Origin of the sequence: Actinomadura opuntiae, from assembly GCF_030283205.1 — a bacterium.
Classification (GTDB): domain Bacteria; phylum Actinomycetota; class Actinomycetes; order Streptosporangiales; family Streptosporangiaceae; genus Spirillospora.
This window is the reverse complement of record NZ_JASNWF010000012.1, coordinates 57672-170345: the sequence shown is the minus strand read 5'-3', so window position 1 is coordinate 170345 and position 112674 is coordinate 57672. Positions and strand designations below refer to the sequence as shown.

The window sequence follows — 112674 nt, the reverse complement described above, 5'->3', positions numbered from 1 at the left end:
GAGATCGGACGCCACCTCACGGCCCGCATGTACCGGCCCTAGCCGTACAACGAGCGAGCCCTCCGACCTTCGCCTTACGGCGCGCGGCAGAGGTCGGGGGGTTCTTCACGAGGAGATGACTACTGATGCATAGAAGCATGCGCAACGCCTTCCTCAGCGCGCTACGTCCACTTGTCACTTGCTACCTGAAGCAGAAGACCGAAGCGCACATGGAAGACTCGTTTGTCAGCATCCTGAACCTCGAAGAACGTACTGCGCGCCACCACTGGGACATGGCCGAAGTCTTAAGGGCTACCGTGTCAGTTTTGTCCCATACAGAGCATGATCAACCATCCGACACGACGACCAAAGAACCGATGCGTTAGACCACTCAGGCACACCACTGGGCGGGACGACAGCTATCGGTCCCGCCCAGAAACTACACTCCATCCGCTTACCCCGAGACGACGACTTCCGACGCGAGCTCGAAACCCGGATCGATCTGCTTAGCGAGATCGACACCTACCGCCTTGTTCGCCCAGCTCTCGGCGTTCTTGATGTGGAACTCGGCAGACTGCCGAGAGAACTTCTCCCAATCCTTCGGCTGCGAGTCCACCTCCCTTTGGAGCCGCCGCAGAACATCGCGCGCCGAAGTGTCGAGCGCATCGAGGTCGAAGTCACGCCCCTGTTCCATCGCCCGGACAGCCGGCTGATGCCCCATGCACGTCAGCAGGTCCGCCCCAACCTGCGAACGAAGGAACTCCTCGTCCTCGCTCGTCTGGACCTTGTTGCCCACGACCGCGATCTCGACCCCGAAGTCCCGCGCATGCTCGGTGTACTGCCGGTAGACGGCGACTCCCTTCCTCGTCGGCTCCACCACCAAGAACATGACGTCGAACTTGGTGAAGAGCCCAGAAGCGAACGTGTCCGCCCCTGCGGTCATGTCGACCACGACATACTCTCCGGGGCCGTCGACGAGGTGATTGAGGTACAGCTCAACCGCGCCCGTCTTGCCGTGGTAGCAGGAGACGCCGAGATCCTTGTCATCGAACTGGCCGGCTGCCATGAAGGTCACGCCACCGGTCTCGCACGACATTGCGTGGATCGGGTCGGTTCCACCGACACGTAGGAGCCGTGACCCTCGTCCGGGTGGCGTGGTCTTCACCATCTCGGCTGCGGACGAGATGCGTGGGTTGTCCCCACGTAGGTACTCCTTGATCACGTCGAGATGCGCCCCGAGCGCGGGCACGCTCGCAACATCCTCGTCACTGAGGCCCAGGGCTGCACCGAGATGCTGGTTGATGTCAGCATCGATCGCGACGACAGGCAGCCTCTCTGCTGCCAGATGCCGGATGAACAGCGAAGACGTGGTCGTCTTCCCGCTACCACCCTTGCCCACGAACGCAACCTTCATGATCTACCTCCGAACCGAAAACGAAAACCGTTTCCTTGCCGAGGGCAGAGTTTCACGCCGGAGGCGACAGGCGAGTCCTGTTTACTTAGATAACGCCAACTCTTTACCTTTCAATGGACTAGGACAGTTGGCTGAACATGCCATCAATATGGGAGCGATCGCTATAAGCAGACTTTTCCTGAGCCGGATAGGAAACCTCCCTATAATTTGACCGAGGATACTCTTCTTCCTGTTCCACATAGTGATCGGCTGTATTATTTCTCTCGAACTCTATGTCCTCGCTCAATTTATGGCCGATCCCAAACTCCCTGGCGACCGACTCGATATCATCAAGCCAAGCATTATCTGCGTCTTCGTCTGTTCGATTATCGGTCATTGTTTCAATATCTTTACGCAAGGCATCTTCTATGCACTTTTCGGCGAGCCCAACCAAATCGAAGTAATCTTGCAGCGTTACTTCATGCTTGCGAACAAAATCAGCGAAATTCCTGATGTCTTCAGTGTCTATTAGTGCAGAACTCCAGCTCTGAACGAGTTTCTCGACTCGTTTGGTCGCGGCGTCTATCCGCCCTTCGGCTTGGGCAATAACGGCCAAAGTTAGGTGCTGAAGAGTGACGGCATCACCAGGATCTACCCTGAACTCATCGTTCAGCTTGATTGCCTCTTCCAACATGTCCACTGAGTGATTCGGCATAAGTCGATATGCGATTGCAGATATCTTTGCTAGCGGCCCAATTACCGCTGCACGCACTTCCCAATTCGAATATCTTTCGCGTGCTCCCTCTTGCAGCAAGTGGGCGATAAGCGAACTGACTTTTTCGGCGACTCGAGCTTGATTAACGATAATCGAGCGCGCCATCTTGGGAAATTTAAGCTCACCACTTGCGGCGGCAGCGGCATACTCCAATAGAGACAATACTTGCCGAAGGCTATCAGCGTTAGATATTATTGAGAAGATATATTCTGACTCCTCATCGAGTGTGGCTAATACGAAATCTCGGACGCTCGGGTTGGCGTATAGTACATCCGGGTCAGAGTCGCCCGTTGCACCTGTCTTGATCGCAATAAATGTACCTTCCAATGCACGGAGCGCATGGGTAAATTCTAGAGGTTGAGCCTCTTGCCGTGCGACACTGCGAATATTTTTCACCGAGGTGCCGCTGACCGGAAATGTCACCAGCGTAAGTACGATTCGCCGCGCAACTTCTGAAAGCACTGTTGCAAACATGGTGCCCCAGAGCTCGATAGGCCGGTCTAGGGTGGTTACGAGGGCCTTAGCCAAGAGTTCAGCGCTTAACTCTTCCCTCTTAAGAACCTGCTCTATGATCCGCGGTGAGAAATTGGGATGGCTAACGACCGGCCAGTAGTACTTTTGTGCAACAAATTCCTGCAAAACCTGTCGCGGCAAGCGAGAAAAGTATAGGTGATTGTACAGTATACGCGCACGCTCGAGTGGTCCGTAGTCATCGATCTCCACCACACATTCTCTAAGGCGGAAATTGCCTCGCGCCAATGGCTCTCTTATTAGAGCTGCTTGTCGGAGGATCTGAGATCTCGTCGTCATAATGAGCCGCTTTGAAGGATCACCGGAAACTCGATCCATGAAGCGGACTATTCTACTATCTTCGTTTTTACTCGTCCGTTCACTGATATCCGTTTGCCCGAGGAAGTCATCAAAGAAGAAGACTTGTCTTTCATTGCGCCGGAAGGTATCCCAGCCTTCATCAATGTTTGACGACAAAGAAATTACTTGCCAGCCTTCGTACCAGTACGCCAGCAGAAGCATCTCCGCTAAGATGCTTTTGCCGACACCCGGGACTCCAGTTAGTACCACTACATGATTCTCTTGGAGACGCGCTGCCGCGCGTTCGTATCCTGGGCTACGAACATAGAGTTTTACTCGATCCCGGATGTCCTCCATTAGCGCCTCGCTGCGCTCCCAGAGTCCGTTCCGCACTATGAGATCCAATATCTCTGTAGAGGCCAGCCACAGCTTAAAATGCTGACGCTCTACCTGTGCATGCTGCCCGAGGAGGTAGTTGATATCGCTTTGTATTAGCAGGTCGGCCGGACTAAGCAGTAAGCTTGAAAGTTCACTGGCAAGCTCGTCTTTTTGAGTACGGCTGAGATTCTGCGATGTCACAAAAAGATATCGATCCGGGCGTTCCTTCTGCATCTTGGGCAACTCTTTGCGGGCAGCGGCGCGCAGATCGCTAAAGGTAGATCCAGCATAATGTTTGCACTGCACAACAAGCTTTTTCCCGTTTAACCAGCTCCGTAAGTCAACACCGCCGTCCCGGCCATGACCAAAGGCTTCCAATCGCCAAGAATGCTCAGCGGCTAGAAGATCCCGAACCAGAAGTTCAAAATCTGAGGGCGATAGTGTTTTGAAATCGTATTCCGGCATCTATGGTCTCCAAACGCGCTCGGTCGTTTCGTTGAGGCATCGAAACGACGACTTTTGTTGGCCCTTTGCGCCAACACTCAAAAGTCGAGGAGTCACCTGCAAGCGTCCTATCTGATTAGGAAGGACCGAGATTTGCAGGGAAGACAACCCTTGCGAAGCCAATAACCCGCCTTGCCTGGGCGCCGGGTGATCTGAACTTGTGCACGCAAACGAAATCTCCCCGGCAGGGGACAAGCCCTATATCACTTGCCCATACGTGGAAACGGCGAGATGATAGTGGAGGTTGCCGGCTCCACATCCCGTCCAAATGCCACGTTAGATGCGGATTCTTCGTCGAAATCTAGTAGTTCGGGCTGCCCGAACTTCCTCGTAGCTTCCAAGACATCGGGTACGGGAAAGTCGCGCCGTTCAATATAGATACGGGCAACTTCGCGGTGCAACGGATTGGGGAGATCGACTTCCTTCGGTGAAGTGAAGTTGGTTTCACAAAGAACCTGAACGATACGCCACCCTTCGTAGAAAGTCTGCATGAAGCTCCCATCATGCGGCATCGGGCAAACGATGAGGTTCTTCTGCTCATCTTTCTGTATAGCATCGGAAGCACCCGACTTACTAGGGACGAGTGCGATACGTAGTCCGCGTGCCGCTTCAAGATGTGATCTATTAATTTTTACAGTAGTTCCCACCCAGTGATCCGGCTCAGTGGAACCCAAGAACAGGTCTGCCTTCCATAGTCCTCGAATGCTCTGAGGCAACTGCCCCCGAGTGCTAGGGCGACGGAAAGCCGCAGCCAAGTTATTGAGGTATCCCTTCAGTTTCACCGGTTGCCCACGCTGACCTGAAAGCACACGCGATCCCGCAGTTATCAAGTCAATCTCCGTAGAGATCAACTGCTGCGATCCGCTCTTCTCTATCGCGAACAAGATGGATGACGGGTCACCTCGCCGAATCTTGCACTGAGCGAGGGCTGAGGCTACCTTTTCCACTACTATTGGAATACCGTTCATTACTGCGTCGTGAACGGCATACTCGAATGCGATCCCTGTATCGCCATCTCCCTGACTTCTTATTTTGCCGAGCAGCTTTAGCTGAATCTGCTCTCGCGGCCCAATGGCACTAAGTACGTCTCTGCCGATTGAATGATAGATTCCTGCGATAATTGGCCGCGTGACAGCCACTAGGGCACTCACTTCATCGGCTACAGGGTTATTTTGCCTCTCGGCACGAATCTGCACGCTTCTACCTCGCGGGTCTCAGTCGGTCTGCCTCCTATCTTACGACGAAGTGGCGTGCCCTGTGGCTCTGTTAGCCGGTGTCAAACGGCCACGGCCGAATGAGCCCCTGCCGTCTGGCAGACGCCCGTCAAGACAGTCGCGGTCCACCTTGTGGTGTGCGCCTGCCATTGCCGTCCTGCCAGGCGCGACACCTGGGAACCTAGCTATGGAGCGCTACTGCCGTATGAGGGTGTGGCAGGCGATGGCGGCGGCTGCCGTGACGTTGAGGGAGTCGACGCCGGTGGACAACGCGTCCGGGCTCATGGGGATGCACACACGTTCGTCTGCCTCGCTGAGCCAGTGAGACGAGAGGCCGTCCCCCTCTGTTCCGAGCATCAGGGCTACGCGGTCGCCCATGGGCGCCTCGTCCAAGGGGGTCGCGGTCTGGTCGGGGGTCAGGGCCAGGAGGGTGAAGCCGGCGTCGCGCAGCTGGCCTAGGTCGTCGTGCCAGTTGGTCATGCGGGCGTAGGGGATCGCGAAGACAGCGCCCATGGAGACCTTCACCGCACGGCGGTACAGGGGATCGGCGCAGCGTGGAGACAAGATGATCGCGTCGATGCCCAGCGCGGCGGCACACCTATATATAGAGCCCACGTTCGCGTGATCCACCAAGTCCTCCAGGACGAGGATGCGACGAGGTGGCCGTGTGTGTTGCACAGGGACGTCGACATTGGTGTGGTCGACGACGTCTTCGAGGACGAGGATGCGGCGGGCGTCCTTCACGACGGCGTCGACGGGTGGGAGCGGGAGGCGTTCGAGTGAGGCCAGGGCGCCGCGGTGGACGGGGAAGCCGGTGATCCCCTCCAGGACGGCGTCGTCGGCCACGTAGACCGGGGCGTCGACGCTGTCAAGGACGTCCGCGAGGGAGGCGGTCCAGCGGCGGGCCATCAGCAGGGAGCGGACGGGGTGGCCGGCGGCGACCGCGCGGCGGATCACCTTCTCCCCCTCGGCGAGGAAGAGGCCGTGCTCGGCTTCGAGGCTTTTGCGCAGGTTGACGTCGCGCAGCCGGGTGTAGTCGGCCAGCCGGGGGTCGGCGGGAGAGGTGACGGTGACGAAGCTGGCCATGCCCCGATTCTGGCGGAGCGGGCGGGGTGCCCGGGCCGGGGCAAGGGGGTGCGGCGGCCGGTTCCGGCCGCGCGCGGCGGTTCCGGTTTGCGGGAGGATCACGCTCGGTCCCGGGCCCGGTCCACCCATGATCGCAGGGCCCGCGCCGCCGGGTGGCGCTCCGGACGCGGGGCGTGACGGCGGGATGCGATTGCCAGGATCGTCCGGACATACGCTGATGACCTGCGTCATCATCGATTTTGAGTTCTTTGTAACCTCTACTTCGTACTACTACAGTGCCGTGGAACATCGGCGGGTTTCTGGTGAATCGAGGGCAGCCATGAGCGGACGTCATCGCAATGACTTCCCTGAGGGGGCGGGCGAGGGCGGCTACGACCCGTCCACGCCCGTCTTCGGGCCCGCGAACGACGGGTCCTCCGACTGGTTCGGCACCAGGGACTCCCAGAGCCGTCCACTGACCGAGGAGCCGCAGGCCGCGCCGCCTCCGGGCCCGCCCGCCGGTCCCCCGGCCGGCCCGCCCGCCGGCCCGCCCGCCGGTCCGCCGCGGGCGCCCGGGCAGGGCGAGACGCCCGAGTGGTTCACGCCGCGCGGTTCGGCCGAGGGGCCCGTCTACGGCGCCGGCGGGTTCACCGGCGCGTCGGACGCGGGCGGGTACGGGCTCGGACGGTCCGGCGGCTACGGCACCGGACGGCAGGACCCCATGGCGGCGCCCACGCCGCAGGAGCCGCCGCCCGGCAGGTCCCCGCTGGCCGGGACCGGGTACAGCGAGTACGACGCGATCCGCAGTTCGGACGAGACGCCGGCCGGGTTCTTCGGCGGCGGGTCCGCGGGATCGGGCGGTTCCGGCGGGTACGGCGGCGGTTCGGGCGGATCCGGTGGCTCCGGTGGCTCCGGCGGATCGGGCGGCTACGGCGGTGGCGGGACCGGCGGTTACGAGTACGGCAAGCGCAAGCGCAAGCGGAGCAAGGCCGCGCTGATCGGCCCGATGGCCGGGGCGGTGGGCCTGGCGCTGCTGCTCGGCGTCGGCGTGTACGCGTTCGCCGAGAGCGGCGGCGGGTGCTCCGGCGACGACGCGATGAGCCTGTCGGTCGCGGCGGCGCCCGACGTCCAGCCCGCGATCGTCAAGGCGGCGGGCCGGTTCAACGACGCCAAGCACAAGGTCGGCGGCAAGTGCGTGCGGGCCGACGTGAAGAAGGTCGACCCGGCTTCGGTGGCGACGCTGCTGTCCGGCCAGGGCGTGGCGAACTCCTCGAACCAGCGGCCGGACGTGTGGATCCCCGACTCCTCGCTGTGGGCCTCGCTGGCCCGCGGCCAGGGCGGCGACAAGAGCCTGGAGACGGCCAAGACCTCGATCGCGACCAGCCCCATCGTGGTGGGCCTGCCGAAGTCGCTGGCCGTGCAGCTGAAGCAGCAGGGCGTCACCGCCAGCCCGTCCTGGGACAACCTGCTGAAGGCAGCGGGCGGCGTCGCGGGCGGCGCGGTGACCAAGAACCAGATGATCCCGGCCGGCTCGGTGCGGATGGTCGTCCCGGACCCGACCAAGAACGCGGCCGGCATGGGCTCGCTGATGATCACGAGCATGCTGCTGGCGAACGACCCCAACCGGGACTCGATCTTCACCGGCATCGTCCGGACCGTCCGGGAGAACCTCGTCCCCTCGGTGCCGGCGGAGTTCACGCACTTCCGCAAGGACCGGACGGGCAAGCAGCCCATCTCCCTGTCGTCGGAGCAGGCGCTGTGGAGCTACAACCGGACCAAGCCGGCCCAGCCGGCGGTGGCGCTGTACCCGACCGAGGGCACGCTGTCGATGGACTACCCGTTCATCGTCACCTCCAAGGACAGTGACGAGAGCAAGGCCGCGCAGCTGCTCGAGAAGGCGATGACCACCGACGCCACCCGCGGCGACCTGCGCGAGCTCGGGTTCCGCACGTCGGACGGCAAGGCGCCGGAGGGCTTCAGCGCCGCCACCGGCGTCAGCCCGGCGCGGCCGCGGCAGCTGCCGACGCCGAAGAGCGACCAGGTCGCGCAGGTCATGCAGGCGTGGTCGAAGCTGACGCTCGGGCTGCGCATCCTGACGCTGATCGACGTGTCCGGCTCGATGGCCGAGCAGGTCGCCCCGCACACCAACCGGCTGCAGGCGATCGCGCAGGTCTCGCAGGGCGGCCTCGCGATGATGTCGAACGACACCGAGCTCGGCCAGTGGCTGTTCTCCACGAACATGAACGGCAAGACGCCGTACAAGCAGACGGTGCCGATCGGCGCGCTCGGCGACCGCATCGGGTCCACGACGCGGCGCGGGCTGGTGCTGTCCTGGCTGAACCAGATGAAGCCGAAGCCCAAGGGCGACACCGGTCTCTACCGGACGATGCTCGACGCCTACAAGATGATGAACAAGACCTACAAGCCGGAGTTCGGCAACTCGATCCTGCTGCTCACCGACGGCCAGAACGACGACCCGGACGGGCCGACGCTCAACCAGACGCTGTCGGAGCTGAAGAGCCTGCAGGACCCGAACAAGCCGATCCAGGTCAACATGATCGGCTTCGGCAAGGGGGTCGACCGGGGCGAGCTGGAGAAGATCGCCGCGGCGACCAACGGGAACGTGCAGGTCGCGATGACCCCGCAGGAGATCTCCAAGATCTTCCTGAAGATGCTGTCCCGGCGCATCACCTCGTAGCGGCCCGACCGCGCCGGGTAGTTCCGGGATTTTCTTGGATCCGGCGTCAACCGGGCGCGCGAGTCGATCGTCATTTCAAGTGGAGGCCCGACGGGGAGCGGGGCCGTCGGGCCTCCGACCTTCTCTCCTCCCCGGCCGCGACGGGGAACCGCCCGGAGCGCGGGCCGGGAGAGCGGAACCGCTCCCCATCTTCCCTGAGCCCGTCCCCTGGCAGAGCGGACGAGGACGCGCCGCCCGAGGCGGCACCAGATCCCGCGGGAGGACCCTGTGTCCGGTTGGCCTACTCTCGACCGCGCGGACGACGAGCGTCTCGCGCGGGAGCTGGCCGCCGGCGATCCCGGCGCCCTCATCCAGGTCATGGATCGCTACGCGGCACGGCTGTACGACTACTGCCACGCGCTGCTGCGCGACCAGGAGCCCGCGGCGAGCGCCCTGCACGACGCGCTGGTCGCCGCGTACGCGAGCGTCCCGGTGCTGCGCGAGCCCGAACGGTTCCGCGGCTGGCTGTACGCGCTGGCCCGCAACGAGTGCATGCGGCGGCTGCGCGACCCGGACCGTCCGACCGAGCGGCACGAGGCCCCCGAGGCCGGCGACGGCTTCCTGGACGGCGAGGAGCTGACCCGCAGGCTGGAGGCGCGGCGGCTGGTGCACGGGGCGCTGGCCGGGCTGCGCGGCCGCGAGCGGGAGGCCCTCGACCTCATGCTGCGGCACGGCCTGGACGCGGCGGACATCGGCGCCGTCCTCGGCCTGGACGCGCAGGAGGCCACCGACCTCACCGGCACCGCGCTGGCCCGCCTCGACGACGCGCTCGCCGCCGCGCACGTCGCGCACGCCGGACGCGACGAGTGCCCCGCCGTCGCCGATCTCGCCGGCGACGGGGACTGGCCGCTGCCGCCGCCGACCGTCCGCCGGCTCGTCCACCACATCCAGGACTGCCCGGTCTGCTCCGAACGGCGCCGCCGCAACGTGTCGGCGGCGCGGCTGCTGAACGTGCTGCCGGTCGCGATGATGCCGACCGACCTGCGCGGGCTCGTCATGGCGACCGCGACGGACGCGGCGCTCGCCGCCGACATGGCGGCCATCGCGCACCGCGCCGGGCCGTTCGACGCGTGGGGCTGGCCCGAGCATCCCGAACAGGCGGCCGCGGACGCGCACCGCCGCGGCACCCCGCGCGCCCTGTGGCCCGCGGTCGCCGCCGCGATCGCCGTGCTGCTGATCGTCTCCGGGGCGTTCTTCCTGATGCCGGACGGGTCGTCGGGCAACACGGGCGCGCAGTCCGCCCCGTCCGGGTCGTCCTCGGCGCCGGACCCGTCGGAGTCGACCACGTCACTCGAACCCTCCACGTCGCCGTCGCCGACCACGAGCAGCGCGACGCCGACCCCCACGCCGACGCGCACCTCCGCCACCCCGACCCCCACCCACACCCGCACCAAGGCGTCCCACTCCTCCAGACCCGCCCCCACCCACAGCAAGCCCACCAAGGGCACCCTGTCGGTGACCGGTTGCAGCATCTCCGCGCCCGGCGGCAGCTGCGCGATCTCCGTGCAGGCGGTCGGAGGATCGGTCACCTGGTCGGTGACGGGCACGTCGTCCTCGCTCATCAGCGCCGGAGGCGGCGGCACGCTCGCCGCCGGGGGCTCGACGAGCGTCACCGTCACCCTCTCGGGAAGCTGCACCTCGTCCGACAGCGGGACGGTCTCCTTCTCGCCCGGCGCGGCGGCGTCGGTCAGCTGGACCTGCGCGCCGCCGGACGGCGGGAACGGTTCGCGGCACGACTGAGACCCACATCACATTCGCTCGCGTAGCCGCTGATCGTCAAGGCGATACGGCCACGCCGCGTACCGTAACGATCACAATTATCGGCCCTGCGGGAGAAAATCCATCACGTTGGTGGCAAGATCGGGCAACCAGAGCGCGCCTGTGGGCGTCTAGGCGCCGGCGCTCACCGGGGGCACGTTCGAGAACACCGATTCGACTGGAGGGTTTCCCGTGGCCGGTGAGCCGGGGTCCGCGCACAACGACGACCTGAGGCTGGCGGAGTCGCTGCGGGCCGGGGACGTCATCGCGCTGACCGAGGTGTACGACGCCTACGCTCCGTTCGTCTACGACTACTGCCACGGCCTGCTGCGCGACCGCGTGGAGGCGGCCGGGGCGCTGCGCAACTGCGTCATCGCGGCCCGCGAGCACGCCGGGAGGCTCGCCGAGCCCGACCGGCTGCGCGGCTGGCTGTACGCGATCGCGCGCAAGGAGTGCATGCGCCGCCGCGACAGCCCGAACCGGCACATCGGGCAGGAGGCGCCGGAGGCGGAGGACGACCTGTCCGCCGAGCAGCTGGCCCGCCGGGAGGAGCGCCGGCTGCTCGCGCACAGCGCGCTCGCCGCGCTAAGCGGACGGCAGCGCGAGGCCATCGACCTGTCGGTCCGCCACGAGCTGGACGAGGTCGACCTGGCCGGCGTCTTCGGCATCCCGCTGGAGGAGACCCTCGAGCTCGTGGAGCGGTCCCGGATCGATCTCGACGCCTCGATCCGCGCGGCGCTCATCGCGCAGAACCACTGGAAGGACTGCCCGACCGTCGCGACGCTGACCGAGTCGTGGCCGCTGGCGCCGCAGACGGCCACCTCGCTCGTCCGGCATGTGGCGAGCTGCCCGGTGTGCACGGAGCTGGAGACGCCGCCGCTGCCCGCCGACCGGATGCTGTCGGTGCTGCCGATCGCGGCGATCCCCGCGGACCTGCGGCTGGACGTGCTGACGGCGGCGACGGCCGAGGACCGGGCCGGCAACCGCCGGGCCATCGCGGCGTGGACGGAACCGTTCGACGAGTACGGCTGGCCGCTGCCCTACGAACCGACCCCCGCGCGCGCCAAGGACCGGGGCGCCGGCGGCCGCCGGCGCGGGCCGCTCATCGGCGCCGCCGCGGCGGCCGTGGCGGCCATCGTGGTGCTCGCCGGCGCGATGACGGCGTTCGGCGGCGAATCGGGACCGGACGCGTCGGGGAGGCCGCCGGCGGCGTCCGGATCGTCCGGCGCCCCGGGGGACGACTCCAGCGTGCCCGCCGAGCCGACGCCCACCGACCCGTCCCCGACCGTGTCGTCCACCTCGCCGTCCCCGTCGAAGTCGCCGTCGGAGTCGCCCTCGCCGTCCAAGTCCCCGTCGAAGTCGCCGGCGACCAGGCCCCCGTCCAAGCCCGTCACCCACGCGCCCCCGCCGCCGAGGGCGGGCCATCTGGCGGTCAGCGGGTGCAGCATGGGCCGCGACGACTCGTGCGCGGTGACCGTGAGAGCGGTCGGCGGGCCGGTGAACTGGCGCGTGACGGGCACGTCCGGCGGGGTGAGCGCGAGCGGGTCCGGCCATCTGGCCGCGGGGCAGTCCGCCACCGTGTCGGCATCGCGTCCGGACGAATGGTGCTGGAGTTCCAAGTCCGGGTCCGTCTCTTTCGCCCCGGGCGGGTCCGCGTCCGTGCAGTACTGCTGACGTGACGAGAGCGCGCCCGGGACGGCGGGCGCGCTCTGCGCTGCGGCTACCGGGCGGAGGTCACCAGGGGGAGCCGGCGTCGAGGATGCCGTGCGCGCGGCCGAGCAGCAGCGGGACGGCGGCGCCGATCTGGTCGAAGCCCTCGCCGACGGTCGCGTTCTGCAGGAACCGGGCGTGGATGCCCTCCAGGATGACGGCGAGCTTGAAGCACGCGAACGCGACGTAGAAGTCGAGGTCGGCGAGGTCGAAGCCGGTCAGCTCGGCGTACCGCTCGGTGAACTCGCGGCGGGTGAAGAAGCCGGGCGCGGAGGTGATCGTGGCGCCGACGGGGAGCTGCTCGGCGTCGGTCGCCTCGGCCCAGTAGACGAGGGTGAGGCCGAGGTCGGACAGCGGGTCGCCGAGCGTCGACATCTCCCAGTCCACGACGGCGGCGATCTCGGGGCGCGGCTCCAGCCGGGCGAGGGCGTTGTCGAGCCGGAAGTCGCCGTGGACGAGCCGCGCAGGGGCGTCGGCGGGGAGCCGTTCGGCGAGGCGTGCCACGAGGCGGTCGTATTCGGGCAGGTCGTGGGTGTTGCCGGTGGCCTTAATGGCCTCCTGCGAGCTGTCCCACTGCTTGCCCCAGCGCTTGAGCTGGCGGGCCATGTAGCCGGTGGGGCGGCCGAAGTCCTCCAGGCCGGCGGCCTTCACGTCCACGGTGTGGATGGCGGCGAGCGCGCCGGCGAGCGCCTCGCTGAGCCCGCGCGCCTGCTCGGGGCTGAGGTCGTCGGCGTCCTCGCGGGTGCGCAGGACGCGGCCCTCGACGAAGTCCATGAGGTAGAAGCGGGCGCCGATGACGTCCTCGTCGTCGCAGAACGCGAGGGTGCGCGGGACGGCGACGGCGGTGGCGTCGCCGAGCGCGGTCAGCACCCGGTACTCGCGGCCCATGTCGTGCGCGGTCGGCAGGACGTGCCCGAGCGGCGGCCGGCGCAGCACGATCCGGCGGCCGCCGGCGAGCGTGATCCCGTAGGTCAGGTTGGAGCGGCCGCCCGCGATCAGGTCGACCGCGCCGATGCGGCCGGCGCCGGGCAGTTCGCGGGCCAGCCAGTCCGCGAGGCGGGGGACGTCGATGCCGGGCACCCCGGCCGGAAGGTCAGCGTCAACGGTCATGACCCACCATTAGAACGCGGCTCGGTGCGGGCCGCGCAGCCGACCCCCGGCAACCCCGCCCGGGTCCCGGCCCGCTCGTCCCGGACTATGCGCTCGGTAACCTCTCGGCCACATCCGGACACCGCGGCGACCCGGTAAACCGGACCCCCATGACGGCGCTGACCTGGACCAATGATGCCCGAAATGCCCTTAAACCTCCGGGAGCCTGAAACTTGCCGAGAAAACGGGTTTGCACGGGTGCAAGCGGAAGACGGCCTGGGTACGCCTTCGCTTCGACTGCCGCGAAGAGTGGGCTTCGCCGCGGTCGAACGAGCCGGCCGATGGTTCCCAGCCCGTGGCGGCAAGCTGGACCTGCGGGTCCCGCTGGGCTAAGAGAAGAGGACTAGACCATTCGGGGCTAGACCGCCCGATTGGGGGGACGCAACCGTGGCAGACGCATGGCTGCCGGGAGCCGGCCGCATGCCGGCACGACAGGACGGTGGAGCGCTACGGGGAGGTGCGCCCCGTGCCGTATGGCTGTCCGGCGAGTGCGACCCTCGCACCGTCTCGGCGCGCTCGGCCGCGGCCGACCTGGTCAAGGAGGAACGGCCGCCGCACCTGGTCTGGCACCCCGGCTCCGGGGACGTGGTCCAGCTCGTGCCGGTGACCCGGGCGGCCCGGCTGCTCGGCCCGCCGGTCGGCCGGGAGGGCCGCGTCTGCGTCCAGATCATGGTGGTGGGCCAGTCCCGGATCCCGTTCACCGGCTCGCTGCTCGTCGGCGTCGAGGCGATCGTGGCGTGGCTGGAGGCGTGGGGGGTCGCGCGCCGCTGGCCCGCCGGCCCCCCGCTGCCGTCGCCGCAGTCCTACCACGCGCTGCGCTCGCGCCGGGACTGGGCGCTCGGCGGCCACTTCGGCGGGTCGCAGGTGCCGCTGGCCGACCGTCCCGACCCCGGCGGCATCGACATCCGCCGCATCACCGGCCCGGACACCCCGGTCGCGCCGATCCCGGTGCCCCGCGCGCCGATCCCCGGGGCGGCGGACGCGCCGCTGCTGCTCGCGCGGCCGTCCCGCGCCCCCGACCCCGTCCGCACGGATCCCGTCCGTGCCGACCCCGTCCGTGCCGACCCGGTCAGGGCCGATCCCCGGGCGGATCCCCGGCCGGAGCCCGCCGAGGCGCCCGCGCGTCCGGCCAGGACGGCGCCGCTGCCGGGCGTCCCGTCGAATCCCGACCATCCGCCGCCGCAGGGCGACCCCGTGCCGGTCGGTTCCTCGGCACTGTCGAACTAGCTCCCGGTCACGGTTCCCTTCCACGCGCCCGGCCCCGCGACCGCGGCGGCGGGCGCGTCCTACCCCGGCTCCGGCTCCGGCTCGCGGAGGGCGGCGGCCGCGAGCTCGCGCACCATCGCGCAGCCGTTCCGCAGCTCGGCGGGGCTGCCCGCCGAGCCGTAGCCGACGACGAGCCCGCCGAACGACCGCGGGCCCGCGTGGTGGCGTTCGAGCGGATCCACCAGGACGCCGCGCTCCGCCGCGTCCCGCGCGACCCGCTCCGCGACCGCGTGCGGAAGGTCGACGACCAGGTGCAGACCGGCCGTGTCGCCGCGCAGCCGCAGCCCGTCCAGCGCCCGCACCACGACCTCGCGGCGCCGCGCGTACTCCCCGCGCATCCGCCGGACGTGCCGGTCCAGGTCGCCGCGTTCGAGGAAGAGCCGCAGCGCCTGCTGCGGGACGACCGCCGTCCGGTCGTTCAGCTCCTCGCGCCGCAGCGCCACCGCCGCGACCAGGTCGGGGCGGCCGACGAGCCAGCCGACGCCCATGTCCGCGGTGAGGATCTTCGCCGAGGTGCCCAGGTAGACCACGACGTCCGGGTCGAGCCCGTACAGCGCGGGCAGCGGCGCGACGTCGTAGCGGAACTCGCCGTCGTAGTCGTCCTCGGCGACCAGCGCGCCGGTCCGCCGCGCCCACGCCAGCAGCGCCTGGCGGCGCGGGACCGGCAGCACCCCGCCCATCGGGTACTGGTGGGACGGCGTCGTGTAGACGAGGCGCAGGTCGTCCGGCAGTCCGTCGACGATCAGCCCGTGCTCGTCCACCGGGCACGACACGACCTCGGCGCCGCGCCCGGCGAGCACCGAGCGCGCGCGCCGGTAGCCGGGCTCCTCCACGCCGACCCGGTCGCCCGGCCGGAGCACCGTCGCGGCCAGCAGGTCCAGGCCGTTCGTCGCGCCGCGGGTGATCAGCAGGCCGTCGACCGGGCAGGCCACGCCGCGGCTGCGCCGGATGTACTCGGCCAGCGCCACCCGCAGCTCCGGCACCCCGTGCGGCTCCTGCCGCTGCTGCGGCGGCATGCCCGCCGCGAGCCGCCACGCCCGCCGCCAGGCCGGGGTGTCCAGCGCGCCGACCCACGCCATCCCGGGCCGCAGGTCGATCTCCCCCTGCCGCGCCGGCCTGCGCGTACTGCCCGCCAGGCTGCGCGGCCGCTCTTGACTCGGCTCGGGGTCGGCCGCCACCCCGTCCGTCACGTACGTCCCGGACCCGTGCCGGCCCTCCAGCCAGCCCTCCGCGTACAGCTGCTCGTAGGCCTCGGTGACCACCGTCCGGCTGACGCCCAGCAGCGACGCCAGCGCCCGGCTCGCGGGCAGCCGCTCGCCCGCCGCCAGCCGCCCCTCCCGCATCGCGGCCCGCAGCTGCGCGACGAGCTGGGCGTTCATCGGCTCGGCGGCGTCCCGGTCGATGCCGAGCGGCAGATCGATCGACAAAGTGGTGTCCGGCTTTCCGTTCCAAGTGGCCCTACTGACCAGGCCACTCGCGTCCTAGCGTAGACGGGCATGAAGCCTCTCTCCGCAACGCCCCGCACCAGCCTCGGCCGCTCCCCCGAACGCGGCCGCACCGACCGCGCCGTCCTCTACGAGATCCTCGACGCCGGCCTGATCTGCCACCTCGGCGTCGTCGTCGACGGCGCGCCCCGCGTGGTCCCCACCTGCTACGGCCGCCTCGACGACACCCTCTACCTGCACGGCTCCACCGGCGCGTCCAGCCTGATGACCGCGCCGGCCCAGGAGATCTGCGTCACCGTCACCCACCTGGACGGCATCGTCCTGGCCCGCTCGCTCTTCCACCACTCGATCAACTTCCGCAGCGCGATGATCTACGGTGTCCCGTCCCCGGTCACCGGCGAGGACGAGAAGCTCGCGGCCCTCCGCGTCGTCACCGAGCAGCTCGCCCCCGGCCAGTGGGACGCCGCCCGGCACCCCACCCGCAAGGAGCTCGCCGGCACCGCCGTCCTCGCCCTCCCCCTCGCCGAGGCGTCGGTCAAGATCCGCCAGGGCCCGCCCAGCGACGACGCCGAGGACCACGCCCTCCCGGCCTGGGCCGGCGTCCTGCCCGTGCACCGGACGTTCGGCGCCCCCGTCCCCGCCCCGGACCTGCGCCCCGGCATCCCCGTCCCCCCGCACGTGATCGCCAGGTGACTCGATGCCCCGCGCGGTCGTCCATGGTCGTAGGGTGAACCCATGAACGAGCGGCTCGTGTGGATCGACTGCGAAATGACGGGACTCGACCTGCGCGCCGACGCGCTCATCGAGATAGCCGCCCTGGTCACCGACAGCGAGCTGAACATCCTGGACGAGGGCGTCGACGTGATCATCAAGCCGCCGCCCGAGTCGGTCGCGCAGATGACCAAGGTCGTCCGGGACATGCACACCACGTCCGGCCTGCTGGAGGAGCTCCCGGGCGGGATCACCCTCACCGAGGCCGAGGAGATCGTCCTGGACTACGTCCGGTCGCACGTCAAGGACGCCAAGAAGGCCCCGCTGTGCGGCAACTCGATCGCCACCGACCGCTCCTTCCTGGCCCGCGACATGCCCGCCCTGGACGCCCACCTGCACTACCGCATGGTCGACGTCTCCTCCATCAAGGAGCTGGCCCGGCGCTGGTACCCCCGCGCCTACTTCGCCAGCCCGGAGAAGAAGGGCGGGCACCGCGCCCTCGCCGACATCACCGAGAGCATCCAGGAGCTGCGCTACTACCGCGCCGCCGTGTTCGTCCCGCAGCCCGGCCCCGACTCCGAGACCGCCCGCGCCCTCGCCGCGGACATCTCCGCCCGCTGACGCCGCACCAGGCTGACCCACTCCCCGCGAGCCGCTACACTACTGGGAGCCGGGAGCGATCCCGGCCACGGTGGGTGTAGCTCAGCTGGCAGAGCACTTGGTTGTGGTCCAAGATGTCGGGGGTTCAAGTCCCCTCACTCACCCCAGGAAAGCCCTGGTCATCACGAAGGTGACCAGGGCTTCTCAGTGTCTTGCGTCAGGCTTCCCCGGCCGGATGTCCGATTCTGGGAGTGATCTCGCTCGGTAGCGTCGGCCGGATCCTTCCAGGCAGCCCCTCGCCGAGCAGATCGCTTCCCCACGCCACCGGCCGAACAGAGTGGGATGAACCAGACGACGCGGCCACACGCGATCATCTGACGAACGGTCTACGTCGAGAGTCGGGGAGCAGTTAGGGAGCGAGCAGCGCTTTTTTGAAGCAGCCAGGGCTGGGGCGCCTGCGGTGAGAACGATCAGGGCGAGCGAGACGAGTCGCTGATCGTCAGATTGGGCATAGCCAGCCACAGTCGACAACACCGCCACCCAGACCGCGAGCAGCGCCGCGGCGGCACGGTCTCGGCGGCTTCCCTGCGACATGATCCGACTCTCCCTGGATGGAGCGACATAGTGACGGTAGGACGCACATTCTGTCCCGTCCAGTTCCACCAGGCGTGCCGATACTCGCGGGCCTACGGCATGCACCCGTTCTAACACCGCTCTTCTTAACGAGTCGCCTCAGCAGAGCATCCAGGATCGGCACTCCGGACCGTGACGCCAGCCGGGCCCGCTCGGCTAGCGCGTCCCCCCAAAGGCGTTGCAGGGCCGCTAGGAGGGTGGCCCGCATCTCGGGTGTGGGTGGGCGTAGGTGCCGCGCATGCCGGGGACCTCGTACCCCATCCGCTCGGATTGCAGGACGTATGGGGTGCCAGCGTTGTCCATCCATGGCTGGTGACCGTGCCGGAGTCCGTGGGGCGTCAGGCCGGGGCGGAGCAACAGCCAGCACGCGAGCGGGACGTCTTCGGCTGGTGGCTTTCCCGTCCCGGGGCGCTCAGCCCCGCGCGTTCTGTGGTTGATGAGGGTGCCGTCGATGCGAAGGAGTTGCGTCCGTCGGCACTCCGAGCGCCGCCCGCGGCCCTCTCCGCTGACCAGTCGAGTGACTCCGCGGCCGGTCGGCGGGGAGAATGGTTCGCCGGGCACGGCCGGCCGAGGTCGCCGAGACGCTCGGACTACCGGCCGGTGAGCCGAACTGCCTGGTCCGTCGCCGGCGCCTGCTGGCCAGTGGCATCCCCGTCCGGCTTAATGCAAGCTGGTTCCCGCTGGACATCGCAGGAGGAACCGTCCTGGAAGAGGAAGCCCCGGTGATCGTGGGCGGCGTGAAGACCGCCCTCGCCGAGCTGGGCTACCCACAGGTGACGGCACGGGAGCACATCACCCCGAGCCGCCTTCCTACCGACGCCGAAGCGCTCGCGCTCGAAATCAGCCCCGAGCGGACCGTCATGGAGATCATGCACGTGGGCAGAACGGCCGAAGGCAAGGCGGTAGAGGTGACCATCACCGTGGCTCCCGCCCACTACCTGGTGGCCGAGTACGAATTCCCGCTCGCCTGACACTCGGAGACACACGATGATCACGCGTCTCGTCGAAGACAGAGCCAAGGCTCTGGCCACGAGCGCCGAGCTGCCCGCCTTCGTGTACGACCTGACAGCGCTACGAGAGCACGCGGCCGAGGTGAAGACGGCTCTCAGCGTGCCCGGCGGGCCAGAGATCTTCTACGCCGCGAAAGCCAACCCCGACGTGCCGATCCTCCATGCGCTCGCACCGTACGTCGATGGCATCGAAGTCGCGTCCGGTGGCGAGCTGGCGCACATCCGCGAAGCGCTGCCGGATGCGCGCCTGGCCTTCGGCGGCCCAGGAAAGACCGACCGAGAGCTGGAGCTAGCGCTGAAGCTCGGCGTGGAGCGAATCCACGTCGAGAGCCCGCACGAACTCACGCGGCTCGCACGAATCGCCGACACGGCCGGCCAAGACGTCGATGTCCTGCTACGCGTCAACCTCGCGGGCGACCGCAGCGGCGTGGCCCTGGCGATGAGCGGACCGTTCGGCATGGACCCCGCTCTGATCGAGACGTGCCGGGAGATCCTGACCGCCTCACCTCGCATCCACCCTCGGGGCATTCACGCGCACCTCGCCTCCGGACTGGACGCCTCCGCCATGGTCCGCCAGTCCGCCGAGATCCTCGACTGGGGCCGCACTTGGCTCGACAAGATCGGCCACGATGGCCCCCGGAAATTCAACGTCGGCGGCGGCATGGCCGTTGACTACGGCTCGCCCAACGACCGCTTCGACTGGAAGCAGTACGGCCAAGACGTCGCAGCGCTAGCCCGCCCAGACGAAACCCTGCGCATCGAGCCCGGCCGATCCATCAGCGTCTACTCGGGCTGGTACATCACCGACGTGCTGGACGTAAAGCAGGCACACGGCCAGTGGTACGCCGTCGTCCGCGGCGGCACCATGCACATCCGCACGCCCGTCACGAAGCAGCACAACCACCCCTTCGTCGTCCTGAAAGGTTCCGGCGACGGCCCCCAGGTGACCGACCAGCCCGTAACGCTCGTCGGCCAACTCTGCACGCCGAAGGACGTCTTCGCCCGAGACGTACCGACCGAGAGCATCGCCGTCGGCGACCTCGTCGCCTTCTCGATGGCCGGCGCCTACGCCTGGAACATCTCCCACCACGACTTCCTGATGCACCCCAAACCGAAATTCCACTACCTCGAAGCGTAGATCAACCTTCTTCAGCAGACCCCGTCCCATACTGCACGGGGTCTTGCTTCTTCAGCACAGAGTTCAACACTCACCCATTACACCGCCCAACTAGTCGGCCATAAAATTTTCCAATTCCTCCTGGATTTCACGTGGGGCGTCAACCATAGCTTTCGCAATAGCCGGACCGTCAACTCTCTTCCTATAACGTCGGCCCGTGAAAATCCTAAATACGGCATCCAGAATTTCCTCGCCTGGCGCAACGTTCAGCAAATCTCTCCTAGTGCGCCCATCTACGTCCTCCCGAGCACTTGCCCATGAGGACGCGATCTGTGCTCTAATCTCGTCGACACTAGCAAGTCGTTCAAGAACTGTTGTCGTAATTTCTTCCAGATTTGCACGATCTTCAACGAGTCTGCGCCGAGTCTGATGATCCATCAACATTCGTGGCGGCTTAACTGCACGCGCTACACGATTGATTACGACGACTTCTCGAAGATTTTCGGCTGCATTCTCCATTGCTGTGACTACATCACTGGCATCAGGAGCCTCGTTTTCGTCATCTATATAGCGTTTGAGCACGGAAGCTATCGCTTCAGGATCGAGGAGGTAGTTTTCAAGTTCGCGGCGAGAAAGAATAAATACTGTTGACGACTTCTCTAGCTTCTCAAGCGCTTCCCTTGAAAGCTCATCACGGTCACGAATGTAAAGGGCTCGCTGCAGCCCGAGTCGTTCCCCACTCACAAGCCATTTAGCGAACCGATCGCCATGACGGGCATTGTCTCCGCCTTCACCGAACAATACAGCCACGCGTGGATCTCTAATGAGGTGAGGAAACCAGGCAGCAAAAACTTCCTCGTCCGATGGCCCCTCAAGCACCAGCACCCGGTTTGCGGACAGAATATCAGACGGTCTGACACCTAGTGAGTTGAGCGCCGCTAGAGGATCGTTTCCCACTGTGGCGACATTAGACACTCCCTTTTCTCTAGTGACCAGCCAGAGCCGACCGTCACCGGGAGACCAATCCAGCATAACAGGGCTATGAGTCGCAGCAATGATTTGACGATCCGTAGCCCACCCGCTCAATAGATTCAACAAGGCGCGTTGTGCGGCCGAGTGAAGATTTGTCTCCGGCTCTTCAATAATCAAGGTAAATGGCGACTCCTCAATTAGCCCCACCACAGCTGTGAGCAAGAGTTGCTCCACCCCAGTTCCAAGATCCTTAAGATTAAGCTCGGTGCCCGGTGTATATGAATTGGAAAACGTGATCTGAAGTCGGTTTTCTTGCGTTCTAATCTCCAATTTGCCGATCTCCGGCACCATCTCGGCGATAAGATGACGCAACTCCTCAAAGATTTCTTCTCGCTGCGTTTTAAGATTTAGTAGAACGCCAGGAAGATTCTGGCCTGTTGGGTCAAGTCTATCGTCACTCGATAGTCCCATCGTACGCGCCGTTCCGGGGCGTAGGGCCCGAAAATGATAATAGCGTTGTCGCCACTCAAGCAACGATTCACAAAGGGGGATGTCGGGGAAGTTGGGATCGATCCATGGATCTCCATGAAATTGCCCACGACTAATCATCATGCTCGCCTGAGGTTGATCTGCAATGAATTCGGAGCTGATCAGGAAATTCGAAACGTCGCCGACCGGATCCCATTTGATGCGGCCCATTATGTTCATTTCCCCGTACCATTCACCTCGCACTTCGACGAGCCCTATCCCGTACCTCCCTCGTTCTTCAAAATGATACTCAAGTCGACTCAAGAAGCCCTCAGAAAGAAAAGCTCGCCGCTTTATCCTATCAACCATTCCTTCAAGGAGTCGTGAGCGCTCTCGCTCCTCCAGCAAAAAGGTCGCAATAACGCGCGCTGGAGTGCTCGCCTGTGCGTGACGAATATCTCTTGCCTCGGAATCAATTCCAGCAACGAGGTCAATGGCGGAAAGTAGTGCCGACTTGCCCGTATTATTGGCGCCAGCAACGAGCACGAGTCCGTCCGTAGATAGTTGAATGTTCGCGATCTTGAACGCGCGATAGTTCTCAGCCATTACGTTTACCAAACGCATGCATCTCTCCCATCTTGCCCTTGCTGGCACCCACCCTCCAACACTATCAATCCTAAGTCGAGGGCTGCTCGCATGTGCCCGGTTTGCCCCGGCCTGACCTTGTTGCTTGGGCTAGGAGACTCTTTGCCGTCCGGCCCTACCGAGACGAAAAAGCGCTGCTCCGCTTACCCCATCCAAGTGCTCGGGACCAATGTCTGCGCCGACCTCCGAAAAACCGGACACTGTTCAGAACGAGATGAAGCGACCTGTCGTCTGGTGAGGCGCAGGTAGAGATCCGTTCGAGGCTGGGCAGTCCTCTCTTCCGACCATGGCGTTAGTGGCCCTAAGCGGTTCTCGCAGAGGTTAAGCACGGTTGCGTGTACCAGTGGCCGATCAGCCACCTGATCTGGCTGGGGGTTGGAGAGAGGCGGAGAAGGCTAGTTGTATCCGAGAGTCTGTGGAAGCGAGAGGGAGGGAGGGACTTCGGCCCGGCGTGCCGCCCAAAAGACGAGCGGCGTACCCCAAGTGGCCTACGGCCCGCTCCGGGCGGTCAGTGCTGCGGTGAAGTACAGCCAAGAAGTACAGCAACGCAGGCGGCGCGGGGCGTCCCCAGGCGGACTCTGGCGGACGCCTCCAGCCCGGACAGCAGGTAGCCGATCACGCTCGCCGGTAGCTGGGGTCAAGCGCGCTCGCCGAAGCGCGCTTGCGACGTGACTGCTCGGCGGTGACCTCTGGAACCGCTAGTTCGGAAGGGTGTAGCGGTATCGGGTCGGTCGGAGATCCATCTCATCGGGTTGCCAGGTGGTCCAGTGACGGCAGCGCCCTCCGCTGGTTTGGATGGTGCCGTCGGATTGGCGTTGCCAGGTGATCTGGTCGACGACCACCAGGTCGGTGCGGGCAGTGGTCCGGGCGTGAGTGACCTCGTTGATGGTGAGTTCGACCGCGTCGGCGGTACCAGTGGAACCTTTGACCTCGATGTGGATCTCTTCGTCGCCTTTGACGGCCCGCAAGTCGTAGGAGCAGATGGCACCAACGTCGGTGATGTCATGGTCCGGGTAGAGATCACGGGCTCGGCGGACGGCGTGCTCTTCGATGGCTTTGCGCAGGGCTGGGTCGGCCAGGTAGCCGGCACCGGTCCGCGAGCGTGGGCGGCGCAGACGGGCGAGCACCCGCCTTGACGTACTGGCGGCGGGCACAAGGTCGTTGAGTCTGGCCAGTTCGGGAAGCAGGTTAAGCATAGCTGCGGGGACCTTGACCAGGTACGCCTGTGCGGTGCGTAGCGGCCGACTCGGGGAGAAGACAAACGGGAAATACAGCGGCCCGTTGATGCGTGCTTCCAAGTCGCACTTGATTGCGTGAAGCTGGTCTTCGAGAGGGCGGAGAGCCTGTTGACCGATCGGGGCGTGCAGCGGGGTATACCCGGTCAGCTCATACCGCCAGGCCGGTTGGGGGTGAGTGTTGACGGGGCGTTGCTGGCCGTAGGTGCCACGGGCGTCCCAGATCAGCTGGTCGTCGTAAGGACCATCGGCGGCGATGGAGTGTCCGACGATGCCGGGCTGGCCGTGCAGGCTCTTGTGCCAGTGCAGGACCACGTCACCGGGCTTGATCGCAGTGACCAGTGAGTAGGACCAGAACTCCCCGCCGGTACCGTTGCGCTGCAGTGCCTGCAGGTTGCTGCCGAGGTCGGGGCGGTCAGTGATCTCCATCCAGAACCGTTCTGCGGGGTCTTGGTCCCACCACCGGTTCAGGGAACCTGTGGGTGAAGTGAACACCGTCCGGCCTTCCCTCACGGTGGGGGCCACCAATTTGTTGGCTTGACGTGCGGCATCCTCTGCGGTGTCGCCGGGGAGCATTGGCCGCAGCTCGATCCGTTTAGTGGCATTGCCGCCATCAGTACTGGCAACGCTCGGCGAGGTCCCCCCCTCCTTGCGCTGAACACGGAAATTGCCTCGATCGCGTCGTGGACCCGATCGCGCGACGATCTCAGGGGCATCGCCATAAACGGAAGTGACGTCGTCATTCTCTGCCGCAACTTCAAAAATTTCGTCGATCAAAGACGATTTGTTGCGCGCTGACGCTAGCGCTTCATTGGTGCTGCCTTTGGCCTCAAGTAGCTCCACCGTGTCCCAAATGGACCTGCGAACGAAAGACCATGCTGCAACCACGTGAGCACAGCGCACAACCATCGATCGGTCTGCTGCAGCCAGAGACGTCGCGATGCGCAGCAGATGCTCGAAAGATCTAACGAAATGGAGTTCCGGACCCTCGATATAGAATGACCGATCAGGGCTATCGCTCAAGTCTTCTATCGTGCCATAGGCAGCGTTCAATTTGTTTTGCGCCGCAGGCGTGAACGTGATATTGTGCTGTTGAGCGGTAGCCCATTCGTACGCCCGACCGATCTCGCCAACAGCACCTGCGGTGTCGTCGTGTTTGAGACCGAAGTCCGGAGGTCCAGCAAGGATCGACATGACTCGACTGCTAGTGGCGGCGGAGACCCTATCAAATCCCCGCAACCAGGCGTCCTTGCTTATCGTCCACTGAACACCAACATTAGGCATGGGCTCGTCATCCTGCCCATTGGGAGATTGATGCACTTCCCGCTGCTCACCATAGTCCCAGGAAGAGCGAACAGATGTTTCGAGTCCAGCCTGGAATGAAAACGGCGCGCGCCCGCGCGCAACAATTGGCGATCCTGCACACAAGACGTTGTAGGTCTTTGCCGACTTGCGACTATCGCGTAGCGCCTTTCTGATTAGGTTCTCGTAAGCCTTCACGGTGGTCACGGCACCATAAACGATGCCCTCCAGAACGCTCGATTCAGTCTCCCTCAGCGTCTCCAAAACCGCTTCAAAGGCCGCAGCCGATGAGTCACCTTCGTTCGATACGAGCACGGTCCATACAAGCGGGGGACGCAGCCTATTCCTCGAAACCATGGAGACCGTATCGGCTATAGCAGCTGACCATACGCTCAGAAGGACTGTGTAGGCTGCCACTTCATCCACACCGCGGCGATTCGTTACTTGCTTGGCGATCTGGCCGACTGGACCGTAGAGGGAAACGCTAGGCGACACGAATACCTCCATAATGACCGGGATGGTTCAGCAGAGTACTGGATGGTGTGTCCTGACAGTGAGGTCTTTCCAACCTCAGTGGGCGTGATGGTGGAGGGTGAGGATCGCCTGGACGATGGTGGTCAGGCGGCTTGGGGAGCAGCGGGCCTTGCGCAGGATGTGCCAGGCCTTGAGTGTGGCGGCGCCCTGCTCGCCGAGTGCCCGGACCTGGGCGTGGTGCCGGTTGAACAGCTTCTTGCGTTTGCCGGGCCGGCGGCGCTTTCGGCGCTTGTAGGGCGTCCCGATCGCGCCCGCGCCGACGTACCCCTTGTCGGCGTAGCAGGCGATCGCGCGGCCGGTGAGCGCGTCGATGATGCCGTGCACGCGGGCGGCGGTGAGATCGTGCGTCGAGCCGGGCAGCACCGGCGACGCCCAGATCAGCCGGCCGTGCGGGTCGGTCAGGAACTGGATGTTCACCCCGTGCCGGTGGTGTTTGCCGCTGTAGTACAGCCGGTCGCCCGCCCCCGACAGCCGGTCGATGGGGGCCAGGGCGCCGTCCAGGATGACGTAGGCCTTGCGTGCCGCGATTCGCATTGCCTCGCGCAGGTCGGGTGCCCGCTCGGCGAGCAGCGCGATGACCTCGGTGACGTAGCGGGTGCGCGGTCGCCAGGCCGACACCGAACGCGGCGGCCAGACGGGCGAAGGTCTCGTTGCAGCGCAGGTGCACCAGCACCAGCAGCGCCTGGCGGCCGGGCTTCAACGCACGCCAGCGTGCACCGATCCGGTCGCGGTGGCCGGCGATCAGCTCGGCCACGCGGGTAGCGGGCGACAGATCCAGCGCAGCGCGGTAGAACAACACCAGAGGCTCCTGGCAGGGCTGTTGTTTTGGTCGACTTCGCTCCTACCAGGGGCCTCGTCGCGGCACCGCCCACCTCAGCCCACCGCAACCACCTTGTGACCAGCACGATCAAGCTGGAAAAGACTCAGTGCTGTCGAAGGGGAGAGCGCGTCCAGCTGTGGGCTGCCCATCGCTCGCTGAGTGCGATGGCGAGCGACGCCCAGGCGGTGGGAGCAGAGTGGGAGCGGAGACCTCCCGGCAGGATGCGTTCAGGCGCGGCGAAGCACGGCGCCAAGTCCTGGCGATACCCACTCTGACGTGGTCGTACGGATGCGAGCAGGCTGTCACGCCCCCCATGGTCCCTTGTTGTGGTCCAAGATGTCGGGGGTTCAAGTCCCCTCACTCACCCCAGGCAACGGGAGCCCTGGTCGCCGCGGAGGCGTCCGGGGCTTCTTGCTTTCGCGGGGAACCGTTGCGGGCGCGCGGGCGTCGGACGGCGGACTCCCCACGAAAGGAAAGCCCCGTGACCTATGACGAGTCCGTCGCCACGGACGTCCCGCCGCCCGGAGAGCTGTGGGCCCGGGGCGTGGTCAAGGCCATGCTCGCCCCCTACCTCGACGACTGCGCCGGGAAAGTTCACGTGGACGGCGGCGGCCTGCGCACCGAGGACATCGGCAACGGTTACTGGGCGATGAGGTGGGTGGAGAACGGCCGGGCGGTGCTGTACGGGTACGACAACGACTACCCCGACGTCCACATCGAGAGTCTGCCCGTCGACCTGCTCGCCGGGGGTCCGGGCTGGTTGCCCTGGGAATGGCTCCAGGACCTTCTGGTGAAGGAGGGCTGGTCGGTGTCGTTCGTGCGCTGGTGGGACGGCTCCTGGGGCGGCCCTCCGATTCCCGAGGGCATCATCGACGGACTGCCCATCATCCTGGCCGACGATGCCCTGAGCATGGACGATCTCATCGGTAAGGACACCCAGGCGGATGCCTATCGGACGCTGATGCGCGCGGTGCTCGACGGGGCCGTCGACCGGACCGCCGTCGAATCGCTGCTTGCGGCCTTCGACCTGCACGGACGCGACGCCGGCGAAGCGCTCGACGTGGCCGCCCGCGCGGGCGTCGAGGCCCTGCCGCAACTGCCCGCCGGACACGGTGAACCCGCCGACCGCCGCGTCCCGGTCGTCAACGACGACCACCTGCCCGCCGTGACCGCCCTGGCGGCGCGCGAAGGCATCGAGATCGGCACGTCCTCCACCGTGACGGTGCCGCCCCGATTCTGCTTCAACAGCCCGAACCGGCTCCCCGCACCATGACCGCGCGCCCGTCCCCGGTCCGGCGACCGGGGGCGCCGCCGCGGCGGCGCGCGTGCTCGTTCGTTGGCTCAGGATGATCGGACGGTTATGCTCCGACCCTATAAACGCCAACGACACCCCAAGGGCGACGGATGAGTGTCGATGAGACCGCCCCACTGCGCGTACTGGTGGTGGACGGCGACGCCCGCGTGCGGGCCGACGTGATCTCCCTGCTCGACGGCAGCAGCGAGCTGGAGGTCGTGGCCGAGACCCACGACGCGGCGGCGGCGGTGCCGCTGGCGGAGCGGCTGCGGCCCGACATCGTGCTGCTGGACGCCGGCGCCGCGCAGCACGCGACCCCGCTCAGCCGCGCGTCCCGGGTGTTCGTGCTGGCCTCCGCCGACGACGGCCCCGCCGTCGAGACCGCGATCCGCGGCGGCGCCTGCGGGCATTTGGTGCCGGGCGCGTTCACCGTCCACGACCTGATCCGCTGCGTCCGCGACGCCAACCGCGTCTCGCTCGGGCTGTCCGCCCGCGAGGCGGAAGTGATGGACCTGATCGCCACCGGACGCTCCAACGGCGAGATCGCCCGGCAGCTGTTCCTCAGCGAGAAGACGGTGAAGAACCACGTCAACCGCATCTACGGCAAGCTCGGCGTCAGCTCCCGCGCCACCGCGATCGCGCTGTGGCGCGGCATCGTGAGCGTCCTGCCGGGCGGCGACTAACCGATTCGCACAGGTCCGCGGGTCCTGCTACTGTTCTTCCTGTCGCCAGGGACACCGGCCAAGGCCGGAGCCCTTGAAAGGCAAGCGCCGTTAGCTCAATTGGCAGAGCAGCGGACTCTTAATCCGCGGGTTCGGGGTTCAAGTCCCTGACGGCGCACGCGCTGGCCCTCCATGGTTCGAGCAAGTCTCGCTCCCGGAGGGCCTTTCTCTTTGCCCGAAGACCCGGTCGGCCCTCCACGGTTGCGAGCGAAACTCGTCTTCCGGGCGCGCCTTTGCTAGGCGGAACCGTTGACGGTGGTACCGGAGGAGCCGAGCCAGAGCAGGTCGCGAGCACGGGTCATGGCGACGAACAGCTGCCGACGGGCCAGTTCGGCTCGTTCGCGCGCGGCGGCGTCCCCGGAAGGGGCGGTGAGGGCCGCGTCGTGGCACGGCAGGAACACATGCTTGAACTCCAGCCCCTTGGCCCGCCGATACGTTCCGAGCTTGACCGCCTCGACCGGCCGACCGTCGTAGCCTTCGAGCCGGAGCACCGGGATGCCCGCGCGGGTGAGAAGCCGGTGGTACCGCCCGATCTCCCGGCGCGAGGGGCACAGGACGACCGTGCCGGCCCACGCGCTGCCACCGTCCGCTTCCCCGGCGAGCGCCCGGAGCGCTTCGACCAGCCGGCGGTCGTGCTCCTCCTGGTCTGCGGCCTCCACCCGCACGACCCGTCCGTCATGGTAGGTGAGGTCGACGGCGCGGCGGCCGTTCGGGCTCGGCCCGTCCAGATCGTCGAAGGGGTCACCGGACACCAGATCCATCGCCGCCTCCAGGATCGCCGCCGCGTTCCGGTAGTTGGTGCGCAGGACGGCGCCCCGGCCCTTGACCGCGATCCCGGCGTCGGAGAGCCGGAACCCGCCCGGGTACACCGCCTGCTGACCGTCCCCGATCAGCAGCAGCCCGTTCGGGCCGTCCCCCGCCAGCGCGTGCAGCAGCTTCACCCCGACGAGCGTGAGGTCCTGCACCTCGTCCACGATGACGGCCGAGTACGGCGGATCGGCGGGACGCTCTCGCAGCTCGGCCAGGGCCGCCAGCAGCACGTCGTTGAAGTCGGCGACGCCGCGCTCCTCGCGCAGCAGCTCGTACTCCTCGTACAGCAGCCAGGCGGCCTCCCGATGCGCGGGCTGCAACGCGGTCCGGCGGCCGTGCCTGGCCACGGTCCGGTACTCCTCCAGCGAGGTCAGCCCGCGCCCTTTGATGACGTGGTCGATCTCCTCGCGCCAGTAGCCGGGCATCGGGTCGATCTCGGCGAGCGCGCTGTCGCGGCCGGCGGTCATCCAGGCGCGGGAGAAGGCGTCGTCCGCACGGGCGGCGTTCAGCGGCACCTCGGCGCCGCGCTCGGCGAGGAACGCGGTCGCCCAGCCGTGCAGGCTGGAGAACTCGACGCGGTCGGCGAACACGCCGGCCATCCGCTCGAAGAGGTGCCGCTGGACGCGCGGCAGGTTGTTGACGAAGGTGGCGTAGAGGACGCGGTCGTGGCCGCGTCCGGCGAGATGGGCCGCGCGGTGCAGCCCGACGACGGTCTTGCCGGTCCCCGCGGGGCCGCTGATCCGTGCCGGGCCGCTCCAGTCGCGGCGGGCGACGGCCACCTGGTCGGGATGCAGGAACGTCATCCATCGCTCGATGGGCGCGTGCAGGAGCGACTCCAGGGCGGCCTTCTCGACGTCCTCGGTCTGGAACAGAGCGTCGCCGCCGTCCTCGGGACCGGTGCCGCCGCGTTCTTCGAGTTCGGTGGGCTCGTAGGCGGGGAACGCCTCCGCCAGATGCGCGGTGACGGCCCGCACCAGCGCGGGCGTCAGCCGCCTCGGCTCGCCGATCAGGGCGTGGACGAGATCGGGGTGCCCGAGCAGCCGGACCCTGCCGATGCGCGCGTCGAACCGGTGCCCGGCGAACGCGATGACCGGGACCAGCGCGACCGGGGACAGCCCCAGCGTCCCGACCTGCTCTTCCGCCGTCCGCGTCATCGCCAGGAGCTTGCGGACCTCCTCGTCGCGGCGCTCGCCGCCGGCCGTCAGATGCCCCGCGTCGACGGCTGGGCGGTCGCGCCAGCGCTTGACGTCGATGACGAACACACCGCCCGGCCCGACGAGGATCATGTCGACGTTCGCGGAGCGGGTCCCCGGCCAGCGGCGGTCCACGAGCAGCCGCCAGCCGACCGCCGTCAGCCCGACGAGCGTGGCCGCGACCACCCGCTCCGCCTCGGCGGCCGCCTCGAACCGTCCGGCCAGCCGGTAGGCCTCGCGCGACCGGCGGGCCAGTGCGAGGGCCTCCTCGCGGGCCCGCCGTCCCCGCTCACTCGCCGAACCACCCGCCGCCATCGCCCCGCCTTCGCTCGGCATCCGGATCCCGCCAAGAAGTTACGCTCTTCCCCGATCAGCGGCAATTGTCGTCGATGCGCTCCGGGCCGCTCCGCGACGCGGAAGACCCCGCCCTCGTCCGGTGGGACGAGGGCGGGGTCCGGGTCGGGCTCGCGGGGAGTCCGGAGACGCGGTCCGCGGCGGGTCAGCCGAGGGGCTTGGGGGTGCCCTTCTTGCCGGCGCCGTGGCCCCAGGAGAGGACCTGGTACTTGACGCCCTTCAGGTGGCCGACCGAGGTGCCGGTGTCGTACTTGCTCGCCGGCTTCTTGCCGTCCACCAGCTTGCGGAAGGTGTAGGTGTCCAGGTCGAGCATGACGCCGCGGTGCGACGGCTCGCCCGGCCCGCGGTCGCCGACGAAGCCGGTGACGCTGCGGCCCTTGTAGCTGACCTTCACCTTGGTGTTCATGGGCCAGCTCGGGCTGGCGAACAGGCCCTTCTGCATCGGCTTGCCGCTCGCGGGGGCGCCGGTGTCGCCGTTCACCCCGGAGCCGTCGTCCCAGAAGTAGGACGCGGTGGTGCTGCCGGCCAGGACGCCGCGGGTCTTGGCCGCGGCCTTGCCGGCGGTGTGGCGGGAGGTCTTCTCGTGCTGCCCGGTCACGTGCTGCTGCCCGGTGACCTTGTGCGCCATCGGCTCGTCCGCCGGGGCGCCGTGGGCGCTCTCGACCGCCGCGCCCGCGACCAGCATGCCCGCGAGGGCGGTACCGGTCAGGGCGGTCAGGGCGGTGTCGATGGCTCGCTGCTGCATGTGCATCCTTCGCTCGGAGACGGGCGCCGGGTCACGCCGTTCGGGCATGAGGGGTCCGGCGCACGGCACGTGGTCGTGATCGTGCGGGGGAGGGAAGGGGGGAGCACCGCTGGTCGGTGCGGGAGGGAGGGGCCGCGGTGCGGCCCGGGGTCACCGGTACTCGGGGTAGCCGTAGCCGGCGACCATCGAGGTGTCGCGCACCTTCGCCTTGACGGCGTCGCTGGTGTTGCCCTCGATGGTGGAGATGGTGCCGTCGTGGTTGTCCTTCACGACGATGCCGACGTGGTCGATGCCCTTGATGCCGCCGCCGTTCCAGGCGAAGAAGACCACCGCGCCGGGCTTCGGAGTCTGGCCGAAGCGGCCGGTCTTCTTGAACCACTGGGCGTGGCTGACGGTGTAGGCGTCGGCGCCCATGCCCTTGGTGCCGGTGTTCTGGCCCAGCCAGGACACGAACATGTCGCACCAGGACTGGCCCTTGTAGACCGTGGCGCTCTTGGCGCCGATGCGGTGGGCGTTGATCTGGCCCAGCGAGGAGTCGACGTACCAGTCGTTGAACTTGCTGTTGCCGGACCCGTCCTCGTGGGTGCCGATCTGGGTGCGCGCCAGCTTGATGACGTCCTGCGCGGTCGCGCCGGTACGGGCGGCCCGGCCGCCGGTCTCGGCGCCCTTGGCGTCGGTCTTGGACGCGGCGTCGGCCTTGGACGCGGCGACGACGTGCGCGGTGTGCGCCGGCTTGGTGTCGGCGTGGGCGGACGGGACCAGCGAGGCGAAGCCGAAGGCACCGGCCAGGGAGAGGACGGCGCCGGCGGCGACGCGGGTGCCCATGCGCTTGGTCAGGTCGAAGGTACGAGCGGTCATGAGAAGGTTCTCCTGAGGTTCTTCCAGTCCGCCTACCGGGTTAGCTGTCGGGTTCGGGCGTGGAAGTGGCCCTACCGCGGCCCCGCGCATGCGGGGGTGCGGATTCACCCCGGTGTTTCGGTGGGTCCCCGGCTCCGCGTGGCCGTGATCGGCGCTGTGCGGACTCGGCGGCGGACGTGCCTTGATCGGCCGTCCTGATGATCAGGGACTCGATGCGCCCTTCGTTCAGATCGAAGCGGGCGCCCCGGACGGGCTTCCCCGTCGGTCACACATCCACAACAGGTTCAAGGGGCCCCATATTTCGTCAAGCGCGTCCCAAACCACGGCTCCACCAGCAAAGACATCCCAAAACGCCCGCCACGCACGGGCTGCGGGCCAGTCCGCCGGCGCCAAAAAAGTTGGAACGATCTCGGGGCGGCGGGGATGCGGGGCCCTCCAAGGTCAGCCCAAGGGGCCGTAGCGCCCTGTGCGCCGGTCGTCGTGGTGGTAGGTCGGCCACTCGGCGCCGGCGGCTTTGCCCTGGGTTTTCCAGGTGAACAGGTAGCCCTCGCGGGTGGTGACGGCAAGATCGGTTTTACCGTCGCCGTCCAGATCGCCCGCTGACGGGGACCAGATCGTCCAGCCGCCGGTAAAGAGCGGGAAGCCCGCGGCCTGCCCCGACCAGCCGAAGGCGTGCAGCGTGGAGGTATCGCCGCCGCCGACGACCTCGGCGCGGCCGTCGCCGGTGACGTCCACGATGATCGGCGAGCCGAGGAAGGCCAGGCCCGTCCGGCGCTGCGGGAAGCCCGGCACGGGCAGGGCCGTGGCGGCGTCGTAGCCGCGCTGGTAGTTGCCGATCGGCTGCCCGCTGCCGGGGAACAGCAGCGCGGCGACCAGGGACGCGGCGCCCGATCCGCCCTCGGTGTAGCTCAGCCGGTTGAGCGGCCCGAACCGGCCGAACGCCCCGGACGTGGTGAACGAGAGCGGGACGTCGGCGGGCAGATGGCCGCCCAGCACGGCGGACGGGTCCAGGACGGGGTTGGCGAGCGGGCCGAAGTCGCGCAGGATCTTGCCGGTCCCGGAGATCAGGTAGGTGGGGCCGAACGACGGACCGGTGGCCACCTCGTCTTTACCGTCGCCGTCCACGTCGGCCGTGACGGGCTGGTTGACGCCCTCGGTGATGAACTCCTGCGCGCTGCCGTAGAAGGTCATGACCGACGACAGCCGGACGGGCCAGCCCGATACGGGCTTCCCGTCCGCGTGGTAGGCGAACGCGTAGTTGGCCCCGTAGAACTGCTCTCCCCCGCCTTTGCTGTCCGACAGCTGCGAGCGGAGGACGATCTCGGGCTTCCCGTCGCCGTCGAGATCGGCGACGGCGGGCGTGCCGGGCAGCTTGTGGTCGTCGATCCGGATGTACCCGTCGGGCGGTTCGTTGCTCATGTGCACTTCGACGGGCCATCCGGGCAGGTCGGAGCCGTCCGGGCGCCAGGCGTGGACGCGCCCGTCCCAGCCGGTCTGGACGATGTCGAGCCGCCCGTCGCCGTCGAGGTCCACCAGGACCGGTGAGGCGGTCGCCCCGCGCACGGGCAGCCGGGTGTACTTCAGGGCGGGACGCGGGATGGGAGGCGGCGTCACGCCTGCTTCGAGGGTCTTCGGCCAGCCGGGCAGGAGCCGTCCGGACGCGTCGAAGGCATAGGTGCGGCCTGTGGTGCTGGTCACGACCACCTCGTGGCCGCCGTCGTGGAGCAGGTCGCCGATCGCGACGGGCGCCACGACCGGCTCATGTCCGGGGTCGATGCCGGGATATGCGTGCTGCGGGACGGTCGGCCGCGTCGTGACGGGCCAGCCGGGCAGCTCCTTGCCGGACGCGCCGTCCAATGCGTGCACGCGGCCGTCACCGTCGCCGTAGACGATCGCCTTCCGGCCCTGGAGCTCGGTGATCGCGGGCTGGCTCTCGTTGCCGACGCCGAGCTTCTTGGGGAAGCCGGGGCGCAAGGCGGGATCATGGTGGACGGCGATGGCGCGCCGCTCCTCCGCCATGCGCCCGGAGGCGTCCCAGACGCGCAGCCGCAGCGTGACCGTGTACTGCTCGCTGGCCGACAGCGCCTTGTCGTCCGACAGCCTGTACGGCTCGTTCCACACCGACTTCGGGACCTGGGACAGGTCGAGCGTGCCGATCGGCCCGTCGTGCGGCGAGGTCCCCGAACCGGAGCCGGCCTCCTTGAAGGCGCCGTCGGACGGCTCGATTCCGGGCGCCCACTCCAGCTCGTACCGGTAGCCGGACGACCGTGGCGCGGCGACGTATCCGGTGACGTCCACCGAGTCCGTGGTCGTCGGATCGTAAAGCGCGTACCAGTCTGGGCCGGTGATCGAGCCGACGGGCGGGACGGCGCCGTCCTTCACCGCCTGCATGGCCCTGGCGACGTTGGGCCGTCCGTACCCGTACTGCCGGTCCCACCCGGGCTTGCCGGGCCAGGGCAGGGACGGGTCGTCGATGTCGGAGGCCGTCGCGCGCAGGACCTGGACGGCCTCCTCGTTCGTCAGCGGTCGGCCGACCTGGATCCCGTACGACAGCAGCAGCCCGAACACCCCGCCGGTCGTCGGCGTGGACTCCGACGTCGAACCGCCCTGGGTGGCCACGGAGAACATCGCCTTGGCGCCGAACGACGTCTGGTCCGAGCGCGTCCGGTAGGTGGTGGTCAACGTGTTGGCCAGCGGGTCAGGGACGCCCTTGCTGTTCGGGACGAGGCCGTTGCCCGGGATGACGTGCGGCCAGAACATGCCGCCCTGGTGATCGGTGGAGTCGAAGTCGTTGCTCGCCTCGACCATGACGACGCCGTCCCGCCACAGCTTGTCGACGGTCTGCCGCATATAAGAGGAGTAGCCGAGGTCCGCGGTCGTGCTGACGATCACCTTCGCGCCCATCTGCGCCGCGTACAGCCACGCCTGCGCCAGGTCGTCCGTCCGATCGAGGGCCTCCTGGCCGGCGCGGACGGGCAGGACCCGGCAGCGCGGGCACACCCCGGCGCCCTGCACGCCGTTGTCCGTCTGCGCGGCCATCGTCTTCATCTGGCCGTTGGCGTGCCCGTACGTGGAGTCGTAGGTGGCGGGGTCGTTCTGGTGGTCGTAGAAGTCCCAGCCGGAGACGTCGTCGGTGAAGCCGTTGCCGTCGTCGTCCTTGCCGTTGGAGAAGGCGGCGATCAGGTCCTCGGGGTCGGTGCGGCCGTTGCCGTTGGCGTCCTTCACGCGCGGGTCGCCGGCGTAGTCGGCGGCGGTGACGGCGCCGTCACCGTCCTTGTCGTACCCGGAGGACCCGTCCGGCTTGGGCAGCTCGCCGGTGTTGAGGAACACCTTGTCGGCCAGTTCGGCGGCGTCGCCGTTGTGCCAGTTGATCCCGCCCTCGACGTAGGCGATGACGACGTCCGGCGATCCGGTCGTGTACTCGCGCCACGCCTTGTCGACCGACATCCCGGACGCGTTCTCGGGGTCCTTGGCGTTCGGCGCGCACTTCGGCATGAACGAGTACAGCGCGTGCTGCTCGCCGTTGACGCCGTTCTCGCACCCCTGCACCTCGGCCCGGGCATAGTCGGGGTCGTTCGGCGGCGACGCGGGGAAGCCGCCCTCGGCGAACGCGGCGGGCCCCCACGCGAGCAGCCCCGCCACCAGCATCCCGATCACCGGCCGCACGCGCATACCAGGCTCCCGACGTCACCACGAGCACGGAACCCGAATGTCCCTCGCGTTCTCCCCCGCGCCTAGTGACCGCATTGACAATGTCACCCTCCGGACACTTTGGACCGGTGCACACCCCGGGTCCGCGCCGCTGATCAGACCGCCTGCCGGCCCGTCAGGCGTCGCGGGCGCGGAGCAGGACGATCGCGGCCAGGAGGGCGCCGGCGGCCCAGACGGCCAGCACCCCGAGCCCCCGCCACGGCGATATGGGCAGGCCGGACAGGCCGGTGGTGGCCTGGACGGCCAGCCCGGCGGGCATCGGCGCGATCTTCTCCAGGCGGCGCTGCCAGTCCGGGTCGCCGATCACGTGGATGACGATCGGGAAGAGGTACAACAGGCCGAGGACGGTGCCGACGGCGGCGGCGGAATCCCGGACGGCCGTCGCCACCCCCAGGGCGAGCAGCGCGATCAGCACCAGGTAGAGGACGGAGCCCGCGGCGGCGCGCAGCGTCGGGCCGTCCGCGAGCGAGATCGGCGGATGGCCGTGCGCGCCGGTGAACCCCCGGCCGGGCAGGACGAGCCGTCCGGCCCCCAGGGACGCGAGGACCGCGGCCGCCCCGGCCGCCAGGACGGTGCCGGTGAGCACGGCGGCCTTCGCGGCGAGGACGGTGGCACGGCGCGGGATCGCGGTGAACGTCGTCCGGATCATCCCGGTGCCGTACTCGTTGCCGATGGCCAGCACCGCGAGGATCGCGACGGCGGCCTGCCCGAGCATCACCCCGGTCAGGCTGAGCCGGGTGGCGTCCGGCGCGCAGTCGGGCGGCGCGCAGTGCGACGAGCCGTCCACCCCCGCGCTGATCGCGACCGTCGAGACGATCGCGGCGAACAGCAGCCAGACGGGACCGGCCTCGGTGCGGAACTTCGTCCACTCCGCGTGCAGCGCCCGCGCGAAGGGAAGTGCGGGTGTCATGCGTCCCTCCGGCGGAGCAGGTGCGAGGCGGCCGCCAGGGCCACGGCGGTGTAAGCGCACAGGACGGCGAAGCCCGCCCACGACGGCAGCGGGAAATAGCCCGCGGACGGCGTGTAGAGCGTGTCGACCTGCGGATACCGGACGACGGTCTGCTGGATCGCGAAGCCGGCGGCCGGGGTGACCCGCAGCAGCCACGCGGACGGCCCGTCCGGCAGCAGCCCGCCCGTGGCCAGAACGTAGGGCAGGACCAGCACCGCGACGATGATCGTGACGGCCGCCGCGCCGCGCCGGATCACGGCGGCGACGGCGAGAGCGAAGACGGCCGCGACCGCGAACAGCAGCGCGGTGCCGGCCACGACGCGCACCTCCGTCCACGCGGGCGTCGGCAGGATGAAGAAGCCGTGCCCGCGCGCCCGCGCGGTCGCCAGCGGGACGGTGACCGCGGCGGCGGCCAGGCCCGTCGCGAACGCGACCGAGCCGATGACCAGAGCTTTCGCGGCCAGCACCCGGCCGCGCCGGGGGCTCGCGGCGAAGGTGATGCGGATCAGCCCGCGCCGGTGCTCAGCGGAGAGGAACAGCGCCCCGATGACGGCCGCCACGAGGATCCCGGCGAACGCGCCGACGAGCAGGTTCTCCAGGGTGTAGCCGGTGCCGAGGGCGGGGCCGCCGACGACCGGGGCGATGTCGCCGGCACCGGTCACCGTCAGCCCCGCGCCCGTCTCGGTGAAGCCGCCATGGACCGTGTCGGTGTAGCTGCCGGACGTTCCGGCGCCTCTCACCTGCTCGCCCTTCCAGGCACCGGGCGTCCACCGTCCGGAGAGGGCGACCGTCCCGAACGTCGCCGTCGCGACGGCGGGGTCGAAGGCCGCGCCATGCGCGGTCGCCTTGATGTCCATGGGGGACGCGACGAACGGGCCGACCTGCGCCATCGACGCCAGGCCGGGCAGCCGGGCGGAGCCCACCCGCGTCCAATGCGTCCCGTCGGCGGAGCCGAAACCGGTGACGGTGTCGCCGGACCGGACGAGCCGCAGCCACCGCGCGGACGCGACCGCGTCCGGGGCGGCGGTGTCGTGCACGTAGTCGTGCTGCATCCGGACGCCGTGGCCGCCGGTCACCATGATCGCCGCATAGTGCGAGCCGGGCCGCAGGCCGTCCTTGACGATGATTCCGGCCTTCGCCCACGGCTCGACGCCGCGCCGCTCGTCCGGGCCCATGCTGATGATGCCGGTCAGCGAGGTCACCGGGACCGTGATCGAGCCGTCGCCCTGGAGCGTCCGGTGCACGAAGTAGAAGCTGTCGTTCACCGCCTGCCCGTCCGGCCCCGTCGGGATCGCGTCCGGCGGATGGCCCAGCGTGGGACCGGCCGTGCCGAACAACCCGATCAGCACGGTGACGACGGCGGCGACGACCATGCCGATCACCCAGCCCCGGACGGTCCGGAACTTCGTCCACTCGGCGCGCAGCAGCCGCACGAAACCGCCGCGGGCGCGCCGCTCGTCCGCCCGCGGCGGCAGGACCGCGGTCACGACGCCGCCTGCGCGGCGGTGCCGAACTCGACCGCGTCGCGGGTCAGCTCCATGTACGCCTCTTCGAGCGTCGCGCGGTGCGCGGCGACCTCGGAGAACGGCACCGAGGCGCCGCCCAGCAGCGCGACGATCCTCTCGCCGGGCAGCCCTGAGACGGTGAGGGTGTCGGCGCCGTCGACCGTCACGGTGGCGCCCGCGTTCGCCAGCACCGTCATCGCCCGCGCGCGGTCGGACGTGCGGACCCCGACCCGGCCGCGCGACGCCGCCGCCAGCAGGTCGGCGACGCTCGCGTCCGCGACGACCCGGCCGCGTCCCGCGACGACCAGGTGGTCCGCGGTGTCCTGCAACTCGCTCATCAGGTGGCTGGACACCAGGATCGCGCGGCCCTCGGCGGCCAGCGCCACCAGGAACCCGCGCATCCACCGGATCCCGTCCGGGTCGAGGCCGTTGAACGGCTCGTCCAGCATGAGGATCGGCGGGTCGGCCAGCAGCGCCGCCGCGATCCCGAGCCGCTGCCGCATGCCGAGCGAGAAGCCGCCCGCCCTGCGCCGCGCCACCCCCTCCAGCCCGACCCGGCCGATCACCTCGTCGACGCGGGCGGCGCCGAGGCCCTGCGAGTGCGCCAGCCACAGCAGGTGGTTGCGGGCGGTCCGGCTCGGCTGCAGCGCGGCGGCGTCCAGCAGCGCGCCGAGGTGGCGCAGCGGGTCGCGCAGGCTCCGGTACGGCCGCCCGCCGACCAGCGCGCGGCCCCCGTCGGGCGCGTCCAGGCCGAGGATCACCCGCATCGTGGTGGACTTGCCCGCCCCGTTCGGCCCGACGAACCCGGTGACCTCCCCGGGCCGGACGGCGAACGACATGCCGTCCAGCGCGAGGGCGCGGCCGAAGCGCTTGCGCAGGCCGTCGACTTCGATGGTCGCTTCCATGCCCGAAGCGTAGAAAGCGGACGCCCGCCCGGTCGTCACGGCACCGAGCGATCCCCGTCCCCCCAACCAGCGACCCCCACCTCCCCCCTGAGAGCTATTACTTGGATCCGGGGATGACGAGGCCGGTTTCGTAGGCGGTGATCACGGCTTGGGTGCGGTCGCGCAGCGCGAGCTTGGTGAGGATGCGGCTGACGTGCGTCTTCACCGTCTCCTCGGTGACGACCAGGCGGGCGGCGACCTCGGCGTTGGACAGGCCGTCCGCGACGAGCCGCAGCACCTGCCTCTCGCGCGGGGTCAGCACGTCCAGCCTGTCCGCGGCCAGGCTCGCCGAGCGGGGCTTGAGCAGCGCGAACTCGTCGATGAGGCGGCGGGTGACGGCCGGGGCGAGCAGCGCGTCCCCGTCCGCGACGACCCGGACGGCGTCGAAGAGCCGCTCGGCGGTGACGTCCTTGAGCAGGAACCCGCTGGCCCCGGCGCGCAGCGCGTCGTAGACGTACTCGTCCAGGTCGAACGTGGTGAGGATCAGCACCCGCGGCCGGTCCGCGCCGGACGCGACGAGCCGCCGGGTCGCCTCGATGCCGTCGACCCCGGGCATCCGGACGTCCATCAGCACCACGTCCGGGGACAGCTCGGCGCAGACCCGCACCGCCTCGGCGCCGTCCTCGGCCGTCCCGGCGACGGTGAAGCCGGGCTGGGCGTCCAGCAGCGTCGCGAAGCCGGTGCGGACCACCGGATGGTCGTCGGCGACGACGATGCTGATCGGCTTGCTCATCGTGCTCCTTCGGACGCGGCGGGCCGGGCCGCCCGGGTCGGCAGGTCCGCCTCGACGAGGTAGCCGCCGCCCGCCGCCGGGCCGGCGCGGACCTCGCCGCCGACCGCCGCGGCGCGCTCGCGCATGCCGAGCAGCCCGTGCCCGCCGGACGCGGGCGCGGCGGGGCCGCCGGGCCCGTTGTCGCGGACCCGCACCCGCAGCGCGTCGCCGGTGTAGTGCAGCTCGACGTCGACGGCGGCGCCGGGCGCGTGCCGGCGGGCGTTGGTCAGCGACTCCTGGACGATCCGGTACGCGGCCAGCTCGACGCCGGGGTCGAGCGGGTCCGGCGGCCCGCTCACGATCAGCCGGGCCGCCGTGCCGGAGACGTCCCGGGCCTCGTCGAGCAGGTCGAGGACCTCCACGAGCCCCGGCTGCGGCGCCCGCGCCTCCGGGCGCCGGGTGTCCTCGCGCAGCACGCCGAGCAGCCGCCGCATCTCGGTCAGCGCGGCCCGCGCCGTGTCGCCGATGTCCAGCAGCCGCTTCGCCCCCGCGTCCGGCATGCCGGGGGTGGCGAGCCGCGCCGTCTCGGCCTGCACGGCGATCATGGAGATGTGGTGCGCGACGACGTCGTGCAGCTCGCGGGCGATGCGGGCGCGCTCGCCGCGCGCGGAGTTCTCCAGCAGCGTCCCGGCCATCACCCGCCGGGCGGCGGTGCTCTCCCGCGCCTCGGCGCGCGCCCGCAGGGCCGCCCCGGCCAACGCCGCGGCGGGCACCAGCGAGGCGAGCAGCACGGCCCGGACCTGGAACGGCGCCGCCTCGGGCCCCGCGAGCGCCAGCACCGCGAACGGCGGGCAGGCGGCCAGCGCGGCGAGGTGCGCGCCGTGCCGCCCGGCGCGGTAGGCGGCGGCCAGTTGCGCGATCAGGCCCGCGACGGTCGCGCTGTGCAGGAAGCCGAGCAGGACCACGTCGGCGGCCGTCACGGCGAGCACCGCCATCGCCGGGCGCGGCAACGCGACCGGCAGCGTCGCGCACAAGCACAGCAGCACAACCAGCGCAACGAAATGGACCCGCACGCCGCCATGGCCGTCCCGCGCACCGGACATGTCGACCGCCAGCCGCACGACGGGCCCCCGCTCGCGCACCAGGCCCGCGGCCGCTTCGGCGAGCGCCGCGACGCCGAGGCAGGCCGCCGCCGACAACGGGCACCCGGCGATCCGCGGTACCCGTCCCCCGAGCCGGGGGGCCACTCGGTTCACAGGCGCATTATGCAGCAGCCGTGCGGGAACGCGGCGCTTCCCGTGCTCGGACGGGTCGGCGCGCTATTTTGGGGACAGGTATTCCTGGTTCGCGTTTCGCGGTGTGGAGAGTTGGTCGGTTCTGGTGCGTACCGGACGAGTTCTGCGGTTCGACGGGGTGCGGGGCTACGGGTTCATCGTCCCCGACGGCGGCGGCGACGACGTGTTCGTCCACGCCAACGAGGTGCTGGACGACAAGTCGGGCCTGACGCCCGGCGCGACGGTCGAGTTCGAGACGGTCGACAGCGAGCGGGGCCCGAAGGCGTTCGGCGTCCGCATCCTGTCGCGGGCGTCCTCCTCCTCGGCGCCGCCGCGGCAGTCGTCGTCGTCCTCGCAGCTGCTGGACGAGGGGCTGTGCGACGTCCTCGAGCCGGCCGAGCTGCGCGAGGACATCACCGAGCTGCTGCTGTCGAGCACGCCCGACCTGACCGGCCGGCAGATCGTCAGCATCCGCGAGGGCTTCCTCGGCTTCGCCAAGAAGCACGGCTGGGTCGAGGCGTGATCGCGCGCGGGCGCCGCGCCGCCGCGGCGCGCTGACCCGCGCGTTCACCCGGCCGTCACCCGCGCGACGCGGCTCCCGCGCCGAATCGGCTGGTAGATCATGGGTAGTGTCAGGCCCATGAGCGGAGCTCCGACGCGCGTGTTCATCGCGCGGCTCGCCGGGATCGCGGTGTTCGACCCGGCCGGCGACCAGGTCGGCCGGGTCCGCGACGTGGTGGTGGCGCTGCGCCTGGCCCCCCGGCCGCCGCGGGTGCTCGGCCTGGTGGTCGAGGTCGGCCCGCGCCGCCCGGTGTTCCTGCCGATCACCCGGGTGCAGGTGATCGAGGCGGACGCGGTCATCTTCGACGGCCGGCTGAACATGCGGCGGTTCAGCAAGCGCGAGTCCGAGACCCTCGTCATCGCCGAGATGCTCGACCGCACCATCCGGTTCCGCGAGTCCGGCGAACCGGTCTCGGTGGTGGACGTGGCGATGGAGCCGACCCGCACCCGCGACTGGCTGGTCAGCAAGGTCGCCGTCCGCCGCGGCGGGCGCGGGCTGCGCCGCGGCGGCGGGCTGCGCCGCCGGGGCGAGAGCCTCGTCGTCGACTGGGACCACGTCGAGGGCTTCTCCGCCGTCGAGCACGGCCAGGGCGCCGCCGGGCTGATCGCCGCGTTCGGCCAGATGAAGGCCGCCGACCTGGCCAACATCGTGCACGAGCTGCCCGCCAAGCGGCGCACCGAGGTCGCGGCGGCCCTCGACGACGAGCGGCTCGCCGACGTCCTGGAGGAGCTGCCCGAGGACGACCAGATCGAGATCCTCGGCAAGCTGGAGGCCGACCGCGCCGCCGACGTGCTGGAGGCGATGGGCCCCGACGACGCCGCCGACCTGCTCGGCGAGCTGCCCACCGAGCAGCGCGAGCAGCTGCTGACGCTGATGGAGCCGCAGGAGGCCGCGCCCGTCCGGCGGCTGCTGACCTACGAGGACCACTCCGCGGGCGGGCTGATGACCACCGAACCGGTGATCGTCCCGCCGGACGCGACCGTCGCCGAGGCGCTCGCGCAGATCCGCCAGCCCGACCTGAACCCGGCGCTGGCCGCGCAGGTGTACGTGTGCCGGCCGCCGACCGCGACGCCCACCGGCCGCTACCTCGGCACCGTGCACTTCCAGAAGCTGCTGCGCGAACCGCCGCCCACGCTGGTCAGCGGGATCGTCGACACCGAGCTCGACCCGCTGCGGCCCACCATGACGCTGGAGGCCGTCGCGATGATCCTGGCCACCTACAACCTGGTCGCCGCGCCCGTGGTGGACGAGAACGGGCACCTGCTCGGCGCGGTGACCATCGACGACGTCCTGGACCACCTGCTGCCCGAGGACTGGCGGGAGGCCGCCATGGACGCCGCCGCCGAGGCGGCCGCGGATCCGGAGGAAGAGGCGCTGAGGGGCGCAGAGGGGGCGAGATGACCACACGTCTGGACCAGCCGCGCGAGATCCGCCGCACGATCGTGCCGCGGCCCCACTACGACCCCGAGTCGTTCGGCCGGCTGTCGGAGCGGATCGCCCGGTTCCTCGGGACCGCCCGGTTCCTGGTCTACATGACGGGGTTCATCGTCATCTGGATCGGCTGGAACTTCCTCGCCCCGCACGTCCTGCGCTGGGACCCCTACCCGTTCATCTTCCTGACGCTGATCCTTTCGCTGCAGGCGTCCTACGCGGCGCCGCTGATCCTGCTCGCGCAGAACCGGCAGGACGACCGCGACCGCGTCCAGTACGAGCAGGACCGCGCCCGCAACGAGCGGACCATCGCCGACACCGAGTACATCACCCGGGAGATCGCCGGGCTGCGGGTCGCGCTGAGCGAGGTCGCCACCCGCGACTTCCTGCGCTCGGAGCTCCAGCAGATGCTGCGGGAACTGGACGCCAAGGACCAGCACCCCGCATTCCCGCAGTCCCGGCCTTCCTGATTTCGACCCCGGCCCAGGGGCCTCGCCTGGCGGCTCGGCCCCTGACCGCGACCGGGCGAGCGCGGCTCTCTACGACGGTTCGTCGGCGAGTTTGTCGAGGATGTGGCCGAAGGTGCTCAGGTCGGGCTCGTCCAGCCTGCTCAGCACGTACTCGCGGACGCCCTCGCGGTAGGTGGGGGTCGCGTCGGCCAGCCGGGCCCGCCCCGCCGGGGTCAGCGCCGCGTACAGGCCGCGCGCGTCGCTCGTGCAGGACTGCCGGACGACCAGGCCGTCGCGCTGCAGCCGGTCGATCAGCCGGGTCAGCCCGCTGCGCGACAGCAGCACCCGGTCGGCGAGATCGTTCATCCGCAGCCGGCCGCCCGGGGCCTCGCCGAGGTGCATCAGCACGTCGTAGGAGGCCAGCGCGAGATCATGGTCGGCGAGCAGGTCGGCCTGGAGCCGGCGGGAGATCTGCACCTGGGCGCGCAGCATGCTGCGCCACACCGCCAGCTCGGCGGCCGACATGGTGCTGGACTGCGGTGTCACGCCCCGATCGTACGGTGCCGCGGGCCGCGGGCGAAGGGGCCCGGGCGGGTGTCGCGCGCCCGTGTGAGGTCCGGCACCCGATTGGCCGATACCGCCGCCGGGTTCATACCATGGACGCATGGCCCACCAGTTGACGACCGAGCAGGTGACCGCGGCGCTCGCCACGGTGAACGATCCTGAGATCCGCAAGCCCATCACCGAGCTCGACATGGTCAAGGGCGTCGACATCGCGGCGGACGGCACCGTCCGCGTCGGCGTGTACCTGACCGTTGCCGGATGCCCCATGCGGGACACCATCACCAAGAACGTCACGGAGGCCGTCTCCAAGCTCGACGGGGTCACCTCCGTCCAGGTCGACCTGGACGTGATGAGCGAGGAGCAGCGCAAGGATCTGCAGACCAAGCTGCGCGGCGGCGAGCCCGCCAAGGAGATCCCGTTCGCCAAGCCGAACTCGCTGACCAAGGTCTACGCGGTGGCCAGCGGCAAGGGCGGCGTCGGCAAGTCGTCGGTGACCGTCAACCTGGCCGCGGCCCTCGCCGCGCAGGGCCGCAAGGTCGGCGTCGTCGACGCCGACATCTACGGGCACTCGGTGCCGCGGATGCTGGGCGTCACCGACTCCCCCACCAAGGTCGCCGACATGATCATGCCGCCGTCGGCGCACGACGTGAAGGTCATCTCCGTCGGCATGTTCACCGCCGGGAACCAGCCGGTGGTGTGGCGCGGTCCGATGCTGCACCGGGCCCTGCAGCAGTTCCTCGCCGACGTCTACTGGGGCGACCTGGACGTCCTGCTGATGGACCTGCCGCCCGGCACCGGCGACATCGCGATCTCCGTCGCGCAGCTGCTGCCGTCCGCGGAGATCCTGGTGGTCACCACCCCGCAGCAGGCCGCCGCCGAGGTCGCCGAGCGGGCCGGCGCGATCGCCGCGCAGACCCACCAGCAGGTCGTCGGCGTGATCGAGAACATGTCGTACCTCAGCTGCGCGCACTGCGGCGAGCGGCAGTACATCTTCGGCGAGGGCGGCGGCCAGACCGTCGCCGACGCCCTGGCCCGCACCCTCGGCACCAAGGTCCCGCTGCTCGGCCAGGTCGAGATCGACCCGCGGCTGCGCGAGGGCGGCGACAACGGCGTCCCGCTGGTGCTCGGCGACCCCGACGCGGGCGCCGCCAAGGAGCTGCGCACCATAGCCGACAAGCTCGCCGGCCGCAGCCGCGGCCTAGCCGGCATGTCCCTCGGCATCTCCCCGAAGGGCCGTTAGGACCAGAACAGCGAAAGGCCCCGCCTCCGGCGGGGCCTTTCGCGTACCACCCGCGAACGTCGAAGCCGAGCCCGCATCACGGGCGGGCACGCGGAGCGAGCGCAGCGAGCGGAGCGGGCCCGCCCGACGGTTGTGAGGCTGTTTCCCCGCGGAGCGCCAGCGGAGCGGGGAAACAGCCTCACAACCGCAACGGGGGTTCCAGGGGGTCGCCCCCCTGGGCTAAGTAGCCTCGTTGTCGTACGGGGGGCGTTCGTCGTAGTCGAGGGCCGGGGTGGTGGCCGGGGCCGTGTAGGACGGTGCGTCGTCGTCGAAGAGCTTGCCGTTCAGGAACGAGTCGTCGTCCTCGAACAGGTGCTTGCGGACGAACGTCTTCGGGTGCAGGTCGGCGATGTCGAAGTCCTTGAACTCCGGGCCGAGCCCGGCCTGCAGGTCGGCCTTGGCCGAGTTGGCCATCTGGCGGAACTGCCGCAGCATCCGGCCGGCCTGCCCGGCCACCTGGGGGAGCTTGTCACCGAAGATGACCAGGGCGAGGACGACCAGCACCGCCATCTCACCGAGTCCGACGTCGAACAACCCGTCCTCCACAAGCCGCCGGGGACCGGCCCTGCGCGGACCGGTCCCCCCAGCGTATCCCCAGCCGGGATGAACCCGGCCTTAACATCGTCCGCCCGCATTCTCGCCCCGCTTCCCCGGCCACCGCGCGAGCGCGTCGTCTGACCGGTGGGGCGACGCCGGAGGCGAGTCCCACCGGGAAGCTCGCGAAGCGAGGTCGCGCTCGCACAAGCCCGGTCAGGGAGGCGAGCCGCCAGGCGAGCCTCCCTGAGCCGGGGTTGCTACGAGCCCAGCGTGACCTCGACCGTGCTCTCCTTGCCGCCCCGCTGGTAGGTGACCTTGATGCGGTCGCCGGGGGCGCGGCTGCGGATCTGCGCGATCAGGTCGGTGGCGTCCTCGATCGGCTGGTCGTCGACCTTGGTGATGACGTCGCCGGGCCTGAGGCCCGCCTTGTCGGCCGGGCCGCCCTTGGTCACCGGGTCCTGGCCCTGGACCGCCTGCTGCATGATGCGGGCGCCGCCCTGCTGGTACTGCGGGTCCGGCAGCACGCCGAGCTTGGCCATCTTCACCTGGCCGGTCCTGATGATCTCCTCGGCGACCCGCCTGCCCTGGTTGATCGGGATGGCGAAGCCGAGGCCGATGCTGCCGCTCTGCTCCCCGCCGCCGAGCGACTGGCCGCCCAGCGTGGCGATCGCGGTGTTGATGCCGATCACCCGGCCCTTGGCGTCCACCAGCGGGCCGCCGGAGTTGCCGGGGTTGATCGCGGCGTCGGTCTGGATCGCGTTGAGGTAGGACGAGTCGCCGCCGCCGCCCTCGCCCTGGGTGGGCACGGCGCGGTTCAGCGAGCTGACGATGCCGGTCGTCACCGAGCCCTGCAGGCCGAGCGGCGAGCCGATCGCGATCACCGGGTCGCCGACCGCGATCTTGGTGGAGTCGCCGAGGGCCAGCGCGGGCAGCGAGTGCTGCCCCTCGACCTTCAGCACCGCGACGTCGGAGGACGGGTCGGAGCCCTTGACCGTGGCGGGCAGCGTCTTCTTGTCGTTGAAGATCACCTGCATCCGGCCGCCGTTGCGGGCCTCGGTCACCACGTGGTTGTTGGTGACGATGTAGCCGCCGTTGACGATGAAGCCGGTGCCGCCGACCTCGCCCTGGGACGACTGCACGCGGATCATCACCACGCTGGGCAGCACCCGCTGCGCCACGCCCGCGACGGAGTCCGGCGGGCGGCTCTGCACCTTGGTGTCGCTGCCGCCGCCCCCGCCGAGGCTGACCGAGCCGCCGCCGTCGTCGCCGTCGTCGGTGGCGATCACCCCGATGCCCGCGCCGACGGCCCCCGCCACCAGCGCGACGATCAGCGCCACGACGGCCAGCAGGCCGAGGCCGGGGCCGCGGCCGGACGAGGACGGCGGCGCCGGGACCGGCGCCCAGTTCGGGCCGGTGCCCATCGGCGTCCCGAACGCCCCCATCGGCCGGGGTCCGCCGGGCGGCGGGCCCATCGGCGCCCCGGGAGGCGGCGGGCCCATGGGCGGCCGGCCGCCGGGGGGCGGCGGTCCCTGCGGCGGCCCCTGCGGCGGTCCCTGCTGCCAGCCCCCGTACGGCGGCTGGCCGTGCACGGCGCGCGGGTCCTGGTCGTAGGGGACGAACCCGGGCCGGTGGCGCTGGTCCTGGGGACCGTCCATCGGCTTGTCCATCGGCACGGGGGGCGGCTGCGGCATGTCGCGCGGCGGCGCGTCCTGCAGCGGCACCTCCCGGGGCGCCATGGCGCCGCCGGGCACGTCGTCGTGCGGCGGTGCGTCGCCGCGCGGCGCGTCCGGCGGGGCGAACCCGCCGGACCGCTCTCCCCCGCCGCCCGCCACGAGGCGGTCGGCGCCCTCGGGTTCGGGTCCGGGCTCGGCCTCGGGCTCCGCCGCCGGCTGCTCCAGGGGGATCTCCTGGTCGGTCACCGTCTCGGGAGGAGCCGCCGCGTCCTGCCGCTCAGGCTCCTGCCCGGGGACGGCGTCCTCGTCCCCCGGCCGGCGGTTGTCTTCCGTCATCCCCATCTCTCCTACCGAGCATGGTCCTCATCATCCGTGCTCATCGTGCCGCGATAGGCATGTGGCGAGCGTAAGGCAGAACGCACCGTGACCGCCCCCCGGGTCCGGCGTCCGCGGGCCTTCGCGGCGCCGGGCTCATCGGAACGGGTCGGCCGCCGAGGCCAGGCGGCGGGCGCCGCGCACCAGCCGCGTCCAGAACGGGTCGGGGCCGCGCGGCAGGTCGAAGGCGACCGCCTCCGCCGTGCTCTGCGGCGCGTCGGTCAGGACGGTGTAGACGTACCCGCCGGACGCGGCGACCGCCCAGCGGCGCAGCGACTCGCGGCAGAACACCGTCCGGCCGTGCCGGACGCGCTTCTTCCAGCCGGTCAGCGCGGCGGCGTCGAGGGCGCCACGCTGGACGAACACCGACACCGAGGCCAGCCCGTCGGAGTAGCTGAGGTGGACGGCGCCGCCGGCCTCGCGGCGGGCGTCGTAGAGGGTGAGGTGGCCGGGCAACCGCTTCGGGACGGGCCAGCCGCGGCGCTTCAGGCCGTCGAGGGCGCGGGCGTCGAGCGGCACTTCCAGCAGCGCGGTGGCGGCGCTGTTGGGCGCGGCGTTGGCGCTGGTCGGCTCGTCGGCGGGGGCGTCCACGGCGGAGCCGCGGGAACGGCTCCCGGGCGGCGGGGCACCGCCGGGGGCGGTGAAGCTGATCTCGGTGAAACCGCTGGTGATCACCGGCCGGCCGGTCGCGTCGATCAGCTCGCGGTGCAGCAGCAGCCCGGTCTCGGCGTCCAGCCAGAACCGGCCGGCGGGCGTGCCGTCCCGGCGGCGGGCCTCCACGACGCTCGCGCGGCGGCCGAGGACGACCGCGTCGGAGCCTCGGACGACGCTGTAGTTGCGGGTCAGCAGCGCGAGCGTCCGGGCGGTGAACCCGGTGGCGTCGCCGGCGGAGGCGTCGGGCAGGTAGCCCTCCGCGCCGCCGGAGCCGTAGCGGACCCCGTCGCCGGGGGTGTGCTCGGCGGCGACGCGGGACGTGGCGGACCGGTCGCGGTTCCAGGTCGTCAGGAAGCGCCGCCCCTCGTAGGGGACGCGGCGCGCGGCGTCGGCGGCGGCGCGCAGCAGGCGCACGGCTCCGGGGTCGCTGCGCGGGCGGCGGGCGGCGGCGGGGTCGCCGCCGAGGCCGCAGGCCAGCGCCAGCGCGCCCGCGAGGCCGCCGGCGATGACGGTGCGGCGCCGTCCCCGGCGGCAGGCCGTCGAGGGGGTCGCGGTCACGGCCCCGGGGCGGTCTTGAGCTGGTTGGCCGGATCGGTGAGCGGGTCGGTGACGGGCGCGTCGCCGGTGGTCAGCGCGTGCTCGACGGCGAACCGGTCGAAGGCGGGCGTGACGGTCGGCGGCTGCTCGCGGCCGCCCGCGGCGTAGGAGGCGGTGCCGAGCCCGATGAACAGGGTGGCGGCGCCCACCACGAGGTAGCGGCGGCGGTGCCGGGAGAGCGCGCCGGCGCGGGCCCCGGGCCGGTTGTCGCGGGGCCTCGCGGGCGAGGCGGACCGCACGGGGCGGACGGATGATCGCAGCGGCCGGGCGGGCGGCACGGGCCGCATCGGCTGCGTCGCCGCGGGCGGCTGCGGCGGCGTCAGGCCGGGGTCGGCGGCCATGGCGCGGAGCCGGTCCATGAAGTCGCCGGACGGCAGGTCGTCGGCGCCGTCGGGGGCGGGGATCGCGTTCAGGCCGCGCAGCCGCCCCTTGACCCGGCGCAGGTCGTCGGCCTCGGCCCGGCAGCCGGCGCAGCCGGCGAGGTGGGAGAGCACGCGGTCGCGCTCCCCGGGGTCGAGTTCGTCGTCGATCAGAGCGGTCAGGCGCTCACCAAGGCAGCTCACACGGCCTCCTCACGCAGGGACGTCCCCCCGCGCACCCCGGCGACCGCCGGATGGACACCCTCGTTACGCCTGGTCATGACGCCCCTGTTCGTTCCGTTCCTCGCGTGCGGCCCCGCTGCCCCGCGCGCGTCGCTACACGCCCTCCGGCTGCGGCCGGACGCCTCCGGCCCCGCGAAGGTCGGCGGCTCCGCCGCCGGCCGCCCGCACGCCGCCGGTGGCGGAGATCTCACCGTCGGCCCGCTCCCCCGCGGCGGTGGCCTCGGCGGCCTGCCAGTCGTTGCGCGTCCCGGGGCGGCGCCGCGTCGGCGCCCGGTGCTCCAGCGCGGCCCGCAGCTGCGCCCGCCCCCGGTGGATGCGGCTGCGCACGGTGCCGAGCTTGACGCCCAGGGTGGCGGAGATCTCCTCGTAGGACAGGCCCTCGATGTCGCACAGCACGACGGCGGCGCGGTACTCGGGCGCCAGCGCGTCCAGTGCCGCCTGCACGTCGGCGTCGAAGTTGGTGTCCTCGAACGCCTGCGCGGGCGTGGGCTCGCGGCCCTGCAGCCGCTCGGCGGCGTCGTCGGCGAGCCCCTCGAAGCGGATGCGCTGGCGGCGCCGCGCCATGTCGAGGAACAGGTTCGTGGTGATCCGGTGCAGCCAGCCCTCGAACGTGCCGGGCGTGTAGTTCGACAGCGACCGGAACACGCGGACGAAGACCTCCTGCGTGAGGTCCTCCGCGTCGTGCTGGTTGCCGGTGAGCCGGTACGCGAGGCGGTACACCCGCGCCGAGTGCTCGCGGACGACCTCGTCCCACGACGGCGGCGCCCATTCGGCCTCGGGGGCGTTCTCGCGCGCGGCGCTCCCCAGCCCCTGCCTGGGGCCGACCCCCACAGCGCCTCTAAAACTCAGTGCTGCGACTCCCATGGTGCCGGGCTGTTCCTCTCTGGTGAGCCAAGACTCTTCGCCTTGGAACGGCACGGTCTCGCCTGGGCTGGGGCGGTTCTGGACCGGTTCGGTGCTCGTGTTCCCCACCCACCATGAGGCGGGTGCTTACGTCTGCTGCAACGCGCTGGAACTCCGGATGGTTCCCGGTCAGCGATATGGTCTTTCCAGCATGAGCCAGGCGGGGGTCCCGCGAGGAGGCAGCCATCGACGCCATTCAGGCCACCCTGGCCTACGTGGAGGATTTCCTCCCCGAAGACGAGCCATTGCTGGAGGCCCGGCGGCGCGGCCACGAGATCGGCGCGACCCCGATCGGGCCGGCGGGCGGTGCGGCGCTGCGCTTCCTGGCGACCCTGCTGGGCGCCCGCAACGTCGTCGAGGTCGGCTCGGGCTGCGGGGTGTCCGGCGTGTACCTCATGCGCGGGATGCCGAAGGACGCGGTGCTGACGAGCGTCGACATCGAGCCCGAGCACCAGCGGCTGGCCAAGCTCGCCTACCGCGAGGCGGGGCTCGCCGCGTTCCGCACCCGGATGATCATCGGTCCGGCGCTGGAGGTGCTGCCGCGGCTCACCGACGGCGGCTACGACATGGTCTTCTGCGACGCGGCCAAGCACGAGTACCCCGAGTACCTGTCGGCGGCGCTGCGGCTGCTGCGGCCGGGCGGCGTCGTCGCGTTCGACAACGCGCTGTGGCACGACCGCGTCGCCGACCCGGACGTCCGCGATCCGGAGACCGAGGCGATCCGCGAGGTGCACCGGGCGATCCGCGAGGACGAGCGGCTCGTCCCGCTGCTGGTGCCGGTGGGCGACGGCCTGCTGTGCGCGGTGAAGCGCGACTGACCGGTGACCGGAGTGGAGCGCCAGCGGAACGCGGCCGGTGACACCGCCGAGCCGGACGTGCCCGCCGAGGTGTTCGCGGTGCGCGACCGCGTGACGTGGCGGGCGGTCTGGCGGCTCACCGCCTTCCTCATCCTGTTCGTGGCGTCGATCGGGTTCGTCGCGGGCGGCGTGATCCGCGGCGCGGGCGTCGGCAGCGCCGCGTTCATGGTGATCGGCGTCGCCGGTTTCCTGCTGTTCGGCGCGGGCCTGGCAGCCTCGCTCGGCGGGCTGGCGGCGCGCCGCCCCGTCCTGGAGCTGGACGCCTCGGGGGTGCGGCGGCCGGCGCGCTGGCCGCTGCCGCGCCGGTCCGGGCGCCTGCTGCCGTGGGACGAGGTCGCGGCGATCACGGCGTTGCGCCGCGGCGTCCCCGGCACCCGCCGCGGCGAGCAGGACTACGTGGTGTTCCTGCCGACGCCGGAGCTGGCGGAGATGGCCCGCACGTCCGACCGGCCCGTCCTGGTGGCGCTGACGATGCGGGACGTCCCGGCGACGGCGGCGGCCGTGCCGTGGTGCTTCGCGGTCGGCCCCGGCTGGGACGCCCAGCTCCCGAGGATCGTCAAGGAGGCCCGGCGCCGCCGCCGCGTCCCCGTCATCGACCGCCGCACGAAGTAGGCGGCGCTCAGGCGGCGTAGGCGGCGTAGGCGGCGGTCAGGCGGCGAGCCAGTCGAGCAGGAGGCGGGTGCCGTAGCCGGTGGCGCCGCGGGTGATCTCGGCGTCGTCGGCGGTGGCGCGGCCCGGTCCGGCGACGTCCAGGTGGGCCCAGGTGCGGTCGCCGACGAACTCGCGCAGGAACAGGGCGGCCGCGATGGCGCCGCCGTTGAAGCCGCCGCGGCCCATGTTGGCGACGTCGGCGACGTCGGAGTCGATCGCCGCGCGGTAGTCGTCGACGAGCGGCAGCCGCCACAGCGGCTCGCCCGCCGCGGCACCGGCGGCGGTCAGGGAGGCGGCGAGGGCGTCGTCGTTGGCGAACAGCGCGCCGTACCGCAGGCCCAGCGCGACCTTGGCGGCGCCGGTGAGGGTCGCGACGTCCACGACGGTGTCGGGGTCGAGTTCGGCGTCGGCGTAGGCGAGCGCGTCGGCGAGGACGAGCCGCCCTTCGGCGTCGGTGTTCAGCACCTCCGACGTCCGGCCGCCGTAGTGGGCGATGACGTCGCCGGGCCGCATCGAGGAGCCGGACGGCATGTTCTCGGCGGCGGCGATCAGGCCGGTGACGCGGGCGCGGACGCCGAGGCCGCGCAGCGCGCTCATCACGGCGATGACGACGCCGCCGCCGGCCATGTCGGTCTTCATGGTCTTCATGCCGTCGTTCGGCTTGAGCGACAGGCCCCCGCTGTCGAAGGTGATGCCCTTGCCGACGAGCACGACGTGCCGGTCGGGCGTCCCTTCCGGGGTGTAGGCCAGCTCGATCAGCCGGGGCGGGCGCACCGAGCCGGAGCCGACCGCGAGCAGCCCGCCGAAACCGCCTTCGACCAGCTCCTTCTCGCCCCGGACGCGGGCGGTCAGGCCGGTCTCGGCGGCGACCCGCTCGGCCTGCGCGGCCAGCCACGAGGGGTCCTTCTCGCCGGACGGGGTGTTGGCGAGGTCGCGGGCGAGGGCGGTGGCGCGGGCCCGCGCGGTGCCCCGCTCGATCGCGGGCGCGTCCGCCTCGGGCCCGGCCTCGGTCAGCACGGCCAGGGTGCCGAGCGGGCGCTTGGGCGCGGCGGCGCCGATCCGGAACTCGTAGGAGGCCAGCAGCGCGCCCTCGACGAAGGCGGCGAGGTCGCCGGAGGGGACGCCCGCGGCGAGGGCGGTGCGGCCGCGGCCGCGGCGGGCCAGCGCGGCGCCGGCCCTGCGCAGGTCGGCGGGGGACGCCTCGCCCACCCCGTACAGCAGCAGCTCGCGGACCCGGTCGCCGACCCGGACGGGGGCGGCGACGATCTCGCCCGGCTCGCCCTTGGCCTTGTGCAGGGCCAGCAGCTCGTCCAGCGTGAACGGGAGGGACGCGGCGACCTCCGCGTCCGGGGCCACCGGGCCCTGCCGGACGGGGACCGCCACCGCCTCCGCCGCGAGGTCGGCCGCGGTCGCCGTGACGGTGCCGGCGGCACCGTGGACGCGGGTCTCGATGGGCATGGCGGCAGGTCCCCCCTGAGCTGAGCGTGTGCCGGGTCTTGGTGTTCGGGAAGGGCGACGGTCCCGGCGGGCGCGCCGGGACCCTCGCCCGAAGGCCGGGAGCGGCCGAGCCGTCAGCCCACGACGCCCTTGATGGCCTCGCCCAGCTCCTTGGCCTCGTCGGCGGAGAGCTCGACCACCAGGCGGCCGCCGCCTTCGAGCGGGACACGCATGACGATTCCGCGCCCCTCCTTGGTCACTTCGAGCGGACCGTCTCCCGTCCGCGGCTTCATCGCCGCCATGCGTGCATCCCCTTCCTGCCTAAAGGCCCCGCTTGGGGCCGTTTGGAGCCTCCGGGCACCGTTGGCCGCGTGGCCGCCTGTCGCATCCGCGTCATCAGTAGTGGTCCATTATCTCGTCTCCTGGGCGCGAAGTGGTAACGATCAGCCTCCAGATCGGAGGACGGCAGGCGGCGGCGGCTCCGCGGCGCTGTTCGGCCGGTGCCGGACGGGTGCGCGGAAGCGAGGCGGAAGGGGAGCCCGGTGCGGGACCGGACGGTCACCGCCGCTTCACGGGACCGGTACGGCCCTTGCCCGCCGCGTCCCGGTTCGTCGATGGTGGCCGGGGAAGATCTACCGTCGACTGGGAGGGCACCGCATGTCTGCGACCGTGCTGTACGACGTGACCGAGGGTGTGGGAACAATCACACTGAACCGCCCGGACGCGATGAACTCGCTGACGGCGGAGATGAAGGGCGCGCTGCTGGAGACGGTGCGGCGGGCGGCGGCGGACGCCTCGGCCCGCGCGGTGATCCTCACCGGGGCCGGCCGGGCCTTCTGCGCCGGGCAGGACCTGCGCGAGCACGGCGACAACCTGGCGGCCGGCCGGGGGCTCGACGGCACGGTCACCGAGCACTACAACCCGATCGTGCTGGCGCTCGCGGGGATGGCGAAGCCGGTGGTCGCGGCGGTGAACGGGGTCGCCGCGGGCGCGGGCGCGTCGCTGGCGTTCGCCTGCGACCTCGCGGTCGCCTCGGACAGGGCGCGGTTCGCGACGGCGTTCACCGGGATCGGGCTTGCGCCCGACAGCGGCATGTCGTGGACGCTGCAGCGGCTCGTCGGCCGGGCCAAGGCGGCGGAGCTGCTGCTGCTCGGGGAGCCGGTGAAGGCGCCGGAGGCGCTGGAGCTGGGGCTGGTCAACCGGGTCATCCCGGCCGACGAGCTGGCGCCCGCGGCGGTGGAGCTGGCCCGGCGGCTGGCGGCGGGGCCGACGGTGGCGTACGCGGCGGTGAAGGCGGCGCTCGACCACGCGGCCTCGCACGACCTGGCGTCCGCGCTGGAGCGCGAGGCCGAGCTCCAGGACGAGTGCGCGGCGACCGCCGACCACCGCAACGCCACCGAGGCGTTCATGAAGAAGCAGCAGCCCGCCTTCGAGGGCCGCTAGGGCCTCCTCCTGGACGGGGGTGGGGGTGGCCCCACCCCCGTTCCTGGAGTGCGCGCCAATGTGGCGCGGGGCCCTCGGCGGTTGGCTCGAGGGCATGACACAACGCTCCGCCGCACCGCCCGCCGGGCCCGTCCGCGACCATGTCGCCGTCGCGTCCGGCCTGGTCAAGTCGTACGGGACGGGCGACGGCGCGGTGACCGCGCTGCGCGGCGTCTCGGCGTCGTTCGCCCGCGGCCAGTTCACCGCGATCATGGGGCCGTCCGGCTCGGGCAAGTCGACGTTCCTGCACTGCCTGGCCGGGCTGGACACGGCGACGTCCGGCTCGGTGGAGATCGGCGGCGTGGAGATCACCGGGCTGTCGCGGACGAGGCTGACCCGGCTGCGCCGCGACCGGCTCGGGTTCGTGTTCCAGTCGTTCAACCTGCTGCCGATGCTGACGGCCGAGGAGAACATCCGGCTGACCGGGCGGCTCGGCAACCGCCGCGCGGACCGGCGGTGGTTCGACACGGTCGTGGACGCGCTCGGCCTGCGCGACCGCCTGGACCACCGGCCGAGCGAGCTGTCGGGCGGCCAGCAGCAGCGGGTCGCGGTGGCGCGGGCGCTGTTGACGCGGCCCGAGGTGCTGTTCGCCGACGAGCCGACCGGGAACCTGGACTCGCGCTCGGGCGCGGAGGTGCTGGGGTTCCTGCGCTCGGCGGTGGACTCCTACGGCCAGACCGTGATCATGGTGACGCACGATCCGGCCGCCGCCGCGCACGCCGACCGGGTGCTGTTCCTCGCCGACGGCGTGATCGTCCACGAGCTCGGCGCGCCCACCATCGACCGGGTGCTCGCCGTGATGCGCCGGATGGAGGGCTGATCACCGTGTGGCTCATCGCGCGGCGCTCGTTCGCCGAGGGCTGGCTTCGGCTGGCCGCCACGATGCTCGCGGCGCTGTTCTCGATCGGTCTGATCGCGGGGTCGCTGCAGTTCACGCTGCGGGCGCAGGAGGCGGTGTCGGGCAGCGACGCCAGCGAGTACGCCCGCGCCGACGTGCTCGTCCAGGGCGGCTCGGTGGACGCCGACGACCCGTACGCGGTGCCGGACGGGCAGGTGGCCCTGGCGAAGGTCGCCGGGCGTCCGGGCGTCGCCGCCGCGGCCGGGGACGCGTCGGTCCCGGTGACCGCGAGCGGCCCCGACCACAAGACGATCATGCCGCCGGCGGGGGCGCGGACGCTGCTGCGGCCCTGGACGCCGGCCCCGGTGCTGAACCCCTACCACCTGGAGTCGGGACGCGCGCCCGCCGCCGACGGCGAGGTCGCCGTCACCCGGCACGCCGCCCGCGCCGGGAAGCTGGGCACCGGCGACGCGCTGACCGTCCTGACGCCGAAGCAGGCCCGGACGATGAAGGTCGTCGGGATCGTCACCGTCCAGGGGCACAGCGCCGTCGCGAGCGGCGACCTGTTGCTCGCGCCGCCCGCCACCGTCCAGCAGGCCGCCGGGCTGCCCGCCGGGACCTGGCAGACCGCCTGGGTGAAGGCCGCGCCCGGTGTCGCACCGGCGAAGCTGAGCCGCGAGCTGTCGCGGGAGTTCGGGTCCGCCGCGACGGTCCGGACTGCGGGCAGCGTGCGGCACGCGCAGTCCGCCGACCTTCAGGGCGCCGGGGCTTCCATCGGCGGCGCGATCGGGATGCTCTCGTCCATCGCGGTGTTCGTCGGCCTCTTCGTGGTGTCCAACACCTTCGGCACCCTCGTCCGGCAGCGGACGCGGCGGCTCGCGCTGCTCGGCGCGATCGGCGCCACGCCGCGGCAGATCAAGCGGCTGATCCGGCTGGAGGCGCTGGTGCTCGGCGTCGTCGCCTCGGCCGGCGGAGTCCTGCTCGGATACGCCGTCTCCGGCCTGCTGACCAGGCTGTTCGCCGAGGACGGCTTCGACATCAGCGCCGCCGACGCGCAGTACGGCTGGATCGCGCTCGCCGTCCCCGCCGCCGTCGGGATCCTCGTCACCCAGCTCGCCGCGTGGCGGGCCGCCCGGAAGGCGGCGCGCATCTCCCCTATGCAGGCGCTCAGGGCGGCGAGCGCCGACACCGCCGGCCGCCGCTGGCCCCGCCTCGCCGGCGCCTTCGCGGTCTTCGCCTTCGCGTGGGCGTTCTTCGGCCCCGTCTGGGCGATCCGCGCCGAGGAACCGCCCGGACCGGACCGCACCGCCGGGACGTCCGTGCTGATCCTGATGGGCTCCATGACGACCGTCGCGGCCCTCGCCGTGCTCGCCCCGTTCTTCGTCGGGCCGCTCGGCGGCCTGGTCGGCCGGATCGGGATGGCCGTCAGCGGTGAGGCCGGACGGCTCGCCCGCGCCACGATCACCCGCAGCCCGCGGCGGGTCTCGTCCGCCGCCTCGTCGCTGATGCTCGGCGTCGCGCTCGTCGGCGCCACCGCGATGGTGGTGATGTCGGCGAACGGCCGGTTCGACGAGGCGGGACGGCAGGTGATGCGGGCCGATCACGCGATCGCCGCGACCGGCCGCACGTCGGAGGGCCCGGCGCCGCTCCCCCGCGACCTCGCCGCCAAGGCCGCCGCCGTGCCCGGCGTCTCGCACGCCGCCGCGCTCACCTCGTCCAGCGTCAAGCTCGTCTCGCCGGTGCCGAAACACCATGACGACGACTCCACATCGCTCTACATCACCGTGGCGGGGCTGGATCAGGGCGCGCTGCCGTCCGTGCTGCGCCTCGGCGGGCACCTCCCGCCGCTGCGCGACGGTCAGATCGGCCTCACGTCCACGGTCATGAAGGCGAACGGCCTGCACAAGGGCCAGCGGATCATCGTCCGGGGCGCGAAGGGCCGCACTCCGCTCACCGTCGCGGGCGCCTACCACGACCCGTCCCACCTGTTCGCCGACGGCGCGCTCGTCGCCCCGTCCACCATGGACCGCCTCGACCCGGACGCCACCGCCCAGGCGATCCTGGTCAGCGGCGGCTCCACCGGCGCGCTGTCCCGCGCCATCGCCGACGTACCCGGCACCAAGGTCATGGACAAGGGCGCCTACGTGAAGACGGCGTCCAGCTCGATGACCAAGGGGATGCGGGTGATCTACGGGTTCATCGGCATGGCGCTGCTGCTGTCGCTGTTCGGGATGGCCACCACGGTGTCGATGAGCGTGGCCGAGCGGACCCGCGAGTTCGGGCTGCTCGGCGCGGTCGGCGCGACGGTGGCGCAGATCCGGGCGATCGTCCGGTGGGAGGCCGCCACGGTCGTGCTGCTCGGCGGCCTGCTCGGGGTCGGCTCGGCCGTCGGCACCGTCGCCCTGCTGCACATCGCGACGGGCAGCTCGTTCCTGCGCCCGGACGCGCCTTGGTGGCTGTTCGTCCTCATCGCCGCCGGCGCCGCCGCGGTCACCCTCGCGACCTCGGCGCTCCCCGCCCGCCGCGCCGCCGCCGTCCCCGTCCTGGAAGCCGCCAAGGCCGAATGATCAGGGCTTCATCCCCCGGCCGCGAAAGGCGCACCCGGTCAGGTGGTCGTCGACGAGGCCGCAGGCCTGCATGAGGGCGTAGGCGGTGGTGGGGCCGACGAAGCGGAAGCCGTGCCGCTTCAGCTCCTTGGCGAGGGCCTTGGAGTTGTCGGTGTACGCCGGAACATCGGACATGTCGGCGTATGCGGGGGCGTCGGGGTCGGCGTAGCGCCATGCGGTGGCGGCCAGGCCGCCGGGCAGGTCGAGCGCGGCGCGGGCGTTGTTGATCGCCGCGTCGATCTTCGCGCGATTGCGGACGATCGACACGTCGGCCATCAGCCGCTCGACGTCCCCGGGCCCGAACGCGGCGACCTTCTCGGGGTCGAAGCCGCAGAAGGCGGCGCGGAACCCCTCGCGCTTGCGCAGGATCGTCAGCCAGGACAGCCCCGACTGGAACGCCTCCAGGCACAGCCGCTCGTACAGGCCCTGGTCGTCGCGGACCGGACGGCCCCATTCCTCGTCGTGGTAGGCGACGTAGTCGGGGGCCGACAGCCCCCACGGGCAGCGGGCCAGCCCGTCCTCGCCTCGGATCGCGGTGCTCACCGGCCCGTTCTACCGCATGCCCACGACAGAACGAATCCGGCGGAACGACGCCGGCTCAGGAAGGGGCGGCCGCCAGTGCCGCCAGCCTGCGCAGGCCGATGGTCATGAACGCCTTGACGACCGGGCCCGCGACGAGCCAGCCGGCGCGGCCGAGGACGCCGAGGGGCAGGTCGACGCGTTCCGCCCACACCACCCGGGAGCCCCCGCCGTACGGGAGCACCTCGAACCATGCCTCGCCGCGCACCACGCGCCCGGTGTGCCGGACGGCGACGAAGCGCCCGTCCCGCCAGTCGGTGACGACCATGGTGTCGAGGAAGCCGGCCGGGCCGATCCCCGTCCACGCGCGCAGCTCCGCGCCGACCTCGCGGCCGCCCTCGGCGCGGGTGAACGGCATCCACTCGGCGTGCCGCGGCCAGTCGGTGAGGACCTCGAAGAGCCGTTTCGGCGGGGCGTCGCAGAACGCCTCGGCGTGCACGGCGACCTCGCTCACGGAATTTCCCATGGCCCGTCCTTGCCCGTTTCGGGCTCGTCCTCCGCCTTCTGCCGCTCCGGATCCTTCCGCAGCCGGATCGGCGGGGCGTCCTGCTCGGGGAAATGCGGGTCGTTCAGGCCGTGCAGCGCGCCGATGCGCTCGGGCTCGGGCGCCATCGGGGCGCCGTGGCGCAGGTCGTCGAGCCGCCGCTCCAGCGCCGCCACCCGGGCGTCGCGCTCGGCGAGGGCACGGGCGAGGTCGCGGAACGCCTGGTCGGCCACGGGCGCCTGGTACCCCCAGAACGCGCGGGGCAGGCGCAGCGCGAGGACGTCCCGCGGCGTGACGTGCCGGCCGTCGCCGAGCGGCAGCGGCGGATGGTCGGGGTGCGCCTCGGTCAGCTCCCCGCCCCGGCCCATCGCGAGGACGACGACGGAGCCCAGCACGGCCAGGCCCGCCAGCACGAAGACCACGACCAACATCTCGCTCCGATCTCCTCGCGACTCCCCACCCCCGATCGTGCCACGCTTGGGCGCATGGGGTTGCACGAGCACGGCGCGCGGACGCGGGAGAGCACGATCCTGACCGGGCCGGAACCGGCGCCGGACGGGACCGTGGACGCGGGCACGGCGCCGCCGGCGGCGCGGGTGAGCGAACTGGTGGAGCGGGCCGGGCCGTCCGGCGCCGTCCTGGTGGCGCTGGAGTCGGACGCGGCGGACCCCGACCCCGGGCTGATGGCCGCCGCGTCCGTCTACGCCTGGCTGGGCGCGACCGTGTTCCGCGTACCCGCGCCGCAGGCGGACGGCGTCCGCCAGGTCCTCGACATGGTCGCCTCCATCCGCGGCACCCGCCCCCCAACCGCCACCCGCCGCGGCCTCGCATAGCCGGGCGACGATGCCCGTCCGGCCGCCGAGCCGGGCTCAGCCGCGGATCTTGTACCAGGGACCGGTGATCGCGAAGGTGACGCCGGGGCCCTCCTGCCGGTTGGCGAACAGGATGCGGCCGTCCAGGGAGAAGGTCACGCCGGTGAACTCGCTGCCGTTGAGGGCGTTGCGGGCCATCGCGAACGGCTTGCCGGCCTTGGTGGTGCCGACGAGGTGCTGCTCGCCGTCGCCGTCCTCGGCCAGCATCACGCCGCCGCCGTACGGGGAGACGGTGATGTTGTCAGGGCCGTCGAACTTGCCGCCCGGCTTGAACACCAGCTGCAGCTCGATCTCGTTCTTGCGCGGGTCGTAGGTCCACACCTGCCCGGCGTGGTCGGCGGCGCCGCCGTCGGCCTTGTGGGAGTAGGAGCAGACGAAGTACGCCTTGCCGTGGCCCCACCAGGCGCCTTCGAGCTTCTGGCTGCGGGTGATGGAGTCGAACTGCATGCGGGTCGACTCGGTCTTCGCCGACGGGTCCGGCACGGCCACCCAGCGGCAGTGCAGCTTGGTGCCCGGCTCCTGGACGACCGACAGGTCCGGGACGCCCCGGACGTTCATCGCCTCGAGCCGTCCGCCCTGAAGGTAGGCGTGGTAGTCGCCGCGGTGCGCGCGCGGGCGGAACCGGTAGAACAGGCCGAACGGGCCGTGCGCGTCCTCGGTGAGGTAGGCGGTGAGGGTGTCGGGGTCGACGGCGACGGCCTCATGGGCGAAGCGGCCGAGCCCCGTCAGCGGGACGGGCTTGGTGCGCTTGCCATGCGGGTCGACCTCGAAGACCCAGCCGTGGCTCTTGGTCTGACCGGTGAACCCCTCGGTCTCCTCGCAGGTCAGCCAGGTGCCCCACGGGGTGCGTCCGCCGGCGCAGTTCGTGGACGTCCCGGCCAGGCTCACGTACTGCGACAGCAGGTCGCCGTCCTTGTCGACCTCCAGCGTGGTCGTGCCGCCGTTGGCCGCCGGGTCGTAGGTGAGCGCGGCGGGCGCCACGGCGCGGGTGCCGTTGTTGCTCTGCTCGTGGTTGCGGACGAGCCGCGTGTTGCCCGGCTTGCCGCCGGGGACGGTGGCCGTGCCGTCGTGGTGCCCCGGGACGACGACGCCGTCGGAGATCGGGTCGCCCTCGGTCGACAGGGTCTTGTAGGAGAAGCCCGCGGGCAGGTCCAGCACGCCCTTGGGATCGGGGATCAGCGGGCCGTAGCCGTAGGCCTCGCCGGTATCGGCGCCCGCGGACGTCTGGAAGACGGAGTCGAGGCTCCCGGCAAGGGCGATGGACAGCGCGCCGGCCGCGCCGCCCTTCATGACACCGCGACGGGTCACGGACATGGTGGTCTCCTTCAGCATGAGGGGATCACGCAGGAGCGTCGCGGCCGGCGCTGAACCGGAGGTGAACGATCATCTGCCGAACGGCAAACCCCCAGGACAATCTTGGGCTCGGGGCCCCGCGGGGCTCACAGCTCGGCCTCCGCGTAGTCCTCGACGCTCATCCCGATCCGCGGCTGGGACCGTTCCAGCAGATCGAACGCCTCGGGCACCGACGCCGTCCAGCCGATCGCGTCCCAGATCTTCGGACGGGCGAAGCCCTGCTCGGTGAGCCCCTTCATCAGCTCGCGGAGCGGCTCGTACACGCCGGTCGGGTCGAGGACCACCACCGCCTTGTCGTGCATGCCGAGCGTCCGGGCCGTCCAGATCTCGAACAGCTCCTCCAGCGTGCCGATGCCGCCCGGCAGGATCAGGAACGCGTCGCTGCGCCGGTCCATCTCCCCCTTGCGGCTGCGCATGTCGTGCGTGACGACCAGCTCGTCGCTGTCGTCGTCGGAGACCTCGAGGTCGACCAGCCCCTCGGGGATCACCCCGACGGTGCGGGCGCCGCCGGCCCGGGCGGCGCGGGCGACGGCGCCCATGCACGAGACCCGTCCGCCGCCGCTGACCAGGCTGTGCCCGCGGCGGGCCAGCTCGTCCCCGACCTCGGCGGCGAGGTCGACGTAGCGCCGGTCGATCTTGGTACTGGAGGAGCAGAACACGCAGACGGCCAGGGGCATGGCGCACGCCTTTCACGGTCGGGGACGGGCGGTGCCCACTCTAGGAGAGCCGCTCCGGCGCGAAGTCCTCGCGCAGCCGCGGCGCCAGCGCCACCACCACGACCATCAGGGCGAGGAAGACCACCATCACCGCGTGCAGCCCGGCGGTCCCGGTGAGCGCGCCGATGATCGGCGGCCCGGCCAGGAACCCGACGTAGCCGATGGTGGACGCGGCGGCGATCGCGGGCCCGGGCGCGCCGGGCGCGCGCCGCGCCACGTGGCTGAAGGTGACCGGGACGACGGCGGCCAGCCCGAGCCCGATCAGCGCGTAGCCGGCCAGGCTCGTCCAGGTGAACGGCAGCGCGAGCGCGACCACGGCGCCGGACGCGGCGAGCGTCGCGCAGCCGAACAGGAACCGGTGCGAGCCGGTGCGGGCGCGGATCCGGTCGGCGGCGAGCCGCCCGACCACCATCCCGGCGGAGAACACCGCGAACCCGGCGGCGGCCAGCCAGGGCGGCGCGCCGGTGACGTCGCGCAGGTACACCGACCCCCAGTCGTTCACCGTCCCCTCCCCCATCAGGGCGCAGAACGCCACCAGGCCGGGCGTCCACACGCCGCGGCCGGGGCGGGCCAGCGACGGCCCGGGCCCGCCCGCGTTCGGCGGGTCGGGCGGCAGGAACGCGGTGGCGACCGCGCACAGCGTGGACAGCAGCACGGCGACCAGCAGGAAGTGCGTCTCGGGGTTGAGCCCGGCGTGCGCCGCGAAGCCGCCGGCCGCAGCGCCGGTGACGCCGCCGAGGCTGAACATGGCGTGGAAGCCGCCCATCAGCGGGCGGGCGCTGAGCCGCTCGGCGAGGGCGCCCTGGGTGTTCATGGCGACGTCCACGACGCTGTTGGCGACGGAGAACGCGGTGAGCGCCCCGGTCAGCCAGCTCAGCCGCGGGGCCAGCGCGACCAGCGGCAGCGCGCCGAGGTAGATGCCGGCGCCGGCCAGGATGCGGCGGCTGCCGAGCCGGGCGACCAGCAGGCCGGCCAGCGGCAGTCCCGCTAAGGCGCCGGCGGCGAGGCCGGTCAGCGCGATCGACAGCTGGCCGGGGGACAGCTCCAGGGCGTCCCGGACGTCGGGCACCCGGGCGGCCCAGGTGGAGAACGCGGCTCCGTTGGCGAAGAAGATCGTGCCGACGGCGAGCCGCGCGGCCCGGCCGCGGCCGGCCGCCGGCGGCGCCGGGGGGCCGGCGCCGGCGTCGTCGGTGCCCGCGCGGGGCCCTCGTGTCCTGCTTCTGGGCATGCTCGACTCCCCTGGGGTGTGGGTGCGGTGCTCCGCCCGCCGCAGGGCCGCCGCTCGGGGCCGGCGGGCGCGGGCGGGAACCGAGGGCCCGCGCGATCGGCGCCCCGGCACGGTGCCGGGCACGCTCGCGCGGGCCATCGGGAGTGACTGTCTTGGAACGTTCCTACAGCGGACCGGCCGACACGACCGGACCGGCCGGGGCGCGGCGCGGCCGCCGGGCGGCGGTCACGCCTTCAGCGCGGGCTCGCGACTGAAGGCGACGGTCACGCTGGGCAGCTCGGGGAACGGGCCGAGATGCTCGGCGAGCGACCTCAGGCCCGCCGCCAGCGTGATCTTCGGCTCGTACCCGATGCCGCGCAGCTTGGAGATGTCGGCCACCAGCCGGAAGCTGTCGGCCAGCTCCGACTCGTCCGGCTTCAGCCGCGACGGCTTGCCGGTGGCGACCGCGACGGCGTCGGCGAGGGCCCGCATGGACACCTCGCGCCCGCTGCCCATGTTGTAGACCTCCCCCGGCTCCCCGTTGTCGGCGATGGTGATCAGCGCCGAGCACACGTCCGCGACGTGCACGAAGTCGCGGGTCTTGCGGTCGATGTCGCCGACGACGGGGATCGGCAGCTCGTTCAGCTGCCAGCGCAGGAACTGCGACACCTCCCCGCCGGCGGTGCGCGGGTCCTCGCCGGGCCCGTACACCACGAACGACCGCGCGATCATCACCTGCAGCCCGAGCGCGTCGTGCAGGCTGCGCAGCGTCAGCTCGCCGGACAGCTTGGACGCCCCGTACGGCAGGAACGGGGCGATCGGGTGCTCCTCGGTCATCGGGAACGTCTGCGGCGTGCCGTAGACGATCGCCGAGGACATGTACACCAGCCGGCCGACCTGGTTCTCCACGCAGGCGTTGCCGACGTTGCAGGTGCCGAGGCCGTTGACCTGGAAGTCGAACCTCGGGTTCTGGACGGACAGGGTGCCGCTGGCGTTGCCCGCCAGGTGGTAGACGACGTCGACGCCGCGCAGCGCGAGCAGCGTCTCGCCGTAGTCGCGCAGGTCCGCGCGCCGGTGCTGGACGCCCGGCAGGGCGCCCAGCTCCGGTGCCGGCTGGGCCAGGTCGACGACGACGACCTCGTGTCCGTCGTCGACCAGCCGTGCCACGAGATTGCTCCCGACGAAGCCGGAGCCGCCGGTGACGGCGACGACCTTCCTCTGGGGGCGTGAACCGTTCGATGCCTTGCCCATGGTGAGGCTCCAGACGTCAAGTGCTCCCTGCCGGGCGCACGAGGGGGTTGGTTGCGGACGCGCGGGGCCGGGTCAGCGGCCCCCGCCGAGTTCGGCGACGCCGCGGCGCACCGCGGCGATCATGTGCTCCACCTGCGCGTCGGTGAGGTGGTCGTAGATGGGCAGCTGGATCTGGTGCTCGAAGTAGGTCTTCTCGGCGACCGGGCACTCCCCGTAGCGGTGTCCGAGCGCCCGGAACTCCGGGAGCAGGTGGATCGGGAAGTACCGGATGACGATCTCGATTCCCTCCTTTTCCTGCAGATGGCGGATGAAGTCGTCCTTCGGGGCGCCGACGACCTCGGGGTCGTAGAAGCACGTGTAGAGGTGGTAGACGTGGTGGGCGTAGGGCTTCTCGGACTGGACGCCGATGCCCCGGATCCCGTTGAGCCCGTCATCGAGCCGGTGCGCGATCTCCCGGCGGCGTCCGTTGAGCCGGTCGAGCTTGCCGAGCTGGACGATGCCGAGCGCGGCGGACAGCTCGCTCATCCGGAAGTTGTTGCCGACGAGGTAGCGGCCGCCGGCGTAGTCGTGGGTGTAGGACCGCAGGACGTGCGCGTCCTTGTAGTAGGCGGGCTGGGCGTGCGGGCCGATGCGCCGGTCGTCGCGCTCGACCATCTCGCCGTAGTTGTGGATCGTGCCGAGGGCGCGCGCCATCTCGGCGTAGCGGTCGTCGCGGGTGACGAACGCGCCGCCCTCGCCGGTGGTCATGTTTTTCAGCGAGTGGAAGCTGAAGCAGCCGATGGTGCCGATGGTGCCGAGCGCGCGGCCCTTGTAGGTGGCGCCGGCGGCGTGCGCGCAGTCCTCGACGACGGTGAGGCCATGCCGCCGCGCGATCTCCATGACCGGGTCCATGTCGACGGCCTGGCCGCCGAAGTGCACGACCCAGATCGACTTGGTCCGCTCGGTGATGAGCGGCTCGATGGTCGTCGGGTCGATGTTGAGCGTGTCGGGGTCGACGTCGGCGAACTTGACGACGCAGCCGCGGGCCTGCAGCGGCCAGGTCGTCACCCAGAACGTCTGCGGGGTCGTGATCACCTCGTCGCCCGGCTGCAGCTCGAGCACCTGGGCGGCCAGGAACAGCGCGGTCGTGCAGGAGCTGGTCGCCTGCGCGTGCGGCGAGCCCAGCCGCTCGGCGAGCAGCCGCTCGAACTCCTTGCCGCGCGGACCCATCGCGAGCGTGTCCTGCCGCAGCGCCTCGCCGACGGCCTTGATCTCCTCCTCGCCCAGCCGGTTCGAGATACCGCTGTAGGGCACCACGTACGTCATGCCAGTCCTCCCTTGGTCCGTGATCGGCATTCGTGATCGGCATCGGTGTGGCCGGCGCGCGGTCCGTGCGGGACCGCGCGGGTCCGCACCCGATGCGTCGCCGGAGCCCGGCGACCCGCGGAACACGGCGGCATCGACCGGCGATGGTAAATCTCGTTTGAAGGTATGACGGGGCGCGGCCTACCGGGAAAGCTCATCGGTGCGGCCCGTGCTCCGATGGTAATTGAGTTCAGATCCCGAGCGGTATCGACGTCAGGGAAGAAGATGGTAACCCGCCGCCGCCGGGTGGCGGCAAAACCGTGCGTTAGGTAAAGCCTTGATATTGCATTCGACGGTCCAAGGGAAATATCACCCGATGTCGCGCGCGGCCGGACCAAGAGGGAAAAGGCCGGGCGAGCGGCGCGGCGGCATGGCCGCCGCGCCCGCGGGTACGGTGATCGACAGGTGCGCCGCGCGGGCGCGCCGTTCCGGCCGCCGATCGGCATCGTGGCCGGTGAGAGCCTTGATCACAGCACCACATGGAGGGTGGACGGATGCGGGAGGCACCCTCCGCCGGCCGGCGGACGGCCCTGGTGACCGGTGCGTCGCGCGGCCTGGGCGGCGCGATCTCGGCCGCGCTGGCCCGCGACGGCGCCCGCGTCGCGATCAATTATCTGCGCGACCACGGCGCCGCCGAAGCGCTGCGCGCGCGAATAACCGAAGCGGGCGGGCGCGCCGAACTCTTCCGCGCCGACATCACCGACGAGGCCGAGGCCGATGAATTGCACGACCGCGTCGTGGCGGCCTTCGGAGGCCTCGACATTCTGGTGCTGAACGCCACCGGCCCGCAGCCCGACCTGCCCGTCGAGGAACTGTCCTGGCGCGATGTCCTCGATCAACTGGAATTCTTCGTCAAGAGCCCGCTGCTGCTCGTCCGCAGGGCCCTGCCGGGCATGCGGGAGCGCCGGTTCGGCCGCATCGTGCAGATCGGCTCCGACGTGGTCGCGCTCGGCCCGGCGCACTCCAGCGCCTACGTCGCCGCCAAGTCCGCCCAGCTCGGGCTGACCCGCAGCTGGGCCCGCGAGTTCGGCCCGTACGGCATCACGGTCAACTCGGTCGCGCCCGGCTGGATCCCGACCGACCGGCACAGCTCCATCGGGCCCGGCGCCCGCGAGGAGTACGTCGGCCGGGTGCCGCTCGGGCGCCTCGGCGTCCCCGTCGACGTCGCCGAGGCCGTCGCCTTCCTGGCCTCCGACCGCGCCGCGTTCATCACCGGCCAGACCCTGACCGTCAACGGCGGGACGGCGTTCCTCTAGCGGTGCCGCTTATTCGGCGGCGTCCGCCGCCGTGCGGATGCCCCGGGCGGCACCCGCGACGACGGCGCGAGGGGGTCAGGTGCCGTCGACGCCCTGTTCGGCGGCGACCTCGACGGCGGCCTGCTCCTGCAGGCGGCGCTCCTGCTCGATGTGCGCGTCCACGATGACCTTGACGACCTCGTCGGGGTCGTCGGTGACGTGGATCAGGTCCATGTCCTCGGCGGAGATCTTGCCGGACGGCAGCATCGTCGCGCGCACCCAGTCGATCAGGCCGCCCCAGAACTCGGTGCCGACCAGCACGATCGGGAACCGGGTGATCTTCTTGGTCTGGACGAGGGTGACCGCCTCGAACAGCTCGTCCAGCGTGCCGAACCCGCCGGGCAGCACCACGAACGCCTGCGAGTACTTCACGAACATCGTCTTGCGGACGAAGAAGTAGCGGAACTCCAGCCCGATGTCGATGTGGTCGTTCAGCCGCTGCTCGAACGGCAGCTCGATGCCGAGGCCGACCGACAGCCCGCCGTTCTCGTCGCAGCCCTTGTTGGCCGCCTCCATGATCCCCGGGCCGCCGCCGGTGATCACCGCGTAGCCGGCGTCGTGCAGCCGGGCGCCGATGTCCACGGCCATCTCGTACTCTTGCGACCCCGGCTTGGTGCGGGCGCTGCCGAAGACGCTGACCGCCTTCGGCAGCTCCGCCAGCAGCCCGAACCCCTCGACGAACTCGGCCTGGATCCGCAGCACCCGCCAGGGGTCGGCGTGCACCCAGTCGGCCGGGCCGCGGCTGTCCAGCAGCCGCTGGTCCGTGGTGGTCTGCGGGACGGCGCGCCCGCGCAGTGTGGCCGGCCCCTGCTGCCGGCGCGTCCGGGGATTCACTTCGCGTGTCATGGGGCCACGGTAGTGCGGCCCGCCGATCGTCAGCCGCCGATTTCGGATCGGCTCGGCGACGGTGCGGTTACGGGCGTCCCTCCCGGTTCGTCCGCCGGACGGCCGGGGACGAGCAGCAGCGCGACCAGCGCGGCCGCCAGCGCGGCCCCGGCCGACGCCAGCATGCCGGCCTGGAACCCGTCGGTGAGCGCGACCGCGGGGACCCGCGCGGAGGAGTGCTCGGTCGCCGCGGTGGACACCGCGACCACCACGGCCAGGCCGAGCGCGCCGCCGACCTGCTGCGTCGTGTTGATCAGCCCGGACGCCAGGCCCGACTCCTCCGCCGACGCGCCCGCGGTGGCGGCGACGGTGACCGACACGAACATCAGCCCGCCGCCGATCCCCATGACGATCGCGGGGCCGAGGACGTCCGCGGCGTAGTGGCCGGTCGCGGACATCCGGCTGAACCAGGCCAGGCCGGCCGCGACGGTGGCGAGCCCGGCGGCCAGCGGCGCCCGCGTGCCGAACCGGGTGACCAGCCGGGCCCCGGCTCCGGCGCCGGCCGCCATGGTGACCGCGACGGGCAGCTGCCCGAGCCCCGCCCGGATCGGCCCGTACCCCTTGACCTGCTGCAGGTAGAGGGTCATGACGTAGAACATCGGGAAGACCGCCATCGTGGCGAGGACGGCCGCGAGGTTGCCGCCGCGCAGCGACCGCCCTCGGAACACGCCAAGCGGGACGAGCGGGTGCCGCGCCCGCGCCTCGACCGCGACGAACGCGGCGAGCAGCGCGGCGGCGCCGGCGCCCCGCAGGTAGGTCGCCGTGGAGTCCCAGCCGGCGTTGTTCGCGTCCACGAGCGTGTAGACGAGCAGCGCCAGCCCGCCGGTGACCGCGACCGCGCCGAACAGGTCGAAGCCGTGCACTGTCCGGTCGCGGGCCTCGGGCAGCAGGACGGGCGCGAGCGCGATGGCCGCGGCGCCGATCGGGACGTTGACGAACAGCACCGCCTCCCAGCCGAACCAGTCGGTGAGCAGCCCGCCGAGGATCGCGCCGGCCGCCCCGCCGGCGCCCGCGACCGCGCCGAACAGCCCGAGCGCCCGGTTGCGCTCCGGGCCGTCGGGGAACAGCGTCATGATCAGCGAGAGCGCGGCGGGCGCCGCCAGCGCCGCGCCGAGGCCCTGCACGGCCCGCGCGCCGACGAGCGCGCCCGCGGCGGGGGCGAGCCCGCCGGCCAGCGAGGCGGCGGTGAACAGCGCGAGCCCGGCGACGAACATCCGGCGCCGTCCGGCCAGGTCGGCGACCCGGCCGCCGAACAGCAGGAAGCCGCCGAAGGCCAGCGTGTAGGCGTTGCCGACCCAGGACAGGTCGGCCCGGTCGAAGTGCAGGTCGCGGCCGATGGACGGCAGCGCGACGTTGACGATCGAGGCGTCCAGCACCAGGACGAACTGGACGGTGACGAGCAGGGCGAGGGCGAGCCCCCGCTGCCGGGCGGCCATGCGCGGCTCCTATTTGGAAGTCGAATTCCGGTTCCGCTTGCGATCCTGGACGATACGGAAGCCCGATTCCGGTTGTCAATCCGTGGTTGACTTGACGCGATGACCGCCACCCCGTCGAGTCCCCGGCCGCTGCGGGCCGACGCCCGCCGCAACCGCCGCCGCGTCCTGGAGGCCGCCCGCGCCGCGTTCGAGGCGGACGGCAACGAGGCCCAGATGGAGGACATCGCGAAGCGCGCCGGCGTCGGCGTCGGGACGATCTACCGGCATTTCCCGACCAAGCAGGCGCTCATCGACGAGCTGACGGCCGAGTGGATGGCCGACGGCGCCGCCAAGGCCGCCGACGCCCTGAGGGAGCCCGACCCGTGGGACGGGGTCGTCCTGTTCGTCCGCCGCAGCGCCGAGATCATGGTCCGCAACCGCGGGCTGCGCGAGGTCTTCGGCGACATCGGGCAGCTCTTCGAGGAGGGCGCGCGCGTCCAGAACCACGACCTGCACGACAAGGTGTCCGCGCTCCTCGACCGCGCCCGCGCGGCCGGGGTGCTGCGCCCCGACGTGGGCGTCAACGAGTTCCGGGCCCTGATGTGCGGCCTGGCCGTGGCCGTCACCAACACGCCGCCGGGCGCGCACCAGCTCTACGCCGACGTCATCCTCAAAGGTCTGCGGACCTGACCGTCCCTACCGGTGGTCGCGGAAGAACTCGGCGATGTCGCGGGCGAGCAGGTCGGGTTCCTCGTGCGCGGCGAAATGCCCACCGCGAGGCATGCGGGTGTACCTGGTGACGTTGTAGGTCCGCTCGGCCCAGCTGCGGGGCGGCCGGCTGATGTCGGCCGGGAACAGCGCGACGGCCGTGGGGACGTCCACACGCTCCACACGTCTTGTCAGACCCTTGTTGTACTCGTAGTAGGGCCGGAAGGAGGTCGAGATGGTTCGAGTGAACCAGTACAGCGACGCCTGGGTCAGGACGAAGTCGTCGCTGAAGCGGGACGACAGGTCGCCCCCACTGTCGCTCCACGCGCGGTACTTCTCGACGATCCAGGCGAGCAGCCCGGCAGGCGAGTCGGCCAGCCCGTAGCTCAGGGTGAGGGGCCGGGTGCTCTGCTGGTGCTGGTAGCCGCCCTCTTCGGCGCTCCACGCCGTCACGGCCTCGAGATAGGCCCGTTCCTCCCTGGTGAGGCCGGACGGGTCGTACGCGGCAGGGGCGGCGACCGCCAGCAGGTGGATGCCGACCACCGCCTCGGGGTGGGCCTCGCCGAGTCGCGAGCTGATCCCGGCGCCGAGGTCGCCTCCGTGCGCGGCGTACCGGTCGAAGCCGAGTTCGTCGTGCATCAACCGGTGCCACAGCTCGTGCGTCTGCACCGTGGCGTCCAGCGAGGGCCGCTGCGGCGAGAACGCGAAGCCCGGCAGCGACGGAACGATCACCGTGAAGGCGTCGGCGGCGTCGCCTCCGTACCGCGCCGGATGGGCCAGCCGTTCGGCGAGTCCGGTCAGTTCGAGGAAGGAGCTGGGCCAGCCGTGGGTCACGATGATCGGCAGCGCGCCGGGCCGCTCGCCGTCGAAGCGCAGGTAGTGGACCGGCGTCCCGTCGATGTCGGTGAAGTGCGACGGCAGCGCGTTGATGGCGGCCTCCTGGGCCCGCCAGTCGTAGCCGTGGGCCCAGTGGTCGACGAGCCGCCGCAGCTCGCCCTCGTCGGTGCCCGCGTCCCAGCCGCCGGTCGGCCAGACGGCCGGCCATCGCGTGCCTCGCAGGCGTGAGCGCAGGTCGTCCAGCTCAGCGTCGGTCACCGCGATCACAGGTGCGCTGCGGGCCATGCAAGCCTCCTCGGCCTTCTCCGGGTGCGCCGGCCCTCAGGTGAGCCAGGCGCGCATGCGGGCCTCGCATTCGGCGATCAGCGGCATCTCGACGTACTCGTCCCTGGTGTGGGCGAGGGTGGGCTCGCCGGGGCCGTAGTTGACGGCGGGGACGCCGAGCTCGGAGAAGCGCGCCACGTCCGTCCAGCCGAGCTTGGCGCGCACCTCGGTGCCGCCGGACGCGACCGACGACACGAACGCGGCGGCGGCCGGATGGGTGAGGCCGGGGCGGGCGGCGGACGCGGCGTCGGTCACCTTGACGTCGAAGCCGTCGAACACCCCGCGCAGATACGCCTCCGCATCGGCCACGGACTTGTCGGGCGCGAACCGGTAGTTGACCGTGACGACGCATTCGTCCGGGATGACGTTGCCGGCGACGCCGCCCTGGATGAACACCGCGTTCAGGCCCTCGTGGTACTCCAGGCCGTCCACGACCGGGCGTGTCGGCTCGTAGGCGCGCAGGACGTCGAGAATCCGCCCGGCCGTGTGGATCGCGTTGGACCCCATCCACGCGCGCGCGCTGTGCGCCCGCTCCCCCTTCGCCGTGACCTCGACCCGCATCGTGCCCTGGCAGCCGCCCTCGATGTGCGCGCCCGTCGGCTCCATCAGCACCGCGAAGTCGCCGGAGAGCAGCTCGGGACGGGTCGCCGCGAGCCGCCGCAACCCGTTGCGCTCCGCCTCGATCTCCTCGCACTCGTAGAAGACGAAGGTGATGTCGCGGGTCGGCTCGGTCACGGTCGCGGCCAGCCGCAACGCCACCGCGACGCCGCTCTTCATGTCGGTGGTCCCGCACCCGTAGAGCCGGTCGCCCTCCATGTGGGACGGGAGGTTGCCGTTCAGCGGGACGGTGTCGAGGTGCCCGGCCAGGACGACCCGCTCGGCGCGCCCGAGGTCCGTGCGGGCGATCACGTTGTTCCCGTCGCGCTCCACCGCGAGGTGCGCAAACGCGCGCAGCGCCTCCTCCACGGCGTCGGCGAGCGGACCCTCCGCACCGCTCACCGACTCGATGTCGACGATCGCCGCCGTCAGGTCCGCAACGTCAGAGAACAGATCGAGCCGCATGGACAGCAAGCGTACGCGGCTTATGATCGCGGGCGTGGAGATGCCTGTGCTGGAATGCGCCGTCCACTGGGCGGTCCCCTCGGACGAACCGCATATGCGCGACCTTCTGGACGCCGGCGAGCGCGAACGCTACGAACGGTTCATGCGCGCCGAGGACAAGGCGCGCTTCGTCACCGGCCGCTTCCTGGCCCGCACGGTCCTCGCCGAGGCGACGGACCTGGCGCCCGGCGACATCCGGTTCACCACCGACTGCCCGCACTGCGGCGGGTCGCACGGCAAGCCGCGCCTCCCCGGCCACTCCCTGGACTTCTCGCTGTCGCACTCCGCCGACCGGGTCGTCCTCGTCCTGACGGACGGCCCCGAGGTCGGCGTGGACGTCGAGCGGGAGAGCGACCGGGACGTCGACCGGCTCGGCGAGATGGTCCTCAGCGCCCCCGAGCGCGAGGTCCTCGCCGGACTGCCCGCCGACCGGCGCAAACGCGGCTTCCACGCCTACTGGTGCCGCAAGGAGGCGCTGCTGAAGGCGACGGGCCACGGGCTGGCCGCCCCCATGACGGCCATCCACGTGTCCGGCCCGGACGAGCCCGCCGAGGTGCTCTCCTGGGACGACGACAAGGCGGTGTCCCCCGTCCGCCTCGCCGACCTCGCCCCGGGCCCCGGCTACGCCGCGTCCCTCGCCGTCCTCACCGACCGTCCCCTGAAGATCAGCGAGACCGGCCTCACGTATTGATGCCGTGGTCGCGCAGGATGTCGTTCAGCGACGCCTTGTCGTGCCGCTGCCCCGGGTCGAGGCGCTTGAGGATCAGCACCGCCGGGAGCCCGAACGTCCCGCCCTTGAACTCCTTGTAGCGGGTGCCGCCGACCGCGACGCACCAGTCCGGGATGCGGCCCCGGCTGATCTCCTCGCCCGTCTCCACGTCGATGACCGGCATGGACGCCGACAGGTTCGTCCCCGAGCCGACCACCGCGCCCTTGCCGACCCGCGCCCCCTCGACGATCATCGAGCGGCTGCCGATCATCGCCTCGTCCTCGACGACCACCGGCTTGGCGTTCGGGGGCTCCAGCACGCCGCCGATTCCTACTCCGCCCGACAGGTGGACGTTCTTGCCGATCTGCGCGCACGACCCCACGGTGGCCCAGGTGTCGACCATGGTCCCGGAGTCGACGTAGGCGCCGAAGTTGGTGAACGAGGGCATCAGCACCACGCCCGGCGCCAGGTAGGCGCCCCAGCGGGCGATCGCGCCCGGCACCACGCGGACGCCGTCGAACCGGCTCTTCAGCGGGATGCGGTCGTGGTACTGGAAGTCTCCGACCTGGGAGCGCACCATGCCGAGGACCTTGAAGCTCAGCAGGATGGACCGCTTGGCGCGCTCGTCGACGACCACCTCGTCGGTGGCGGGGTCGATGCGGGCGACGCGGGCCTCGCCGGCGTCGAGCTGGTCGACGGCGGCCACGATCGCGGCGCGCGCGTCGGTGTCGTCCGGGCTCAGCTCGGCGCGCCGCTCCCACAGCTCGTCGATGACCCCGGAGATCGGGCTGGTGAACGTTTCGGTCATGGTCCTTGAGCTTACTGGTGGCCTGTTCCCGGTACCTTCTTCGCGTGGCTGTTTGGTCGAGGTTGAGGACGCGGCCCGAGCCGGATTCGGGCGGCGGGGGGCGCCGCCGGCGGCGCTGGCCGTACGTCGTGGCGGTCCTCGTCCTCGTGCTGGGCGTGGGCGGGTACATCGCGTTCGACCGCGCCCGCCCCTACCTGCACGGGTCGGGCTGCGAGGTCGCCGCGGGCAGGTCCACGATGCCGCTGGACCTGGACCAGGCCGCCAACGCCTCCACCATCGCCGCCGTGGCCTTCCGCAAGCAGCTGCCCGAACGCGCCGCGGTGATCGCCTACGCCACCGCCATCCAGGAGTCGCACATCCGCAACCTCGCCGACGGCGACCGCGACTCGGTCGGCATGTTCCAGCAGCGCCCGTCGCAGGGCTGGGGCAGCCCCGCGAAGCTGCGCGACCCCGTGCAGTCCACGAGCAAGTTCTTCGACGCCCTGGTCAAGGTCAAGGACTACCTCGACCGCGACCTGCACGACGCGGCGCAACGCGTCCAGCACAGCGCGGACGGCAGCGCCTACGCCCAGCACGAATCCGACGGCAAGCTCCTCGCGCAGGTGTTCACCGGCCGCGAGCCCGGGGCCGCCCGCTGCTGGTACCCGCCGGACAAGCAGACCGCCTCGCACCGTCCCGACGCGATCCGCGAGATGCGCCGCGCCTTCGGCGCCCGCCTCCGGGTGGACGGCCCGGGCCCGCTCACCGCCGGCGCCCCGTCCCGTCCCGACTCCTGGAACGGCGTCAAGGTCACCAACCCCCGCGCCGGCTGGGCCGTCGCCGCCTGGGCGGTCACGCACGCCCAGTTCTACGGCCTCAAGGAAGTCCGCTACGCCGGCCGCCACTGGAAGTCCGACGCCGGCCACGACGGCTGGACCCAGGACAAGAACGCCCCAACCGACCACGTGATCATCCACTGATCACCGCAAACGGCGCCGACTTCTTCAACTCATTCGTCTGAGTACTGCCTGGCAGCCCGCCGCTCAGCGGCCGGTTCCGGCCAGATAACGGTGGAACCGAACGGCGGCTTGACCGCTTGGCCTGTTCAGTCCCAGATGTCCCATCGCCCATAGTTATCCACAGGTGACATACCTGATGGACAGCGGGAATCACCGGTCTCTACGCTTCATCTTGCTCGCTGTCACGGGGTGTGTCGTCGTATCGGTGACCCGGGGTTCCAAAGCCGATACGTCCGAGCGCCACGTCGTGACGCCCCCGAACCGCCGACGTGAAGGAGAACCACGATGACCAACCAGTCATCGGTCAACCGGCAGCACATGCAGCAGGCCGCCGGCAACGTCCAGGACACCCACGGCCAGATCGGCCAGATCAAGAACCAGCTCAACACCCACCACGCCGAACTCCAAAGCGCCTGGAAGGGCGAGTCCTCCGCCGCCTTCACCCAGGTCTACAACCTCTTCGAGACCGAGTTCGCCAAGGTCCTCAAAGACCTGAACCTCATCCACGAAAAGCTCGTGGACACCCGCGCCAAGTTCCAGACCGCCGAACAGAACAAGACCGCCCGCGTCAACACCCTCAAAGGCCTGGTCAACGGCTGACCACCACTCCCCACACCCCCACACCTGGAGGACCGGCGATGAGCACCGACTACACCTACGTCAACTTCGGCGGCATGCAAAACGCCCAGGCCAACTTCACCAGCGCCCTCAAGAGCTACCAGGCCACCCTGGACACCCTCGACAGCCAGGTCCGCGCCCACCTGGCCGAATGGGACGGCGACGCCCGCCACGCCTACGAACAGAAATCCCGCGAATGGAAACTGGCCGCCCAGCGCATGGCCACCGCCGTCTCCAGCATGAGCAAGGTCATCGGCGAATCCCACGACATCCACCTCGGCGCCGAACGCCAGAACACCGCCATGTGGAGCAGCTGACCCCCAAGGACCGCCCATGCCTCCCCAAGACCCCTCGAACGACCTGAACCAGCTCCTGTTCCCGAACGGCTCCCCACCCCCCGCCACTCCCCCGAGCGCCGCCCCCCGGCAGCCCGCCCCCCAACCGGCGGCCGCCGGCCGACCGTCCCGAGGCGCCGGCAAGTACGAGGTCCGCCGCCGGGAACTCCTCAAGGTCGCCGACGAGATGCGCAACGACGTCAAGGCCCTGGAACAGGCCGTCCAAGCCCTCAAGATCCAGGTACACGAGGTAGGCGGCTGGGACGTCGCCCAGCAACTGGCCTCCAAAGTCAACACAGCCCACACCAACATGCTCACCGGCCTCGAGCAGTTCGTGCAGGGTTGCTACGCGGAAGCCGGCCGGATAGAGGCGGCGGCCAAGACTTACGGCAAGGCAGAGGATGGGGCGAAGACCGCGGCCAACAGCGCGGCGCCAAAGAACGTCACCCCCTGGTAGACGAGACACCCCACCAGACGATTTCTGATCGGCGAGGAGGTAACCGGCATTGACACTGCACCCGTACGAGCGCGGTATCCGCACCGGATCCCTCGGTCACGGTGACCCGGCCCAGTACGACTACCTGACCATCAAGACCTTCTTCGCGAACGTCAAGCCGACGGACCTCGAAGCGCTCCAGCAGGCCTACACCAAGCTGCAAGGCGCGCTGCAGGATCTCGAACAGCGCCTCGGGCAGCACACCAAGCGGCTGAACCAGATCTGGGACGGAGACGCTCAGCAGGTCGGCACGAGCGAGATCAAACAGCTCACCGAGAACGCCGCCACGATCGCCAAAGCGAGCAGCCAGTTCGGAACGGCCATGTCCAGTGGCGTCGCGGCACTTCGAAACCCGCCTCAGATCCCGGCCCCGACCGGACCGGCGGCACTCGTGCCGGGCATAGTCGGTGAAGCCGCGGCGTCGCCCGCCGACACCAAGGCCGCTCAACAGGCCCTGGCCAAGACGAACACTTCCCTCGCCTCCGCCTTTGACCAGATCCCCGCCACACTCATCCTCGACTCGCCGAAGCCCGTCTGGGATGCTCCCCGCAGCGGAGGCGGCGCCGGATCGGAAGCGCCCGGTGGGGCGTCGGGAGCCGGTGGGCAGAGCACGGGCGCAGGTGTCTCTGCGCTCAGTGGTCCGCTAGTCGGCAATGGAGGCGGTCAGGCTGCACCATCGCTACAGACGGCTCCCGCTCACAGTTCGGATCCACGAACGGCCGAGCGGCCTTCCGGCGAGCCGGGGACGGCCCTCCCGGCGCCACCACATGCCGGTAGTCCCACGGACCTGGCTGGGTCGGGCCCTGGCTCGGGTCAGCCCCCAGGCGGAGCACCCAATCCCCCAGGGACGGCCGCACCGATCCACGATGGCCGGACCGTTCCTGGCCACGGGCAGATTCCTCCCGCGATCGGCGGTGGCGGCACCTCATGGCCGCCAACAGGCGAGAGCATTCCGCCGCGCTCGGTTCCAGGGCCCCAGGGAGGAGGCAGAAGGCCTCGCCTCCCACAGTTCACGGATCCCCCGGGACCACAAGAAGGAAATCCAGGTCCAGGGAGTCCGAGGGGCCTATCGCCCCGCGGGGTGATAGGTGGTACCGGCTTCAAGGGGCTGGGAGGCGTCGGGTCGGAGCCACTCGAACCATACGGACCTGTCGGTGGACCACGGCAGGTATCGACAGACGGCGTACTTCGAAGTGGAGGCCTGCGCCCGAACAACATGGGCAGCGCCATGTCCATGACAGAGGCACGTCAGGGAGCCGGCGGCACCGGCTTGCCCATGAGCGGGACGATCGGAGGCGGCGGCAGGAACGGAGAGCGGACCAGAGACGTCCACCTGGTCGAGGACGATTCCCTTTGGAAGGACGAAACAGAGGTCTCGCCGAGAGTGCTCGGCAGCACTGATCAGGCCGAGAGAAGCTCAGAACATGGCAGTTGATCTCCTTGAGCGAACGACTCCACGCGCAAGGAAAATCGCAGCCCTGGTCACGGTTCTGACCGTCCTCTCGCTCAACGGTCCCCCCGCTCAGGCGGCACCGGCACCGCGTGAAGAGGAGTGGTGGTTCGACGCCTGGCAGGTATCCGGGAGAGTGTGGCCGCTCACCGAAGGCGAGGGCGTCACCCTAGGCCTGATCGACACAGGCGTGAACGCACGACTCCCGGAGCTGAACGGCGCGGTGTTGCCCGGCAGCGGAGGCGACAGCTCGCCGAACGGCGACGGGCGCACGGACACTGATACGAAATCCGGTGGGCACGGGACCGGAATGGCCGCTCTGATCGCGGGTCGGGGCTCAGGCAGCGGAATGGCCGGCATCGCACCGAAGAGCCGCATACTTCCCGTCGTCTCGTCCACCTTTGGATTTGCGAAGGACATCCGCTATGCCGTGGATCATGGAGCCAAAGTAATCAACATGTCGGAGGTGATCCCGGCCGCCAGATGCCCGGACGGCATACGATCCGCAGTCGGTTACGCCATCGACCATGATGTGGTCTTGGTAGCAGGCGCAGGCAATGACCCCCTGTACGACTCCGAATACACTCCTGCCAACTGTCCGGGTGTACTGACCGTGGGGGCAGTCAGTGCGAAACTCGTACCATGGGCGAAATCAACGCCCGGGTCTAACGTCGCCTTGGCCGCTCCTGGCGTCTCCGTGGGGTCGATAGGCAGGACAGGCGCGTTCATTTCAGGACTGAACGGAACAAGCCAAGCAGCGGCACTCACCTCGGGAGTGGTGGCCTTGATGAGGTCGCGATTCCCGCACATGTCCGGGCGCGAGATTGTGCAGCGCATGCTGGCCACAGCGCGAGACGTAGGCCCCAAGGGCTGGGACAAGAAGACCGGCTACGGCGCCCTGATCCCCTACAAGGCCCTGACCGCCGACGTCCCAGAGACGGCTCCAAATCCTGTCTATACCTCTTTCGAAAAGCGAGGCGCGGAGCAGAAAACGGAGCGCCGACCGGTCAGGACTGCACGCCAAACAGCAACAGAAGAAAGAGACGACCATTCTAGGGTCTATATTATTCTTGGCACGATGTTTGCTTTGACGGCCGCCGTGGCGGTTGCCGTGACCGTCCTTTACCGTCGACGCGGCGGTCGGAAATCTTTTTGACGATCTACATGCCGATGAGGTGACGCCGCGGTGATGGCCAATGACTAAGAACAGATTACGAGATGAACTCAACATCAGCATCTCGAATGCGCCTCGCACGGCCGAGGACATTGAGGACCGCAGGAGGGCCGCCGCTCGTCGCCAAGGCAGGGGAAGCGGCATCGGCTCCACCGGAAGAACACTCGACAACGGCGAGTCGGAGATCGAAGAGAGCATTCCTACGCAAGCATCGACGGCCCGCGGCGACAAAGATTTGAACGCCGAAGAAAAGGTATCACTTTCCCCGTCGACACCTTCCACTGCCGGTGATTCCATACAGAGCGCAGAGAACATTCGCAGCTTCCAGGAGAAGCGACATGAGATCCTGGCCCTCGTCATTGACGAGGCGTCGTTGCGGCAGTACACTGCCAAAAGTCCAGAAAAAGGTATTTGTGTTACCGTCGACGGGAACGGTCGACTACTTGACATGAGCGTTTCACCTGACATGTTGAAGACGCAGCAATCCAAAGTGATTTCGTCACTCATAATGACAGTGATCGCCCAGGCTCGCGCTGGTGCAACCAGCGATTGGCTGACACATCTTCAGGATGCCCAAAAGTTGGTCGATGAAGATGTCCAATAGCGACGAAATCGCAGACAGCGTGCGCGCGCTGGGAAATCTGGTCGATTCTCTCCAGGCCGAAACCAAAAAGGTTGCGGCGAACGCCCGACAGAATATCGATCGAAGCATTGAGATCGAGATCAGGGGTGGTCTGGGGACCGTCGAAGTGAACGGACTGGGACAACTTCGGCAAATCCACTTAGATCCCCGGCGTATCAGGAGGTGCAGTGCGGAGGAGTTCGGGAGGGAACTGGTGAGAGCTGTCAACGCTGCAGCCGAGGCGGCTAGAAGTTCTCTCCGCCTTCCCGCTCACGGCGCTTCCGCCGGCAACTCGTCACTCTCAACTAGAAAGCATCAAGCTCGTGGCCGATAGGTACAGCGTCCAGCGCGAGTCTCTCCGCGAGGCCGCGAAGTATCTCGTTTCAGCCAATACAAACTGGCTTGCCATCACCAACACCCTGGCGAATGCCAAACTCAGCTCCGATGATCTCGGGATTATCGGCAAGAAGACGAACGTTGTCTCGAAGTACAACGCCGGTGTCGATCACGTATGGCAAAAGATAGATCAGGGGGTGGCGAACCTTGATCTCATGGCATATGCCCTGGATCTCGTGGCCGCGAACTATGGTCACGCCGAGCACAAGAGCCTCGACCTCCTCCGGGACATACTCAAATGACGACACTCGAAGAGCCGGCGCCTTTTCCTCACGATGACGCCGCCACCGTGAGGAAGGCCGCGGAGATAACCAACCATCACCAGGCACTTGACGCCCTGGACATGGTGCGCGACATGATAGGGCACCCCAACAACATTCAGCGTGCAGTAACGGAGTGGGAGAACGCCATCCGCTCCATGAGCGACTCATTTGAGGGTGTCTCGCGAGCACACAGTCAATTACAGACCAGATGGACAGGCGGCGCCGCGAACGGCTTCAACCCCTACGCGTTGGACGCCAAAACAACGATAACCAACAATGTCACGTCCCTGCAAGGGGTCCTCGATGCCACCACCCAGATGTATTCCGCCGTCATAGATGCATACAAAAACGGCATAACGTTCATCTCAAAATGCGCCCAGAGCCTTCTGGATTTCGGTGGCGGACTCCTCGGCGACTGGAAGGCGGTCCTGGCGGTGGCGGCGGCAGGAGCAACCGATGGCGCTTCTCTCGCTCTCGTCATCAAGCATTTCACCTCTCTGCTCTCCGAGTTCGCGGACAACGTCACCAATTTGATAAATGCCGCCATCGACGCCAATAAAAGCTACAGTGTCGCCTTGAACGCCGCCCTGAAGAATATCAACGGTATTCGGGCTCTCCCCCGGCCTACGGAGGGGATGCTCGACTTGCACGCTTGGACGCCCACATGAAACCACTCCTATGTGCGATCGGCTTCGGGCTGCTGGTCACGGCCGGCTGTACATCGGCATCGTCCGACTCCCATGAGCGGAGCTACCCGGATGCCGTCGATTCCTGCAAACTGATCGGCTCTTCATCACTTCAGAGGTATGTAGGCAACAATGCAACCGCCGAACCGTCGCGGCCACCCGGGTCTCGGCCAGGCGACAAGCAGTCGGTATGTTCTTGGAACAGTTCGCCGACGGGTCCTTCGTTGAGATTGGCAGAGGTGTTCCACTCCCCGAAGAACGGCGGCGCGACTACTGCCGCCAAGAGTTTCAAGCTCGGCCGCTCGGCCTGCCGTGGGGTGGCATGCCGAGAATTGCATGAACTCGGAAGCGAAGCATTTATTAGAGGCGAGGACATCGACTCGCCCGCCCCGTCGGCCGCCAACGGCTCGATTGATGTCTATGTCAGGGACGCGAACCTGGAATTCACGCTTTCCTATCTGCCTGGAGCAGATGAGTCCAGCCCTACAATCGGGCCGAACGTGACAACGAATGCCGCCCAGCTGGCGAAGGAAACACTGAACAACTTGCAGGGAATGCGAACCCACTGAGATCGTTCCGCGATGTGCGCTCGATGGGCTCGTCGCACTTTCCTCTCCCGCAGTGAGGGCACATCGGTGCTCGCTGAGGCGACTGCCATGTTGTTTCGTGGCGTTGTCGACTGGGTTGAACGCTGGGCGGGATAGGGATTGGGGGCACTTTAGATGGGTTCGGCGGCGCAATTTACGGCGCTTTTGATCATTTCTTCTGATCTGCAATGGTAGGAGACATGAGTAACGAGCCGAACCTCGCCTGCGGGTTGGTGATGCTATTTTGTGGAGCTATATCATTTGCTGTCAGTGCACGAAGAGCGGGCGACGTGAAACGCAAATGGCGATCCGTAGGCGTCATGAACAGCTCAACAGGATCGTGGCTGGCAATTTCTGGAATATCCGACAATAATATACTTGTGCCAGCGGCTTTTGTGCTGCTATTCACTATATCGATGGTTGCACTCATTCGGCTCTGTCTGCTGTTTTTAAAGAACGACACGCTCCGTTGATCGCATCCGGCTGGTCCTTCAAGTTCTAGGGGCGAGAGAGGGGGCTCGCCGACGGTGTCCTCGTCGACGAGCACGCCGAGTAGTAGCGCAGGGCAAGCCTGCTGGGTGGGCGGTCCGTTGGGTGTGTGTGGTGGCGCTGGGCGGGCATTCGGAGGGGCATGGAGATGCCGCGGACTCTGGTTCTCAGTGGGCACTTTCCGCCGGAGTCGGGCGGTGTCCAGACGTTCACGTGGGAGCTGGTGCGGCGGCTGCCCGCGGAGCGGGTGCTGGTGGTCGCGCCCGCGTGGCCGGGAGCTGCGGAGTTCGACGCCGGGTTGGACTTCCCGGTGGTGCGGAGGCGCGGGTACCTGCTGTTCCGGGGGTTGCGGCGGCTGGTGGCGCGGCATGGTGCGGAGACGGCGTGGATCACGGCGGTGGCGCCGTTCGGGCTGTACGCGCCGCTGGTGCGGGCGGCGGGGGTGCGGCGGCTGGTCGGGTCGACGCACGGGCAGGAGCTCGGGTGGTTCCGGGCGCCGCCGACACGGGCGGCGCTCAGGGCGGTGGTGCGATCGTTCGACGTGGTCACGCATTTGAGCGCGGGGACGCTGCCGGCGCTGGAGGCGGCCGTGGGCGACCGGACGCGGCTGGTGCAGCTGGCCGGGGCCGTGGACACCGACCGGTTCCGGCCAGGGCTGGACGGGGCGCGGATCCGCCGGCGGCACGGGCTGGGCGAGGGTCCGGTGGTGCTGAGCGTGGCGCGGCTGGTGCGGCGGAAGGGGCATGACGTGCTGCTGCGCGCGTGGCCGGACGTGGTGCGCAGGCATCCGGACGCGCGGCTCGTCATCGTCGGGGACGGCCCGATGCGGCGAAGGCTCGCGGAGCTGGCGGCGCAGGCGCCGCCAGGGACGGTCACGCTGGCCGGCCCCGTCACGCCCGCCGACCTGCCGTACTACTATGCGGCGGCCGACGTCTTCACGCTGCCGTGCCGGGACGATCGGCGCGGGCTGCAGACCGAGGGGCTCGGGCTGTCGGTGCTGGAGGCGTCCGCGGCGGGGCTGCCGGTGGTGGTCGGCCGGTCCGGCGGCAGCCCGGAGGCCCTCGTGGACGGGCGGACGGGCCTGCTCGTCGACGCCGGCGAACCCGACGAGCCGGCGCTCGCGCTGCACCGGCTGCTGGCGGATCCCGGGCAGGCCGCGCGGATGGGTGCGGAGGGGCGGGCGTGGGCCCGGGAGCGGTGGAGCTGGGACGCCGCCGCGGACCGGCTGGCGGCGCTGCTCCGCGGTGCTCCCGTCCGCGATCCCAGTGACAGCCCCCGGCGCCGCACACCGTGGATGGAACCTGTATGGCACTCAAGGAGCAGCTGACCCGCCCGGATTTCCGGCGGCTCATCATCGGGCAGACGGTGTCGGCGCTCGGCGACTGGATGGGCACGCTCGCGCTGATGTACTTCGTGCTGGAGCTGAGCGGCTCCACCACGGCGGTCGGCGGGGTGCTGGTGCTGCGGCTGCTGCCGTCCGCGCTGGGCGCCCCGGTGGCGGCGCGGGTGGTGACCCGGTGGCGGCGGCGGAGCGTGATGCTGACGTCCGACCTGGTCAGGGTCGGGATGGCGCTGGCGCTGCCGATCGTGCCGTGGCTGTGGTGGGTGTACGTCTGGGCGTTCATGATCGAGGTGGTCGGGCTGATGTTCCTGCCCGCCCGGGACGCGGCGATCCCGTTCCTGATCGGCGACGACCGGGAGGAGGGCAAGGACGACCACGACACCGGGACTCTGGAGCTGGCCAACGGGATCACGATGGCCACCTCGTACGGGATGATCCCGCTGGGCGCGGGGGCGTTCGGGCTGATCCTGTGGCTGTCGAACCAGGCCGGATGGGAGGGCCACTGGCGGTACGTGGTGGTGTTCTGGCTGGACGCGCTGACGTATTTCGGGTCCTGGCTGGCGGTGCGGGCGATCCCCGATCTCGGTCCGGGGCCGGGCGAGAAGCTGGCGATGGAGCGCGACGAGCAGGAGGCCGGGGAGAAGCACGGGTTCATCAACGCGTTGAAGCTGCGGGTGGTGCGGGGCGTGCTGCCGGGGATCGCGGTGGTGGCGCTGGGCCTCGGCGCGCTGTTCTCGCTGGGCGTGGTGTTCGTGAAGAGCGTGATCAACGCGGGGCAGATCGGGTTCGGCGCGCTGGTGGTGTGCTTCGGGGTGGGCGCGATCGTGGGGCTGCTCGTCCTGCACCGCAAGACCGGGAGCCTGCTGACGCAGGTGCGGATCGCGACGGCCGTCCAGGGGGTGGTGATCGCCTCGATGGGCGGGCTGGCGTCCAAGCCGTGGTCGTTCGTCGGCGCGGTGCTGTTCGGTGCGGCGGCGACGAGCGCGCTGGTCGGCGGGATCACCTACCTGCAGGAGAGCCTCGGCGGGGTGGACCGCAACCTGGCGCTCACCGCGTTCCACTCGGTGCTGCGGTTCGGGCTGGCGCTGGCGGCGCTGCTGGCGGGCGGCGCCGCCGACCTCCTGAAGGAGGCCGGCGGAGCGCCGCTCGGCATGGCCCCGGCCCAGTTCGTGCTGATGATGTCGGGTCTGGTGGTGCTGGCCGGCACCTGCCTGATCCGGTCGCCCCGCGGCGACCGGCCGGAGCCCGCGCCTACCTGACCGGGACGGCCTCGGCCGGCGCCGCGTCCGCGGGCTGTTCGGCCTCGCCGCGCGTGTTGGCGGCGCGCAGCGCGACGATCGCCGCGGCGGCGATGAAGATGCTGCCGGTCAGCAGGGCCCGGGAGAACCCGGAGGTGAGCGACTCCTTCGCGGGCCGGTGCTCGGCGAGCAGGTCGTCGGCGCGGGCGGTGGACACGGCCGACAGGATCGCCAGGCCGAGCGCGCCGCCGAGTTGCTGCGAGGCGTTGAGCAGCGCCGCCGCGATGCCCGCCCGGTCCGGCGGGACGTTGGCGTTGGCGGCGGCGGTGATGGACACGAACGCCAGGCCGAGCCCGAACGAGGTGACCATCAGGCCGGGCAGCAGGTCGGTGAGGTACTCGCCGTCCACCGGGATGCGCGAGAGCCAGAAGATGCCCGCCGCCGCCAGCAGCAGCCCGACGATCATCAGCGGCCGGGATCCGGTCCTGGGCAGCAGCTTGGAGGTGATCCCGGCGGCCATCCCGACGCCGAAGCAGAGCGGCAGGTACGCCGAGCCGGTCTGCATCGGCGAGTATCCGAGGACGTTCTCCATGTACAGGCTGAGGAAGTAGAACATCGACAGGAAGCCCGCGAGGGCGACGAGTTGGGTGACGTCCGCGGCGGCGAGCCCGCGGATCCGCAGCAGCGACAGCGGCATCAGCGCGTGGCGGCTGCGCTGCTCGTTGACCAGGAACGCCAGCAGGATCACCGCGGCGCCGATCAGGCCGCCGACGGTGCGGGCCGCGCCCCAGCCGACGTCCGGCGCCTTGACGATCGTGTAGACGAGCAGCAGCATCCCGCCGGTGACGAGGATCGCGCCGAGGACGTCGAAGTTCGCCAGCTTCGCGCTCCGCCGGTCGCCCTCGACCAGCAGGAACAGCCCGGCGATCACGATGACGCAGACCGGCACGTTCACCAGCATCACCCAGCGCCAGCCGGGCCCGTCGGTGAGCAGCCCGCCGAGCAGGACCCCGGCGGCGGACGCGCCGCCGGCGACGCCGCCCCACACGCCGAGCGCCTTGCCGCGGTCGCCGCCCTCCTTGAACGTCGTGGTGAGGATCGACAGGGTTCCGGGCAGCATCAGCGAGGCGCCGATGCCCTGCGCGAACCGGGCGCCGACCAGCATCCCGGAGCTCTGCGCGAGGCCGCCGGCGACCGACGAGAGCGAGAACAGGACGGTGCCCGCGACGACGACGCGGCGGCGGCCGAGCAGGTCGGCGAGCCGCCCGCCGAGCAGCATGAACCCGCCGTAGGTGAGCAGGTAGCCGGACGGCACCCACTGCAGGTCCTGGACGGAGAAGTCCAGGTCCGCGCGCATCGCGGGCAGCGCCACGTTGACGATCGAGGCGTCGATGAAGTCCAGGAACGCGATGGCGCACAGCAGCGTCAGGGTGATCTTGCCGCGGCCGGTCGCGAGGAAGGACGCGGGAGCGTCCGTGGTTGCCATGATCGGTATCTCCAGAGCTCAGGCGCTCGCCGGCGTCTGCCAGCGGGGCGCGCGTTCGTAGCGGGGCCGCCAGACGGCGCGGTACAGCAGCCGGACGGGCGGCGGGACGATGCCGAGGACCTTGCGGCGCGTGGCGTCCTCCGCGCCGTCCAGCAGCCAGGGGAAGAAGGACGCGGCGCCGCTCAGGCCGAGCTTGCTGCGCTGCTCGTTGCCGAAGGCGTTCCACTCCTTCTCGGTCAGCAGCTTCTGGACGAGCGGCAGCGCCAGCTCCTCCTCGTTCTCGCAGTGCTCGGTGAGGCCCCGCGCCAGTTCCCCGGCGCGGTCGGCGAGCACGGGCGCGGGCCCGCCGATCGCGGTCTCGACGGCTTCGAGCAGCCGGTCGAGGGCGTGGTGCTCGGCCTCCATCTGGTCGAGGACGGCGGTGTCGGCGACCCGTTCGCGCAGGACGGGCCACAGGTGCGTGTCCTCGGCGGTGTGGTGGACGGTGAGGAACGTGGTGAACCGGTCCCAGCCGGCGCGCAGCGCGGGACCGGAGACGTCCCCGGCCTCGGCCATGGCGATCAGCCGGTCGAGGTCGCGCTGGAAGGCGTCGTGGACGGCGTACATGAAGGAGACGTCGATCCGGTCCGCCGCGCCGGTGGGCGGGTTGGTGCCGGGCTCGGTGGTGCGGTTCATGGAGGACCCCCTTGTGTCGTGCCGGGATTGCCCCGTTTTCGCGACCAAAGAGGGGCGGCGGGGCGGCGAGTGTGACACCGCGCCGCCGGGATGAGGCGCACATCACATCCGGCGCCGGGATGTCACACTTCGGGTGGTCGCGGCCCTCATAGGGGGGAGCGCACAGGAGGTCGACCCATGCCCGAAGGCACCGCCGAGGACACCGCGACGCGGGTGTTCGCCGATCACCGGGAGCTGCTGTTCTCGGTCGTCTACAACATGCTCGGCAGCGTCGCCGACACCGAGGACGTGCTGCAGGACGCGTGGCTGGCGTGGGCGGCCCGGCACGGCGCGGGCGGGGCGGAGGAGATCGAGAACCCGCGCGCGTACCTGGTGCGGATCGCGGTGAACACCGCGCTCGCCCGGCAGGCGGTGATCAGCCGCCGGCGCGAGACGTACGTGGGGCCGTGGCTGCCCGAACCGCTGGTCAGCGACGCGGGGGCGGACGAGTCGGCGGAGCGCACCGAGGCGGTGTCGATGGCGCTGCTGGTCGTCCTGGAGACGCTGACGCCGCTGGAGCGGGCCGTGTTCGTGCTGCACGAGGTGTTCGGGTACGCGCACACCGAGATCGCGGCGATCCTGGACCGCAGCCCGTCGGCGGTCCGGCAGCTGGCGCACCGGGCCCGCGAGCACGTGCACGCGCGCCGTCCCCGCTACCAGGCCGATCCGAAGGTGCAGCGGCAGGTCACCGAGCGGTTCCTGCGGGCGGCGCTGGGCGGCGACATCCAGGACCTGATGGAGCTGCTGGCGCCGGACGTGACGCTGTGGACCGACGGCGGCGGCAAGGCGCGGCCGTCGGCGCTGCGCCCGATCCACGGCGCCGACCGGGTCGCCCGCACGATCACCGGCGGCGTTGGGAGGGAGCGGTGGCCGCTGGACGTCCGGTACCGCACCGTCAACGGCGACCCGTCCGCGGTGCTGTTCGACAGCGGCGACGCGCCGTTCGGCGTCATGGTCCTGGACCTGGCCCCGGACGGCGACCGGATCCGCGGCATCTACGCGGTGACCAACCCGGACAAGCTCACCCGCATCGACGGCCCGCACCAGGAGCAGCCCCGCTGACAGGACGCCCGTGCCGGGCCGCCGTCGCGGGGGCCGAGCGACGGCGGCCCGGCGCGGGCCGGTAGCGGGGTCAGCGGGCCGGGCAGGCCGGGAACAGGCGGCGGGTGCCGGCGCCGGCGGCGTAGGCGGCCGGGTCGCTGAACCGGCAGCCGTAGTCGGGACGGGCGACCGCGGACGGCTGCGTCGTGACGTCTCCGGCGGGGCGCCGGCCGGTGTCGACCCAGCGGACCAGGTCGTCCCAGGCGGTCCCGGCCTCGACGTCGGAGAACTCGCAGTGCTGGACGGTCCGGATGGCCCGCTGCACGAGCAGTCCGGACCGGTGATGCCAGGCGGCCTCGCCGGCGTAGATCTCCTCCATGGAGAACGGCACGAACATGTCGCCGAGCCCGTGCAGCGACAGGACGGGGACGTTCGGGCGCCCGTCGATCAGCGGGACCTGCGACAGCCGGTGCGAGAGCCGGGCGGCGGGGTTCGCCACGGGCACCCGCTGGACGGTGCCGTTGACGTCGACCGGGGTGTTCGGCGTGTAGCGGGTGAACCGGTTGGTGGCGAGTTGCCCCGGGTCCTCCGCGAGTGTGGCGCCGGGCGCGGGCGGGGTCGCGAGGGTGAAGGGGAAGTCCTTCCAGAACGCGAACGCCTGCTCGGCGCCGGGCCGCGCGCCGCCCGTCCGGTCGATCAGGATCGACCGGAACTGCTTGCCGCGCGCGTTGGTGGTGTCGGGGCCGCCCGGGGTCAGCCCGGTGAGGCCGAGCGCCTGCTCGATCTTCGGCACGGTCGTGGTCTGGTAGCCGGCGGTCACGGGGTATTCGCGGATGCCGGACAGGTCCTGCGCGACGACGTTGTAGTCGAGGAAGTAGTCGAAGAGGGCGTCGTCGCCGAGGACGCCGCACATCGGCAGCGCGCCCGCGTAGTAGCCGGGGTACTGCTCGATCGAGCGGCCGACGACGTGCCCGCCCATGGAGGCGCCGACGATGATCCGCTGCCGGGGCCGTCCGACCCTGGCGGCGAACAGGTCGGCGAGGTCGCGGGTGCCGACCACGCCCGCCCGCACGTCGTAGCCGTTGTCGTAGTAGGACGAGGCGGCCCACGCGTAGCCCTGGTCGAGCATCCGCTGGCGCAGCCCGAAGGGCGGCGGGCCGACCGCCAGCACCTTGCCCTGTCCGGCGTAGCCGTGCGCGTACATCGCCAGCCGGCCGTTCCAGCGCGGCGGCACCTCGATGTCGTAGGCGGCGTGCCGGTACACGCCCTGCATGACGCGGGACGGGGCGCCGTGCACCTGGACGGGCGCGAGCGGCGGGTTCTGGATGGTGTAGCCGGGCAGCGGCTGGTCACCGGGCGTCGTGTCGGCGCGGGTCGTACCGGCGGGCAGCAGTGTGGCGAGCGCGGTCGCGGTGAGGGCGGCGAGGGCACGGATGCGCATGGGACTCCCACGGTCGAACGTGCCGGTAGTACATACCGGCCGGTCGGTTTGTGGAATGGCCATGACCGCATCCGGCCGGGCCCGCCCCCGGCGCGAGCCCGGCGCGAGCCGCCGCGGGGCCCGATTCGGGCAGGCCAGCCTGGGTAGGGGGTCCATCGTGATCTTCGCGGCCCGGAGCCGCCGGGCGCGGATCGACCGGTCCTTATGAGCCTTCTCGGGATGATCTTCGCCGTGGCGGCGGCCGCGTTCACCGGACTCGGTTTCGTCGCCCAGCAGCATGCCGCCTACCGCGAGCCGCTGGAGGAGATGCTGCACCCGCGGCTGCTGCTGCACCTGCTGCGCAGCCGGCTCTGGCTGGCCGGCATCGGCACGATGATCATCGGGCAGGTGCTGTTCGCGGTGGCGCTGAACACCTCCGACATCGCCGAGGTCGAGCCGCTGCTGGCGAGCAACCTGATCTTCGCGCTGGTCGCCGCGCACCTGATCTACCGGGAGCGGCTCGGCCGCGCGGAGTGGCAGGGCGCGGTGCTGTTCACCGCGGGCGTCGCGCTGTTCCTGACGATCGGCGAGCCGCACGGCGGCACGGAGCCGAGCACGCTGTCGCCGCGCTGGATCGCGGGCGCGGTCGTGCTCGGCCTGGTCGGGCTGCTCACGATCGCCGGCCAGCACCGCGACCTGCGGGTCCGCGCGATCACGCTGGCCAGCGCCGCCGGGCTGCTGTACGGGCTGCAGGACGGGCTGACCCGCAGCGTGCTGCTGCTGTTCGACCACGGGATGAAGCGCGCCCTCACGGACTGGCAGCCCTACAGCCTGGTGCTGATCGGCGCGCTGGCGCTGCTGTTCTCGCAGAGCGCGTTCGACGCGGCGCCGCTGCGGATCTCGCTGCCCGCGACCACGGCGGCCGAGCCGCTGACCGGCATCGCGCTCAGCATCGTGATCTTCGGCGAGCGGCTGCGGCTGTCGATCGGCAGCCTGGCGCTGGAGGCGATCGGGCTGGCGGCGATGGTCGCCGGGATCGTCGTGCTCGGCAGATCGCCCTACCTGGGTAAACCGGGTGAACGAGAGGACGCGCGCACGAACGGGGTGGAGTGCTGAACGGGGTGGGTGCCGACGGGGTGGGGCGCTGATGCTCCCGGTGCTGTTCGCGGTCCTGGCCGCCGCCGCCAACGCGCTGGCCTCGGTGCTGCAGCGGCAGGTCGCCAAGGGTGCGCCCGACGAGCACGCCTTCCGCCCGTCGCTGATCGCCGACCTGCTGCGCAAGCCGGAGTGGCTCGGCGGGATCGCCGCGCTGATCGCCGCGTTCCTGCTCCAGGCCGCCGCGCTGGACCAGGCGGGGCTGGCGCTGGTCCAGCCGCTGCTGGCGGCCGAACTGCCGTTCACCATGCTGCTGCTCGGCTGGCTGGTGCCCGGCGCGTTCGGCAAGGTGCCGTGGGCGGCGGTCGGCGCGCTCACCGCCGGGCTGGCGGCGCTGCTGAGCGCCGCCAGCCCGTCGGAGGGCCCCGGCATGCCCGGCCCGCTCGGGTGGACGATCGCCAGCACCGTGACGGTGGGCCTCGGCGCCGGGCTGATCGTCGCGGCCTGGGTCGTCAGCGGGCCGCTGCGCGCCGTCCTGCTGGGCGTGACGACGTCGCTGGGGTTCGCGCTGACCGCCGCGTACATGAAGACGGCCACGCAGATCATCACCGACCGCGGGCTCGGCGCCGCCTTCGCGTCCTGGGAGCTCTACGCGATGGTCGCGACGGGCGTCGCCAGCCTGGTGCTGCTGCAGATGGCGCTGGCCAGCGGCACCCTGGTGGTGGTGCAGCCCGCGCTGACGGTGACCGACCCGGTGGCGAGCATCTGCCTCGGCGTCGGGCTGTTCGACGAGCACATCCGCGGCGGCGGGTGGATCGCGCTGGAGCTGGTGGGGGTCGTGCTGATCCTGGTCGGCAGCATCGGGATCGCCCGCTCCCCCGTGCTGCACGAGCAGCACACCGTCAGCCGATCGCCGCACACACGACGCGCTCGGCGGGTTCGGCGCTGAACAGCGCGTCCACGCGGGCGGCGCGGGTGCGGCGCTGCGCGTCGTCCGTCAGCCGGTCGAGCGCCCGGACGAGGTCGGCGGGCGAGTGCGCGTAGACGCTGAGGCCGCCGCGCGCCATGGCCCGCGCGCCGTCGCGCCCGTGCCCCGGGATCGGGCGGTAGGACACGACCGGCAGCCCGCACGCGAACGCCTCCCGGCAGGTCAGCCCGGCGGCGTTGTCGACGAGCGCGTACGCGCCGGCCATCAGCTGCGCCACGTCGTCGCGCCAGCCGAGGGCCGGGGCGAGGCCGTCGGCGAGGATCCGCCGGCGCAGCCGCGCGTTCCGGCCGCACATCACCACCGGCAGGTACCGGCCGGACGCCGCCAGCACGCCCGCCGCCTCCACCACCCGGCCGACGCCCCACGCGCCCGCCGAGACCAGCACGATCCGCTCGTCCTGCCCTGCCCCGACCACCCGGCGCAGCCGCGCGCCGTCGTCCGGGCCGTGGGGGCGGCGGAACTCCGGCGGGACCAGCGGCGCGCATCCGGTGGCGGGACGGCCCGTCGCGGCCGTCACGATCCGCGCGGCCTCCTCGTCCGGGCACAGGTAGCGGTCGTTGCCGGGGTGCAGCCACATCCGGTGGACGGCGAAGTCGGTGACCAGCACCAGCGACGGCGCGTCCAACCCGCCGGACCGGCGCAGCCGCCCCGCGGCCTGCGCGGCGACGTGGAAGGTCGACACGACCGCGTCCGGCGGCAGTTCCCGGACGCGGCGCTCCAGCCGCGCCGCGATCAGCGCGGTCAGCGGCGAGGGCGGCGGCGGGTGGGGCGGACCCGGCCGCCGGGAGACGAAGAACGCCCGGTAGACCGCCGCGTACAACCAGGGCGCGGATCGCATCGTCTCCGCGTAGGCGCGGCGCAGCGCGTGCCCGAGCCGCAGCGGCACGAGGTCCAGTACGTCGAGCACGCAGACCTCTACCCCGTACGGCGCCACCCGCCGCTCCAGCTCGCCGGCGACCGCGTCATGCCCCGCCCCCATGCCCGCCGTGAGAATTAAGAGTCGCTTGCCCATGAGATGGGACCCCCCTGTGCAAAATGGTCATGTGCACACACGTTTCCGGGCGCGCCGCGTGCCCGCCGTCGCGCTCGGCGGCGCCGCCGCCGGGCTGGGCGTCGCGCTGGCGCACGCGCTTCCCGCGGCGACCTGGCTCGCCCCGGTCCGCCGCCGGACGCCCCGGATCGCCGGCCGCGGCTTCACCGACCACGTCGCGCTGACGCTGGACGACGGCCCGGACGCCGCGTCCACGCCGCTGTTCCTCGACGAGCTGGACCGGCTCGGCTGCCGCGCGACGTTCTTCCTGCTCGGCTCGATGCTGAGCCGGCACCCGGACGTCGGCCGGCGCATCGCCGCGGACGGCCACGAGATCGCGGTGCACGGCTGGAACCACGACAACGCGCTGGTCGCCCGGCCGGGACGGGTGTCGTCCGAGATCGCCCGGACGGTCCGCCTCGTCGAGGACGTGTGCGGCGTGCGGCCCCGCTGGTACCGGCCCCCGTACGGCGCGCTGAGCGCGGAGGGGCTGCTGGTGGCCCGCCGCAACGGGCTGCGGCCGATCCTGTGGACGGCGTGGGGACGGGACTGGACGGCGTCCGCCACGCCCGAGTCGGTGCTGTCGGCGCTGTCGCCCGGCATCGAGGGCGGCGCGACGTTGCTGCTGCACGACAGCGACGTCACGTCCGCGCCCGGCGCGTGGAAGTCGACGCTGGGCGCGCTGCCCGCCGTCGTGGCGGCGTGCCGGGAGGCCGGTCTCGCCGTGGGACCGCTCCGCGATCACGGCGTCCGCCGCTGACGACGTCTGTAGGTCCGTCCCCCGCGTCCCGCGCCCCCGCCCGGACGGGCGCCTGCCCCGCTGTCACACGGACACTTCTGCCCCCTGCGCGCCGCAGGTATGTGGACGCGTCACTCCCCGTCACCGGTTGCCCGTTTTGTGCGTTTCACCTCGTCAATCGCGGTTACAAGGGGGTGAGGAGATTCTCCTATCGGGGAGGAGATGTCATGAGGGATCGAAGAAGGTCCGAAGGAAGGGCTTCGCCGGTTCCCGGCGAGGGCACGCCGATGGCGGGCACCGGGCACGACGTGCCCGCGCATGACACGCCCGCGCACGACATGCCAGCGGGGCGGGGCGCTCCGGCCGCGTCCGCGGCGCCGAGGAGCGGCGCCGGCGAACCGGAGATGCACGCCCTCTGGGAGGACCGTACGCGGATCTCCCTGCAGCCGATCGCGGCACCGTCGATCCTGGGCCTGTTCGGGTTCGCCGGCGCCACGATGATGGTGGGCGCCTGGCAGGCGAACTGGTACGGGTCGGCGCTCACGCCGCTCGTGCTGTTCCCGTTCGTCATCATGTTCGGCGGCCTGGCCCAGTTCCTGGCCGGGATGTGGTCCTACCGCGCCCGCGACGGCCTCGCCACCGCGATGCACGGCATGTGGGGCGCGTTCTGGCTCGGCTGGGGCCTGCTGTTCATGCTCGTCGCCATCGGGGTCTACCCGCTGGCGCTGACCCCGCGGATCGGGGCGGTGAGCCAGGGCTTCGCCTTCTGGTTCATCCCGCTGTGCGTGATCACGGGGCTGGGGGCGCTGTCCGCGATGGGCAGGAACCTGGCGATGTCGGCGGTCCTGTGGCCGCTGGCCGCGGGGGCGGCCTTCACCGCCGCGGGATTCTGGGCGGGCTCGACCTGGCCGCTGCGCATCGGCGGCTGGCTGTTCGTGATCTCCGCGGGGATCGCCGTCTACACGGCGGCCGCGATGATGATGGAGAACACCTACGGCCGGACGATCCTGCCGCTGTTCGCGTTCCGGAAGAACCAGAACATCCCGGGACGCCGCGCCAGCAGGCCGCTCGAGTACCGCTACGGCGAGCCGGGAGTCAAGATCGGTCAGTGATGCCCGGCACTCCGTGCCGCGCCCCGTCCCCGTCCCACTGGGGCCGGGGCACGGACATGGGGCCAGGTTTTACCTAGTTCGTGCAAGTTTTACCCTTTTGCTCCCTCTATTCTGGGCGTCAATCCATCGGCGCTTGGAGGGAGCGGGATGCGATCGGCGTTTCGGAGAACATGGCGGCGGGCCGTCCAGGCCTACCACCTGGCCTGCGCGCGGGACGACGCGGCCAAGCGGAAGATCGTCATTCCGAGCGGGGTGTGGGTCTGCGACCACTGCGAACAGGCCCTGCTCGAACTCGCCGCCCTCCGCGAGCACATCCGCACCGAGCACGCCTACATCTGACGCCCTCAGACGGTGATGACGACCTTCCCGCGCGAGCGGCCGCCTTCCTGGTAGGCGATGGCCGCCGGAATGTCCTCGAATGAGTAGGCGCGGTCGATGACCGGCGCGATCTTGCCGTCGTCGATGAAGCCCGTCAGCGTTGTCAGGCCCTGCTTGTGCTCGGTCCATCCGTACACGTCGGCCGGGACGATCCGCTGGGACACGAAGGGCGACAGCGCCACCGACGCGAAGACATGACCGGCGGGCTGGACCCACCGGCCCGTCGGCCCACCCACGACGACGCAGGTTCCCTTGGGGGTCAGCGCCCGCCGGCACTCCCGCGCCGGACGGTTCCCCGCGACGTCCAGCAGCAGGTCGTAGCGCCGTCCCTGCCGGGTGAAGTCCTGTGCGGTGTAGTCGATGACCTCGTCCGCCCCGATCGAGCGGACGAGGTCGGCGTTCCGCGTGCTGCAGACACCGGTGACCTCGGCGCCGAGCGCCTTGGCGATCTGCACGGCGAAGGTCCCCACGCCACCGGAGGCCCCGTTGACAAGGACGCGCTGGCCGGGCTTCAATCGTCCTTGATCGCGCAGTCCATACAGCGCGGTGAGGGCCGCGAGCGGCACCGCCGCCGCCTCTTCGTACGACAGGTTCGCGGGCATGGGCGCCAGCCGGTCTTCCCGGACGCACACGTACTCGGCGAAGCCGCCCTGGTCGACCAGCGCGAACACCGCGTCACCCGGGCCGAACCCGGTCACGTTCCGGCCGACGGCCTCCACCTCGCCCGCGACGTCGGCGCCGAGGATCGCGATCTTCGGCCTCCGCAGGCCGAGGGTGCCCGGCATCAGGCGGGCGACGTACGGCTCGCCCCTCATGTGGTGCCAGTCGTAGGGCTGGACGGAGGTGGCGCGGACGCGGACCAGCACCTCGCCGTCCGCGGGCTCGGGCCTGTCGACATCGTCGAGTTCGAGAACATCGGGTGCACCGTACGAGCGCACGACGAACGCCTTCATGCAGCCCCCTTCGGGCCGGCGCGCACGAGGGGTTTCGTACGCTGTAAGTCGTACGTCGTAAGATAATTCTTACGACGTACGAAGGGCAAGAAGGCGGCCGGGAACGGTCAGGAGGTCGCGCGCAGCCGGTCGAGGCCGTCGAGGATCACGTCGAGCCCGAACTCGAACTCGAACTGGTCGTCGCACCAGCCCAGCGTCGAATCGGGGTCGTCGTGCACGACCTCCATCAGCATGCCGGCGAGATGCGGCAGCTCGGCGGCCATGCCCTCCAGCGCGGCCGCGGCGTCGTCGTCCGCTCCGTCGCCGGGATCGAACAACTCCTGGGTGAAGCCGAGGGCCCGGCTCCCCAGAGCGTGCAGCGCGTGGTGGCACAGGTCGTTCGAGAAACCGCCATCGCGCATGAGCCCGATCAGGCCGTCGTGATACCGCAGCACCGCGAGGCTCGTCGTGGTGCGGGTCTCGAACACGCCGGGCGCCCAAGGGTGGCGGAGCAGGACCTCACGGGCCGCCAGGATCCGCCGCCGCACGGCGGACTTCCACGCGTCCCCCTGGGACGGCATGTCGATCCGGTCGACGACGTCGTTGATCTCCTGGACGACGGCGTCGGCGATGCCGTCCAGGACCTCTTCCTTGTTGGCCACGTGGTAGTAGAGCGACATCGCCTCGGACCCGACCTCTTCGGCGAGCCGGCGCATCGTCAGCGCCCGGACACCGCCCTCGTCGGCGATCCTGACCGCGGCCCGCAGCACCCGCTCCCGGCTCAGCGGGACCCTCGGCTCGTTGCCTGCCTTGCTCCGGGCGACCACCTGCTGCCACACCCCTTCCCCGCCCAGATCGTACAGAGCGAGGCGAACGGCCGCGGGCGTCAGCGCCCGAGCGACCTGCTCATGAAGACGCTGTTGGGGTCGGGACGGTAGTCCGCGAACGGCTCGCAATACTCGAAGCCGAACTTCTCGTAGAGCCTCCGGGCCGGAAGGAAGAAGTCGTCCGACCCGGTCTCCAGACTGATCCGCTTGAAGCCCATCCGCTCGGCCTCGCCGATGATGTGCCCGAGCAGCCTCGAAGCGACGCCGCTGCGCTTGCGCGCCGTCGACGTGCGCATCGACTTCAACTCGGCGTGCTCCGCGTCCAATCGCTTGATCGCCCCGCACCCCACGACGACCCCACCGTCCGTCACCGACCAGAACGTGACATCGGGCCCGCGCAACCCGTCCAGGTCGAGAGCGTGCTTGCTCTCCAGCGGCGTGATGGACCGCATCTCCCGAACATGCTCGTCCAAGAACGCCGCGATCTCCGGCCCGGACAGGTCGTCAACGACGATTCTCATCCCCCACCCTCATCACGTATCAGCACACCAGTCCGCCACCCTAACCAGCGGCCCCGCGGGAAGATCAGTCAGGACCAGCGCCGCCGCCGACGTACCGAGTGAGGCGAGCGAGCCCTGGCCCCTGTCCGCTTGAGGCCATCCCGCCAGCCACCTTGACCGCTTTCGCAACACTTCGACACGATTCTTGTCGATTCATGACGTCAGATGATCCGAGGGGACGGCCGATGACGCAGCCGGGCGGAAGCGGCGTCTCCGCGGTGGACAGCGGAGCGCTTGCCGCCGCCGGCAAGAGCGCCCCGGACGTCGAAGCCCCCATCAGGGCGGGAGCCAGGGCGTTCGGGCCGCCGACCGATCAAGCCGCCGCCGCGCTCGGCCACGGCTGGGCGACCGCCGCCGCGATGACGCAACTCGCGACGCAGTGGCATCGGGCCGTCAGCCGACTGGCGGACGAGATCGACTACCTGGGCTCGGCCGTGGAGAAATCCGCCCGCAACCACACCTGGGCCGAGCAGGAGACCACGCGGAGGATCCAGCAGATCCGCACCGGGAAGCGATAGTGGTCTCGTTCAGCGACCTCCGGGACGCCCGGCCTGGAGAACTCGACACGGCCTGGCGATCTTGGCGGGTGCTCGTCGAACGGCTCGAGCAGGCCGAGGACGCCTACCGCACCCGGCTTCTGGGCGGCGTCCGGAACTCGAGATGGCAGGGCCGCGACGCCGAGGCCGCCATGCGCAACCTCGTCCCGGTCCAGGAACGGATCAGGGTCTCGGCGACCGAGGCGTCCGCGGTCGCGAGCGTGCTCGACACGGCCGGACACCGTTTCCGAATCGCACAGCTCAAGCTCAACACGGCGATCTCCGAGGCGGAGGCCGCCTACCTCAAGGTCGGCGAAGACGGCTCGCTGTCCTTCCCCGACGCCCTTCCGCCACGCTTCTCCACCTGGGACGAGTACAAGCTCGCGGCGTACCGGATCCACGGCAAGCTGAAGATAGCCCTGGACGACGCCACCAAGGCCGACAACGAGATCGCCGCCGCGCTGCGCAGCCTCGACGCGGGCATCCTCGACCGCCGCAACCCGCTGGCCGAACTCCGCAAGGACGCGGGCCTGGCGACACGGCTCGCCGGCTTCAAACCGGACGACATCCCACCCCAGGGTAAGAAGACGCCCGCCGAGATCGCGCATTGGTGGCGGAGCCTTCCCGAAGAGCAACGCCACCTGCTGATGAACGCCTATCCCAGCAAGATCGGCTGGTTGAACGGCATTCCGTCTGAGGACCGCGACGAGGCGAACCGCACCGACCTGCAGAGCCGCATCGCCGACATCGAGGCCAGGGGCGGCCCCCGAACCGACGACGAACGCCGTCTGGTGAAACTCCAGGGGGTGCTCGATCTCTACGAGAAGGGCGGGATCGACAGGAAACGGACCGTGGCTCCGCGCGATGTCTATCTTCTGGGGCTGCGCAACGACAAGGACGGGCAGGCCATCGTCGCCTTCGGCAACCCCGACACCGCTCCCCACACGTCCGTCTACGTCCCGGGAACCGGGGAGGACCTGAACAAGGTCGATGGGATACTGCGGAGGAATGAGCGCATCTGGTCAGAGAGCCAGAAGTATGCGCACGGCCAGGTCGCCTCCATCATGTGGCTGGGCTACGACGCGCCCGATGGGCTCCACAACGCGGCCAACGCGAGTTACGCCGAACAGGGCGCACCGGCCCTCGACGGTTTCGTCGACGGCGTGCGCCAGACGCAGGGCGACGCCGGCCAGCCCGGTCACGTGACCGTGATCGGGCATAGCTACGGGACACGGCTCATCGGCGAGGCGGCTACCCATGGCAATGGACTGAACGTGGACGACATGGTCGCGGTGGGCAGCCCTGGGATGGGCGTCGACAACGTGAAGCAACTGCACATCGACCAGCGACACTTCTGGTCGGAGTCGGCGCCCGGCGACCTGACCGGCTATGCCGGGCCGATCCTCGGCGGCAGGGGAGGATTCGTCCCCGGAGACGAGGAGTTCGGCGGCAACGCGATGACGACTGACACGGAAGGGCACAGCGGCTACTGGGATATCAGGAAGGGAAGCCTGAGGAACCAGGCACTGGTCGTCGTAGGAGATTACGGACGCGTCGGCCTTGACTCCGGCAAGCCGCCGTCGTGAAACGCGTACGGACCTTCCTGGTGATCATCGCTCTGTTCGCAGTCGCCGCCTCCGGGTGCACCCACCATGGAAAGGAAGACGAGGTGAAGATCGTCGACGAGAAGAAGCTGTCGCAAGGGCTCGACGCTTTCTTCTACAAAATCATCCATGCCCTGGACGCGGGCAAGGAAGCCACAGCGCCCACCGGGGGCTCCGCGCCCTGCGACCAGTTCGACGTTCAGTATTTCAAGGATGGAGAGTTCAGCCCGTACAACATAGCGTCCTTCTCCAGCATCGAGGACATGCCACCAGACAAGGCGGTACCGGCGGTCATGCGGTTGAAGGCGTACGCAGAGCGCGTCGGATGGAAGATCACGAAGTTCGTGCCAGCCGACGACCCTCGGAAAGGGCCGGAACTGGCGGGTCACGACCCGGACGGCGGCTTTGACTTCAACGTCGAGGCACTCTTGGACGATCGGAAGCGCATCGTCATCAGTGTGGGGTCGGAGTGCGTCAGAGACCCCAGGGACCACCGTCGCTGAGGCGGCGGGCGACGTACCGCCGGACCGGCCGGCCGACGGCCTTCCTGGCCCTCCTGGCCCTCCTGCTGATGTGCGCCACCGCGTCCGGATGCACGCATCAGGTTGAGGAAGAGCATTTGACAGTCGCCGACGAGAAGAAGTTGTCGGACGGACTCGATGCCTTCTTCTATAAGATCATCCATGCCTTGGACGCGCGTAAGGACGCCACCGCTCCCACAGGTGGCTCCGCACCCTGCGACCAGTTCGACGTTCGATATTTCGAAGACGGGGAATTCAGTCCGTACAACATCGCGTCTTTCTCCAGCATCGACGGCATGCCGCCGGACAGGGCGGTGCCGGCGGTCATGCGGTTGAAGGCGTACGCGGAGCGCTCCGGTTGGGCGATCTCGTCCTTCCGGCCCGCGACAGGCGGCAGGACGATCACAGAACTCGCGGGCCACGCCTCGAACTACCGCTACGGTTACGGCTACGGTTTCAGGGTCGAGGCACTGCATGACGCGAACCGCATCGTTTTGAGCGTGGGGTCGGACTGCGTCCGAGACCCCAGGGACCACCGTCGCTGACGCCAGCGGGGCGCGCTTTACCACGAGCGCAAGCGCACGACCAGAAGCGGAATGGACACCATCTCGTCGTCGCCCACATAGAGTGATCGGCGTATTGCGATCAAAAAGGGCGCGTGCTGTACTGCACACATCCTTCAAAGCCGAAGGATAACGGGGAGGTACGCCATGCCTTTGAAGCAGAATCCGGACCCGGTCGGCCACGCCGGGATTCTGGCGGCGGAACAGCTGGACCCGGCCCGCGGCTGGCTGCGGGACGCCGGATCCACCAGCCCTCCCGCCGGGGCCGAAGCACCGGACTACGAGATCGTCTGCGCGCCCGAAGGCGACCACTTCCAGGGCAGGCTCACGATCCGGAGGCACGCGTCCTCGGGCACGAACACCGCGGTCTATCTGCAGGCCGGCGTCTACGAGACCAATGCCAGTCTCGACCTGGTCACTTTGGAAGATCACCGCAAGAAAGGCATGATGGCCGGAATCGGCAATTACATGGTGGAGTTCGGGGGGCACTCGCAGAACCGCGTCCACCTTTACATGTCCCCGGAGATGGCGGAGTTGTCCCGGCGCGCCGAACTGGAGCACTGCGACGACCTGGTCTACGCCTACCAGCAGACGCTCGAGACCCTGGAGCTCGCGCTGGTGTCGGTGTCGTCGGCCGGGCCGGTCACCGGCGCGACGTCGGACCAGGCCCGCGCGAAGGTGGCCGCCGCCATACGCGCGGCGATCCCGCCGCAACGGGCCGGCCTCGGGATCGACCCCCCGGCCTGGCTCGCCGAGTACGAGCGCCTGTGCGCCAAGACGCGGGAGCGCGACGACAACGGATGGCACTTCTTCGACCTCGAGCGCGTCGAGGCCGCGAAGGTTCCGGGCCGCGACCGCCCGACCTACCTGACGGGCGCACGACGCGACCGCGCCGACTTCCCGATCTGCTACCTCCGGTACATCGCGGGGAACACCGAGATCGGCACGCACTCCACGGCCGGGGTGATCGTCTGATCGGTCAGGGGGTGGGGCGGAGGAGGTTCAGGGCGTCGGCGAGGGGTTGCTGCATGTCGATGGAGCGGTCCGCGAGCCATTGCAGCTGGATGCCGTCCGCGACGGCGAGGAGCAGGACGGCGAGGCGTTCGGCGGGGATGTCGGCGCGCATGGCGCCCTCGTCCATGGCCTTCTGGATGTGCTCGACGGCGGCCTTGCGCAGCAGCTCGTAGCGGCGGGGGAAGAAGTCGTGGGCGGGATGGTCGGGGTCGCCCGCGGACGCGGCCATCGAGACGAACAGCTCGACCAGGCCGGGGGTGCGCATGCCCTGGCGCATGACGTCGAGGGTGTCCTCGACCAGGTCGAACTCGGGGTGGCGGGCGCGCTCTGCCTCGTCGCGGACGCGCAGGACCTGGGTGAGCAGGTCCTCCTTGGACTCGAAGTAGTGCATGATGCCGGGCAGGCTGAGGTCGCAGCGGGCGGCGACCTTGCGCAGCGACGTGCCCCGGTAGCCCTCGTCGGCGAAGATCTCCAGGGCGGCCCGGAGGATCTCGGCCCGCTTCGCCTCGCCCTTGCGGTAGGGGCCGCGTTTCGCCATGGTCCTCACCTTATCGAGGTCAGCGCCAGTCGATCTCGGTCGAGCGGAGGGCGGTCAGGCCCCGCGCCCGCCACAGGACGGACTGGACGGCGAGACGGTCCCGGTAGTCGTCCCAGGACGGCGGCGACGGCGACCACGCGGCCTCGGCGACGCCGGGCAGGCGCGGCAGGAGCAGGGCCGTGTGGTCGGCGAAGCCCTGGAAGTCCTCGGCGAACAGGGTCGCCTCGACGCCCATGATCTGGTCAGGGGCGAGGTCGTAGGCGGACGGGTCCCAGGACGCGGCGTGCCGTATGTCGCGGGGCCGGTAGGCGAAGCCGAGGCGCGCGGCGAACTCGGCCTGGTCGGGCGGCACGATCGACGGGTCGTAGGGCCGGTCAAGGTAGAGGTGCGACTGCGGGGACAGCAGCACCCGTCCGCCGCCGCGCACGATCCGGTCGAGGTCGTCGTTGGTCGGCGCGAAGAACTTGGTCAGCGCCCTGGTGCGGGCGAGGGTATGGCCGGCGGCGAGGAGTTCGGGGCGTTCGTCCAGTTCCTCCTGGGTCTGCGGGAGGTCCATCATCGGGACGTCCACCCAGAACTGGGCGAGGTCGCCGGGTTCGATGCCGGCGCGGGACGACTCCTGCCAGCCGATGGGCCGCTTGCCCGCGACGCGCAGCGCCTCGCGCGCGAGGCGGACCGCCTCGGTGAACGACGCCTCGTCCGCGCCGAGCGCCTCGTCGCCGCCGAAGTGGACGAACGGGCCGGAGGTGAGCCGGGCCGTCTCGGCCAGCACGTCCACGATGAACGCGCGGGTGTGCGGGTCGTTCGGGTCGAGGGGCGCGGGAAACGGTGCGTCGGCCGGGTACCAGGACGGCCGGGGCAGCGTGCCGAGATCGGGATAGGCGCGCAGCGCGGCGGCACTGTGGCCGGGCAGGTCGATCTCGGGGACGACCGTGACGTGCCGCGCGGCGGCGTACTCCTGGAGCGCGGCGTACTCGGCGGCGCTGTAGTGCGGAGTCCCGGCGGTGAGGGCGGGGCGGGTTGCGATGTGCAGCCGCCAGCCCTCGTTGTCGGTCAGGTGCAGGTGCAGGACGTTCAGCTTGTAGAGCGCGGCGAGGTCGATGAGGCGGCGCAGGTCGTCCGGTGCGATGAAGTGGCGGGCCGGGTCGACCATGAGGCCGCGCCAGGCATAACGGGGCGCGTCGTCGATGACGCGGCACGGCGTTTCCGGGGTTTCCGCGAGGATCTGCAGCACGCCGGCGGCCGCGCGGGCGATGCCCTGCGGGGTGCGGGCCGTGCAGGTGATGCGGTCGGGTTCGACGGTGAGGCGGTAGCACTCATCGGAGTCGCCGGACGGCTGGACGCCGATGGCACCGGGCTCCAGCGGGACGTCGCCCAGAGCGAGGACGATCTCACCGGCGCCGGCCCCGCCGCGCAGATGCGGGGCCAGGACGTGCGCCGTCTCGTCCAGGGACGGGTCGTCCGCCCGGACGTGCCAGGGCCGGTCCGTGCGGCACACGCCTTCCGCCGCCGTCTGGCGGACGGGCGCTGGGATCAACGCTGCCTCCTCGGCCGGGGTCGTCGGACGCGTCGGACGCTACCATGAATTCCGATCGATGTATGGTTTTCGCGTTGACGCTCCCCCGAACGAAAGGCCGAGCATGCCGGCAGACGCATTCGCCCTCCCCCGCGGCTTCCTGATGGGCGCCTCGACGGCGGCGCACCAGATCGAGGGCGGCAACACCGGGAGCGACTGGTGGGCGTTCGAGCACGCGTCCGGCACCCGGGTCCGCGAGCCCAGCGGCGACGCCGCCGACAGCTACCACCGCTGGCGCGAGGACATGGACCTGCTCGCCGGGCTCGGCTTCAACGCCTACCGGTTCGGCGTCGAATGGGCCCGGATCGAACCGGCCCGCGGCGAGATCTCCCACGCCGCCCTCGCGCACTACCGCCGGATGATCGAAGGGGCCCGGGAACGCGGCCTCGAACCCGTCGTGACGCTGCACCACTTCACGTCCCCGCTCTGGTTCGCCAAGTCGGGCGGCTGGACGGCGCCGGACGCCACGGACCTGTTCGTCCGGTACGTGGAAGCCGTCGCGCCGATCCTGGACGGACACGTCCGCCACGTCGTGACCATCAACGAGCCGAACATGCTGGCGCTCATGCACGCGGTCCGCCGCGACTTCGACGCCGACTACACCCGCCTCGAACCGGACGAGGCCGTCGGCGACGGCCTGATCGCGGCGCACCACGCGGCCCGCGACGTCCTGCACCGCCTGCTCCCCGGCACCGCGATCGGCTGGACGATCGCGAACCAGGTGTACCAGCCGGCGGAGCCGGGCGCGGAGGACGCCTGCCGCGCCCACGCCTGGCCCCGCGAGGACCGCTACATCGAGGCCGCGCGCGGCGACGACTGGATCGGCGTCCAGTCCTACAGCCGCACGCGGGTCGGCAAGGACGGCCCTCTGCCCGTGCCGGACGACGCGGAGAAGACCATCCCCGGCTGGGAGTACTACCCGGAGGCGCTCGGCGAGGCCGTCCGGCACGCCGCCGGGATCGTCGGGCCGTCCGTCCCGATCATCGTCACCGAGAACGGCATCGCCACCGCCGACGACGCCCGCCGCATCGACTACACCACCGGCGCGCTGCGCGGCCTCGCCGCCGCACTGCGCGACGGCATAGACGTGCGCGGCTACCTGCACTGGAGCGCCCTGGACAACTACGAGTGGGGCTCCTACGAGCCGACGTTCGGCCTCATCGCCGTCGACCGCCGCACGTTCGCCCGCACCCCCAAACCGTCCGCCCACTGGCTCGGCACCCTGGCCCGCACCGCCGAAATCCCCGCTCCCCCGACCGGCTGACCGGCCACAACACTCGGCAGCCCGGAGAGAACGGCACGGAACGGCTGACCTGATCAGGCAAAAAGTGCCTCATCGACCGGCCTGATGCTTAACGTTAACGGAAGGACCTACGCGGGTCTCCGGGTCGTCATCGACGGGTGAGGTGAATGGCGAGGCGTCAGGGATTCATGGCCGCGGTCGCGCGAATGCAGCGCGAGGCCGAAAGCGCGGCGGCTGCACGGAGGCGGGCGGAGGCCGCCGCGCAACGGGAGGCGGCTCGCACCCAAGCCGCCTACAAGCGTGCTCAGGCGGCCGACGAGAAGGAGCGCAAGCGTCTGTACGTCGAATCCCGGATCGCCGAAGTGGCGGCGATGAATGAGAGTCTCGCCCAGCGTCTGGCCGAACTGGACTCCATCCTGGTCTCGGGCCTGCGCACCAAGACGCGCTTCGACCTGGAGCGGCTCAAGGAGAGGCCGCGCCGGGAGCCCTTCGATCCCGGCATCTCGGGTCATCCGATACCCCCGCCGCGGCCGGAGCGCTTCCTGCCGCCTCCACAAACGGGCCTGTCCAAGCTCTTCGGCGGGGCACGGCACGAAGAACTGGTCCAGCAGGGACAACTGGAATACCAGCGTGCCTGCGCCGAACACGCCCAGCGCGAACAGGCCCGTCAGGCGAAAGTGGACAGCCTTCGCGAAGAACACGCACGCCGGACGAGAGAGGCGGAAGAACGGGCGCGGCGACAGCACGCCGAGATCGATGCTTTCAAGCGGGAACTCGCCGAGAGGCGCCCCGACGCCGTGACCGCCTACTTCGACCTGGTCCTCAACACCATCTCGTATCCCGACGGGTTCCCGTCGAAATGGCGGCTGGCGTACGTCCCGGACTCGGCCCAGCTCGTGGTCGAGTACGAACTGCCGGCCATCGACGTCGTCCCCACCGTCAAGATCTACAGATACGTCAAGGCATCGGACTCCGTCACCGAGACCAAGCGCCCGGCGACGCAGGTCAAGGCCCAGTACACGTCCATCGTCAGCCAGGTCGCCTTGCGCGTGGTCCGGGACCTGTTCGCAGCCGACGCCGCCGGCCACGTCACGACCATCGTCTTCAACGGCATGGTGGACACCATCGACGGCGCGACGGGCCGCTCCGTCCGTCCGGCCCTGCCTGTTGACCCTGCGCACCACCAGGGAGACGTTCTCCGAGCTCGATCTCGCGCGGGTCGACCCGGCGGCCTGCCTGAAACACCTCGGCGCGGGCGTCTCCCGGAACACCGCCGAACTCGCGCCGGTGCGACCGGTGCTGGAGTTCAGCATGGTCGATCCGCGGTTCGTCGAGGAGAGCGATGTCCTCGGGGATCTCGACGACCGGCCGAACCTTCTGGAGATGACGCCGACGGAGTTCGAAGGGCTGATCCAGAACCTGTTCACCAGGATGGGCCTGGAGACCCGGCAGACCAGGCCGTCCCGGGACGGCGGCGTCGACTGCGTCGCCTACGACCCGCGGCCGATCATGGGCGGCAAGGTCGTGATCCAGGCGAAGCGCTACCGGAACACCGTCGGGGTCTCCGCCGTCCGCGACCTCTACGGAACGCTGCAGAACGAGGGGGCCTCCAAGGGCATCCTCGTCACGACCAGCGGGTACGGCCAGGCGTCCTTCGATTTCGCGAAGAACAAGCCCATCGAGCTGCTCGACGGCGCCAACCTGCTCTACCTCCTTCAGGAGCACGCGGGGGTGGAGGCCCGCATCGAGGCGCCGGACGGCTGGCGCGATCCGGATCCCGACAGGGCGGAACCCTCCGCTCCTGCGGTTCCGCTCCGCGCGGGCGAGAACGTCAAGATCTCCTCACCGGTGCTGACGTGCTCCTTCACTCTGCCCACCGCCGACCACGACCCGTGCGCCCTGCTCCTCGGCCATGACCGCAAGGTCCGCTCGGACGCCGACTTCGTCTTCTACAACCAGCCGGTCTCCAAGGACGGCGCGGTCGGCCTGGACACCGCGACCCGCCAGGTCCGCGCGGACCTGGCGCGGCTGGCCACGGACGTGTGCTCCATCCTTCTGGTAACGAGCGGGCCACCCGGTCCCGTCCGGCTCTCGGTGACGGAGCGGGACGGCACGGTGCACGCCCTCGCAACGAATCCCACCGCCGAGACCGTCCTGATCTGCGCAGAGATCTACCGCCGCCAGGGCGGCTGGCGGCTGCGCGCGGTAGGTCAGGGCTACGCAGACGGTCTGGCCGGACTGGCCCGCGATCATGGCGTCGTCATCGACTGACAGGCCTCGTCACCGATGATTCCGGCGTTTCCGCGTCCTTCCCGATGAAGCGCGGAAGCCGCTGGGGACGCGGCGCGCCCCGTCCCCAGCATTTCCAGCGGGGTCAGACGCCGAGGCCGCGGCCGATGATCTCCTTCATGATCTCGGTGGTGCCACCGAAGATGGTCTGGATGCGGACGTCCTGGTAGGCCTTGGCGATGGGGTACTCCATCATGTAGCCGTAGCCGCCGTGCAGCTGGAGGCAGCGGTCCACGACGCGCTTGAGCAGCTCGGTGTTCCAGTACTTGAGCATCGCCGCCTCGTCGACGCTCAGCTCGCCCTTGCCCTCCTTGACGATGCACTCGTCGGTGAAGGAGCGGCTGATGGTCAGCTCGGTCTTCATCTCGGCGAGCGTGAAGCGGTTGTGCTGGAACTTGCCGATCGGGCGGCCGAACGCCTCGCGGGTCTTGCAGTACTCCAGGGTCTGCTCGAACGCCGACTCGGCGGCGGCCATCGCGGTGGCGCCGATGGACAGCCGCTCGCGGGCCAGGTTCGTCATCAGGTAGATGAAGCCCAAGCCCTCCTCGCCGAGGAGGTTCTCCTTGGGGACGCGGACGTTGTCGAAGAACAGCTCGGCGGTGTCCTGCGCGTGCATGCCGACCTTGTCGAGGTTGCGGCCGCGCTCGAAGCCCTCCATGCCGCGCTCGACGACGAGGAGGCTGACGCCCTTCGCCCCGGCGGACGGGTCGGTCTTCGCGACCACGATCACCAGGTCGGACAGGATGCCGTTGGAGATGAACGTCTTGGAGCCGTTCAGGACGTAGTGGTCGCCGTCCTTGAGCGCGGTGCTCTTGATGCCCTGCAGGTCCGAGCCCGCGGCGGGCTCGGTCATCGCGATGCCGGTGATGATCTCGCCGGAGCAGTAGCCCGGGAACCACCGCGCCTTCTGCTCGTCGTTGCACAGCTGGCGCAGGTAGCCGCCGTTGATGTCGTTGTGCACCGAGAAGCCGGGGCCGTGCACGCCCGCCTTCGCGAACTCCTCGTTGAGGATGACGTAGTAGCGGTAGTCGGGGTTGCCGCCGCCGCCGAACTCCTCGGGCATGTCGATGCCGAGCAGGCCCTGGCGGCCCGCGGCGAGCCACACGTCGCGGGAGACGACGCCGTCCTTCTCCCACTGCTCGTGGTACGGCGCGATCTCCTTCTCGATGAAGGCGCGGACCATGTCGCGGAACGCCTCGTGCTCCTCGGTGAAGATCTTCCGTGCCATCCGGCGGTCTCCCTCGGTAAGTGCGTGCTGATACAGCATTAATGTAACACTGGCACTGTCACGTCAAAGGAGCGGCTATGGACCTCACCGTGGACGAGCTGGCCGCGCGCGCGGGGGTCACCGTCCGCACCGTCCGCTACTACGCCGGGCGCGGGCTGCTGCCGCCGCCCCGGCTGCGCGGCCGGACCGGCCTCTACGGCCCCGACCACCTCGCGCGGCTGGAGCTCGTCCGGGAACTCCAGTCGCTCGGGCTGACGCTCGCCGCCATCGAGAAGCACCTGCGCAAGATCCCGCTGGACGCGCCCGCCGAGGACCTCGCGCTGCAACGCGCGCTGCTGTCGCCGTGGGCGCCGGAACGTCCCGAGGAACTCGCCCGGCACGAGCTGGACCGCCGCGCCGGGCGCCACCTCGACGACGCCACCCTCCAGCGCCTCGAAGCGCTCGGCGTCGTCGAGCACGTCGCACCGGACACCGTCCGCGTCGTCATGCCGGCGCTGCTCGGCATCAGCGCCGAACTGGCCGCGCTCCCGATGCCGCTGGAGACCCTGGTCGCCTCGCACGCGGCCGTCGAACGCCACACCACCGCGCTGGCGGCCGAACTCCAGCAGGTCTTCCAGGACACCGTCGTCCGCCCCTACCGCGAGAGCGGCCGCTCACCCGAGGAACGCGACCGGCTCATGGAGCTGGCGGGCAAGCTCAAGCCCCTGATGATCCAGTCGCTCGTGTCCTCGTTCCAGCACGCCGTCGACAAGGCCATCCGCACCTCCACCGACCGCGCCTGAACCCCACCACGCGCACCGCGCCTAGGAGTCCTTCCACTCCTGGCCCTCGTACTGGACGAGGCGGGGGTGGACGAGGGTGTTGACGTCGACGTCACGGGAGCGGCGGTCCTTGGGGAAGACGGCCGCGGCCTGCAGGACGGCCGGGTCGAGGAAGCGCAGCGGCGGGACGCGCGGCGACAGCGCGAGCGCGGGCGGCCGCGCGGCGGGGGCGGCGAGCACGAAGCCCCAGTCGCCGAAGCTCGGCACGTCCACGTGGTACGGGGTGGTGGCGAGGCCCGCCGCGGCGATGGACTTCTCGATGCTCCAGAACGACTTCGGCGCGAAGTACGGCGAACCGGACTGGACGACCATCCGGCCGCCGGGCGCCAGGACCCGCTTGACCAGGCCGTAGAACTCGACGGAGTACAGCTTCGCGGTCGGCACGTCGTCCGGGTCGGGCATGTCGACGATGACGGCGTCGAACCGGCGGCTCTGGCCGCGCAGCCAGGTGAACGCGTCGGCGTCGACGGCGCGGACGCGCGGGTCTTCGAGCGAGCGGTGGTTGAGCGACACCAGCGCCTTGTAGGTGCGGGCGAGGTGCAGCATCTCCGGGTCGAGCTCGACCAGGGTCGCGCTGCGGACGTCCGGGTAGCGCAGCACCTCGCGCAGCGCCAGCCCGTCGCCGCCGCCGAGGATCAGCACGTTGCCGTGCGGCCCGGACATCAGCGGGTGGACGAGCGACTCGTGGTACCGGTATTCGTCCGCAGAGGAGAACTGCAGGTCGCCGTTCAGGAACAGGCGCAGGTCGGTGCCGCCCGCGAGCGTGATCTTCCTGGTGATCACGATCTCCTGGTACGGGGTGTCCTTCGCCAGCGCGATCGGGTCCTGGAACAGCGCCTGCCGGGCGGTCACCTCGATCCGGTCGGCGAGCGCGTACGTCGTGCCGAGGACGGCCAGCACCGCCACCATGCCGAGGCCGATCCCGACTCGCGCGAGGCGTCCGAGCCGGCGGCGGAACAGCCACAGCACGACCGCGACGCCGGCGACCGCGTTCACCACGCCGACCAGCAGCGCGCCCTTGATGTGCCCGAACGTCGGCAGCAGCACGAACGGGAACGCGAGCCCGCCGACCAGCGCGCCCACGTAGTCGGCGGCGAACAGGTCGGCGACGGCGCTGCCCGCGTCCTGCTTGCGGATCTTCTGCAGCAGCGTCATCAGCAGCGGGATCTCCGCGCCGATCAGCCCGCCGACCGTGAAAGCGATGACCACCAGCGCCGGGACGTACAGGTCGAGCCAGGAGAACGCGGCGTACAGCGCGAGCACCGACAGTCCGCCGGCCAGCGCCAAGAGGCCCTCGACGATCGCGAACGCGGCGGCGGCGTGCTTCTGCAGCGGCTTGGCCAGCAGCGACCCGATGCCCATCGCGAAGACCATGACCGACAACACGATCGACGCCTGGGTGACCGAGTCGCCGACCAGGTAGCTGCCGAGCGCGACGAGCGCCAGCTCGTACACCAGGCCGCACGCCGCGCAGGTGAACACGGCGGCCAGGACCAGCGCGCGCGCCACCCGGGCGGGCGCGCCCAGCCTGGCGGGCGCCTTCCCGGCGGCGGCTTCCGGGTCGCCGGCGGCGGGTTCCGCGTCGCCGGCGCCGGGTTCCGGGGCACCGGCGCCGGACGCCTCCGCCGCGGGGGGCGGCGGAGGCGCTTCGTCGAGGTCGCGGGAGGTCAGGAGACCGCCCCGGCCACGATCGCGGCGACGGCGATGTCGGCGGCGGCGACCACCCAGCCCGCCGGGTGGACGGCCTCGCCGTTGACCAGCGTCGCGCCCAGCTTGCCCGGCGTGATGATGTCGATGAGGTAGAACGCCGCGACCATCAGCACGATGCCGATGGCGCCGTAGACGGCGGTGTCGATCAGCCCGTCGCTCAGGTCGTTGTCGCTGGTGACGATCGCGGTGGTGACGATCGCGCCGACGCCGAGGAGCTTCTCGCCGAGCAGCAGGGCGGCGCCCTTGTTGGCCTCGGTCCAGATCTGGTGGCCGAGCCGCCCGGGCGTCGTCACCTCCACCACCAGGTAGCCGATCGCCATCAGCGCGATGCCGACCGCGCCGTAGGCGAAGGTAGCGCCGATGTCGTGCGCCATGTCGTTCATCCGTTGCTCCTCATTTGCCCGACCCCGGACCGCCGCCGCGGAAGGATGCGATGCCGTGCTTGTTCCAGCCGCCACTGCCGGGCGCGCTCCAGAGGTGGCCGACATGGGAGTAGTAGCGGTTGTAGCCGCCGGACGGCTTGTCGATGGTGATGCGGCTGCCGCGCCCGGAGGGCGTCACCCCGACGACCATCTTCGGGTAGCGCAGGAACACCCCGCCGCCCGAGCCGTACCTGGTCAGGTCGTCCACCCGGTCGATCGCCTTGAACTTGCGGTTGATCGCCGAGGCGACCGTCCGCGGGGGCTGGGACGCCTGGAAGGTGTTGTAGCCGACCTTGTGGTACTTCTTGCCGATCCACGACTGCTGCGAGTCGCCGCAGCCGCCGAGCGCCGCGGCCAGCAGGACGGCGGCGAACCCGCCGGCCACGGCCCGGTACGTCCTTCTCATGTGGGTCTCACCAACCGGCTCCGTGTCATCACGATCTCCCGGGTCTGGGGGTAGGCGTGCCAGGTCCGCCAGCCGGTCCCGGCCCGCGGTCCGATGCCGCCCGGGACCGCGCCCGCCGGGGGCGGGCCGTCCAGGGCGAGGGCGGTGACGGCGTGCCGGGAGCCGGGGAACGCGCCGGTCAGCGCGTCGCCGCGGTCCGCGAGCCGCGCGCACACCGCGTCGACGGCCCGCGCGAACGCCGCGTCGTCGTCGTGCACGGCCGTCGTCGCGGTGAAGCGGTAGTCCCAGCCGGTCAGCGACGTCGCGGCGCTGCCCGGCAGCGGCGCGGCGGCGTCCCCCTCCAGGCACGCGACGGTCTCGCTGAGCGGCCCGGCGATCACCTGGTGGGACGCGCCGAGCAGCCGCAGCTCGACGGTCAGCCCGGCACGTTCCACCGGCAGGACGGCGAGGGCGTCCAGCGGCGGCAGGCCGAGCGCGAACGACAGCCCGTCGGCGCGCGCG

General features: G+C 70.5%; 105 protein-coding genes, 2 tRNA genes, 2 pseudogenes and 1 riboswitch (1 of these 110 cut by a window edge). Of the genes and pseudogenes, 52 read left to right on the top strand and 57 right to left on the bottom strand.

Translation table 11 applies throughout. The features are described from left to right. The first annotated feature begins 137 nt into the window (after positions 1-137). Positions 138-365: a hypothetical protein gene (locus QP089_RS26125; protein WP_285914761.1), complete on the top strand. Its 228-nt coding sequence runs from the start codon at positions 138-140 to the stop codon at positions 363-365. A 68-nt stretch (positions 366-433) separates the two neighbouring features. Here QP089_RS26125 and QP089_RS26120 read toward each other — a convergent pair whose 3' ends face one another. The 4 genes from QP089_RS26120 to QP089_RS26105 all read right to left on the bottom strand — a co-directional run bounded on the left by QP089_RS26120 (position 434) and on the right by QP089_RS26105 (position 6139). Next, positions 434-1393, bottom strand: a complete 960-nt coding sequence (locus tag QP089_RS26120; protein WP_285914759.1) for an ATP-binding protein — start codon at positions 1391-1393, stop codon at positions 434-436. A 118-nt stretch (positions 1394-1511) separates the two neighbouring features. Continuing rightward, entirely contained in the window at positions 1512-3800 is a 2289-nt protein-coding gene (locus tag QP089_RS26115; RefSeq protein WP_285914757.1) for an nSTAND3 domain-containing NTPase, read from the bottom strand. 242 nt (positions 3801-4042) lie between these two features. After that, positions 4043-5035, bottom strand: coding sequence for a hypothetical protein (locus tag QP089_RS26110; RefSeq protein WP_285914756.1), 993 nt, complete (start codon positions 5033-5035; stop codon positions 4043-4045). A gap of 213 nt (positions 5036-5248) precedes the next feature. Next, positions 5249-6139, bottom strand: coding sequence for a TrmH family RNA methyltransferase (locus QP089_RS26105; RefSeq protein ID WP_285914755.1), 891 nt, complete (start codon positions 6137-6139; stop codon positions 5249-5251). Positions 6140-6458: 319 nt separating this feature from the next. On the opposite strand from QP089_RS26105, the gene QP089_RS26100 reads away from it, so the two are divergent. The 3 genes from QP089_RS26100 to QP089_RS26090 all read left to right on the top strand — a co-directional run bounded on the left by QP089_RS26100 (position 6459) and on the right by QP089_RS26090 (position 12287). Continuing rightward, complete coding sequence (locus QP089_RS26100; protein WP_285914754.1) at positions 6459-8816, top strand: substrate-binding domain-containing protein; 2358 nt, start codon at positions 6459-6461, stop codon at positions 8814-8816. Between the two features lie 267 nt (positions 8817-9083). Next, a complete protein-coding gene (locus QP089_RS26095; protein WP_285914753.1) occupies positions 9084-10595 on the top strand; it encodes an RNA polymerase sigma factor in 1512 nt (503 codons plus the stop codon). Between the two features lie 210 nt (positions 10596-10805). Next, on the top strand, positions 10806-12287 hold the full coding sequence (locus QP089_RS26090; protein ID WP_285914752.1) for an RNA polymerase sigma factor: 1482 nt from the start codon (positions 10806-10808) through the stop codon (positions 12285-12287). A gap of 60 nt (positions 12288-12347) precedes the next feature. On the opposite strand, the gene QP089_RS26085 is transcribed toward QP089_RS26090, so the two are convergent. Beyond that, on the bottom strand, positions 12348-13433 hold the full coding sequence (locus QP089_RS26085; protein ID WP_285914751.1) for a phosphotransferase family protein: 1086 nt from the start codon (positions 13431-13433) through the stop codon (positions 12348-12350). Between the two features lie 459 nt (positions 13434-13892). On the opposite strand from QP089_RS26085, the gene QP089_RS26080 reads away from it, so the two are divergent. Continuing rightward, positions 13893-14699 carry a hypothetical protein gene (locus QP089_RS26080; RefSeq protein WP_285914750.1) on the top strand — a complete coding sequence of 269 codons (807 nt, stop codon included), beginning with the start codon at positions 13893-13895 and terminating at the stop codon, positions 14697-14699. 59 nt (positions 14700-14758) lie between these two features. On the opposite strand, the gene pdxR is transcribed toward QP089_RS26080, so the two are convergent. Then, entirely contained in the window at positions 14759-16165 is a 1407-nt protein-coding gene (gene pdxR / locus QP089_RS26075; RefSeq protein ID WP_353070620.1) for a MocR-like pyridoxine biosynthesis transcription factor PdxR, read from the bottom strand. Positions 16166-16234: 69 nt separating this feature from the next. Between pdxR and QP089_RS26070 the strand changes: the two genes are divergently transcribed. The 5 genes from QP089_RS26070 to QP089_RS26050 all read left to right on the top strand — a co-directional run bounded on the left by QP089_RS26070 (position 16235) and on the right by QP089_RS26050 (position 20275). After that, on the top strand, positions 16235-16876 hold the full coding sequence (locus QP089_RS26070; protein WP_285914749.1) for a pyridoxamine 5'-phosphate oxidase family protein: 642 nt from the start codon (positions 16235-16237) through the stop codon (positions 16874-16876). 42 nt (positions 16877-16918) lie between these two features. Next, positions 16919-17515, top strand: a complete 597-nt coding sequence (gene orn / locus QP089_RS26065) for an oligoribonuclease (protein ID WP_285914748.1) — start codon at positions 16919-16921, stop codon at positions 17513-17515. A gap of 70 nt (positions 17516-17585) precedes the next feature. Further along, positions 17586-17661: transfer RNA gene (locus tag QP089_RS26060), tRNA-His, on the top strand. Between the two features lie 1011 nt (positions 17662-18672). Continuing rightward, positions 18673-19098 (top strand): UTRA domain-containing protein, encoded by a 426-nt coding sequence (locus QP089_RS26055; protein ID WP_285914747.1) that lies wholly within the window; start codon positions 18673-18675, stop codon positions 19096-19098. 16 nt (positions 19099-19114) lie between these two features. After that, positions 19115-20275 (top strand): type III PLP-dependent enzyme, encoded by a 1161-nt coding sequence (locus QP089_RS26050; protein ID WP_285914745.1) that lies wholly within the window; start codon positions 19115-19117, stop codon positions 20273-20275. Between the two features lie 90 nt (positions 20276-20365). Here QP089_RS26050 and QP089_RS26045 read toward each other — a convergent pair whose 3' ends face one another. From QP089_RS26045 to QP089_RS26035, 3 genes and pseudogenes are all read right to left on the bottom strand, one after another. Continuing rightward, positions 20366-22300, bottom strand: a complete 1935-nt coding sequence (locus tag QP089_RS26045) for an AAA family ATPase (RefSeq protein WP_285914744.1) — start codon at positions 22298-22300, stop codon at positions 20366-20368. A gap of 737 nt (positions 22301-23037) precedes the next feature. Next, a complete protein-coding gene (locus tag QP089_RS26040) occupies positions 23038-25191 on the bottom strand; it encodes a protein NO VEIN domain-containing protein (RefSeq protein WP_285914742.1) in 2154 nt (717 codons plus the stop codon). A 255-nt stretch (positions 25192-25446) separates the two neighbouring features. After that, positions 25447-26209, bottom strand: a pseudogene (locus QP089_RS26035) (transposase family protein). Between the two features lie 502 nt (positions 26210-26711). Between QP089_RS26035 and QP089_RS26030 the strand changes: the two are divergent. The 3 genes from QP089_RS26030 to QP089_RS26020 all read left to right on the top strand — a co-directional run bounded on the left by QP089_RS26030 (position 26712) and on the right by QP089_RS26020 (position 28364). After that, positions 26712-27503, top strand: a complete 792-nt coding sequence (locus QP089_RS26030) for a hypothetical protein (RefSeq protein WP_285914740.1) — start codon at positions 26712-26714, stop codon at positions 27501-27503. Between the two features lie 131 nt (positions 27504-27634). Then, the gene (locus tag QP089_RS26025) at positions 27635-28207 is read left to right on the top strand and encodes a response regulator transcription factor (protein ID WP_285914739.1); all 573 of its coding nucleotides are present in this window, start codon (positions 27635-27637) and stop codon (positions 28205-28207) included. Between the two features lie 84 nt (positions 28208-28291). Then, positions 28292-28364 (top strand) — tRNA-Lys (locus QP089_RS26020). Positions 28365-28482: 118 nt separating this feature from the next. On the opposite strand, the gene QP089_RS26015 is transcribed toward QP089_RS26020, so the two are convergent. The 9 genes from QP089_RS26015 to QP089_RS25975 all read right to left on the bottom strand — a co-directional run bounded on the left by QP089_RS26015 (position 28483) and on the right by QP089_RS25975 (position 41283). Next, complete coding sequence (locus tag QP089_RS26015; protein WP_285914737.1) at positions 28483-30585, bottom strand: nuclease-related domain-containing DEAD/DEAH box helicase; 2103 nt, start codon at positions 30583-30585, stop codon at positions 28483-28485. Positions 30586-30748: 163 nt separating this feature from the next. Further along, on the bottom strand, positions 30749-31348 hold the full coding sequence (locus QP089_RS26010; protein WP_285914735.1) for an RlpA-like double-psi beta-barrel domain-containing protein: 600 nt from the start codon (positions 31346-31348) through the stop codon (positions 30749-30751). Positions 31349-31498: 150 nt separating this feature from the next. Beyond that, the gene (locus QP089_RS26005; RefSeq protein WP_285914734.1) at positions 31499-32206 is read right to left on the bottom strand and encodes a CHAP domain-containing protein; all 708 of its coding nucleotides are present in this window, start codon (positions 32204-32206) and stop codon (positions 31499-31501) included. 15 nt (positions 32207-32221) lie between these two features. Continuing rightward, positions 32222-32370, bottom strand: a riboswitch (cyclic di-AMP (ydaO/yuaA leader). A gap of 277 nt (positions 32371-32647) precedes the next feature. After that, entirely contained in the window at positions 32648-35878 is a 3231-nt protein-coding gene (locus tag QP089_RS26000) for an FG-GAP-like repeat-containing protein (protein ID WP_285914732.1), read from the bottom strand. Positions 35879-36032: 154 nt separating this feature from the next. Beyond that, entirely contained in the window at positions 36033-36827 is a 795-nt protein-coding gene (locus QP089_RS25995) for an ABC transporter permease (RefSeq protein WP_285914730.1), read from the bottom strand. Further along, the gene (locus QP089_RS25990) at positions 36824-38353 is read right to left on the bottom strand and encodes a DUF1349 domain-containing protein (RefSeq protein ID WP_285914729.1); all 1530 of its coding nucleotides are present in this window, start codon (positions 38351-38353) and stop codon (positions 36824-36826) included. Before QP089_RS25990 ends, QP089_RS25995 begins: the two co-directional genes overlap by 4 nt. Next, on the bottom strand, positions 38350-39276 hold the full coding sequence (locus QP089_RS25985; protein WP_285914727.1) for an ABC transporter ATP-binding protein: 927 nt from the start codon (positions 39274-39276) through the stop codon (positions 38350-38352). The genes QP089_RS25990 and QP089_RS25985 overlap by 4 nt, the downstream gene beginning before the upstream one ends. 97 nt (positions 39277-39373) lie before the next feature. After that, a complete protein-coding gene (locus QP089_RS25980; protein ID WP_285914725.1) occupies positions 39374-40048 on the bottom strand; it encodes a response regulator in 675 nt (224 codons plus the stop codon). Continuing rightward, on the bottom strand, positions 40045-41283 hold the full coding sequence (locus QP089_RS25975; protein WP_285914724.1) for a sensor histidine kinase: 1239 nt from the start codon (positions 41281-41283) through the stop codon (positions 40045-40047). The genes QP089_RS25980 and QP089_RS25975 overlap by 4 nt, the downstream gene beginning before the upstream one ends. Before the next feature lie 124 nt (positions 41284-41407). On the opposite strand from QP089_RS25975, the gene QP089_RS25970 reads away from it, so the two are divergent. The 3 genes from QP089_RS25970 (at position 41408) to QP089_RS25960 (ending at position 43764) form a co-directional block, all read left to right on the top strand. After that, the gene (locus QP089_RS25970; RefSeq protein WP_285914723.1) at positions 41408-41824 is read left to right on the top strand and encodes a cold-shock protein; all 417 of its coding nucleotides are present in this window, start codon (positions 41408-41410) and stop codon (positions 41822-41824) included. A gap of 117 nt (positions 41825-41941) precedes the next feature. Further along, a complete protein-coding gene (locus QP089_RS25965) occupies positions 41942-43264 on the top strand; it encodes a magnesium transporter MgtE N-terminal domain-containing protein (protein WP_285914721.1) in 1323 nt (440 codons plus the stop codon). After that, entirely contained in the window at positions 43261-43764 is a 504-nt protein-coding gene (locus tag QP089_RS25960; RefSeq protein ID WP_285914719.1) for a DUF1003 domain-containing protein, read from the top strand. The genes QP089_RS25965 and QP089_RS25960 overlap by 4 nt, the downstream gene beginning before the upstream one ends. Before the next feature lie 69 nt (positions 43765-43833). On the opposite strand, the gene QP089_RS25955 is transcribed toward QP089_RS25960, so the two are convergent. Then, entirely contained in the window at positions 43834-44289 is a 456-nt protein-coding gene (locus QP089_RS25955) for a MarR family winged helix-turn-helix transcriptional regulator (RefSeq protein WP_285914717.1), read from the bottom strand. A gap of 118 nt (positions 44290-44407) precedes the next feature. Here QP089_RS25955 and QP089_RS25950 point away from each other — a divergent pair, with 118 nt between their 5' ends. Next, the gene (locus QP089_RS25950) at positions 44408-45547 is read left to right on the top strand and encodes an Mrp/NBP35 family ATP-binding protein (protein WP_285914715.1); all 1140 of its coding nucleotides are present in this window, start codon (positions 44408-44410) and stop codon (positions 45545-45547) included. A gap of 219 nt (positions 45548-45766) precedes the next feature. On the opposite strand, the gene QP089_RS25945 is transcribed toward QP089_RS25950, so the two are convergent. The 5 genes and pseudogenes from QP089_RS25945 to sigE all read right to left on the bottom strand — a co-directional run. Next, complete coding sequence (locus tag QP089_RS25945) at positions 45767-46120, bottom strand: sec-independent translocase (RefSeq protein ID WP_285914713.1); 354 nt, start codon at positions 46118-46120, stop codon at positions 45767-45769. Between the two features lie 260 nt (positions 46121-46380). Further along, entirely contained in the window at positions 46381-48132 is a 1752-nt protein-coding gene (locus QP089_RS25940) for a S1C family serine protease (protein ID WP_285914711.1), read from the bottom strand. Between the two features lie 135 nt (positions 48133-48267). Continuing rightward, complete coding sequence (locus QP089_RS25935; RefSeq protein ID WP_285914709.1) at positions 48268-49383, bottom strand: sigma-E factor regulatory protein RseB domain-containing protein; 1116 nt, start codon at positions 49381-49383, stop codon at positions 48268-48270. Beyond that, entirely contained in the window at positions 49380-49985 is a 606-nt protein-coding gene (locus QP089_RS25930) for an anti-sigma factor family protein (RefSeq protein WP_285914708.1), read from the bottom strand. Before QP089_RS25930 ends, QP089_RS25935 begins: the two co-directional genes overlap by 4 nt. A 297-nt stretch (positions 49986-50282) precedes the next feature. Beyond that, a pseudogene (gene sigE, locus QP089_RS25925) lies at positions 50283-50888 on the bottom strand (RNA polymerase sigma factor SigE); the annotation flags it as partial. A 254-nt stretch (positions 50889-51142) separates the two neighbouring features. Between sigE and QP089_RS25920 the strand changes: the two are divergent. Together QP089_RS25920 and QP089_RS25915 are read left to right on the top strand one after the other, a co-directional pair. Beyond that, the gene (locus QP089_RS25920) at positions 51143-51745 is read left to right on the top strand and encodes an O-methyltransferase (RefSeq protein ID WP_285914706.1); all 603 of its coding nucleotides are present in this window, start codon (positions 51143-51145) and stop codon (positions 51743-51745) included. 3 nt (positions 51746-51748) lie between these two features. Then, entirely contained in the window at positions 51749-52396 is a 648-nt protein-coding gene (locus tag QP089_RS25915) for a hypothetical protein (protein ID WP_285914705.1), read from the top strand. A gap of 36 nt (positions 52397-52432) precedes the next feature. On the opposite strand, the gene QP089_RS25910 is transcribed toward QP089_RS25915, so the two are convergent. Then, positions 52433-53893 carry a leucyl aminopeptidase family protein gene (locus QP089_RS25910; protein WP_285914704.1) on the bottom strand — a complete coding sequence of 487 codons (1461 nt, stop codon included), beginning with the start codon at positions 53891-53893 and terminating at the stop codon, positions 52433-52435. 113 nt (positions 53894-54006) lie between these two features. Then, the gene (locus tag QP089_RS25905) at positions 54007-54174 is read right to left on the bottom strand and encodes a DUF3117 domain-containing protein (RefSeq protein ID WP_089314488.1); all 168 of its coding nucleotides are present in this window, start codon (positions 54172-54174) and stop codon (positions 54007-54009) included. A 355-nt stretch (positions 54175-54529) separates the two neighbouring features. Here QP089_RS25905 and QP089_RS25900 point away from each other — a divergent pair, with 355 nt between their 5' ends. The 3 genes from QP089_RS25900 (at position 54530) to QP089_RS25890 (ending at position 58759) form a co-directional block, all read left to right on the top strand. Beyond that, positions 54530-55315: an enoyl-CoA hydratase-related protein gene (locus QP089_RS25900; RefSeq protein ID WP_285914700.1), complete on the top strand. Its 786-nt coding sequence runs from the start codon at positions 54530-54532 to the stop codon at positions 55313-55315. A 94-nt stretch (positions 55316-55409) separates the two neighbouring features. After that, the gene (locus QP089_RS25895) at positions 55410-56174 is read left to right on the top strand and encodes an ABC transporter ATP-binding protein (RefSeq protein WP_285914698.1); all 765 of its coding nucleotides are present in this window, start codon (positions 55410-55412) and stop codon (positions 56172-56174) included. Between the two features lie 5 nt (positions 56175-56179). Then, complete coding sequence (locus tag QP089_RS25890; RefSeq protein WP_285914696.1) at positions 56180-58759, top strand: FtsX-like permease family protein; 2580 nt, start codon at positions 56180-56182, stop codon at positions 58757-58759. On the opposite strand, the gene QP089_RS25885 is transcribed toward QP089_RS25890, so the two are convergent. From QP089_RS25885 to QP089_RS25875, 3 genes are read right to left on the bottom strand one after another with little or no spacing between them, the layout of a single operon-like run. Next, on the bottom strand, positions 58760-59341 hold the full coding sequence (locus QP089_RS25885; protein WP_285914694.1) for a DNA-3-methyladenine glycosylase I: 582 nt from the start codon (positions 59339-59341) through the stop codon (positions 58760-58762). It abuts the gene before it with no gap. Between the two features lie 55 nt (positions 59342-59396). After that, positions 59397-59843 (bottom strand): SRPBCC family protein, encoded by a 447-nt coding sequence (locus QP089_RS25880; RefSeq protein WP_285914693.1) that lies wholly within the window; start codon positions 59841-59843, stop codon positions 59397-59399. After that, the gene (locus QP089_RS25875; protein WP_285914690.1) at positions 59828-60292 is read right to left on the bottom strand and encodes a hypothetical protein; all 465 of its coding nucleotides are present in this window, start codon (positions 60290-60292) and stop codon (positions 59828-59830) included. The genes QP089_RS25880 and QP089_RS25875 overlap by 16 nt, the downstream gene beginning before the upstream one ends. Before the next feature lie 54 nt (positions 60293-60346). Between QP089_RS25875 and QP089_RS25870 the strand changes: the two genes are divergently transcribed. Beyond that, positions 60347-60694 (top strand): hypothetical protein, encoded by a 348-nt coding sequence (locus QP089_RS25870; protein WP_285914688.1) that lies wholly within the window; start codon positions 60347-60349, stop codon positions 60692-60694. Between the two features lie 36 nt (positions 60695-60730). On the opposite strand, the gene QP089_RS25865 is transcribed toward QP089_RS25870, so the two are convergent. From QP089_RS25865 to QP089_RS25840, 6 genes are all read right to left on the bottom strand, one after another. Beyond that, positions 60731-62047, bottom strand: coding sequence for an alkaline phosphatase PhoX (locus QP089_RS25865; protein ID WP_285914687.1), 1317 nt, complete (start codon positions 62045-62047; stop codon positions 60731-60733). 125 nt (positions 62048-62172) lie between these two features. Beyond that, positions 62173-62763 (bottom strand): LOG family protein, encoded by a 591-nt coding sequence (locus QP089_RS25860; protein WP_285914686.1) that lies wholly within the window; start codon positions 62761-62763, stop codon positions 62173-62175. Between the two features lie 40 nt (positions 62764-62803). Continuing rightward, entirely contained in the window at positions 62804-64030 is a 1227-nt protein-coding gene (locus QP089_RS25855; protein ID WP_285914685.1) for an MFS transporter, read from the bottom strand. Between the two features lie 225 nt (positions 64031-64255). Then, positions 64256-65260, bottom strand: coding sequence for an NAD-dependent epimerase/dehydratase family protein (locus QP089_RS25850; protein ID WP_285914684.1), 1005 nt, complete (start codon positions 65258-65260; stop codon positions 64256-64258). A 72-nt stretch (positions 65261-65332) separates the two neighbouring features. After that, positions 65333-66565: a DegT/DnrJ/EryC1/StrS family aminotransferase gene (locus QP089_RS25845; RefSeq protein ID WP_285914682.1), complete on the bottom strand. Its 1233-nt coding sequence runs from the start codon at positions 66563-66565 to the stop codon at positions 65333-65335. 348 nt (positions 66566-66913) lie between these two features. Next, a complete protein-coding gene (locus QP089_RS25840; protein WP_285914681.1) occupies positions 66914-67075 on the bottom strand; it encodes a hypothetical protein in 162 nt (53 codons plus the stop codon). A gap of 23 nt (positions 67076-67098) precedes the next feature. Between QP089_RS25840 and QP089_RS25835 the strand changes: the two genes are divergently transcribed. After that, positions 67099-67860 carry an SDR family NAD(P)-dependent oxidoreductase gene (locus QP089_RS25835; RefSeq protein WP_285914680.1) on the top strand — a complete coding sequence of 254 codons (762 nt, stop codon included), beginning with the start codon at positions 67099-67101 and terminating at the stop codon, positions 67858-67860. 75 nt (positions 67861-67935) lie between these two features. Here QP089_RS25835 and QP089_RS25830 read toward each other — a convergent pair whose 3' ends face one another. Then, entirely contained in the window at positions 67936-68745 is an 810-nt protein-coding gene (locus tag QP089_RS25830) for an LOG family protein (protein WP_285914678.1), read from the bottom strand. Between the two features lie 29 nt (positions 68746-68774). Next, entirely contained in the window at positions 68775-70220 is a 1446-nt protein-coding gene (locus tag QP089_RS25825) for an MFS transporter (RefSeq protein WP_285914677.1), read from the bottom strand. A gap of 99 nt (positions 70221-70319) precedes the next feature. Here QP089_RS25825 and QP089_RS25820 point away from each other — a divergent pair, with 99 nt between their 5' ends. Further along, entirely contained in the window at positions 70320-70889 is a 570-nt protein-coding gene (locus QP089_RS25820; RefSeq protein ID WP_285914675.1) for a TetR/AcrR family transcriptional regulator, read from the top strand. Positions 70890-70895: 6 nt separating this feature from the next. Here the strand turns inward: QP089_RS25820 and QP089_RS25815 are convergent, their stop codons facing one another. Beyond that, positions 70896-72029, bottom strand: a complete 1134-nt coding sequence (locus tag QP089_RS25815; RefSeq protein WP_285914674.1) for an epoxide hydrolase family protein — start codon at positions 72027-72029, stop codon at positions 70896-70898. Between the two features lie 36 nt (positions 72030-72065). Further along, entirely contained in the window at positions 72066-73130 is a 1065-nt protein-coding gene (gene dapE, locus QP089_RS25810) for a succinyl-diaminopimelate desuccinylase (protein WP_285914673.1), read from the bottom strand. Positions 73131-73170: 40 nt separating this feature from the next. Here dapE and QP089_RS25805 point away from each other — a divergent pair, with 40 nt between their 5' ends. Then, entirely contained in the window at positions 73171-73860 is a 690-nt protein-coding gene (locus tag QP089_RS25805) for a 4'-phosphopantetheinyl transferase family protein (RefSeq protein ID WP_285914997.1), read from the top strand. On the opposite strand, the gene QP089_RS25800 is transcribed toward QP089_RS25805, so the two are convergent. Further along, positions 73850-74686, bottom strand: coding sequence for a 2,3,4,5-tetrahydropyridine-2,6-dicarboxylate N-succinyltransferase (locus tag QP089_RS25800; RefSeq protein WP_285914672.1), 837 nt, complete (start codon positions 74684-74686; stop codon positions 73850-73852). The two genes, QP089_RS25805 and QP089_RS25800, sit on opposite strands and share 11 nt — an antisense overlap. A 44-nt stretch (positions 74687-74730) precedes the next feature. Between QP089_RS25800 and QP089_RS25795 the strand changes: the two genes are divergently transcribed. From QP089_RS25795 to QP089_RS25780, 4 genes are all read left to right on the top strand, one after another. Further along, on the top strand, positions 74731-75645 hold the full coding sequence (locus QP089_RS25795; protein WP_285914670.1) for a hypothetical protein: 915 nt from the start codon (positions 74731-74733) through the stop codon (positions 75643-75645). 324 nt (positions 75646-75969) lie between these two features. Then, positions 75970-76284 (top strand): WXG100 family type VII secretion target, encoded by a 315-nt coding sequence (locus QP089_RS25790; protein ID WP_285914668.1) that lies wholly within the window; start codon positions 75970-75972, stop codon positions 76282-76284. 38 nt (positions 76285-76322) lie between these two features. Further along, positions 76323-76619: a WXG100 family type VII secretion target gene (locus tag QP089_RS25785; RefSeq protein ID WP_285914666.1), complete on the top strand. Its 297-nt coding sequence runs from the start codon at positions 76323-76325 to the stop codon at positions 76617-76619. A 16-nt stretch (positions 76620-76635) separates the two neighbouring features. After that, positions 76636-77094 carry a DUF2563 family protein gene (locus QP089_RS25780; RefSeq protein ID WP_285914665.1) on the top strand — a complete coding sequence of 153 codons (459 nt, stop codon included), beginning with the start codon at positions 76636-76638 and terminating at the stop codon, positions 77092-77094. Here the strand turns inward: QP089_RS25780 and QP089_RS25775 are convergent. Further along, positions 77081-77581, bottom strand: a complete 501-nt coding sequence (locus tag QP089_RS25775; RefSeq protein WP_285914663.1) for a hypothetical protein — start codon at positions 77579-77581, stop codon at positions 77081-77083. The two genes, QP089_RS25780 and QP089_RS25775, sit on opposite strands and share 14 nt — an antisense overlap. A gap of 976 nt (positions 77582-78557) precedes the next feature. On the opposite strand from QP089_RS25775, the gene QP089_RS25770 reads away from it, so the two are divergent. From QP089_RS25770 to QP089_RS25750, 6 genes are all read left to right on the top strand, one after another. Then, positions 78558-79739 (top strand): S8 family serine peptidase, encoded by a 1182-nt coding sequence (locus QP089_RS25770; RefSeq protein WP_285914661.1) that lies wholly within the window; start codon positions 78558-78560, stop codon positions 79737-79739. A gap of 40 nt (positions 79740-79779) precedes the next feature. Then, a complete protein-coding gene (locus tag QP089_RS25765; protein ID WP_285914660.1) occupies positions 79780-80361 on the top strand; it encodes a YbaB/EbfC family nucleoid-associated protein in 582 nt (193 codons plus the stop codon). Next, complete coding sequence (locus tag QP089_RS48865) at positions 80327-80713, top strand: YbaB/EbfC family nucleoid-associated protein (RefSeq protein ID WP_353070619.1); 387 nt, start codon at positions 80327-80329, stop codon at positions 80711-80713. The genes QP089_RS25765 and QP089_RS48865 overlap by 35 nt, the downstream gene beginning before the upstream one ends. After that, complete coding sequence (locus tag QP089_RS25760; protein WP_285914659.1) at positions 80703-81017, top strand: hypothetical protein; 315 nt, start codon at positions 80703-80705, stop codon at positions 81015-81017. Before QP089_RS48865 ends, QP089_RS25760 begins: the two co-directional genes overlap by 11 nt. Continuing rightward, positions 81014-81706 carry a hypothetical protein gene (locus QP089_RS25755; protein ID WP_285914658.1) on the top strand — a complete coding sequence of 231 codons (693 nt, stop codon included), beginning with the start codon at positions 81014-81016 and terminating at the stop codon, positions 81704-81706. Before QP089_RS25760 ends, QP089_RS25755 begins: the two co-directional genes overlap by 4 nt. A 257-nt stretch (positions 81707-81963) precedes the next feature. After that, a complete protein-coding gene (locus QP089_RS25750; RefSeq protein WP_285914657.1) occupies positions 81964-82293 on the top strand; it encodes a hypothetical protein in 330 nt (109 codons plus the stop codon). 187 nt (positions 82294-82480) lie between these two features. Here the strand turns inward: QP089_RS25750 and QP089_RS25745 are convergent, their stop codons facing one another. After that, positions 82481-82858: a hypothetical protein gene (locus tag QP089_RS25745; RefSeq protein WP_285914656.1), complete on the bottom strand. Its 378-nt coding sequence runs from the start codon at positions 82856-82858 to the stop codon at positions 82481-82483. A 90-nt stretch (positions 82859-82948) separates the two neighbouring features. Here QP089_RS25745 and QP089_RS25740 point away from each other — a divergent pair, with 90 nt between their 5' ends. Both QP089_RS25740 and QP089_RS25735 read left to right on the top strand, forming a co-directional pair. Continuing rightward, positions 82949-84127, top strand: a complete 1179-nt coding sequence (locus QP089_RS25740) for a glycosyltransferase family 4 protein (RefSeq protein ID WP_285914655.1) — start codon at positions 82949-82951, stop codon at positions 84125-84127. Continuing rightward, a complete protein-coding gene (locus tag QP089_RS25735; RefSeq protein ID WP_285914654.1) occupies positions 84106-85401 on the top strand; it encodes an MFS transporter in 1296 nt (431 codons plus the stop codon). Before QP089_RS25740 ends, QP089_RS25735 begins: the two co-directional genes overlap by 22 nt. On the opposite strand, the gene QP089_RS25730 is transcribed toward QP089_RS25735, so the two are convergent. Next, on the bottom strand, positions 85394-86866 hold the full coding sequence (locus QP089_RS25730; RefSeq protein ID WP_285914653.1) for an MFS transporter: 1473 nt from the start codon (positions 86864-86866) through the stop codon (positions 85394-85396). The genes QP089_RS25735 and QP089_RS25730 overlap by 8 nt on opposite strands. 18 nt (positions 86867-86884) lie before the next feature. Then, entirely contained in the window at positions 86885-87541 is a 657-nt protein-coding gene (locus tag QP089_RS25725; RefSeq protein ID WP_285914652.1) for a hemerythrin domain-containing protein, read from the bottom strand. Positions 87542-87718: 177 nt separating this feature from the next. Between QP089_RS25725 and sigJ the strand changes: the two genes are divergently transcribed. Then, positions 87719-88642 carry an RNA polymerase sigma factor SigJ gene (gene sigJ / locus QP089_RS25720; protein WP_285914651.1) on the top strand — a complete coding sequence of 308 codons (924 nt, stop codon included), beginning with the start codon at positions 87719-87721 and terminating at the stop codon, positions 88640-88642. A 70-nt stretch (positions 88643-88712) separates the two neighbouring features. Here the strand turns inward: sigJ and QP089_RS25715 are convergent, their stop codons facing one another. Next, a complete protein-coding gene (locus QP089_RS25715) occupies positions 88713-90062 on the bottom strand; it encodes an alpha/beta hydrolase family protein (RefSeq protein WP_285914649.1) in 1350 nt (449 codons plus the stop codon). Between the two features lie 219 nt (positions 90063-90281). Here QP089_RS25715 and QP089_RS25710 point away from each other — a divergent pair, with 219 nt between their 5' ends. Next, positions 90282-91157 (top strand): DMT family transporter, encoded by an 876-nt coding sequence (locus QP089_RS25710; RefSeq protein ID WP_285914648.1) that lies wholly within the window; start codon positions 90282-90284, stop codon positions 91155-91157. A 31-nt stretch (positions 91158-91188) separates the two neighbouring features. Further along, entirely contained in the window at positions 91189-92085 is an 897-nt protein-coding gene (locus QP089_RS25705) for a DMT family transporter (protein ID WP_285914647.1), read from the top strand. On the opposite strand, the gene QP089_RS25700 is transcribed toward QP089_RS25705, so the two are convergent. Continuing rightward, positions 92039-93103, bottom strand: coding sequence for an MGDG synthase family glycosyltransferase (locus QP089_RS25700; RefSeq protein ID WP_285914646.1), 1065 nt, complete (start codon positions 93101-93103; stop codon positions 92039-92041). The genes QP089_RS25705 and QP089_RS25700 overlap by 47 nt on opposite strands. Before the next feature lie 64 nt (positions 93104-93167). On the opposite strand from QP089_RS25700, the gene QP089_RS25695 reads away from it, so the two are divergent. The 3 genes from QP089_RS25695 (at position 93168) to QP089_RS25685 (ending at position 95344) form a co-directional block, all read left to right on the top strand. Beyond that, positions 93168-93914 carry a polysaccharide deacetylase family protein gene (locus tag QP089_RS25695; protein ID WP_285914645.1) on the top strand — a complete coding sequence of 249 codons (747 nt, stop codon included), beginning with the start codon at positions 93168-93170 and terminating at the stop codon, positions 93912-93914. 206 nt (positions 93915-94120) lie between these two features. After that, on the top strand, positions 94121-95005 hold the full coding sequence (locus tag QP089_RS25690; protein WP_285914644.1) for an acetate uptake transporter family protein: 885 nt from the start codon (positions 94121-94123) through the stop codon (positions 95003-95005). 147 nt (positions 95006-95152) lie between these two features. Continuing rightward, positions 95153-95344: a hypothetical protein gene (locus QP089_RS25685; protein WP_285914642.1), complete on the top strand. Its 192-nt coding sequence runs from the start codon at positions 95153-95155 to the stop codon at positions 95342-95344. Positions 95345-95349: 5 nt separating this feature from the next. Here the strand turns inward: QP089_RS25685 and QP089_RS25680 are convergent, their stop codons facing one another. The 3 genes from QP089_RS25680 to QP089_RS25670 all read right to left on the bottom strand — a co-directional run bounded on the left by QP089_RS25680 (position 95350) and on the right by QP089_RS25670 (position 97663). Beyond that, positions 95350-96336 (bottom strand): NAD(P)-dependent alcohol dehydrogenase, encoded by a 987-nt coding sequence (locus tag QP089_RS25680; protein ID WP_285914641.1) that lies wholly within the window; start codon positions 96334-96336, stop codon positions 95350-95352. A gap of 107 nt (positions 96337-96443) precedes the next feature. After that, on the bottom strand, positions 96444-97154 hold the full coding sequence (locus tag QP089_RS25675; protein ID WP_285914639.1) for a TetR/AcrR family transcriptional regulator C-terminal domain-containing protein: 711 nt from the start codon (positions 97152-97154) through the stop codon (positions 96444-96446). A 47-nt stretch (positions 97155-97201) separates the two neighbouring features. After that, the gene (locus QP089_RS25670; RefSeq protein ID WP_285914637.1) at positions 97202-97663 is read right to left on the bottom strand and encodes a GNAT family N-acetyltransferase; all 462 of its coding nucleotides are present in this window, start codon (positions 97661-97663) and stop codon (positions 97202-97204) included. Between the two features lie 224 nt (positions 97664-97887). On the opposite strand from QP089_RS25670, the gene QP089_RS25665 reads away from it, so the two are divergent. The 5 genes from QP089_RS25665 (at position 97888) to QP089_RS25645 (ending at position 101901) form a co-directional block, all read left to right on the top strand. After that, positions 97888-98220, top strand: a complete 333-nt coding sequence (locus QP089_RS25665; RefSeq protein ID WP_285914635.1) for a hypothetical protein — start codon at positions 97888-97890, stop codon at positions 98218-98220. After that, positions 98220-99824, top strand: a complete 1605-nt coding sequence (locus QP089_RS25660) for an alpha/beta hydrolase (protein ID WP_285914633.1) — start codon at positions 98220-98222, stop codon at positions 99822-99824. Before QP089_RS25665 ends, QP089_RS25660 begins: the two co-directional genes overlap by 1 nt. Before the next feature lie 20 nt (positions 99825-99844). Next, positions 99845-100345, top strand: coding sequence for a hypothetical protein (locus QP089_RS25655; RefSeq protein ID WP_285914630.1), 501 nt, complete (start codon positions 99845-99847; stop codon positions 100343-100345). 116 nt (positions 100346-100461) lie between these two features. After that, the gene (locus QP089_RS25650) at positions 100462-100908 is read left to right on the top strand and encodes a hypothetical protein (RefSeq protein ID WP_285914628.1); all 447 of its coding nucleotides are present in this window, start codon (positions 100462-100464) and stop codon (positions 100906-100908) included. Positions 100909-101073: 165 nt separating this feature from the next. Next, positions 101074-101901 (top strand): hypothetical protein, encoded by an 828-nt coding sequence (locus tag QP089_RS25645; protein WP_285914626.1) that lies wholly within the window; start codon positions 101074-101076, stop codon positions 101899-101901. Between the two features lie 4 nt (positions 101902-101905). On the opposite strand, the gene QP089_RS25640 is transcribed toward QP089_RS25645, so the two are convergent. After that, positions 101906-102478: a TetR/AcrR family transcriptional regulator gene (locus tag QP089_RS25640; RefSeq protein WP_285914625.1), complete on the bottom strand. Its 573-nt coding sequence runs from the start codon at positions 102476-102478 to the stop codon at positions 101906-101908. Between the two features lie 19 nt (positions 102479-102497). Next, the gene (locus QP089_RS25635; protein WP_285914623.1) at positions 102498-104015 is read right to left on the bottom strand and encodes a family 20 glycosylhydrolase; all 1518 of its coding nucleotides are present in this window, start codon (positions 104013-104015) and stop codon (positions 102498-102500) included. A 103-nt stretch (positions 104016-104118) separates the two neighbouring features. Here QP089_RS25635 and QP089_RS25630 point away from each other — a divergent pair, with 103 nt between their 5' ends. Continuing rightward, the gene (locus tag QP089_RS25630) at positions 104119-105318 is read left to right on the top strand and encodes a glycoside hydrolase family 1 protein (protein WP_285914622.1); all 1200 of its coding nucleotides are present in this window, start codon (positions 104119-104121) and stop codon (positions 105316-105318) included. A 107-nt stretch (positions 105319-105425) separates the two neighbouring features. Here the strand turns inward: QP089_RS25630 and QP089_RS25625 are convergent, their stop codons facing one another. Then, a complete protein-coding gene (locus tag QP089_RS25625) occupies positions 105426-106481 on the bottom strand; it encodes a hypothetical protein (protein WP_285914620.1) in 1056 nt (351 codons plus the stop codon). On the opposite strand from QP089_RS25625, the gene QP089_RS25620 reads away from it, so the two are divergent. Beyond that, positions 106465-107568, top strand: a complete 1104-nt coding sequence (locus QP089_RS25620; protein WP_285914619.1) for a restriction endonuclease — start codon at positions 106465-106467, stop codon at positions 107566-107568. The two genes, QP089_RS25625 and QP089_RS25620, sit on opposite strands and share 17 nt — an antisense overlap. A gap of 103 nt (positions 107569-107671) precedes the next feature. Here QP089_RS25620 and QP089_RS25615 read toward each other — a convergent pair whose 3' ends face one another. Further along, positions 107672-108814 carry an acyl-CoA dehydrogenase family protein gene (locus QP089_RS25615; protein WP_285914618.1) on the bottom strand — a complete coding sequence of 381 codons (1143 nt, stop codon included), beginning with the start codon at positions 108812-108814 and terminating at the stop codon, positions 107672-107674. Positions 108815-108891: 77 nt separating this feature from the next. Between QP089_RS25615 and QP089_RS25610 the strand changes: the two genes are divergently transcribed. Next, a complete protein-coding gene (locus QP089_RS25610) occupies positions 108892-109596 on the top strand; it encodes a MerR family transcriptional regulator (RefSeq protein ID WP_285914616.1) in 705 nt (234 codons plus the stop codon). Positions 109597-109617: 21 nt separating this feature from the next. On the opposite strand, the gene QP089_RS25605 is transcribed toward QP089_RS25610, so the two are convergent. The 4 genes from QP089_RS25605 to QP089_RS25590 form a co-directional block, all read right to left on the bottom strand. Next, on the bottom strand, positions 109618-111144 hold the full coding sequence (locus QP089_RS25605; protein ID WP_285914615.1) for a polyamine aminopropyltransferase: 1527 nt from the start codon (positions 111142-111144) through the stop codon (positions 109618-109620). A 158-nt stretch (positions 111145-111302) separates the two neighbouring features. Further along, entirely contained in the window at positions 111303-111728 is a 426-nt protein-coding gene (locus tag QP089_RS25600) for a DUF350 domain-containing protein (protein WP_285914614.1), read from the bottom strand. 10 nt (positions 111729-111738) lie between these two features. Continuing rightward, positions 111739-112173 carry a DUF4247 domain-containing protein gene (locus QP089_RS25595; protein WP_285914613.1) on the bottom strand — a complete coding sequence of 145 codons (435 nt, stop codon included), beginning with the start codon at positions 112171-112173 and terminating at the stop codon, positions 111739-111741. Continuing rightward, positions 112170-112674, bottom strand: partial view of a DUF2617 family protein gene (locus QP089_RS25590; protein WP_285914612.1) — the 3' portion only. It continues 32 nt past the right edge of the window; only the last 505 of its 537 coding nucleotides appear in the window; the start codon falls outside the window, past its right edge; it ends in the stop codon at positions 112170-112172. The genes QP089_RS25595 and QP089_RS25590 overlap by 4 nt, the downstream gene beginning before the upstream one ends.

Coding starts and splice junctions, on each gene's coding strand:
- QP089_RS26125 (WP_285914761.1), top strand. CDS start 138: ATGCGCAACGCCTTCCTCAGCGCGCTACGTCCACTTGTCACTTGCTAC.
- QP089_RS26120 (WP_285914759.1), bottom strand. CDS start 1,393: ATGAAGGTTGCGTTCGTGGGCAAGGGTGGTAGCGGGAAGACGACCACG.
- QP089_RS26115 (WP_285914757.1), bottom strand. CDS start 3,800: ATGCCGGAATACGATTTCAAAACACTATCGCCCTCAGATTTTGAACTT.
- QP089_RS26105 (WP_285914755.1), bottom strand. CDS start 6,139: ATGGCCAGCTTCGTCACCGTCACCTCTCCCGCCGACCCCCGGCTGGCC.
- QP089_RS26100 (WP_285914754.1), top strand. CDS start 6,459: ATGAGCGGACGTCATCGCAATGACTTCCCTGAGGGGGCGGGCGAGGGC.
- QP089_RS26085 (WP_285914751.1), bottom strand. CDS start 13,433: ATGACCGTTGACGCTGACCTTCCGGCCGGGGTGCCCGGCATCGACGTC.
- QP089_RS26080 (WP_285914750.1), top strand. CDS start 13,893: ATGCCGGCACGACAGGACGGTGGAGCGCTACGGGGAGGTGCGCCCCGT.
- QP089_RS26070 (WP_285914749.1), top strand. CDS start 16,235: ATGAAGCCTCTCTCCGCAACGCCCCGCACCAGCCTCGGCCGCTCCCCC.
- orn (WP_285914748.1), top strand. CDS start 16,919: ATGAACGAGCGGCTCGTGTGGATCGACTGCGAAATGACGGGACTCGAC.
- QP089_RS26055 (WP_285914747.1), top strand. CDS start 18,673: ATGGTTCGCCGGGCACGGCCGGCCGAGGTCGCCGAGACGCTCGGACTA.
- QP089_RS26050 (WP_285914745.1), top strand. CDS start 19,115: ATGATCACGCGTCTCGTCGAAGACAGAGCCAAGGCTCTGGCCACGAGC.
- QP089_RS26045 (WP_285914744.1), bottom strand. CDS start 22,300: ATGGCTGAGAACTATCGCGCGTTCAAGATCGCGAACATTCAACTATCT.
- QP089_RS26025 (WP_285914739.1), top strand. CDS start 27,635: ATGAGTGTCGATGAGACCGCCCCACTGCGCGTACTGGTGGTGGACGGC.
- QP089_RS26015 (WP_285914737.1), bottom strand. CDS start 30,585: ATGCCGAGCGAAGGCGGGGCGATGGCGGCGGGTGGTTCGGCGAGTGAG.
- QP089_RS26010 (WP_285914735.1), bottom strand. CDS start 31,348: ATGCAGCAGCGAGCCATCGACACCGCCCTGACCGCCCTGACCGGTACC.
- QP089_RS26005 (WP_285914734.1), bottom strand. CDS start 32,206: ATGACCGCTCGTACCTTCGACCTGACCAAGCGCATGGGCACCCGCGTC.
- QP089_RS26000 (WP_285914732.1), bottom strand. CDS start 35,878: ATGCGCGTGCGGCCGGTGATCGGGATGCTGGTGGCGGGGCTGCTCGCG.
- QP089_RS25995 (WP_285914730.1), bottom strand. CDS start 36,827: ATGACACCCGCACTTCCCTTCGCGCGGGCGCTGCACGCGGAGTGGACG.
- QP089_RS25985 (WP_285914727.1), bottom strand. CDS start 39,276: ATGGAAGCGACCATCGAAGTCGACGGCCTGCGCAAGCGCTTCGGCCGC.
- QP089_RS25980 (WP_285914725.1), bottom strand. CDS start 40,048: ATGAGCAAGCCGATCAGCATCGTCGTCGCCGACGACCATCCGGTGGTC.
- QP089_RS25965 (WP_285914721.1), top strand. CDS start 41,942: ATGAGCGGAGCTCCGACGCGCGTGTTCATCGCGCGGCTCGCCGGGATC.
- QP089_RS25960 (WP_285914719.1), top strand. CDS start 43,261: ATGACCACACGTCTGGACCAGCCGCGCGAGATCCGCCGCACGATCGTG.
- QP089_RS25950 (WP_285914715.1), top strand. CDS start 44,408: ATGGCCCACCAGTTGACGACCGAGCAGGTGACCGCGGCGCTCGCCACG.
- QP089_RS25940 (WP_285914711.1), bottom strand. CDS start 48,132: ATGACGGAAGACAACCGCCGGCCGGGGGACGAGGACGCCGTCCCCGGG.
- QP089_RS25910 (WP_285914704.1), bottom strand. CDS start 53,893: ATGCCCATCGAGACCCGCGTCCACGGTGCCGCCGGCACCGTCACGGCG.
- QP089_RS25905 (WP_089314488.1), bottom strand. CDS start 54,174: ATGGCGGCGATGAAGCCGCGGACGGGAGACGGTCCGCTCGAAGTGACC.
- QP089_RS25900 (WP_285914700.1), top strand. CDS start 54,530: ATGTCTGCGACCGTGCTGTACGACGTGACCGAGGGTGTGGGAACAATC.
- QP089_RS25895 (WP_285914698.1), top strand. CDS start 55,410: ATGACACAACGCTCCGCCGCACCGCCCGCCGGGCCCGTCCGCGACCAT.
- QP089_RS25880 (WP_285914693.1), bottom strand. CDS start 59,843: ATGGGAAATTCCGTGAGCGAGGTCGCCGTGCACGCCGAGGCGTTCTGC.
- QP089_RS25875 (WP_285914690.1), bottom strand. CDS start 60,292: ATGTTGGTCGTGGTCTTCGTGCTGGCGGGCCTGGCCGTGCTGGGCTCC.
- QP089_RS25870 (WP_285914688.1), top strand. CDS start 60,347: ATGGGGTTGCACGAGCACGGCGCGCGGACGCGGGAGAGCACGATCCTG.
- QP089_RS25865 (WP_285914687.1), bottom strand. CDS start 62,047: ATGTCCGTGACCCGTCGCGGTGTCATGAAGGGCGGCGCGGCCGGCGCG.
- QP089_RS25860 (WP_285914686.1), bottom strand. CDS start 62,763: ATGCCCCTGGCCGTCTGCGTGTTCTGCTCCTCCAGTACCAAGATCGAC.
- QP089_RS25855 (WP_285914685.1), bottom strand. CDS start 64,030: ATGCCCAGAAGCAGGACACGAGGGCCCCGCGCGGGCACCGACGACGCC.
- QP089_RS25850 (WP_285914684.1), bottom strand. CDS start 65,260: ATGGGCAAGGCATCGAACGGTTCACGCCCCCAGAGGAAGGTCGTCGCC.
- QP089_RS25845 (WP_285914682.1), bottom strand. CDS start 66,565: ATGACGTACGTGGTGCCCTACAGCGGTATCTCGAACCGGCTGGGCGAG.
- QP089_RS25835 (WP_285914680.1), top strand. CDS start 67,099: ATGCGGGAGGCACCCTCCGCCGGCCGGCGGACGGCCCTGGTGACCGGT.
- QP089_RS25830 (WP_285914678.1), bottom strand. CDS start 68,745: ATGACACGCGAAGTGAATCCCCGGACGCGCCGGCAGCAGGGGCCGGCC.
- QP089_RS25825 (WP_285914677.1), bottom strand. CDS start 70,220: ATGGCCGCCCGGCAGCGGGGGCTCGCCCTCGCCCTGCTCGTCACCGTC.
- QP089_RS25820 (WP_285914675.1), top strand. CDS start 70,320: ATGACCGCCACCCCGTCGAGTCCCCGGCCGCTGCGGGCCGACGCCCGC.
- QP089_RS25815 (WP_285914674.1), bottom strand. CDS start 72,029: ATGGCCCGCAGCGCACCTGTGATCGCGGTGACCGACGCTGAGCTGGAC.
- dapE (WP_285914673.1), bottom strand. CDS start 73,130: ATGCGGCTCGATCTGTTCTCTGACGTTGCGGACCTGACGGCGGCGATC.
- QP089_RS25805 (WP_285914997.1), top strand. CDS start 73,171: ATGCCTGTGCTGGAATGCGCCGTCCACTGGGCGGTCCCCTCGGACGAA.
- QP089_RS25800 (WP_285914672.1), bottom strand. CDS start 74,686: ATGACCGAAACGTTCACCAGCCCGATCTCCGGGGTCATCGACGAGCTG.
- QP089_RS25790 (WP_285914668.1), top strand. CDS start 75,970: ATGACCAACCAGTCATCGGTCAACCGGCAGCACATGCAGCAGGCCGCC.
- QP089_RS25785 (WP_285914666.1), top strand. CDS start 76,323: ATGAGCACCGACTACACCTACGTCAACTTCGGCGGCATGCAAAACGCC.
- QP089_RS25780 (WP_285914665.1), top strand. CDS start 76,636: ATGCCTCCCCAAGACCCCTCGAACGACCTGAACCAGCTCCTGTTCCCG.
- QP089_RS25770 (WP_285914661.1), top strand. CDS start 78,558: ATGGCAGTTGATCTCCTTGAGCGAACGACTCCACGCGCAAGGAAAATC.
- QP089_RS25765 (WP_285914660.1), top strand. CDS start 79,780: ATGACTAAGAACAGATTACGAGATGAACTCAACATCAGCATCTCGAAT.
- QP089_RS48865 (WP_353070619.1), top strand. CDS start 80,327: ATGCCCAAAAGTTGGTCGATGAAGATGTCCAATAGCGACGAAATCGCA.
- QP089_RS25755 (WP_285914658.1), top strand. CDS start 81,014: ATGACGACACTCGAAGAGCCGGCGCCTTTTCCTCACGATGACGCCGCC.
- QP089_RS25740 (WP_285914655.1), top strand. CDS start 82,949: ATGCCGCGGACTCTGGTTCTCAGTGGGCACTTTCCGCCGGAGTCGGGC.
- QP089_RS25735 (WP_285914654.1), top strand. CDS start 84,106: ATGGCACTCAAGGAGCAGCTGACCCGCCCGGATTTCCGGCGGCTCATC.
- QP089_RS25730 (WP_285914653.1), bottom strand. CDS start 86,866: ATGGCAACCACGGACGCTCCCGCGTCCTTCCTCGCGACCGGCCGCGGC.
- QP089_RS25725 (WP_285914652.1), bottom strand. CDS start 87,541: ATGAACCGCACCACCGAGCCCGGCACCAACCCGCCCACCGGCGCGGCG.
- sigJ (WP_285914651.1), top strand. CDS start 87,719: ATGCCCGAAGGCACCGCCGAGGACACCGCGACGCGGGTGTTCGCCGAT.
- QP089_RS25715 (WP_285914649.1), bottom strand. CDS start 90,062: ATGCGCATCCGTGCCCTCGCCGCCCTCACCGCGACCGCGCTCGCCACA.
- QP089_RS25710 (WP_285914648.1), top strand. CDS start 90,282: ATGATCTTCGCCGTGGCGGCGGCCGCGTTCACCGGACTCGGTTTCGTC.
- QP089_RS25705 (WP_285914647.1), top strand. CDS start 91,189: ATGCTCCCGGTGCTGTTCGCGGTCCTGGCCGCCGCCGCCAACGCGCTG.
- QP089_RS25700 (WP_285914646.1), bottom strand. CDS start 93,103: ATGGGGGCGGGGCATGACGCGGTCGCCGGCGAGCTGGAGCGGCGGGTG.
- QP089_RS25690 (WP_285914644.1), top strand. CDS start 94,121: ATGAGGGATCGAAGAAGGTCCGAAGGAAGGGCTTCGCCGGTTCCCGGC.
- QP089_RS25685 (WP_285914642.1), top strand. CDS start 95,153: ATGCGATCGGCGTTTCGGAGAACATGGCGGCGGGCCGTCCAGGCCTAC.
- QP089_RS25680 (WP_285914641.1), bottom strand. CDS start 96,336: ATGAAGGCGTTCGTCGTGCGCTCGTACGGTGCACCCGATGTTCTCGAA.
- QP089_RS25670 (WP_285914637.1), bottom strand. CDS start 97,663: ATGAGAATCGTCGTTGACGACCTGTCCGGGCCGGAGATCGCGGCGTTC.
- QP089_RS25665 (WP_285914635.1), top strand. CDS start 97,888: ATGACGCAGCCGGGCGGAAGCGGCGTCTCCGCGGTGGACAGCGGAGCG.
- QP089_RS25645 (WP_285914626.1), top strand. CDS start 101,074: ATGCCTTTGAAGCAGAATCCGGACCCGGTCGGCCACGCCGGGATTCTG.
- QP089_RS25640 (WP_285914625.1), bottom strand. CDS start 102,478: ATGGCGAAACGCGGCCCCTACCGCAAGGGCGAGGCGAAGCGGGCCGAG.
- QP089_RS25630 (WP_285914622.1), top strand. CDS start 104,119: ATGCCGGCAGACGCATTCGCCCTCCCCCGCGGCTTCCTGATGGGCGCC.
- QP089_RS25615 (WP_285914618.1), bottom strand. CDS start 108,814: ATGGCACGGAAGATCTTCACCGAGGAGCACGAGGCGTTCCGCGACATG.
- QP089_RS25610 (WP_285914616.1), top strand. CDS start 108,892: ATGGACCTCACCGTGGACGAGCTGGCCGCGCGCGCGGGGGTCACCGTC.
- QP089_RS25600 (WP_285914614.1), bottom strand. CDS start 111,728: ATGAACGACATGGCGCACGACATCGGCGCTACCTTCGCCTACGGCGCG.
- QP089_RS25595 (WP_285914613.1), bottom strand. CDS start 112,173: ATGAGAAGGACGTACCGGGCCGTGGCCGGCGGGTTCGCCGCCGTCCTG.